At 69.5% G+C, this 115,343-nt stretch carries 101 protein-coding genes and 1 tRNA gene (1 of these 102 only partly in view); 41 read left to right on the forward strand and 61 right to left on the reverse strand.

Features of this window, described 5'->3' with window-relative positions; translation table 11 throughout:
- The first annotated feature begins 149 nt into the window (after window positions 1–149).
- From IWX89_RS06390 to IWX89_RS06400, 3 genes are all read left to right on the forward strand, one after another.
- Window positions 150–842, forward strand: coding sequence for an NTP transferase domain-containing protein (locus IWX89_RS06390; RefSeq protein WP_134509724.1), 693 nt, complete (start codon window positions 150–152; stop codon window positions 840–842).
- Window positions 843–961: 119 nt separating this feature from the next.
- Window positions 962–1,762: an ABC transporter permease gene (locus IWX89_RS06395; RefSeq protein WP_307836448.1), complete on the forward strand. Its 801-nt coding sequence runs from the start codon at window positions 962–964 to the stop codon at window positions 1,760–1,762.
- On the forward strand, window positions 1,762–2,508 hold the full coding sequence (locus IWX89_RS06400; RefSeq protein WP_196902727.1) for an ABC transporter ATP-binding protein: 747 nt from the start codon (window positions 1,762–1,764) through the stop codon (window positions 2,506–2,508). The genes IWX89_RS06395 and IWX89_RS06400 overlap by 1 nt, the downstream gene beginning before the upstream one ends.
- A gap of 55 nt (window positions 2,509–2,563) precedes the next feature.
- On the opposite strand, the gene IWX89_RS06405 is transcribed toward IWX89_RS06400, so the two are convergent.
- On the reverse strand, window positions 2,564–2,851 hold the full coding sequence (locus tag IWX89_RS06405) for a helix-turn-helix domain-containing protein (RefSeq protein ID WP_196902728.1): 288 nt from the start codon (window positions 2,849–2,851) through the stop codon (window positions 2,564–2,566).
- A 97-nt stretch (window positions 2,852–2,948) separates the two neighbouring features.
- Between IWX89_RS06405 and IWX89_RS06410 the strand changes: the two genes are divergently transcribed.
- On the forward strand, window positions 2,949–3,911 hold the full coding sequence (locus tag IWX89_RS06410) for a hypothetical protein (RefSeq protein WP_231382971.1): 963 nt from the start codon (window positions 2,949–2,951) through the stop codon (window positions 3,909–3,911).
- Window positions 3,912–3,945: 34 nt separating this feature from the next.
- Here the strand turns inward: IWX89_RS06410 and IWX89_RS06415 are convergent, their stop codons facing one another.
- The 7 genes from IWX89_RS06415 to IWX89_RS06445 form a co-directional block, all read right to left on the reverse strand.
- Window positions 3,946–5,244, reverse strand: coding sequence for a hypothetical protein (locus tag IWX89_RS06415; protein WP_307836449.1), 1,299 nt, complete (start codon window positions 5,242–5,244; stop codon window positions 3,946–3,948).
- Between the two features lie 69 nt (window positions 5,245–5,313).
- Window positions 5,314–6,213 (reverse strand): glycosyltransferase, encoded by a 900-nt coding sequence (locus IWX89_RS06420; RefSeq protein WP_307836450.1) that lies wholly within the window; start codon window positions 6,211–6,213, stop codon window positions 5,314–5,316.
- Window positions 6,200–7,012, reverse strand: coding sequence for a CDP-alcohol phosphatidyltransferase family protein (locus IWX89_RS06425; protein ID WP_196902729.1), 813 nt, complete (start codon window positions 7,010–7,012; stop codon window positions 6,200–6,202). The genes IWX89_RS06420 and IWX89_RS06425 overlap by 14 nt, the downstream gene beginning before the upstream one ends.
- A complete protein-coding gene (locus tag IWX89_RS06430; protein ID WP_231382973.1) occupies window positions 7,009–8,070 on the reverse strand; it encodes a glycosyltransferase family 2 protein in 1,062 nt (353 codons plus the stop codon). Before IWX89_RS06430 ends, IWX89_RS06425 begins: the two co-directional genes overlap by 4 nt.
- Window positions 8,071–8,198: 128 nt before the next feature.
- A complete protein-coding gene (locus tag IWX89_RS06435; RefSeq protein ID WP_196902730.1) occupies window positions 8,199–9,791 on the reverse strand; it encodes a S1C family serine protease in 1,593 nt (530 codons plus the stop codon).
- A gap of 121 nt (window positions 9,792–9,912) precedes the next feature.
- Window positions 9,913–10,608: a hypothetical protein gene (locus IWX89_RS06440; protein ID WP_196902731.1), complete on the reverse strand. Its 696-nt coding sequence runs from the start codon at window positions 10,606–10,608 to the stop codon at window positions 9,913–9,915.
- 137 nt (window positions 10,609–10,745) lie between these two features.
- Window positions 10,746–11,312: a hypothetical protein gene (locus IWX89_RS06445; protein WP_196902732.1), complete on the reverse strand. Its 567-nt coding sequence runs from the start codon at window positions 11,310–11,312 to the stop codon at window positions 10,746–10,748.
- Window positions 11,313–11,415: 103 nt separating this feature from the next.
- On the opposite strand from IWX89_RS06445, the gene IWX89_RS06450 reads away from it, so the two are divergent.
- Window positions 11,416–12,621, forward strand: coding sequence for an aminotransferase class I/II-fold pyridoxal phosphate-dependent enzyme (locus IWX89_RS06450; protein WP_196902733.1), 1,206 nt, complete (start codon window positions 11,416–11,418; stop codon window positions 12,619–12,621).
- Between the two features lie 100 nt (window positions 12,622–12,721).
- Here the strand turns inward: IWX89_RS06450 and IWX89_RS06455 are convergent, their stop codons facing one another.
- The gene (locus IWX89_RS06455; protein ID WP_196902734.1) at window positions 12,722–13,795 is read right to left on the reverse strand and encodes an alkene reductase; all 1,074 of its coding nucleotides are present in this window, start codon (window positions 13,793–13,795) and stop codon (window positions 12,722–12,724) included.
- 151 nt (window positions 13,796–13,946) lie between these two features.
- Here IWX89_RS06455 and IWX89_RS06460 point away from each other — a divergent pair, with 151 nt between their 5' ends.
- Both IWX89_RS06460 and IWX89_RS06465 read left to right on the forward strand, forming a co-directional pair.
- Window positions 13,947–15,017, forward strand: a complete 1,071-nt coding sequence (locus tag IWX89_RS06460; RefSeq protein ID WP_196902735.1) for an alpha/beta fold hydrolase — start codon at window positions 13,947–13,949, stop codon at window positions 15,015–15,017.
- Window positions 15,018–15,095: 78 nt separating this feature from the next.
- Entirely contained in the window at window positions 15,096–15,500 is a 405-nt protein-coding gene (locus IWX89_RS06465) for an ATP-dependent DNA ligase (protein WP_231382974.1), read from the forward strand.
- Between the two features lie 23 nt (window positions 15,501–15,523).
- Here IWX89_RS06465 and IWX89_RS06470 read toward each other — a convergent pair whose 3' ends face one another.
- Window positions 15,524–16,393 (reverse strand): carbon-nitrogen hydrolase family protein, encoded by an 870-nt coding sequence (locus IWX89_RS06470; protein WP_196902736.1) that lies wholly within the window; start codon window positions 16,391–16,393, stop codon window positions 15,524–15,526.
- 153 nt (window positions 16,394–16,546) lie between these two features.
- Between IWX89_RS06470 and IWX89_RS06475 the strand changes: the two genes are divergently transcribed.
- The 10 genes from IWX89_RS06475 (at window position 16,547) to adhE (ending at window position 29,819) form a co-directional block, all read left to right on the forward strand.
- A complete protein-coding gene (locus tag IWX89_RS06475; RefSeq protein ID WP_196902737.1) occupies window positions 16,547–17,221 on the forward strand; it encodes a response regulator transcription factor in 675 nt (224 codons plus the stop codon).
- A gap of 13 nt (window positions 17,222–17,234) precedes the next feature.
- Window positions 17,235–18,602 carry a HAMP domain-containing sensor histidine kinase gene (locus IWX89_RS06480; protein WP_196902738.1) on the forward strand — a complete coding sequence of 456 codons (1,368 nt, stop codon included), beginning with the start codon at window positions 17,235–17,237 and terminating at the stop codon, window positions 18,600–18,602.
- 84 nt (window positions 18,603–18,686) lie between these two features.
- Complete coding sequence (locus IWX89_RS06485) at window positions 18,687–20,228, forward strand: glycosyltransferase family 39 protein (RefSeq protein ID WP_196902739.1); 1,542 nt, start codon at window positions 18,687–18,689, stop codon at window positions 20,226–20,228.
- Between the two features lie 4 nt (window positions 20,229–20,232).
- Window positions 20,233–20,988: a polyprenol monophosphomannose synthase gene (locus IWX89_RS06490; protein WP_196902740.1), complete on the forward strand. Its 756-nt coding sequence runs from the start codon at window positions 20,233–20,235 to the stop codon at window positions 20,986–20,988.
- A gap of 95 nt (window positions 20,989–21,083) precedes the next feature.
- Window positions 21,084–21,776 (forward strand): NUDIX domain-containing protein, encoded by a 693-nt coding sequence (locus tag IWX89_RS06495; RefSeq protein ID WP_196902741.1) that lies wholly within the window; start codon window positions 21,084–21,086, stop codon window positions 21,774–21,776.
- A 61-nt stretch (window positions 21,777–21,837) separates the two neighbouring features.
- Window positions 21,838–23,154: a quinolinate synthase NadA gene (nadA, locus tag IWX89_RS06500; protein WP_196902742.1), complete on the forward strand. Its 1,317-nt coding sequence runs from the start codon at window positions 21,838–21,840 to the stop codon at window positions 23,152–23,154.
- A 1-nt stretch (window position 23,155) separates the two neighbouring features.
- A complete protein-coding gene (nadB, locus tag IWX89_RS06505) occupies window positions 23,156–24,817 on the forward strand; it encodes an L-aspartate oxidase (RefSeq protein ID WP_196902743.1) in 1,662 nt (553 codons plus the stop codon).
- Window positions 24,811–25,668: a carboxylating nicotinate-nucleotide diphosphorylase gene (nadC, locus tag IWX89_RS06510; protein WP_196902744.1), complete on the forward strand. Its 858-nt coding sequence runs from the start codon at window positions 24,811–24,813 to the stop codon at window positions 25,666–25,668. The genes nadB and nadC overlap by 7 nt, the downstream gene beginning before the upstream one ends.
- 7 nt (window positions 25,669–25,675) lie before the next feature.
- Window positions 25,676–26,821 (forward strand): cysteine desulfurase family protein, encoded by a 1,146-nt coding sequence (locus IWX89_RS06515; protein ID WP_196902745.1) that lies wholly within the window; start codon window positions 25,676–25,678, stop codon window positions 26,819–26,821.
- Between the two features lie 253 nt (window positions 26,822–27,074).
- Window positions 27,075–29,819 carry a bifunctional acetaldehyde-CoA/alcohol dehydrogenase gene (gene adhE, locus IWX89_RS06520; RefSeq protein ID WP_196902746.1) on the forward strand — a complete coding sequence of 915 codons (2,745 nt, stop codon included), beginning with the start codon at window positions 27,075–27,077 and terminating at the stop codon, window positions 29,817–29,819.
- Between the two features lie 69 nt (window positions 29,820–29,888).
- Here the strand turns inward: adhE and IWX89_RS06525 are convergent, their stop codons facing one another.
- From IWX89_RS06525 to IWX89_RS06535, 3 genes are all read right to left on the reverse strand, one after another.
- Complete coding sequence (locus tag IWX89_RS06525; protein ID WP_196902747.1) at window positions 29,889–30,605, reverse strand: maleylpyruvate isomerase family mycothiol-dependent enzyme; 717 nt, start codon at window positions 30,603–30,605, stop codon at window positions 29,889–29,891.
- A gap of 111 nt (window positions 30,606–30,716) precedes the next feature.
- Window positions 30,717–30,793 (reverse strand) — tRNA-Met (locus IWX89_RS06530).
- A 175-nt stretch (window positions 30,794–30,968) separates the two neighbouring features.
- Window positions 30,969–33,863: a UPF0182 family protein gene (locus IWX89_RS06535; RefSeq protein WP_196902748.1), complete on the reverse strand. Its 2,895-nt coding sequence runs from the start codon at window positions 33,861–33,863 to the stop codon at window positions 30,969–30,971.
- 271 nt (window positions 33,864–34,134) lie between these two features.
- Here IWX89_RS06535 and IWX89_RS06540 point away from each other — a divergent pair, with 271 nt between their 5' ends.
- Window positions 34,135–34,323: a hypothetical protein gene (locus tag IWX89_RS06540; RefSeq protein WP_196902749.1), complete on the forward strand. Its 189-nt coding sequence runs from the start codon at window positions 34,135–34,137 to the stop codon at window positions 34,321–34,323.
- Window positions 34,324–34,391: 68 nt separating this feature from the next.
- Here the strand turns inward: IWX89_RS06540 and IWX89_RS18990 are convergent, their stop codons facing one another.
- On the reverse strand, window positions 34,392–35,510 hold the full coding sequence (locus tag IWX89_RS18990; RefSeq protein WP_196902750.1) for a PDZ domain-containing protein: 1,119 nt from the start codon (window positions 35,508–35,510) through the stop codon (window positions 34,392–34,394).
- Window positions 35,511–35,634: 124 nt separating this feature from the next.
- On the opposite strand from IWX89_RS18990, the gene IWX89_RS06550 reads away from it, so the two are divergent.
- Entirely contained in the window at window positions 35,635–36,996 is a 1,362-nt protein-coding gene (locus tag IWX89_RS06550; protein WP_374220493.1) for a zinc-dependent metalloprotease, read from the forward strand.
- Between the two features lie 74 nt (window positions 36,997–37,070).
- On the opposite strand, the gene IWX89_RS06555 is transcribed toward IWX89_RS06550, so the two are convergent.
- From IWX89_RS06555 to IWX89_RS06570, 4 genes are read right to left on the reverse strand one after another with little or no spacing between them, the layout of a single operon-like run.
- Window positions 37,071–37,934: an aldehyde dehydrogenase family protein gene (locus IWX89_RS06555; protein WP_196902751.1), complete on the reverse strand. Its 864-nt coding sequence runs from the start codon at window positions 37,932–37,934 to the stop codon at window positions 37,071–37,073.
- The gene (locus tag IWX89_RS06560; protein WP_196902752.1) at window positions 37,931–39,463 is read right to left on the reverse strand and encodes an aldehyde dehydrogenase family protein; all 1,533 of its coding nucleotides are present in this window, start codon (window positions 39,461–39,463) and stop codon (window positions 37,931–37,933) included. Before IWX89_RS06560 ends, IWX89_RS06555 begins: the two co-directional genes overlap by 4 nt.
- Window positions 39,464–39,474: 11 nt before the next feature.
- The gene (gene deoC / locus IWX89_RS06565; protein ID WP_231382975.1) at window positions 39,475–40,494 is read right to left on the reverse strand and encodes a deoxyribose-phosphate aldolase; all 1,020 of its coding nucleotides are present in this window, start codon (window positions 40,492–40,494) and stop codon (window positions 39,475–39,477) included.
- Between the two features lie 25 nt (window positions 40,495–40,519).
- Complete coding sequence (locus IWX89_RS06570; RefSeq protein WP_196902753.1) at window positions 40,520–41,470, reverse strand: sugar-binding transcriptional regulator; 951 nt, start codon at window positions 41,468–41,470, stop codon at window positions 40,520–40,522.
- Between the two features lie 123 nt (window positions 41,471–41,593).
- Between IWX89_RS06570 and IWX89_RS06575 the strand changes: the two genes are divergently transcribed.
- Window positions 41,594–42,526, forward strand: coding sequence for an ROK family protein (locus tag IWX89_RS06575; RefSeq protein WP_196902754.1), 933 nt, complete (start codon window positions 41,594–41,596; stop codon window positions 42,524–42,526).
- A 31-nt stretch (window positions 42,527–42,557) separates the two neighbouring features.
- Here IWX89_RS06575 and IWX89_RS06580 read toward each other — a convergent pair whose 3' ends face one another.
- Window positions 42,558–43,139 (reverse strand): TetR/AcrR family transcriptional regulator, encoded by a 582-nt coding sequence (locus IWX89_RS06580; RefSeq protein ID WP_196902755.1) that lies wholly within the window; start codon window positions 43,137–43,139, stop codon window positions 42,558–42,560.
- 113 nt (window positions 43,140–43,252) lie between these two features.
- Here IWX89_RS06580 and IWX89_RS06585 point away from each other — a divergent pair, with 113 nt between their 5' ends.
- Complete coding sequence (locus IWX89_RS06585; protein ID WP_307836451.1) at window positions 43,253–44,935, forward strand: MFS transporter; 1,683 nt, start codon at window positions 43,253–43,255, stop codon at window positions 44,933–44,935.
- 25 nt (window positions 44,936–44,960) lie between these two features.
- Here IWX89_RS06585 and IWX89_RS06590 read toward each other — a convergent pair whose 3' ends face one another.
- Window positions 44,961–45,104, reverse strand: coding sequence for a hypothetical protein (locus tag IWX89_RS06590; RefSeq protein ID WP_196902756.1), 144 nt, complete (start codon window positions 45,102–45,104; stop codon window positions 44,961–44,963).
- On the opposite strand from IWX89_RS06590, the gene IWX89_RS06595 reads away from it, so the two are divergent.
- Entirely contained in the window at window positions 45,103–45,780 is a 678-nt protein-coding gene (locus IWX89_RS06595) for a maleylpyruvate isomerase family mycothiol-dependent enzyme (protein ID WP_196902757.1), read from the forward strand. The two genes, IWX89_RS06590 and IWX89_RS06595, sit on opposite strands and share 2 nt — an antisense overlap.
- Before the next feature lie 179 nt (window positions 45,781–45,959).
- On the opposite strand, the gene IWX89_RS06600 is transcribed toward IWX89_RS06595, so the two are convergent.
- From IWX89_RS06600 to truB, 4 genes are read right to left on the reverse strand one after another with little or no spacing between them, the layout of a single operon-like run.
- The gene (locus tag IWX89_RS06600) at window positions 45,960–46,889 is read right to left on the reverse strand and encodes a bifunctional riboflavin kinase/FAD synthetase (RefSeq protein WP_196902758.1); all 930 of its coding nucleotides are present in this window, start codon (window positions 46,887–46,889) and stop codon (window positions 45,960–45,962) included.
- Window positions 46,886–47,329: a hypothetical protein gene (locus IWX89_RS06605; protein ID WP_196902759.1), complete on the reverse strand. Its 444-nt coding sequence runs from the start codon at window positions 47,327–47,329 to the stop codon at window positions 46,886–46,888. The genes IWX89_RS06600 and IWX89_RS06605 overlap by 4 nt, the downstream gene beginning before the upstream one ends.
- A 37-nt stretch (window positions 47,330–47,366) precedes the next feature.
- A complete protein-coding gene (locus IWX89_RS06610) occupies window positions 47,367–47,735 on the reverse strand; it encodes a hypothetical protein (protein WP_196902760.1) in 369 nt (122 codons plus the stop codon).
- Complete coding sequence (gene truB / locus IWX89_RS06615; protein ID WP_196902922.1) at window positions 47,732–48,691, reverse strand: tRNA pseudouridine(55) synthase TruB; 960 nt, start codon at window positions 48,689–48,691, stop codon at window positions 47,732–47,734. The genes IWX89_RS06610 and truB overlap by 4 nt, the downstream gene beginning before the upstream one ends.
- Before the next feature lie 117 nt (window positions 48,692–48,808).
- Between truB and IWX89_RS06620 the strand changes: the two genes are divergently transcribed.
- A complete protein-coding gene (locus IWX89_RS06620) occupies window positions 48,809–49,816 on the forward strand; it encodes a ketopantoate reductase family protein (RefSeq protein WP_196902761.1) in 1,008 nt (335 codons plus the stop codon).
- A 37-nt stretch (window positions 49,817–49,853) separates the two neighbouring features.
- Here IWX89_RS06620 and IWX89_RS06625 read toward each other — a convergent pair whose 3' ends face one another.
- The gene (locus tag IWX89_RS06625; protein WP_231382976.1) at window positions 49,854–50,534 is read right to left on the reverse strand and encodes a uridine kinase; all 681 of its coding nucleotides are present in this window, start codon (window positions 50,532–50,534) and stop codon (window positions 49,854–49,856) included.
- Between the two features lie 23 nt (window positions 50,535–50,557).
- Here IWX89_RS06625 and IWX89_RS06630 point away from each other — a divergent pair, with 23 nt between their 5' ends.
- From IWX89_RS06630 to IWX89_RS06640, 3 genes are all read left to right on the forward strand, one after another.
- Window positions 50,558–51,451, forward strand: coding sequence for an A/G-specific adenine glycosylase (locus tag IWX89_RS06630; protein WP_307836452.1), 894 nt, complete (start codon window positions 50,558–50,560; stop codon window positions 51,449–51,451).
- A 77-nt stretch (window positions 51,452–51,528) separates the two neighbouring features.
- Window positions 51,529–52,338, forward strand: coding sequence for a thymidylate synthase (locus tag IWX89_RS06635; RefSeq protein ID WP_196902764.1), 810 nt, complete (start codon window positions 51,529–51,531; stop codon window positions 52,336–52,338).
- On the forward strand, window positions 52,335–52,829 hold the full coding sequence (locus IWX89_RS06640) for a dihydrofolate reductase (RefSeq protein WP_196902765.1): 495 nt from the start codon (window positions 52,335–52,337) through the stop codon (window positions 52,827–52,829). Before IWX89_RS06635 ends, IWX89_RS06640 begins: the two co-directional genes overlap by 4 nt.
- A 22-nt stretch (window positions 52,830–52,851) precedes the next feature.
- On the opposite strand, the gene rbfA is transcribed toward IWX89_RS06640, so the two are convergent.
- From rbfA to ispG, 6 genes are all read right to left on the reverse strand, one after another.
- Entirely contained in the window at window positions 52,852–53,352 is a 501-nt protein-coding gene (rbfA, locus tag IWX89_RS06645; RefSeq protein WP_196902766.1) for a 30S ribosome-binding factor RbfA, read from the reverse strand.
- 186 nt (window positions 53,353–53,538) lie between these two features.
- Window positions 53,539–56,385, reverse strand: a complete 2,847-nt coding sequence (infB, locus tag IWX89_RS06650) for a translation initiation factor IF-2 (protein WP_196902767.1) — start codon at window positions 56,383–56,385, stop codon at window positions 53,539–53,541.
- Between the two features lie 87 nt (window positions 56,386–56,472).
- The gene (locus IWX89_RS06655) at window positions 56,473–56,718 is read right to left on the reverse strand and encodes a YlxR family protein (RefSeq protein WP_196902768.1); all 246 of its coding nucleotides are present in this window, start codon (window positions 56,716–56,718) and stop codon (window positions 56,473–56,475) included.
- An 8-nt stretch (window positions 56,719–56,726) separates the two neighbouring features.
- Window positions 56,727–57,734, reverse strand: coding sequence for a transcription termination factor NusA (nusA, locus tag IWX89_RS06660; protein ID WP_134506271.1), 1,008 nt, complete (start codon window positions 57,732–57,734; stop codon window positions 56,727–56,729).
- Between the two features lie 149 nt (window positions 57,735–57,883).
- On the reverse strand, window positions 57,884–59,635 hold the full coding sequence (locus IWX89_RS06665; protein ID WP_231383010.1) for a proline--tRNA ligase: 1,752 nt from the start codon (window positions 59,633–59,635) through the stop codon (window positions 57,884–57,886).
- 153 nt (window positions 59,636–59,788) lie between these two features.
- Window positions 59,789–60,946, reverse strand: a complete 1,158-nt coding sequence (gene ispG / locus IWX89_RS06670) for a flavodoxin-dependent (E)-4-hydroxy-3-methylbut-2-enyl-diphosphate synthase (protein ID WP_196902770.1) — start codon at window positions 60,944–60,946, stop codon at window positions 59,789–59,791.
- Between the two features lie 181 nt (window positions 60,947–61,127).
- Between ispG and IWX89_RS06675 the strand changes: the two genes are divergently transcribed.
- Window positions 61,128–62,312 (forward strand): acetyl-CoA C-acetyltransferase, encoded by a 1,185-nt coding sequence (locus tag IWX89_RS06675; protein ID WP_196902771.1) that lies wholly within the window; start codon window positions 61,128–61,130, stop codon window positions 62,310–62,312.
- Window positions 62,313–62,334: 22 nt separating this feature from the next.
- On the opposite strand, the gene IWX89_RS06680 is transcribed toward IWX89_RS06675, so the two are convergent.
- The 4 genes from IWX89_RS06680 to IWX89_RS06695 form a co-directional block, all read right to left on the reverse strand.
- A complete protein-coding gene (locus IWX89_RS06680; RefSeq protein ID WP_196902772.1) occupies window positions 62,335–62,700 on the reverse strand; it encodes a hypothetical protein in 366 nt (121 codons plus the stop codon).
- A gap of 159 nt (window positions 62,701–62,859) precedes the next feature.
- Window positions 62,860–63,516 carry a response regulator transcription factor gene (locus IWX89_RS06685; protein ID WP_196902773.1) on the reverse strand — a complete coding sequence of 219 codons (657 nt, stop codon included), beginning with the start codon at window positions 63,514–63,516 and terminating at the stop codon, window positions 62,860–62,862.
- A complete protein-coding gene (locus IWX89_RS18995) occupies window positions 63,513–64,826 on the reverse strand; it encodes a sensor histidine kinase (protein ID WP_196902774.1) in 1,314 nt (437 codons plus the stop codon). Before IWX89_RS18995 ends, IWX89_RS06685 begins: the two co-directional genes overlap by 4 nt.
- An 88-nt stretch (window positions 64,827–64,914) precedes the next feature.
- Window positions 64,915–66,294: an RIP metalloprotease gene (locus IWX89_RS06695; protein WP_196902775.1), complete on the reverse strand. Its 1,380-nt coding sequence runs from the start codon at window positions 66,292–66,294 to the stop codon at window positions 64,915–64,917.
- A gap of 56 nt (window positions 66,295–66,350) precedes the next feature.
- Here IWX89_RS06695 and IWX89_RS06700 point away from each other — a divergent pair, with 56 nt between their 5' ends.
- From IWX89_RS06700 to IWX89_RS06710, 3 genes are read left to right on the forward strand one after another with little or no spacing between them, the layout of a single operon-like run.
- Window positions 66,351–67,769 carry a serine/threonine-protein kinase gene (locus IWX89_RS06700; protein WP_307836453.1) on the forward strand — a complete coding sequence of 473 codons (1,419 nt, stop codon included), beginning with the start codon at window positions 66,351–66,353 and terminating at the stop codon, window positions 67,767–67,769.
- Complete coding sequence (locus IWX89_RS06705; protein ID WP_196902777.1) at window positions 67,766–68,185, forward strand: hypothetical protein; 420 nt, start codon at window positions 67,766–67,768, stop codon at window positions 68,183–68,185. The genes IWX89_RS06700 and IWX89_RS06705 overlap by 4 nt, the downstream gene beginning before the upstream one ends.
- Before the next feature lie 16 nt (window positions 68,186–68,201).
- Window positions 68,202–69,116 (forward strand): NAD-dependent epimerase/dehydratase family protein, encoded by a 915-nt coding sequence (locus IWX89_RS06710; RefSeq protein ID WP_196902778.1) that lies wholly within the window; start codon window positions 68,202–68,204, stop codon window positions 69,114–69,116.
- Window positions 69,117–69,336: 220 nt separating this feature from the next.
- Here IWX89_RS06710 and dxr read toward each other — a convergent pair whose 3' ends face one another.
- A complete protein-coding gene (gene dxr, locus IWX89_RS06715; protein WP_196902779.1) occupies window positions 69,337–70,419 on the reverse strand; it encodes a 1-deoxy-D-xylulose-5-phosphate reductoisomerase in 1,083 nt (360 codons plus the stop codon).
- 121 nt (window positions 70,420–70,540) lie between these two features.
- On the opposite strand from dxr, the gene IWX89_RS06720 reads away from it, so the two are divergent.
- On the forward strand, window positions 70,541–71,335 hold the full coding sequence (locus tag IWX89_RS06720; protein ID WP_374220494.1) for a lysophospholipid acyltransferase family protein: 795 nt from the start codon (window positions 70,541–70,543) through the stop codon (window positions 71,333–71,335).
- A 63-nt stretch (window positions 71,336–71,398) separates the two neighbouring features.
- Window positions 71,399–72,736, forward strand: coding sequence for an aminotransferase class III-fold pyridoxal phosphate-dependent enzyme (locus IWX89_RS06725; RefSeq protein ID WP_134506252.1), 1,338 nt, complete (start codon window positions 71,399–71,401; stop codon window positions 72,734–72,736).
- Between the two features lie 123 nt (window positions 72,737–72,859).
- On the opposite strand, the gene IWX89_RS06730 is transcribed toward IWX89_RS06725, so the two are convergent.
- Window positions 72,860–73,330 carry an OsmC family protein gene (locus IWX89_RS06730; protein ID WP_196902780.1) on the reverse strand — a complete coding sequence of 157 codons (471 nt, stop codon included), beginning with the start codon at window positions 73,328–73,330 and terminating at the stop codon, window positions 72,860–72,862.
- 93 nt (window positions 73,331–73,423) lie between these two features.
- On the opposite strand from IWX89_RS06730, the gene gabT reads away from it, so the two are divergent.
- Window positions 73,424–74,806 (forward strand): 4-aminobutyrate--2-oxoglutarate transaminase, encoded by a 1,383-nt coding sequence (gene gabT / locus IWX89_RS06735; protein WP_196902781.1) that lies wholly within the window; start codon window positions 73,424–73,426, stop codon window positions 74,804–74,806.
- 14 nt (window positions 74,807–74,820) lie between these two features.
- Window positions 74,821–75,846 (forward strand): asparaginase, encoded by a 1,026-nt coding sequence (locus IWX89_RS06740; protein WP_307836454.1) that lies wholly within the window; start codon window positions 74,821–74,823, stop codon window positions 75,844–75,846.
- Between the two features lie 27 nt (window positions 75,847–75,873).
- Here IWX89_RS06740 and IWX89_RS06745 read toward each other — a convergent pair whose 3' ends face one another.
- Genes IWX89_RS06745 through IWX89_RS06760 form a run of 4 tightly spaced genes read right to left on the reverse strand, consistent with a single transcriptional unit; the run spans window position 75,874 to window position 80,008 of the window.
- The gene (locus IWX89_RS06745; protein WP_196902782.1) at window positions 75,874–76,680 is read right to left on the reverse strand and encodes an ABC transporter permease; all 807 of its coding nucleotides are present in this window, start codon (window positions 76,678–76,680) and stop codon (window positions 75,874–75,876) included.
- Window positions 76,677–77,591 (reverse strand): ABC transporter permease, encoded by a 915-nt coding sequence (locus IWX89_RS06750; protein ID WP_196902783.1) that lies wholly within the window; start codon window positions 77,589–77,591, stop codon window positions 76,677–76,679. Before IWX89_RS06750 ends, IWX89_RS06745 begins: the two co-directional genes overlap by 4 nt.
- A 2-nt stretch (window positions 77,592–77,593) precedes the next feature.
- Entirely contained in the window at window positions 77,594–78,793 is a 1,200-nt protein-coding gene (locus tag IWX89_RS06755) for an ABC transporter ATP-binding protein (RefSeq protein ID WP_196902784.1), read from the reverse strand.
- A 3-nt stretch (window positions 78,794–78,796) separates the two neighbouring features.
- Window positions 78,797–80,008 (reverse strand): spermidine/putrescine ABC transporter substrate-binding protein, encoded by a 1,212-nt coding sequence (locus IWX89_RS06760; protein ID WP_196902785.1) that lies wholly within the window; start codon window positions 80,006–80,008, stop codon window positions 78,797–78,799.
- A gap of 238 nt (window positions 80,009–80,246) precedes the next feature.
- Here IWX89_RS06760 and ald point away from each other — a divergent pair, with 238 nt between their 5' ends.
- Window positions 80,247–81,362, forward strand: a complete 1,116-nt coding sequence (gene ald / locus IWX89_RS06765; RefSeq protein ID WP_196902786.1) for an alanine dehydrogenase — start codon at window positions 80,247–80,249, stop codon at window positions 81,360–81,362.
- A gap of 12 nt (window positions 81,363–81,374) precedes the next feature.
- Here ald and IWX89_RS06770 read toward each other — a convergent pair whose 3' ends face one another.
- The 10 genes from IWX89_RS06770 to IWX89_RS06810 form a co-directional block, all read right to left on the reverse strand.
- Window positions 81,375–83,789: an FtsK/SpoIIIE domain-containing protein gene (locus tag IWX89_RS06770; RefSeq protein WP_231383014.1), complete on the reverse strand. Its 2,415-nt coding sequence runs from the start codon at window positions 83,787–83,789 to the stop codon at window positions 81,375–81,377.
- Between the two features lie 32 nt (window positions 83,790–83,821).
- Window positions 83,822–83,911, reverse strand: a complete 90-nt coding sequence (locus IWX89_RS19080; protein WP_374220495.1) for a hypothetical protein — start codon at window positions 83,909–83,911, stop codon at window positions 83,822–83,824.
- Window positions 83,912–84,438: 527 nt separating this feature from the next.
- Window positions 84,439–85,149 (reverse strand): FHA domain-containing protein, encoded by a 711-nt coding sequence (locus IWX89_RS06775; protein ID WP_196902788.1) that lies wholly within the window; start codon window positions 85,147–85,149, stop codon window positions 84,439–84,441.
- Complete coding sequence (locus IWX89_RS06780) at window positions 85,146–87,506, reverse strand: transglutaminase family protein (RefSeq protein ID WP_196902789.1); 2,361 nt, start codon at window positions 87,504–87,506, stop codon at window positions 85,146–85,148. Before IWX89_RS06780 ends, IWX89_RS06775 begins: the two co-directional genes overlap by 4 nt.
- A complete protein-coding gene (locus tag IWX89_RS06785; protein WP_307836455.1) occupies window positions 87,503–88,909 on the reverse strand; it encodes a DUF58 domain-containing protein in 1,407 nt (468 codons plus the stop codon). The genes IWX89_RS06780 and IWX89_RS06785 overlap by 4 nt, the downstream gene beginning before the upstream one ends.
- Window positions 88,906–89,877, reverse strand: a complete 972-nt coding sequence (locus IWX89_RS06790; RefSeq protein ID WP_196902790.1) for a MoxR family ATPase — start codon at window positions 89,875–89,877, stop codon at window positions 88,906–88,908. Before IWX89_RS06790 ends, IWX89_RS06785 begins: the two co-directional genes overlap by 4 nt.
- A 61-nt stretch (window positions 89,878–89,938) precedes the next feature.
- Entirely contained in the window at window positions 89,939–95,842 is a 5,904-nt protein-coding gene (locus tag IWX89_RS06795; protein WP_196902791.1) for an Ig-like domain-containing protein, read from the reverse strand.
- Complete coding sequence (locus tag IWX89_RS06800; RefSeq protein WP_196902792.1) at window positions 95,839–97,260, reverse strand: serine/threonine-protein kinase; 1,422 nt, start codon at window positions 97,258–97,260, stop codon at window positions 95,839–95,841. Before IWX89_RS06800 ends, IWX89_RS06795 begins: the two co-directional genes overlap by 4 nt.
- 117 nt (window positions 97,261–97,377) lie before the next feature.
- A complete protein-coding gene (locus IWX89_RS06805) occupies window positions 97,378–98,196 on the reverse strand; it encodes a PP2C family serine/threonine-protein phosphatase (RefSeq protein ID WP_196902793.1) in 819 nt (272 codons plus the stop codon).
- Window positions 98,197–98,236: 40 nt separating this feature from the next.
- On the reverse strand, window positions 98,237–99,292 hold the full coding sequence (locus tag IWX89_RS06810) for an FHA domain-containing protein (RefSeq protein ID WP_196902794.1): 1,056 nt from the start codon (window positions 99,290–99,292) through the stop codon (window positions 98,237–98,239).
- 200 nt (window positions 99,293–99,492) lie between these two features.
- Here IWX89_RS06810 and IWX89_RS06815 point away from each other — a divergent pair, with 200 nt between their 5' ends.
- Complete coding sequence (locus IWX89_RS06815) at window positions 99,493–99,975, forward strand: Lrp/AsnC family transcriptional regulator (RefSeq protein ID WP_196902795.1); 483 nt, start codon at window positions 99,493–99,495, stop codon at window positions 99,973–99,975.
- A gap of 6 nt (window positions 99,976–99,981) precedes the next feature.
- A complete protein-coding gene (locus IWX89_RS06820) occupies window positions 99,982–101,430 on the forward strand; it encodes an aspartate aminotransferase family protein (RefSeq protein WP_196902796.1) in 1,449 nt (482 codons plus the stop codon).
- A 26-nt stretch (window positions 101,431–101,456) separates the two neighbouring features.
- On the opposite strand, the gene IWX89_RS06825 is transcribed toward IWX89_RS06820, so the two are convergent.
- Window positions 101,457–102,680: a DUF4192 domain-containing protein gene (locus tag IWX89_RS06825; protein WP_196902797.1), complete on the reverse strand. Its 1,224-nt coding sequence runs from the start codon at window positions 102,678–102,680 to the stop codon at window positions 101,457–101,459.
- Between the two features lie 187 nt (window positions 102,681–102,867).
- On the opposite strand from IWX89_RS06825, the gene IWX89_RS06830 reads away from it, so the two are divergent.
- Window positions 102,868–104,049: a MarP family serine protease gene (locus tag IWX89_RS06830; RefSeq protein WP_196902798.1), complete on the forward strand. Its 1,182-nt coding sequence runs from the start codon at window positions 102,868–102,870 to the stop codon at window positions 104,047–104,049.
- On the opposite strand, the gene IWX89_RS06835 is transcribed toward IWX89_RS06830, so the two are convergent.
- The gene (locus IWX89_RS06835; RefSeq protein WP_196902799.1) at window positions 104,046–104,525 is read right to left on the reverse strand and encodes an NUDIX domain-containing protein; all 480 of its coding nucleotides are present in this window, start codon (window positions 104,523–104,525) and stop codon (window positions 104,046–104,048) included. The two genes, IWX89_RS06830 and IWX89_RS06835, sit on opposite strands and share 4 nt — an antisense overlap.
- A gap of 85 nt (window positions 104,526–104,610) precedes the next feature.
- Here IWX89_RS06835 and IWX89_RS06840 point away from each other — a divergent pair, with 85 nt between their 5' ends.
- Complete coding sequence (locus tag IWX89_RS06840; protein ID WP_196902800.1) at window positions 104,611–105,360, forward strand: RNase H family protein; 750 nt, start codon at window positions 104,611–104,613, stop codon at window positions 105,358–105,360.
- Between the two features lie 2 nt (window positions 105,361–105,362).
- On the opposite strand, the gene IWX89_RS06845 is transcribed toward IWX89_RS06840, so the two are convergent.
- Entirely contained in the window at window positions 105,363–106,850 is a 1,488-nt protein-coding gene (locus tag IWX89_RS06845) for a sugar porter family MFS transporter (RefSeq protein ID WP_196902801.1), read from the reverse strand.
- Window positions 106,851–106,995: 145 nt separating this feature from the next.
- Between IWX89_RS06845 and IWX89_RS06850 the strand changes: the two genes are divergently transcribed.
- The gene (locus tag IWX89_RS06850; protein ID WP_196902802.1) at window positions 106,996–107,817 is read left to right on the forward strand and encodes a DUF429 domain-containing protein; all 822 of its coding nucleotides are present in this window, start codon (window positions 106,996–106,998) and stop codon (window positions 107,815–107,817) included.
- 31 nt (window positions 107,818–107,848) lie between these two features.
- Here IWX89_RS06850 and IWX89_RS06855 read toward each other — a convergent pair whose 3' ends face one another.
- The 7 genes from IWX89_RS06855 to IWX89_RS06885 all read right to left on the reverse strand — a co-directional run bounded on the left by IWX89_RS06855 (window position 107,849) and on the right by IWX89_RS06885 (window position 114,019).
- On the reverse strand, window positions 107,849–108,139 hold the full coding sequence (locus IWX89_RS06855; RefSeq protein ID WP_196902803.1) for a hypothetical protein: 291 nt from the start codon (window positions 108,137–108,139) through the stop codon (window positions 107,849–107,851).
- A gap of 15 nt (window positions 108,140–108,154) precedes the next feature.
- Window positions 108,155–109,108 (reverse strand): Pvc16 family protein, encoded by a 954-nt coding sequence (locus IWX89_RS06860; protein ID WP_196902804.1) that lies wholly within the window; start codon window positions 109,106–109,108, stop codon window positions 108,155–108,157.
- 79 nt (window positions 109,109–109,187) lie between these two features.
- Entirely contained in the window at window positions 109,188–110,012 is an 825-nt protein-coding gene (locus tag IWX89_RS06865; protein ID WP_374220496.1) for an amino acid ABC transporter ATP-binding protein, read from the reverse strand.
- 23 nt (window positions 110,013–110,035) lie between these two features.
- Window positions 110,036–111,019, reverse strand: coding sequence for an amino acid ABC transporter permease (locus IWX89_RS06870; protein WP_196902805.1), 984 nt, complete (start codon window positions 111,017–111,019; stop codon window positions 110,036–110,038).
- A 4-nt stretch (window positions 111,020–111,023) separates the two neighbouring features.
- Window positions 111,024–111,953 (reverse strand): ABC transporter substrate-binding protein, encoded by a 930-nt coding sequence (locus IWX89_RS06875; RefSeq protein ID WP_196902806.1) that lies wholly within the window; start codon window positions 111,951–111,953, stop codon window positions 111,024–111,026.
- A gap of 81 nt (window positions 111,954–112,034) precedes the next feature.
- The gene (menC, locus tag IWX89_RS06880; RefSeq protein ID WP_196902807.1) at window positions 112,035–113,144 is read right to left on the reverse strand and encodes an o-succinylbenzoate synthase; all 1,110 of its coding nucleotides are present in this window, start codon (window positions 113,142–113,144) and stop codon (window positions 112,035–112,037) included.
- Window positions 113,141–114,019 (reverse strand): hypothetical protein, encoded by an 879-nt coding sequence (locus IWX89_RS06885; RefSeq protein WP_196902808.1) that lies wholly within the window; start codon window positions 114,017–114,019, stop codon window positions 113,141–113,143. Before IWX89_RS06885 ends, menC begins: the two co-directional genes overlap by 4 nt.
- 142 nt (window positions 114,020–114,161) lie before the next feature.
- Here IWX89_RS06885 and IWX89_RS19000 point away from each other — a divergent pair, with 142 nt between their 5' ends.
- A protein-coding gene (locus tag IWX89_RS19000; RefSeq protein ID WP_196902809.1) for a CdaR family transcriptional regulator crosses the window boundary here: on the forward strand, window positions 114,162–115,343 show its 5' portion. Its footprint extends 423 nt past the window's final position; only the first 1,182 of its 1,605 coding nucleotides appear in the window; the start codon lies at window positions 114,162–114,164; its stop codon lies off the right edge, out of view.

Consider the following 115,343-nt stretch of genomic DNA (forward strand, 5'->3'; position numbering starts at 1 on the left):
CCCGGATAGAGGGCATAAGGTAGACTGATGCTGGCATAACGGCGTGTCTATACGTGAACTTATGAGTGAACCCTAGACAAACTTGTTCGAAACAAGAGTCTTATGCATCGGATGCAGGGGTCGCTCGAATCTTTTTTTAGGAGATAATCGTGACCACCCAGGTAGTCATTTTGGCAGCAGGCATGGGAAGCAGACTCGGTCGTTCGCTTCCGAAGCCGCTGACCGAACTCAACGACGGTCGAACGATCATGCAGCAGCAGTTCGACAACATCGCGCACGCCTTCGGCAAGAAGGCCAAGGTCACCATCGTGGTCGGCTACAAGCTCGAGCACATCATCGAGGCGTTCCCGCAGGCATCCTTCGTCTACAACGAAGAGTACGACCAGACCAACACGTCGAAGAGCCTGATGCGCGCATTGCAGGCGTCGAGCACCGGCGGTGTTCTCTGGATGAACGGCGACGTCGTCTTCGACCCCGCCATTCTCGACCGCGCTGCGGCCATGGTCGCCCGCGACCAGTCGTTCGTCACCGTGAACACCTCCAAGGTGTCCGATGAAGAGGTCAAGTACACCACCAGCGCCGAGGGCTACATCAAGGAGTTGTCGAAGACCGTCAAGGGCGGGCTCGGCGAAGCGGTCGGCATCAACTACATCTCGAGCGCCTACAAGGCGGTCCTGCTTCACCACCTCGCCAAGGTCGGCGACCAGGACTACTTCGAACGCGGCATCGAACTCGCAATCGAGAAGAACAACCTCCTCGTCGAGCCGCTCGACATCTCGGACTTCTACGCGGTCGAGGTCGACTTCGCTGAGGACCTGGAGCGCGCGAACCTGTTCGTCTAACCAGACGCGACGATGAACATGCCCCCGGCACAACCAGGTGCCGGGGGCTTTTTCATGCCCGGGACTCGCTGTGTCCCAGGTGGAGCCGTGCCGGGCCGGGCTCACCTACGATTGGTCGAGTGAGTAGTTATGCGGAAGTGCGCCCCGAGCAACGCACGTCATTCGCGCGCTACCGGCATTCGCTCTGGCTGCTGACCCAGCGCGACCTGCGGGTTCGCTACTCGACGTCGCTCCTGGGTTACTTCTGGTCGATCCTCGACCCGCTCGTCATGGCCGGCATCTACTGGTTCGTCTTCACGCAGGTCTTCCACCGCGGTGCGGGCCACGAGCCATACATCATCTTCCTGCTCTCCGCCCTGCTTCCCTGGATGTGGTTCAACGGCACCATCTCCGACTGCACCCGCGCGTTCCTGCGCGAGGCGAAGCTCATCCGCTCCACCCGGATACCCCGCACCATCTGGGTCAACCGGCTAGTGCTGTCCAAGGGCATCGAATTCCTGGCCTCCGTGCCGGTTCTGCTCTTCTTCGCGATCGTCTCCGGCGCGCCGATCACGGCGGGGGCGTTCCTCTTCCCACTGGCAATCCTCATCCAGACGGTGCTGACCGCCGGGGTAGGGCTGATGGTCGCGCCCCTCGTCGTCTTCTTCCGCGACCTGGAGCGGGCGGTCAAACTGGTGCTCCGGTTCCTGTTCTACGCCTCCCCCATCATTTACAGCACCTCGGACCTGCCCGGCCAACTGCACTTCTGGGCGGCGTTCAACCCGTTGAGCGGGATCTTCAGCCTCTACCGGGCGGCGTTCTTCCCCGGCGACCTGGACTGGCTCACCGTCGGCATCAGCGCCGCGATGTCCCTGGCCATGCTCGGCCTCGGGATCCTGGTTTTCAAGCGCACCGAACGTGCAGTCCTGAAGGAGATCTAGTGGCGGCGCCAGTCATTTCGCTGACCGGGGTCGGCATCCGGTTCAGACGGAACCGTCGCGGCCGCCGCAGTTTCAAGGATCTCTTCGCCGGCGGTCGACGGCGCAGCCGGCCCGACGAGTTCTGGGCCCTCCGTGAAGTCTCCTTCACGGTGCAGCGCGGCGAGGCCATCGGCGTCGTCGGCCGCAACGGGCAGGGCAAGTCGACCCTCCTGAAACTGGTCACCGGCGTGGTCCTCCCCGACGAGGGCAGCGTGCACGTCACCGACGGGGTGGCGCCGCTGATCGAGATCACCGGCGGTTTCGTGGACGATCTCACGGTGCGGGACAACGTCTACCTCACTGCGGGCCTGCACGGCATGACCCGGGCCCAGATCGACGCTCGCTTCGACGACATCCTCGACTTCGCCGAGATCGGCGATTTCATCGACACCCCCTACAAGCACCTCTCCAGCGGGATGAAGGTGCGGATCGCCTTCGCCGTGATCTCCCGGCTCGAGGAGCCCATCCTCCTGGTCGACGAGGTGCTTGCGGTGGGCGACAAGGCGTTCCGCGAGAAGTGCTACCGGCGGATCGAGGAACTCCTCGCCGGCGGGCGCACACTCTTCTTCGTTTCCCACAACGAACGCGACCTCCGGCGGTTCTGCACGCGCGGCCTGTACCTGGACAAGGGGGCACTCGTGCTGGACGGACCCATCGATGAGGTCCTCGCGCTCTACAACGCCCAGTACGGCATCAAGCCCGCCTGAGCGGCGGCCCGACGAGCCAGTGCGCCGGGTCAGCGCGACGGGTCAGCGCGACGGGTCAGCGCGGTCGCCGGATGAGGACCGGCTCACGGTCGTCGCGCGCCACCGGGAGGTGCTCCGCGGAGAATCCGCTCATCAGCTCGCCCGGTTCGAGCCCGAGCACCGCGGCGAGCCTGATCAGGGTATGGAACGTCGGGTTGCCGTGGCCCCGATCGATCCGGGCGTAGTTCGACACATTGAGGCCGGCCCGATGCGCCACCGCCTCCTGATTGAGTGACAGCTGGCGGCGCCGGCGACGGAGGCGGTCACCGAGGATGCGGGATGCTTCGGAGGGAGGCTCTGGCATCCTCCATCTATAGGCTCCACCTGCGCATCCCGCTAGTGGTCAGGCAGATGTCGACACCGGCACGTAAACTCGTCGGGATACTAAGGAGAGCAGTTCGATGGCAAGGAAACCCAAACCGATCGTGTCGACCACCGGCGGACTGCCCCAGGGGGGCCAACTGCCACCCGCCCTCACCAAGAGCTTCGACCGGGTGATGGCGATCCACCGCCCGGCGGTGCTCGCGCACATCCGTTCCATCCGTCGCCGATCTCCCCAGGCCGGCCCCGTGGAGCTCGTGGCAATTCTCGAACGGCGCTACCTCGCCGCGGTGACTACCGGGGGCGCGGCGGTCGGTGCGACGGCCGTGATACCCGGCGTCGGAACCGGGATCACACTCGCCCTGTCCGGAGTCGAAACGGCCGGTTTCCTGGAGGCCACGGCATTGTTCACGCAGTCCGTGAGCGAGGTGCATGGAATCACCGTCGATGACCCGGAACGAGCGCGGGCGCTGGTGATGACCATGATGCTCGGGCATGAGGGCTCAGACCTGGTGCGCCAACTCGCCGGCCAGTTTTCCGGGAACGGCACCGCCCGCACCGCGTACTGGGGGGAACTCGTGACGACCAGCCTCCCCCGGGCCATCATGGGGCCGCTCTCCGACCGGTTGCAGAGTGCGTTCATCAAGCAGTTCGCGGCCCGCGGGGGTGCCAGCCTGATCGGCAAGGCTCTGCCGTTCGGGGTCGGCGCGGTCATCGGCGGCGCCGGCAACCACATCCTGGGCAAGCGGGTCATCCACTCGTCGCGGATGGCGTTCGGGCAGGCCCCTGCCGGGTTCCGCCCTGAGCTCGACCCCCGGGCCAGGGCCGTCATGGTGCGGGAAATCGAGGTGCGGGAGTCGGCCGTGCAGGAAAGCGTCCTGCTCCCGGGACGCGCCGGCAGGCTCAGCGAGTTCGGTCACGGAACCCTCGGCAGGCTGCCCGGCCTGGTGCCGAAGGCCCTGCGCCGGGCCAGGGACGAACGCGTCACCGATGCCGGCCCGTCGGGCGCCGCAGCGGGTGACCCCGTGAACCCCCCGGCCTAGACGCCGTCGTCGAACCTGAACGTCGTCGTCGAACCTAGACGCCGTCGTCGGGATCGGCCTCGTCCGGGGTCACCGGGCCGGCATCGAGGACGTCGACGCTCGCCGCTGCGGGGTGCATCGCGTCGAACCGGTCCCATTCATCCATCAGGTGCTGGACTGCGGCATGGAAGCGCTCCGTGGCGACCCCGGCACGTGTGTCTCCGAAGTACCGCTCCACCCACACGGCCAGCCGTTGCTCCACCTCGGTGTCATGGGTCAGGTCTTCCAGGACGCGCTCGATGTCGCCGGCATCGGCTGCGTCAAGCCACTCGCAGTCGGAGAGGTACCCGCTCGAGTCGATCTGGGCTTCCGGGCTCGCGGGGCGCGTCACCATCAGCGACTTCCCCGCGGCCAGGCGGTCGTAGATCATGGCAGAGATGTCGACGATGGCCACATCCGCCGCGGAGAGCTGCCAACCCAGGTCGGGGCTCGAGTCGTAGATGTGCCTCGCGGACGCGTCACGCGCATTCGCCGCGGCGATCGCCGCGATGATCCGCCGGTTCGCGGCCGCGTACTCGGCGTCCACGACACCGCTGCGCGGGTGAGGGCGGTAGATCACCCGGTGCCGCCCCGAGTCGAGCAGGGCCGTCACGAGTGCAACACCGTGCGTCGCGATCGAACCGTAGGCCGCGGCCGGCCGGTCACCCTCCCAGGTCGGGGCGTAGAGCACCACCTGGCGTTCGTCGGGGGTGTACGGGAGGGTCCCCCCGTAGTGGTCGGCCTGCGGGCGCCCGATCTTGATGGTCCGTTTGTCGAAGTCGTAGTCCCAGAGCACCTTGTCGAGGCGGGCCAACGCTGCGTCCCCGGCGACGAAGGCGTAGTCGTAGGCCTTGATCTGGTTGGTGACCATGTACATTTTGTCGCTCTCACCATGGTTGATGAAGACGTGCCAGCGACGCCCGTAGCGCATCATCTGGAAGTTCCGCGGGTTCTGGTTGACGTACAGCACGATCCGGATGTCCTGCTCCTCGAGCACCCGCTCGAGGCTGGAGATCTTGCGGACGTAGGCAACCGGCACGGGTGATTCGTCGATCAGGGGAAGGGCCCCGCTGCCGCTCCGGCTGAGAATGAGCACCGGCCAGGTCTCGGCAAGCTTCGCCAGCGGTTTGTACCACTGGCGCATCTGGTAGAGGTTGACATCGCCGTCGGCGAAGTAGACCGCGATTTTGAAGTGCTGGTCCGGCCGGAGATCACGGACCGCAAGGCGTCCGTCGAGGACTCGTTGAGCCTTGCGTGATGCCATGACGTCCTTGACCAGCTTGAACGCAAGCCTGACGTCTCTTTGTATACCCACCAGTCAAGAGTACCGATTGCGTCGGGCCGGCGGCTCCGCGTGACCCCCGAACGGGTGCTCCCGGAGCAGTCAGACGATCGGCGGACGCCCGGCCAGGGTCATCCGCCACACGGTACGGCCCTTGAGCGGACGCCGCTCCCCCGGGTCGCTGGTCCAGCCCTCGCGGAAACCGCCGAACCAGGCCCGGAGCGCAGGACGGTTGCGCGACCAGCGCAGCAGCTGGATGCCCAGCCAGGCGCCGGCGTAGACAGGCACGAAGGGGGCGGGGAGGTTGCGGCGGGCGAGCCAGACCCGGTTGCGGGCGTTGAGCCGGTAGTAGTCAGCGTGCCGGGTCGGCTGGATCACCGGGTGATTGGCGACGAGGTCCCCCGCGTACCAGGTGCGAAGCCCCAGGTCCCAGACTCGCCAGGCCAGCTCAATGCCCTCATGGGCGTAGAAAAACGGTTCGGCCCAGCCGCCGGTCGCGTCGAAGACCTTCCGGGGCAGGAGCACCGCGCCCTCCCAGACCGAGAAGACGTTGCTGGAGTGGGTTGCCTCGCCCTTGCGGATGCGCGGAATCCAGCGGCGGGGCGAGGTGAGACCGGAGGGGTCGACCACCCTCGGCTGCAGAAGGCCGATGGTCGGGTCGGCGCGAAGCATGGCTATCGCCTCGCTGAGGAACCGAGGGTCGGGGATGCTGGCGTCGTCGTCGAGGAAGAACAGGAACTCACCGGCGACGGAGGAGACCCCGCGGTTGCGGCCGGCCGGAATTCCGAGGTTGGTCGGCAGCCCGAGGGACTTGACGCCCGCCGGCAACCCGATCGGCTGCCAGCCGTTGCCAACGCAGACGATGTCGAGGTGCACTTCCTGCTGGTCCAGCAGTGAACGGATGCCGCGGGCCAGGTCGCCCTGTCGCGTCCCCTGGGTGAGCACGACCACGCCGACCGTCGGCGTGACCGGACCGATCGGGGTGACCTCAGGAACGGACACGCTTGGAGGCCATGATGGCGACGAAGTGGCCGACCAGGGCCAGGAACGACAGAGGGATGAGCACGATCAGCACGACCCGGTCGACGAGGGGTTCACCCACGAAGCTGCCGAGAATGGCAGCCACGAACATCAGGATGGTGAGTTCGACCGAGTGGTACAGGCGGTGGAACGGCACGAATCGGGCGAGGCGCCGCACCTGGGCGAGGCGGCTGGAGGTGAGGGTCTTCTCCCCCCGCGTGTCGGAGAGTTTGGTGAGACCGGCGTTCGCCCTGGCCACGTGCACCATGTCGTTGAGCGCCTTGTTCAGCACGATGATGAGGGCCAGGAGCAGGGCGAGGGTGGTCCAGAGCAGGTCCGCCGGGGCCTCGAACGGGAACGCCGCCGCCCTGATGCCGAACGCGATCGGGATGAGGGCCTCAGTTGTGTAATGGCCGACCTTGTCGAGGAACACCCCGGCCGGGGAGGATTCCTTGCGCCAGCGGGCCACTTCACCGTCGCAGCAGTCCACCAGCATCTGGAGCTGTCCGAGGATGAGCGCCAGCAGCGCGCCCCAGACGCCCGGGATGAGCAGCGCGGCGGCCGTCGACCAGCCGACCAGGATCATCAGCCCCGTGACCCCGTTGGCGGTGATCCGGGTCTTCAGCAGCATCCAGGTGACGTAGGGAGAGATGTCGCGCAGGTAGAGCGAGGCGGTCCAATGCTCGGCGTTGGCCCGCAGGCGAACCTCGGGCGGCTGGGCCACGGCGCGCAGCTCGGCGATCGACGCCGGTCTGGCGGACGCGGGTGTTCCTGGCGTCATGGGTGCCTCCCGGTGTGGGCCGTGATGTTGGTGGTGAGTTTGAGATACCCGAGCAGGAATCCGATGCCCCAGCAGAAGTGGATGCACGGCAAGACTACGAGAAACCACAGGCCGGCACGAAACCCGTCGGGGCGGGTGACGGCCACGGTGGCCACGGCCACGATCAGCAGGTAGGCCGCTGGGGCGAGGAATCCGAGCAGCAGCCACGGCGCCGCTCCGGTAGGCAGGGCGGCAAGTCCGGCCAGGCCGAGTACCAGGCCGAGCACGACGCCGACCACCATCACCGGCGGGGCGAAGTAGCGGATGCCGTTGGCCGCCGGGTAGCGTCGGGCGAGTTCGCCGCGCCAGAGCCCGGTGGAGACCATTTGCCTGGCCAGGCGCGCGAGGCTCGGGCGGGGACGGTAGACGACGCGCAGGCGCGGCGTGAACCAGACCGTTCCGCCGAGGTCGCGGATGCGCCGATTGAGTTCCCAGTCCTGGCCGCGTTTGATGCCCTCGTCGAAGAGGCCGACCCGCACCAGGCTGTCCATCCGGAAACAGCCGAGATAGACCGTTTCCGCCTTGCCCTCGGGGCCGCCGACGTGCAGGGGTGTTCCGCCGAGGCCGATCTTCGTGCCGTAGGCGCGGGCGACGGCCTTCTGGAAGGGGGTCTCGCCCTGGGCGTCCATGACGCCGCCGACGTTGTCCGCCCCCGTGCGTTCGAGGGTTTCCACCGCGATGCGCGCGTAGTCCGCCGGCAGCACGGAGTGGGCATCCACCCGGATCACGACCGGGTATTGCGACGCCCGGATGGCGATGTTCAGGCCGGCCGGCGTCGATCCGACCTCGTTTTCGACGACGCGGATGCGCGGGTCGACGGAGGCCATCTCCTCGACGAGTTCGGTGGTGCCGTCGATGCTCGGCCCGAGGGCGAGGGTGACCTCGAACGGGCCGGTGTAGTCCTGGTGCAGGAGGCTGAGAACGGCATCGCGAACGTGCGTGACGTCGTTGAGCACGGGCATCACATAGGAGACTCCGAGCAGCGGTGTGTCTCCGCGAGGTGGCACCTGGCTGGTCATTTCTGCATTCCTCCGGAGGGTCGCTTGAGCCTACCAGCCGTGTCTTTGCCGCCCTACGCGGCGCTGGAACGCAGAACTGCGCCGCCGGCGTGAAGCCGGCGGCGCAGTGGGAAGGAAGGAGCGGTCTGCTAGCTGGCGAGCTGCCCGACCGTGACGGACACGGTGATGGACTTGCCGTCGCGCACGTAGGTCAGTTCGGCCTTGTCGCCAGCCGCGAGCACGCGGACCTGCGCGGTCAGGTCGTTGGCGTCGGTGATCGGAACACCATTGAAGTTGGTGATCACGTCACCCTTCTTCAGACCTGCCTTCTCCGCGGCACCGCCGGAGGAAACCTCGCTGATCAGGGCGCCGACGGTGCTGCTCTTCGGGTCGCTGGCGGCGCTGGTCACGCTCGCGCCGAGCAGGCCGTGGGTGGCCTTGCCGTTGGCGATCAGTTCATCGGAGACCCGCTTGGCCAGGTTCGACGGGATCGAGAAGCCGACGCCGATGTTGCCGGACGCCGAGGTGGAAGAGCCGCCGGCGTTGGCGATGGCCACGTTGATGCCGATCAGCTCGCCCTTGGCGTTGAGCAGCGCGCCGCCGGAGTTGCCGGGGTTGATCGCGGCATCCGTCTGGATGACCGAGAGCGAGATGCTGCCCGAGTTCGAGGTTCCCTGCTGGGACTTGCTGCCGTCCTTGTTCGGCAGGTCGAAGAAGAAGGGACTCTGGTCGTCGGGGGCGGTCGTGTCCGGCGTCGTGGGGGCGGCAGAGGAGGCAATCGAAATGCTGCGGTTGAGCGCGCTGACGATGCCGTCAGTGACAGTGCCGGCCAGGCCGAGCGGGGCGCCGATGGCGATGGCGGTGTCACCGACGTTGAGCTTGCCGGAATCGGCGAAGTCGATCGGGGTGAGCCCCTTCGCATCGGTGAGCTTGATCACGGCGAGGTCGGAGATCGGATCGGTGCCCACGATGGTGGCGGCGTAAAGCTTGCCGTCGTTGCCCTTGACCTGGAGGGTCGCGTCGGCGGCCGCGCCGTCGAGCGTGACGACGTGGGTGTTGGTGAGCACGTAGCCGTCGGCGGTGAGCACGACACCGGAGCCTGTGCCGCCGGAGTTACCGCTGGCGGCCTCGATGGTGACCACGCTGGGCGAGGCCTTCGCCGCCACGGCGGTGATCTGGTTGACGCTGTCGGTGTTGTTGACGACGACGTTGCTCGGGCCCTGCGCCTGGTTGACGGGGACGCCGTTGCTCTGGTTGCTGAGCACGAACGCGGTCACACCTGCGCCGGATGCCCCGCCGACGAGGGCGCCGATGGCCAGCGCAGCGATCAGGGCGATGCTTGCCCGGCGCTTGGCGGGGTCCCGGACCGGACCGGAGCCGGGGGTGTGCGGCAGCCCGTTCGCGGTGGCATAGGCCGGTGGTGCGATGTTCGGGGCGTAGTAGTTGGGGGCGGTACTGTCTGCCGGCAGCGGCCGGCCGAACGCGTCCGTGGCGTAGGCGACTGTCGGCTGGGTCTGCTGGGGTTGGGGCTGCGCCGGCTCGGCCGGGGCCGTCTCTGGCAGGGCCTCCGCGGCCGGGGTCTGCTCAGGCTGGGCCTGAACCGGCGCCGCCGACTCGGGAGTCGGGACGGTCTCCGCGTTTTCGGTGGGAGCGATGGCTTCCCCGGAAGCATTGACTTCGAACGGAACTGCGTCGTCGCGATGATCAGGGTTGATGCCGGAGTCCTGCGTGTTGTCGGTCATGGTGTGCTCCTTCCAAGCGATGCCAGCTTCGCGCCCGAACCTGAGTGAATGGTTTGCGCAGGCTGGGAGCATTCAATGATCAAGCCGTGACCTTGCTTGCAGGGCTCGCCCCACCTCGCCCCTAGCAGCCGGGGCCGGACGCGCCGGCGGTGCACTCCCTGTTGACAAGCACCGTGTGCGCCTGGGCGACGACCAGGCTGAGCGGGGTCGCCGGGACCGCCAGAGTGCCGCGCACGGAGCGCCAGTCGCGACCGGCGAACCGGTACTCGGCCGAGTAGACGACGCTGAGAGTGATCGAGCGGCTGGCGGATTCCGTGAAGATGTGGCTTGTGGGCGTGTCGGAGAATTCCGGAAGGCCCAGGGCGGCCCAGGATGCTCCGCCTCCGGCCGAATCCAGGCCCTCGCCGGCTCCGAAGTCCCAGTGGAAACCGACCGGGGTGAACCGCACCTCGGCCGGAAACCCCAGCAGTGCGCCCGAACGGGTGTGCACGGCCGCCGTGGCGATGAAGTTGGTCGGCAGGCCGACAACGCTCCAGCCGTGGGGCTCCATCTGCTGGGTCGGCGCCGCCGCGCGGAAGTTGACGAGGTCGCTGACGCTGACGACCAGGTTCGGATCGCAGGGAGTGCCCGCGACGCAGTTGACGGTGAACCCGTCCCGCACGATCGTTCCCGGGCCGGGCACCGTCGCGGCGGGCTGCTGGCCGGCGCCGCCGGCCGAGTCTCCCCCGGCGTCACCGCCCGCCTCGCTGCCGGACTGGCCGCCCCCGCCCGACCCTGCGTCGAATCCGGCGGACAGATCGACGCCGCCGCCGTTCACTGCCCCGGAGACATTGGGACAGCCACCGGTTTGTTCTGCCAAGGAACTGCACGCAGCGGATTCAGCCGCAGCTGGACCTGCAAGAACAAATAGCAAAGAGGCAACGAAAACGAGAGCGATTGCACCGTTGCGGCCTGTCAACATGCACCTCCGCGATCCCATATTTCTCGAGCACCGACAACAAGCCCGGGTCCTTTCAAGGAGCTCCTGTCGAAGGTGACTTCAAATGACGTTCTTGCCGGACGAGTTTCCGCAACAACAGACTGGCCAGTAGCGTCGAGCACGTCGACCTCGCTCACGTCAGAACAAAGATAGACAGAGACCGCTGCGATCCCATCCTTCGACCCGGTGGTTCTCTGGATGGCAATTCCGTCAAATGAGGTCCTACCTACACTGTGCAACCCGTTATCGGCAGCTTGTTTGAATCCGGCGATCTCTGTGGCGGCAAACTCCCGAGAAGCAACCGCTCGAATGCGCTCAGGTTCGGCGCCCCCTTGGGAGAGAATGAGATCTGACATCTCCTGGTAGGCGGCATACGCCTCGGTGGCCGCGGCCAGAGCCTCGGCGTCGGAGGCGAAGACCGGGGCATCCGTGGCCGTGGGAGACGGTGCCTGCCGAGCCGGCGACGCGCAGCCGGCGAGCGCGAGCGTGCCGAGCAACGCCATGGCACCCATGACCGGTCGGCGACGACTGACGAACCGCATGCGGCCAACGTAGAGCAGTTTCGGCGATGCCGCTCGAACTCTCCACAGCCGGTTGCCGGGCTCGCGGGCCGATGTCGTAGCTTGGAGGCATGCAGGCGAAACGATGACGATCCCCGGCGCCTGGCGGCGCACCGCAGAAGGAGCCGGTCTCCTCGCCGCAGACGGCACCGTCGCGGCCAGCATCTTCGCGGAGATGAGCGCTCTCGCCGCCCGCACCGGCGCGATCAACCTCGGCCAGGGGTTCCCCGACGAGGACGGCCCGCCGGAGGTGCTCGAAGCCGCGCGTCAGGCGATCAGCGACGGCGTCAACCAGTACCCGCCCGGGCGGGGCCTTCCGGTGCTGCGCGAGGCCGTCGCCCGTCACCAGCACCGGTTCTACGGTCTGGCGGCCGACCCCGAAACCGAGGTGCTGGTCACCGCCGGTGCGACCGAGGCGCTGGCCGCCACGATCCTGGCGCTGCTCGAACCCGGCGACGAGGTCGTCACCTTCGAGCCGTTCTACGACGCCTACGGCGCGCTGATCGCCCTCGGCGGCGGCGGCGTGCATCGCACGGTGCGGCTGCGAGCCCCCGATTTCCAGCCTGATCTGGACGAGCTGCGGGCGGCGGTCAGCGACCGCACCCGACTGATCATCGTCAACAACCCGCACAACCCGACGGGTGCGGTCTTCCCGGCCGACACTCTCGCCCTGATCGTGGAGCTCGCCGAGCGGCACGACGCCGTGATCGTCACCGACGAGGTCTACGAACACCTCACCTTCGGCGTGGCGCACATTCCGATCGCGACGCTCCCGGGGGCCCGCGCGCGCACGGTCACCATCTCGTCCGGCGGCAAGACCTTCAACACGACCGGCTGGAAGATCGGCTGGCTCACTGCGCCCGCGCCGCTGGTCACCGCCATCCTGGCCGTGAAGCAGTTCCTCACCTATGTCAACGGGGCGCCGTTCCAGCCGGCGATCGCCGTCGGCCTCGACCTGCCTGACAGCTTCTACACGGGGATCGCGGCGGACCTCCGCGTCAAACGGGACGTCCTCGAACAGGGGCTCGCGGCGGCCGGTTTCACCGTCAGCCGCCCGCAGGGTTCGTACTTCATCGTGGCGGATGCCGCCCCACTGGGTTATCCCGACGGCGCCGAGTTCTGCCGGGCCCTGCCCGACCTCGCCGGCGTGGGCGCGGTTCCGATATCCGCCTTCTGCTCGCCGGAGCACCGCCCGGAGTACGCGTCACTGGTGCGTTTCGCCTACTGCAAGCGGGTCGACGTGCTCGAGCGGGCGTCGGAGCAGCTGGCCGCGCTTACTGCCCGCGCATAACTCCTGCAGATCGCGGGCCGCGGCATCCGCCGCCCCGTGTTCACGGGGCCGATCCGTCAGCCTGTTCGGAATTGCAGGAGTTATGCGCAGGGAGGAACTGTCAGTGCTGGAGGGCCGGGTAGTCGGTGTAGCCCTCGGCTCCGGCACCGTAGAAGGTGAGCGGGTCCGGAGCGTTCTGCGGCAGGTCGTTCAGCCAGCGGCGCACCAGGTCGGGGTTCGCGATCGCGGCCCGTCCGACGACGACAGCGTCGGCCACATCGTCGGCGATGATCGACATCGCCTCGGAGCGGGTCGTGATGCCGCCGAAGCCGCTGTTGACCATCACCGGTCCGCCGAAGCGGGCGCGGAGGCCCTGGACCAGTTCGCCGGCCGGGTCCTTGTGCAGGATGCTCAGGTAGGCCAGGCCGAGGGGCGCGAGGGCGTCGGCCAGGGCGCCGTAGGTGGCGGCGACGTCGGCGGCATCCGGCTCGAGCGCGTCCTGGATGTTGTGCTCGGGTGAGACACGGATGCCCACCCGCCCGGCGCCGATGGCCTCGGCCACGGCCGTGACCACGTCGATGACGAAGCGCGCGCGGTTCTCCGGCGAGCCGCCGAAGGAATCCGTGCGCTGGTTCGAGGCCGGCGAGAGGAACTCGTGCAGCAGGTAGCCGTTGGCGCTGTGGATCTCGACCCCGTCGAGGCCGGCGGCGATCGCGTTCTTCGACGCCTGCACGAACTCGGCGATCACGCCGGGCAGCTCGTCTTCACGCAGCGCGCGCGGCACGGGGTAGGGGTGCTTTCCGTCGTAGGAGTGGGTCTCCCCGGCGATGGCGATCGCGCTCGGCGCGACGACGTCCCGTGCGCCGTTCGTGGCCGGGTGGGTGACCCGGCCGGCGTGCATGACCTGGGCGACGAGGCGTCCCCCGGCGGCGTGCACAGCGGTGGCGACGTTGGTCCAGCCCTCGATCTGCTCGGGGGTGACCAGACCGGGCTGGCCGGGGAAGCCCTGGCCGACGTGGCTGGGGTAAGTACCCTCGGTGACGATCAGGCCCAGGGTGGCGCGCTGCCGGTAATGCTCGACGACGAGCGGCCCCGGCACGCCCTCCACGCCGGACCGCACCCGGGTCAGCGGCGCCATCACGAGACGGTTGGGAAGTTCGAGGTCACCAAGGGTGACGGGAGAGAAAAGATTCACTGTTGCTCTTTCTGTCGGACGGGCACCACCGGGCGGCGTGACGCCGCCGCCGAATCGGAAGGCGGGTGCCCCCTGTCGGCAACGGGTGCGGAGCCTGGTCTATTCCGCCGAAACGGGCAATCCGCGCGATCGTCGGCAACGAACCAGGAACATGACCATCCTGCTGACGCGACCGGTGCGGGCCGCTGCCACCCACTCCGCGCCGCCCGCGCCGCCCGCGCCGCCACGGGCGACCGAGGATTACTGCCCGTTCCCGCTCACCTCCGACCCCCGGCGGTTCGGCCTGACGACCAGCACCATGCGGCTGCGCGGCGGAACGATCGTGGTGCGACACGGCCGCCGCACCGCCGGCGACACCGCGACGATCCTGCTCCACGGCGCCGCCGGTTCCTGGACGACCTGGACACCGCTGCTGCAATCGGCCCGCTCCGCCGGCGGCGCGGGTTTCACCGATCTGATCATCCCCGACCTGCCCGGCTGGGGCGACAGCACCCTGACAACGGAGGCCGGGCAGGCGAATGCCGCGGCGCCCGGCATCGAGGCGACGGCAGCGCTCATCGCCGAAATCGCCGAGGCGCTCGGCTATCGTCGCTGGCAGGTGCTCGGCCATTCCATGGGCGGCTTCATCGCACTGGAACTCGCGGCGTCCTTCGTGGCGGAGACGGCATCCGTCGGACTCGTCTCGGCGACGACCTACGCCGTGATCGACAGCGTGCGGCACCCGGTGTCCCGCTTCGGCATCCTCCCTGCCTACACCGCACTGCTCGGGGTGATGCGCGTGCTCGCCGGGTTCGGCCGCGGCGGCACGTCCCTCGTGCGAGCCCTCGACCGGCTGGGCATGCTCCGCCCCCTGACCGCGCCCCTCTTCGCCCGGGTCGCCGCGGTGCACCCCAGCGTCATCTCCGCGCTCGCCACCGAGGTGCGTCCCGACCGCTTCGCCGCCGCATCCGCCCTCGCCGGCCGCTACGACGCGGATGCCGCCTGGTCGAGGATCCGCTGCCCGGTCCGGGCCGTCCGGGGAAGTTCCGACGCGTTCGTCGCCGAGGCCGACACGGCCAGGCTCCGCCGGGTGATCCGCGACTTCACCCCGCACACGCTGCCCGGCACCGGGCACTTCGGCCACGTCGAGCGCCCCGGCGAGACCCTGCGGTTGCTCGGCCCCGTTCCAACCCCCACGCCGATTCCCTTGTCAACGACCGTCAATGCGACCACACTGAGGTGACGACTGGTTCCTGGGACAAGGTCACACCGAATCGCAGGCTCACGAGCGCTTTTTTCGACCGAATGAAAGCGGCACCCCATGGGTTCCTTGACATACGACCGGGTCACCGTCGAGTTCGACGATCGGATCCTGGCGCACCTGCAGATCGTGATCGTGCAGAAATTGCGCCGCGGCGAGAGCTTCCTGCTGTCCTGGCGCAACGCGGCCGAGGCCGGGGACGGCCGCAGTTCTGCCTGGCTGCACCCGGCGATCCCGCTCTATTTCAAGTTCTCCGGCGGCCAGCCGCCCACGATCAATCCGCTCTGGCTGGCCCAGCTCACCCGCTCGGCCAATAGCTCGCAGGGCCTCGTGGCCACCGGCGAGGAGCGGGCGATGGCCGAGCCCGACACCCCCGTGCGTCCGGAACGAGGCCACCGGCCGGATCAGAAGTTCACCGTGCGCGCCGCCCCGAACTCGCAGGAAACGATCGCCACCGAAAGCTGAACTTCCTGCGGGGCGGCAGCCTGTCAGCGGGGCAGCACTGCGAACCGCCGCAGCGCCAGCGCCGGGTTCACGGCCCGCACGGCCTCGATCCTGGCCTTCGAGACCCAGGCGACCGCGACATCCGTCGTCTCGCCGATGGTGACCAGCTCGACCCCCATCGGGTCGACCACCATGCTGTTGCCGACGCCGATGGGCGGGGCGTGGTCGGCGGCCGCGACGTAGACGGTGTTTTCCAGGCCCCGCGCGGTGATCAGGGTTCGCCAGTGCAGTTCCTTGAGTGGACCTCGCACCCACTCTGACGGCACCAGGACGAGATCGGCTCCGGCGTCGACGAGCCGGCGGGTCACCTCGGGGAAACGGATGTCGTAGCAGGTCTGCATCCCGACCGTCAGCCCGTCGACGAGGAACGTCTCCGGCGCCTGAACCGTGCCAGGCAGCACCCAGTCCGACTCCCGGTCCCCGAACGCGTCGTAGAGGTGCAGCTTGCGATACGTCGCGACCAGCTGCCCCGACGGATGGAGCGCCACGAGCGTGTTCGAGAACCGATCCGGGTCGGCCGTGACCTCGAGCATGCCGGCGACGACATGAATCCCGAAGTCGCCGGCGAGCGCGGCGAGCGCGGTCACGAAGGCGCCGTCCAGCGGCTCCGCCGCCGCGACGAACGAGCGGCCCAGCACGGGCTCGAAGAAGGACGAGTACTCGGGGAACACCACGAGGCGGGCACCGCGGGCGGCCGCGGTCGCGGCCAGTGCGCGCATGGCCGCGATGTTGCCGGCCTGGTCGACGCCCGGCCTGAACTGGGCGACGGCAACGCCGAATGCGGCGGCGGGATCGGCGGCAGCGCGGCCGTCGGCGGCGGGATCGGGATCGGCGGCAGCGGCGGAATCGATCATGGCGCCAGCCTAGCCTCCGCTCGAACGTCGACCAGGCTGGCAAACGGCTGCGATTCCGGCACCGATTCTCCCCGTGCGCACCGCGCCGCCCCGCACGGCGACGATGACGTGCCAGCATGAGGTGAGGCGGTTCCGGCAACCGAAAGGCACCCGATGAAGATCTTGGTCGTGGAAGACGATGACCAGATGGGCGAGCTCATCGAGCGCGGCCTGCACGCCGAGGGCTACGAGATCGTTCGGGCGGGCAACGGAATGGACGCGTTGATCGCGATCAACAACGACGATTTCGCCCTCGCCGCGATCGACGTGATGCTGCCGGGGATGAGCGGCTTCGAGATCTGCCGGCGCATCCGCGACTCAGGCAACACGATGCCCGTGCTCCTGATCACGGCCAGAGACACCGTGGAGGACCGGGTGTTCGGCCTGGATAGCGGCGCCGACGACTACCTGACCAAACCGTTCGCTTTCGCCGAGCTGACCGCTCGGGTTCGCGCCATGCTCCGGCGGCATTCGATGGGAACCCCGGCGAGCCTCGAGCTCGGCCGCCTGGCCATCGACTCCCGAGACCTCAAGGTGACCGTGGCCGGCCGCACACTCTCGTTGAGTCCGAAGGAGGTCGCCCTGCTTCGCCTGCTCTGCAGCCGCGCGGGTGAGACGGTGGACCGGTCGACGATCCTCGAGGAGATCTGGAACGGCACGGAGCACATCGATCCGAACATCGTCGACCAGTACATCAGCTACCTGCGGCGCAAGATCGACTCCGACGCCGCGGGCATCCGCATCGTCACCGTGCGCGGCGCCGGCTACGCGGTCGAGTTGACTCCGTGACAGACGCCCCGACATGAAACTGCCCGGGCTGTCGATCAGGGGCCGCATCAGCATCGGCAGCGTGCTCGTCGCCGCGGTGCTGTTCAGCTCCGCCGCATTCTTCTTCCGCCTCGAGGTGCAGTCGATCCTGATCGACACGACAGAGACGCTCCTGCGCAACGACGCAGCCCCTCTCGTGGCAGATCTGGTCCGCAACCCGACGGAGCCGATCGACGCGCCGACGGAAGGCCAGCTCATCGCCGTGATCGATCCCGGCGGGGAACTGCACCGGTCCTCCCTCCCCCGGAGCCTCAACAACAGGCTTGATGACCTGGCGGAGATCGGGGAGCATCCGCAGACCGTCGACACCGGCAACACCCGCTACCTGGTCGCGTCGACGATCGCGGTCACCGACACCGGCAACTGGGTGATCGTCACCGCTCGCAACGAGGAGGCGTTGTCGCTGCTGCTCGACGAGCTGACCCGGGTGCTGACGATCGGCACGATCGTGCTCACCGTCGGCTTCGGGCTGGCCTCCTGGCTGCTGACCGGCGCCGCGCTGCGGCCGGTGAACCGCCTCCGCGCCGAGGCGGAGAGCCTCAGCACGGCCGGGGCGTCGGCCCATCTGCTCGTGCCCGCAGGAAACGACGAGGTCAGCCGGCTCGCGGTCACGCTCAACGACTTCATCGGGCGTCTCCGCCGCGGCGTCGATCGGGAGAAGCAGGTGGTGTCGGACGCCAGCCACGAACTCCGGACCCCCCTGGCCGTGCTGAAGTCGCAACTCGAGCTCGCCCGCCTCAATACCGGAGACGCTCCGGCCCTCGAGCAGGACATCGCCGACGCATCCGTCACCGTCGACCGGCTGGCCCGGCTGGCCACGAACCTGCTCGAACTGTCGAAGCTGGAAGGGCAGCAGCCGCCGCCCGAGACGAATTGGAACGGCGTCGTCGCCGAGATCTCCGCGTCGGTGGACCGCGCCCGGGTGGTGCGCAACGGCGCGGATCTCGATGTCGACTACGTGGTCGACGGCGAGGATGCCGATGGCCGCTACGCCATCTCGCCGACCAACGTGGGACAACTCGTCGACAACCTCGTTTCCAATTCGATCAACGCCATGCACGGACGGGGCGAGATCCTGGTGACCCTGCACCGGGCCGGGAACGAGGCCGTGCTGACCGTGCTGGACACAGGGCCGGGGATGCCGGACGGATTCATCCCGGTGGCCTTCGACCGGTTCTCCCGGCCGGAGCATTCACGGGCGGGCGGCGGCACCGGTTCGGGTCTCGGACTGGCCATCGTGCACGCCATCGTCGACCGCGCCGGTGGGAGGATCTCGCTCCGGAACACCGGCGGCGGGCTTGCCGTGGAGGTCAGGCTGCCGCGCCGCACCTTCGCGTCCTGACTGGACCGGGCAACCTGAGAGCCTTCGCAGGCTGCCGTCCGGCCCTCGGGGTAAACGTTAACCCGGGTGTCATAACGTGTTGGTGTGTCTTCCCTCTCCACGCTCCCGCTCACCGAGGCTCGCCCAGAGCCCTGGCCGCTGCCTGCGCGCGGTCCGCTGCTGCCCGCCGCGCTGCTGGGCCTGCTCGGAATCCTCGTGTCGGCCTTCGGGTCGTGGCAGCCCTCGTACTGGGGCGACGAGGCGGCGAGCGTCATGTCGGCGGAGCGGTCCCTGCCGTCGCTGTTCAGGATGCTGGGCAATGTGGACGCGGTCCACGGTGCCTACTATCTGATCCTGCATTTCTGGATCCAGGCCTTCGGCGCGACCGAGTTCTCGACCAGACTGCCCAGCGCCATCGCCATCGGCCTGGCGACCGCGGGCACGTACCTCCTCGCACGCCGACTGACCGGCACCACGGTGGCGACGATTTCCGCGCTCGTCTTCGTCGTGCTCCCCCGCGTCACCTACATGGGAGCCGAGGCTCGCTCGACCGCCATGGCCACGGCCATCGCGGTCTGGCTCGTGGTGTTGCTCGTGCACATCGTGCGCCACCCGCCGACCGGCCGCCTCGCCCGCGCCGGCATCTGGGCCGGCTACGCCGCGCTCCTCGCCGCCGGGATCTACATGTTCCTCTACGTTGTGCTGCTCATCCCGGTGCTCGCGCTCGCGGTGTTCCTGCTGGCACCGCGGGACGCCCGGCGGATGGCGACGTTCCGAGCCTGGGCGGTGTCCAGCGTTGCGGGCCTGCTCCTTGCCCTGCCGGTCATGCTCGCCAGTGTGCACCAGCGCGAGCAGATCGCCTTCATCGGTCGCCGCCCGCAGATCGCGGTGCTGGACGCCGCCGTTCAGCAGTGGTTCGGGAACACACCGCTGGCCCTCGTCGCCTGGGCCCTGGTCGGCGCAGCAATCGTGACCGTCTTCGTGCTCCGCGGCCGCCGGGCCGCCGGCCCCGCGACGAAGCATGCCCTCGCCATCGCCCTGGCCTGGATGCTCTTCCCGAGCACCGTACTCCTCGTCGGCACTCACTTCGTGACCCCCATGTACTCGCTGCGCTACCTGTCGATCTGCACTCCCGCCGCGGCCATCGCGGTGGGAATCGGAATCGCCTGGCTCAAGCCGCGCTTGGCGCAGGCGTCGGTCCTGGTGCTGATCGTGTCGCTGATGCTGCCGGTCTACCAGGCCCAGCGCGGCGAATACGGGAAGAACTTCGGCAGCGACTGGCGCCAGGCGGCGGACATCGTGCAGGCGGGTGCGAGGCCCGGCGACGCCGTGGTCTTCGACGAGAGTGTGCGGCCTTCCCGCAAGCCCCGCCTCGCCCTGCACCTCTACCCCGCGGCGTTCCAGGGGATGCGCGACGTGACCCTCGCCCGTTCCTACGACACCACCGGCCAGCTGTGGGACGAGACCGCCCCGCTGGCCGCCGTCGGCGATCGCCTCACCGGCACGAACACGGTGTGGGTGCTTCAATACAAGCGAAGCAAGGAATTCACCTCCGGGAACGACATCCGGACACTGCAGCAGCTCGGATTCACGGTTACCGGGTCGACGACCGTCAACCGCACCATCATCATCGAACTGACGAGGTAGCTTCATGGCACAGACTCTGGTCATCATCCCGACCTACAACGAACGCGACAACCTCGGCCCGATCGTCGGCCGCGTGCGCGCCAGCGTGCCGGATGCCGACGTGCTCGTCGTCGACGATTCGTCGCCGGACGGCACGGGCGCCCTGGCCGACGGGCTCGCCGCCTCGGACGCCGCGGTGCACGTGCTGCACCGCACCAGCAAGGACGGCCTCGGCGCCGCCTACCTCGAGGCATTCTCCTGGGCCCTCTCCCGCGGCTACGACCGGCTCGTGCAGCTCGACGCCGACGGTTCGCACCTCCCTGAGCAGCTCCCCGGCCTGCTCGCCGCAGCCGAGTCGGCCGACGTCGTGATGGGGTCGCGCTGGATCCCGGGCGGCGAGGTGAAGAACTGGCCGTGGCACCGCCGGGTGCTCTCCCGCGGCGGCTCGATCTACTCCAGGCTGCTCCTGCGGCTGCAGGAGCGGGACGTGACCGGGGGTTACCGCGTCTACACCGCGCACGCGTTGGAGCGGATGAGGCTGTCGAGCGTCGAAAGCCTGGGCTACTGCTTCCAGATCGACATGCTGCTTCACGCCGTTCGCGCCGGGCTCCGGGTTGTCGAAGTGCCGATCACGTTCGTGGAGCGCACCCGCGGCTCTTCGAAAATGAGCGGCGGAATCGTGATCGAGGCGATGGCCCGGGTCACGATCTGGGGTCTGACCGGCAAGGGAGCGCGCCGGGTTGGACAGCTGGAGCCCGCGGCAGCATCCGATCGGGGCTGACCGGCGATCCCGAGGTTGTGAGTTCGGGTCATTCTGACTATATGATGGTGCCACCAGTTAGAGTCACAGTGACCTTTACTTAGTGGATACCTCAGATGACCTCAGCAGCCCCGGCGACACTCGCCGTCTCGACGGTCATCTTCGCGCTTCGCTCCGACACCGAGTCGGACTTCAAGACCCTCTGGCTGCCGCTCGTGCGCCGCACCCGGGAGCCGTTCCTCGACCAATGGGCGCTTCCCGGCGGGAGCCTTCCGGCCGACGAAGAACTCGCCACCGCTGCCGCACGTACCCTGCGGGAGACCACAGGCCTGGCGCCCAAATATCTGGAGCAGCTCTACACCTTCGGCGACCCCGGCCGCTCCCCCGGCGCCCGCGTGGTCTCCGTGGTCTACTGGGCCCTCGTCGAGTCGGGCGAGGCGGCACTCGCCGTCGTCGGCGACAACGTGCAGTGGTTCCCGGCCGACCGGCTCCCCGAACTGGCCTTCGACCACAACCGGATCGTCGAGTACGCGCTGTGGCGGCTCCGCACGAAGGTCGAGTACTCCCGGATCGCGCACGCCTTCCTCGGCGAGACGTTCACCCTGGCCCAGCTCCGGGATGTGCACGAGGCCGTCCTGCAGAAGGCGCTCGACCCGGCCAACTTCCGCCGAACGGTCGAGTCCTCCGGCACCGTCGTCGACACCGGGGAGCGCGTGGCCGGGGCCCGGCACCGTCCACCCCGGCTCTACCGGTACAACGATTCCGTGCGGGCCGCCGATCTGGGCCCGCTGGGTCCGTCGATCGGCTGACCCGGATGTCCGGCCCCCTGATTTGCCGCTTTCGCTTTTCTGACCATCGAGGAGTAACCGTATGACCATCGCATCCGTTGACCAGGCCATCCAGCTGATCAGCACCGGAGCCGCCACGGGCAGCACCTGCAGCCCCGACCTCGCCGCCGGGCCGTGGGAATTCGACGCCGGAACACCGGGCTACGGTCCGGGCTCGTCCATGGGCGACGTGATCCCGACCGGGTCGCCACGCCAGGGGGCACTGCCGGAGTCCTACCGGGTGGCGACTCCGGAGGAGCTGGCCGACCGCATCCGCGCCGCGAAGAAGACCCTCGGCGACCGGGTGGTCGTCCTGGGCCACTTCTACCAGCGGGACGAGGTGCTCCAGCACGCCGATTTCGTCGGTGACTCGTTCCAGCTGGCCCAGGCAACCAAGAGCCGGCCCGACGCGGAGGCCATCGTCTTCTGCGGCGTGCACTTCATGGCCGAGACCGCCGACCTGCTCTCCACCCCGGCCCAGGCCGTGATCCTGCCCAACCTCGCCGCGGGCTGCTCGATGGCCGACATGGCCGACATCGACTCGGTCACCGACTGCTGGGAACAGCTCGAGGAGCAGTACGGCACGGCCCCGGATGCCGACGGGCGGGTTCCCGTCGTCCCGGTCACCTACATGAACTCCTCGGCGGCGCTCAAGGCGTTCTGCGGCGCGCACGGCGGCATCGTCTGCACCTCGTCGAACGCGGAGACCGTGCTCGAGTGGGCGTTCGAACGCGGCCAGCGGGTGCTGTTCTTCCCCGACCAGCACCTCGGCCGCAACACGGCCAAAGCCATGGGTGTGCCGCTCGACCGGATGCCGATGTGGAACCCGCGCAAGCCGCTCGGCGGCAACACGGCGGCCGAACTCGACGCCGCCCAGGTCGTGCTCTGGCACGGCTTCTGCAGCGTGCACAAGCGCTTCACCGTCGACCAGATCGACACCGCCCGCCGGGAGCACCCCGGCGTGCGGGTGATCGTGCACCCGGAGTGCCCGATGGCCGTCGTGGACGCCGCGGACGAGTACGGCTCCACCGACTACATCACCAAGGCCATCGAAGCGGCTCCCGCGGGGTCGACGTTCGCCATCGGCACGGAGATCAACCTCGTGCAGCGCCTCGCGGCCCAGCACCCGGAGCACACGATCTTCTGCCTCGACCCGGTGATCTGCCCGTGCTCGACGATGTACCGCATCCACGCCGGCTACCTGGCCTGGGTGCTCGAGGGCCTGGTCGGCACCGTCGACCGGCCACCCGTCGTGCTCAACCGGATCCTCGTGTCGGACGACGTCGCGGCGCCTGCCCGCACCGCCCTCGAACGGATGCTCGCGGCCCGGCCGCCCGCACCGGCCCGCCAGGACGCCTGACATGGCAAGCGTCCTCGTCGTCGGCAGCGGCCTGGCCGGGCTGATCGCCGCCATCCGGGCGACCGACGCCGGCCACACCGTCACCCTGGTGACCAAGGCGGCCCTGCCGGACAGCAATACCCGGTACGCCCAGGGCGGCATCGCCGCTGCGATGTTCCCCGACGACTCGGTGGAATCCCACCTGGTCGACACCCTGCGCGCCGGGGCAGGCCTCTGCGATCCCGCCGCCGCCCGGGTGCTGTGCATGGAGGGTCCCGCCCGGGTGCGGGACCTCATCCGCTTCGGCGTCGACTTCGACCGGGATGAGTCCGGGGTCACCCGCGGGCTCGAAGCCGCGCATTCCCGGTCGCGCGTGCTGCACGCCGGTGGCGACGCGACCGGCGCCGCCATCGAGTCCGCCCTGGTCGCCACCGTGCGGGAACGCGCGGAACGCGCCCTCACCCTCCCCGCGGGAACCGACGGCGCCGGGCCCCGCCTGCTCGTGCGCGAACACACCATGCTCGTCGACCTCGTCGTGGAGGGCGGCCGGGTGGGCGGCGCGATTCTGCTCGGCCCCGACGGTGAACTGCAGAGCCTCACCGCGGACTCGGTCATCCTCGCCACCGGCGGTGCAGGCTCCCTCTACCCGCACACCACGAATCCGGCGCTGGCCACCGGCGACGGGGTGGCAGCGGCCTGGCGCGCCGGCGCGGCCGTCGCCGACCTGGAGTTCTACCAGTTCCACCCGACCGCCCTCGCGGTGCCCGGCACCCCCCTCGTCTCGGAGGCGGTGCGCGGCGAGGGTGCCGTGCTCCGCAACGCGCTCGGCACCCGGTTCATGCTCGACGTGCACCCGGGCGCCGAACTCGCGCCCCGCGACGTCGTCGCCCGCAGCATCGCCCATGAGATGGCCGGGCAGGACGGGGCTCCCGTGCTGCTGGACGCCACCGGGCTCGGCCGCGAGCTGCTCGAACACCGGTTCCCGACCATCACCGCGGCCTGCCGCAAGGCCGGCCTGGACTGGGCCGCCGAGCCGATCCCGGTCGCCCCGGCCGCCCACTATTGGATGGGCGGCGTGCTCACCGACATCTGGGGCCGTGCCAGCCTGCCCGGCCTCTACGCCGTCGGTGAGACGGCCCGCACCGGAGCGCACGGCGCCAACCGGCTGGCCTCGAACTCCCTCCTCGAGGCGGCCGTGTTCGCCGACCGGGCCGTGCGCGCCCTGGGGGTCTCCCCTGTCGCCGGCGTGGATGCCGGCGCCGATACCGTCCATGGCACGATGGATTCCCGGCACGCGGCGGCCCCGTCCGGCCGATCGCCCCGGCCGTTCGCCGACCGGGATGGAATCCAGCGCGTCATGTGGCAGTACGCCGGCGTGCTCCGGAGCGGCGAAGGCCTCGCCGCAGCCGCCACGACCCTGGCCGGCTGGAACCGCCCTGCCACCGGCCCGGATGCCGACCCCCGCCTTGATATGCAGATCCAGGCATACGAAGACGCCAACCTGTTCGACCTCGCCCGGATCACCGTGGCGGCGGCGCTCGGCCGGGAGGAATCCCGCGGCGCCCACTACCGTTCCGATTTCCCTTCCAGCCGGCCTGAGCTCGCCCACACGGTCGCCCTGAGCCGGGCAACCGTCGAAACAACCGAAACGAACACCGAGGCCGAGGAGGCCATCGCATGCTGACCCTGACTGCCATCGACACCGTCGTGCGCGCCGCCCTCGACGAAGACGCCCCCTGGGGCGATGTGACCAGCGAGGTGCTCATCCCCGCCGACGCCGTGGCGACCGCCCAGCTCGTCGCACGGGAGTCCGGCGTCTTCAGCGGCGGCCAGGTGTTCGCCTCCGCGTTCCGGCTGACCGACCAGCGCATCGACGTGCGCCTGTTCGTGGCGGACGGCGCCGCATTCGAGCCGGGAGAGGTGCTCGCGGAGGCGTCCGGGCCCGCCCGCGGCATCCTCCAGGCCGAACGGATCGGACTGAACTTCGTGCAACGGATGAGCGGCATCGCCACCCTCACCGCGCTATATGTCGCCGAGACGGCCGGCACCCGCGCCCGTATCGTGGACACCAGGAAGACCACTCCCGGTCTGCGCGCGATCGAGCGCCACGCCGTGCGGAGCGGCGGCGGCCACAACCACCGCTTCAGCCTGTCCGACGCCGTGATGGCCAAGGACAACCACCTGGCCGTGCTCACCGCCGGCGGCCTCGGGCTCACCGAGGCGCTGCTCCAGGTGCGGGACCGCATCTCGCACACGACGCACCTCGAGGTGGAGGTGGACCGGATCGACCAGATCGAACCGGTGCTGGCCGCCGGCGTCGACACCATCATGCTCGACAACTTCACCCCGGAGGACCTCACGGAGGGCGTTCGGCTCACCGCCGGCCGCGCCCTGGTCGAGGCCAGCGGCGGGGTCTCGCTGGCCACCGTGCGCGACATCGCCGAGTCGGGGGTCGACATCATCTCGGTCGGAGCCTTGACCCACAGCGTGCGCTCACTCGACCTCGGCCTCGACATCGCGGTGCTCGAGGCCTGAGCCGCTGATGGTCTACCTCGACAACGCCGCCACCACCCCCGTGCGCCGGGAGGTGCTCGACGCGCTCTGGCCGCAGCTCACCGGCGGGTTCGGCAACCCGTCCAGCCACCACCAGGTGGGAGAGGCCGCGGCCGCCACCCTGCTCGCGGCACGGACGGCGGTCGCCGCGGTACTCGGCTGCCGGGCCACCGAGGTGGTCTTCACGAGCGGCGGCACCGAGGCCGACAACCTCGCGGTCAAGGGCATCGCCCTCGGGTCGCCCCGTGGCCGGCAGATCATCACCACCCCGATCGAACACGAGGCGGTGCTCGAGTCCTGCGACTACCTGCGACGCCTGCACGGCTTCGAGATCACCCTGCTCGACCCGGATGCCTCCGGTCGGGTCGACCCCGAGCAGTTGCGCCGCCTGCTCCGCCCGGAGACGACCCTGGTGTCCGTGCAGTACGCCAACAACGAGGTCGGCACAATCCAGCCGCTCCGCGAGCTCACCGCCGTCGCCCGGGCGGCGGGGGTGCCGTTCCACACGGATGCCGTGCAGGCCGCCGGCTGGCTCTCCCTCTCCGTCGCTGAGCTGGGCGTCGACGCTCTCAGCCTGTCTGGGCACAAGCTCGGCGCCCCCCAGGGGATCGGGGCCGCCTACCTGCGCCGCCGCCTGGTGATCGAACCGTTGGTGCACGGCGGCGGCCAGGAACGCGGCACCCGCAGTGGAACCGAGAATGTCGCGGGTGCCGTCGCCCTCGCGGTCGCGCTGGGCCTGGCCGAGCAGGAGCGCGTGGCCGCCTCGGAGCGCGTGACCGGGCTGCGCGACGCCTTCATCGCAACGGTGCTGGCCGGCACGTCCGCCGCCCGGCTCACCGGGCATCCGTCCGCGCGCCTGCCCGGAAGCGCATCCTTCGTCTTCCCCGGCACCAGCGGTGAAGCCGTCCTGCTCGAACTGGAACAGCGCGGGATCGTCTGTTCAAGCGGCTCGGCCTGTGCGGCAGGCAGCGACGAGCCTTCGCACGTGCTCACCGCACTGGGGCTCCCGGCGGAGGAGGCGCTCACCGCCGTGCGGTTCACCCTGGCGTCCGGTACGACCGCCGCCGAGGCCGGCCAGGCCGCGGCCGCCGTGCAGGACGCCGTCGCGGCCGTGCAGCACCTCGGCCGCCGCTGACCCGGTTCGCCCGCGCCCGCGCGGGAACGCTCGCGGGCGCGCCCGCGTAGAGAGGCCCCGTATTCCCCCCTGCGGAGAAAAAAGTTCAAAAATATTCCGTGGCCGAAAACAGCGGAAACATCAGCATAAATGCATCAATGTATCTCTGGTCGCGGTCCTACCGCCAGGCCCCGGATGCGCGACCCCCGTCGCGGGGTCGTAGAATTACGCTAAGAGGCGAAAAGCCCAAGTTGGGCTGCCGAAGAGGGGCACCATGACAATAATCGACAAACCAGTCACCGAGTCACTTGCAACAACAATTGACACCCTGGTTAAAGGCGCGAGCGAGGCACTGCTCGAATATGCCAATTTCACGCAGGAACAGATCGACCACATCGTCAAGAAGGCGTCGGTAGCGGCCCTCAGCAAGCATGCCGAACTGGCTGTTCACGCTGTAGAGGAAACCGGCCGCGGCGTCTTCGAAGACAAGGCCGTGAAGAACCTGTTCGCATGCGAGCACGTGACGAACTCCATGCAGAACCTTAAAACAGTCGGCGTTATCAGCCACGACGAAATTACCGGCATCACCGAAATCGCCGAGCCGGTCGGCGTTATCTGCGGAATCACCCCGGTGACGAACTGCACCTCGACCGCAATCTTTAAATCCCTTATCGCCCTTAAGACCCGCAACCCGATCGTGTTCGGTTTCCACCCCGCAGCCCAGCAATCCTCCGCTGCCGCCGCACGCATCGTGCGCGACGCGGCCATCGCCGCCGGCGCGCCGAAGAATTGTATCCAGTGGATCGAAGTTCCTTCGCTCGAGGCCAGCACCCTGCTGATGAACCACCCGGGCGTGGCCACCATCCTCGCGACCGGTGGAAACGCCATGGTCCGCGCGGCTTACTCCTGCGGCAAGCCGGCCCTCGGTGTCGGTGCCGGTAACGTGCCGGCCTTCATCGAGAAGAGCGCCAAGCTCAAGCGTGCCGTCAACGACGTCGTGCTCTCGAAGGCCTTCGACTACGGCATGATCTGCGCTTCGGAGCAGGCCGTCATCATCGAAGAGCCCCTCTACAACGAGGCCATGGCCGAGTTCAAGCTCCTCCACGCCTACCGGGTCACCCCGGCCGAGAAGACCATGCTCGAAGAGTTCATCTTCGGCGTGCAGGCCAACTCGGAGAACTGCGGCGGCGCCAAGCTGAACGCCTCCGTCGTCGGCAAGTCGCCGGTCTGGATCGCCCAGCAGGCCGGATTCACCGTTCCGGAAGACACGTCGATCATCCTGGTCGAGGTTGCAAGCGTTGGACCGCACGAGCCGATGACCCGCGAGAAGCTCGCCCCGGTCCTCGCCGTGCTGCACGCCAAGGACACCGAAGAAGGCATCTCGCTCTCCGAGCAGATGGTGGAATTCGACGGTCTCGGCCACTCCGGCTCGATCCACAGCGAGAACCCCGCGATCATCGAGGAGTTCGGCAAGCGTGTCAAGGCCGTTCGCATCATCACCAACGCCCCGAGCTCGCTCGGTGGCATCGGTGACATCTACAACGCCTTCATCCCCTCGCTGACCCTCGGCTGTGGCTCGTACGGCCACAACTCCGTGTCGAACAACGTGTCGGCGATCAACCTCATCAACGTCAAGCGGATCGGTCGAAGGAACAACAACTTGCAGTGGTTCAAGGTCCCCGCCAAGACGTACTTCGAGCCGAACGCCATCCGTTACCTGACGGACATGCGCAACGTGGAACGCGTCACCATCGTCACCGACGCGACCATGACCAAGCTCGGCTTCGTCGACAAGATCCTCGACGTGCTCAACCGCCGCGAGAACCGCGTGTCGCTGCAGATCATCGACAACGTGCTCCCCGAGCCGACCGTGGCCGCCGTCACCAAGGGTGCCGAAGAGATGCGGGCCTTCAAGCCCGACACGATCATCGCCCTCGGCGGTGGCTCGCCGATGGACGCCGCCAAGGTGATGTGGCTCCTCTACGAACACCCCGAAATCGAATTCTCCGACATGAAGGAAAAGTTCTTCGACGTGCGCAAGCGCGCGTTCAAGTTCCCCGACCTCGGTGAACTCGCCAAGCTCGTCTGCATCCCGACCACCTCGGGAACCGGCTCAGAAATGACACCGTTCGCCGTCATCACGGACGAGGTCAGCGGAGTGAAGTACCCGCTCGCCGACTACGCCCTGCTGCCGACCGTCGCGATCATCGACCCGTCGCTGACCGCTGCGATGCCGTCGTTCCTCGTCGCCGACTCCGGCTTCGATGCCCTGACGCACGCGACAGAGGCCTACGTCTCCGTCTATGCGAACGACTTCACCGACGGCCTGTGCCTGCACGCGATCAAGCTCATCTTCGAGAACATCGCGATCAGCGCCAACGGCACGGCGAACAGCACGGACGCCGGCGTCATCAAGGCCCGCGAGAAGATGCACAACGCATCCTCGATCGCCGGAATGGCTTTCGGTAACGCGTTCCTCGGTATTTGTCACGCGATGGCCCACGTCACGGGTGCGCAGCTCCACTTGATCCACGGTCGAGTGAACGCCACGTACCTGCCGCACGTGATCCGTTACAACGGGCTCATCCCGACCAAGCTGACCAGCTGGCCCAAGTACGAGAGCTACATCGCTCCCGAGCGTTTCCAGCAGATCGCCAAGCACCTCGGCCTCCCGGCCTCGACGCCTGAAGAGGGCATCGAGTCCTACGCCCAGGCCGTCGAGAAGCTGCGCGACCAGGTCGGCATCAAGCCGTCCTTCCAGGCCCAGGGCGTCAACGAGGAAGACTTCATCGGTCGCCTCGACGCCCTCGCGATGGGCGCCTACGGCGACCAGTGCGCACCGGCCAACCCGCGCATGCCGATGCTCGCCGACATGAAGACCATCATGGAAGCCGCGTACTACGGCACCTCGTTCAAGGAGGTGCGCGCCAACCGCGCCGCCGTCGTGGACGAAGCGATCAAGACCGGCGCCGAAGAGCACGGCGACGCCAAGAAGCCCGCACGCAAGGCAACCAAGTAGGCTTCACCGCCCGCTGAATGCAGAACGGCCCCGCACCGAAAGGTGCGGGGCCGTTCTTTGTGCCGGCGTTCAGAGCCAGCGCGGCGGCGCGGGGATGTCCCCCGCGCCGGAGGACACTCCCCGGGTGCCTCTGCCGGCGGCCCAGGCGGTGAGGGCGGCGAGGGAGCCGCTGAGCTGCACCTCCGCATCCGCCGCCCCCCTGGAGGCGCTCTCGGAATCGGTGGGCGTCAGACGGATGCCCGGTTCACCCCTGGCCTGCCAGGCCCCGGTGATGTCGCCGAGGATGCGCTCGAGCACCGGTACCGGAATGTCCTGGAACGAGGCGCCCGCGTTCAGGTCGACGGCGTGGATCCAGACCTCCCGGGTGCGCATCCACAGCGTTTCCGACACGGGGACCATGGCGCCCTGGCCGTTCCGCACCGGATAGTCCCACCGGGATTCTGGCAAGTCACCCCAGCACGCGGCAAGGTGGGCCGCCGAGTCGCCGAAGAGCCGCCGCAGCGCGTCGGGGGCGAGCAGGGCGCCCTCCCTGATCTCGGTGTTGCGCACCTCCGCAGAGGCGTACATCGGCGTCTCAACGCCGGTGGAGGCCCACTGCGCCAGTCGGCCGAGGGCGAGGGCGTTGCAGCCGACGTGGGCCACGACGTGCGCGCGGCTCCAGCCGGGAAGCAGGGACTCCCCCGCCAGCGCACCGTCGGGAAGGGCGTCGAGCCCGCGGCGGAAGAACTCGGTGCCGAGGCCGGCCGCCTGCACCGTGGCGGTCGGGTCAGACTGACGCTGAGGCATGCGACTCTCCCTGGATCACTGGAGGATCCGGTTGACCGCCCCGCGCCCCATCCTCGCAGGAGTGGCCGGGAACGAGAAAACCCCCGGAATCGCGAGGATTCCGGGGGTTATTGGTTGCGGGGGCAGGATTTGAACCTACGACCTCTGGGTTATGAGCCCAGCGAGCTACCGAACTGCTCCACCCCGCGCTACAAGTACAAATTTACCACAGCCTCGCGAACCGGCCGACCACGGCCCCCGTTTTCACGGGCGCCGCTCTCACCGGCCCAGACGCCGAAACGCGGGTGCCGTCCCGCTTCGCCGGTGGGAGATCCACCGGCGGAGCGGCACGGCACCCGCGCGTGGCGGATGGTGCCTGCCGGGCTAGCCCAGCAGCGCCAGCATGCTGGCGATGGTGTCGGCCAGCTTCTTGTCCGCGGCACCGTAGGCGGCGAAGTCGCCGGCGGACAGCGCCGCCTGCTTGTCGCTGAGCGCCTGCTTGGCGACGGCCAGGAGCGACTTGAGCTCGGCATCCTTCGCCGGGTCGCCGGTCGACGTCGGCGGCGTGGTCGTTCCGGTGGTCGGCGGGGTCGTCGTGGTCGGCGGCACGCTGGTGTCGCCGGCGTTGGCACCGGAGTCACCGCCGAAGAGCACGTCGAGCGCCTTGTCGAGGGTGTCCTCGAACGCGATCTGGTCGCCGAACGCCACGAGCACTTTCTGCAGCAGCGGGTAGCTGGTCTCACCGGTCGACTGCACGTAGACGGGCTGCACGTACAGCAGTCCCCCGCCGACGGGCAGTGTGAGCAGGTTGCCGTTGAGCACCTTGGACTGGCCCTGCTTGAGCAGGTTCAGCTGGGTGGACACGGTCGGGTCGGCGTTGAACTTCGCCTGCACCTGTCCGGGACCGGGGACGGTGTCATCCTTCGGCAGGGTGAGCAGCCTGATCTTGCCGTACCCGGCGGCACGCTTGCCGTCGGTGGAACCGGCATCCGCATCAACGGCCAGGTAGCCGGTGAGCACGTTACGGCTGGTCGCGCCGGTCGCATCGGGGATGAAGGTCGAATACAGCGTGAACGCCGGCTTCTCCGACCCGGGCACCTGCATGGTGAGGTAGTACGGCGGCTGCAGGGTCGTGTTCGTCGACGGCGACACCGGGTCGTTCGGCGTGGTCCAGGCGTCGTCGACCGAGTAGAACGAACCGGGGTCGGTGACGTGGTACTTGCCGAGCACCTTGCGCTGCACCTTGAAGAGGTCCGCCGGGTAGCGCACGTGGCTCATCAGGTCGCCGCTCATGGCGCTCATCGGCTTGATCGTCGACGGGAAGATCTTCTGCCACGTCTTCAGGATCGGTTCCTGGTCGTCCCAGGCGTAGAGCGTGACCGAGCCGTCGTAGGCGTCGACAGTGGCCTTGACGGAGTTGCGCATGTAGTTGATGTTGTCGAGCGCGAACGGCTGCGGCGGCGTCTCGGTGTCGGCGATCGCGTCGCTCAGCCCGACCGGGGTCGAGTACGGGTAGCCGGCCGAGGTGGTGTAGCCGTCGACGATCCACTTCAGGCGCCCGTCGACGACCGACGGGTAGGCGTCGGAGTCGAGGGTGAGGTACGGCGCCACCTTCTGCACCCGGGTGACCGGGTCGCGGTCGTAGAGGATCTGCGATTTCTCATTGACGTCGTTGGCGAGGAAGATCTGCTCCGACTGGAACTTGAGCGCGTAGATCAGCTTGTTGAACGGGTTGTCCAGCTTCGGACCGCCGTTGCCGGTGAAGGTCGTGTAGGTCTGCTGGGCCCCCTCCGTGCCGGACGGGTAGTCGAGTTCGACCGGTTTGCTGCCCTCAGGGGCTCCCACGATCGAGTAGGTCGGCGAGCTCTCGCCGAAGTACACCCGCGGCTCGTACTTGCCGAGCGACCCGCTGCTGGGGATGCCGGACTCGAGGAACACGGGCTGGCCGTCGGCCGACCGCTGGTTGCCGTAGGCCGCCACGACGCCGTACCCGTGGGTGTAGACGATCGTCGAGTTCACCCAGGTGGCGCCGGCGTTGAGGCCCGACAGCTTGAGGTCGCGCACGGCGACCACGGTGTCCTGGGACTTCTTGTCGATCGTGTAGCGGTCGACGTCGAGGTTCGACGGAAACTGGTAGTACTGCTTGAACTGCTCGAGCTGGCTGAACGCGTCGCTGACCAGGGCCGGGTCGAGGATGCGGATGTTCGCGGTCGTCTCGGCGTCGGCGCGGAGCGCACCGGGCTCGGCCGTGGTGCTCGCGTTGTAGGGAACCTCCTCGACGTCGGCCAGGCCGTAGGCATCCCTGGTGAGGTCGATGTTGCGTTTGATATAGGGCGACTCGAGCGTCTTGGCGCTGGGGACGACCTGGAAGCGCTGCACCACCCACGGGTAGAGCGAGCCGAGCAGCAGGCTGCTCACGATCAGGAGCGCGGTGCCGATGACGGGCAGTCGCCAGCGGCCGATGACCGCCGTGACCAGGAAGAGGATGGCGACGACGGCCGCGATCCCGGCGAGGATCGCCCGTCCGGGGATGGTGGCGTTGACGTCGGTGTAGCCGGCCCCGGTGAACAGCTCGTTCGTGTCGGTGAGGGTGGAGTACTGGTCCAACCAGATGCTCACCGCCTGGAGCAGCAGGTAGAGGCTGGCGGTGACCGCGATCTGGATCCTGGCCGCACGGGCGACGAGCACGTCGCGTCCGCTCACCCGGATCGACCCGTACAGGTAGCTGGTCGCGGCGGCCACGATGGCCGCGATCAGCACGACGGCCGACGCGAAACCGAGCAGGGCCTGGAAGAAGGGCAGGTCGAAGAGGTAGAACGAGACGTCGAAACCGAACTGAGGGTCGGTCTTGCCGGTGGGGGTGCGGTTCAGCCACATCAACACGACCTGCCAGCGGGTCGCGGCGGCAACGCCGGCGAACAGGCCGAGCAGTGCCGGGACGCCGTACATCGCCAGGCGACGCAACGGCTCGATGACCTGCTGGTACCGGTCGAGCTGTGAGTTCAGCTTGGCGTAGACGGGGCGGAGCCGGTAGGCGATCTGGATGCTCACCCAGACCGGGAGGGCCATGGCGACGAAGCCGATCAGGAACAGCACCGTGCCCGCGAGCCACTGGGTGGTCAGCACGCTGAGGAAGCCGAGCTGGTCGAACCAGAGCACATCCGCGTACAGTCCGGCGAAGATGAAGAACACAATCACCAGCCCCGCGATGATCGCGGCCGTAATGGCGAGGGGGGCTCTGCTCCGTCGGGGGATGCCCGCGGATGAATTTGTGCTCACGAATTGGCCTCTTGCTCTGTCCGATAAGGGTCAACGTCTAGTCTAGACAGGGGTTTCGTTCCGTACCTGCACGTTGACCGCGAGGCTCTGAACCTCCCCGGAAGGGACGGATGCCGGTGTCTGACCCGTCGGCGGCAGTCCGCTCGGACGGCCCGGCACCTCCGGCGTATTCTGTCCGCGTGGAAACCTATACTTCGGCCGAGATGCGCGAAGCCGAACGGTCGTACCTGGCTGCGGGAGTGCCGCTGATGGAGCGGGCGGCGGCATCGGCGTGGACGACGGATCGGTTCCGGACCCCACGGTCCTGCCGGCGGATCTCACGGTGACCTTCGGCGGCTGCAAGACCGGTCTGACACTCGGACCGGCCGCAGCCCTGGCCGGCCGGATCGTCGTGGCGGACATCGGCATCCGCCCCGAGCTCGAGCGGCTCGCCGCCCGGGCGCGGCGCCTGCCCGGCTGAGGGACGGACGCCGGCCGTGGGGTCCTGCGGGGTCCTGCTGTTCGGGCCCGCCTGCTGCGGGCCCCGGATCACCCGGCCGGGCAGGTGGGCAGTTTGGACAGGTCCCCGTCGATGCGGATGGCGTCCAGCACCGCGAGCGAGTCGTCGAGCGTCTTCACCGCGAAGACCTTGAGCCCGTCGGGGATGTGCCCGGTGACCTCGTTGCAGTTGTCCGCCGGTGCCAGGAACCAGTCGACGCCGGCCGCGCTGGCGCCCTCGAGCTTCTGGCGGATGCCGCCGATCGGGCCGACCGTGCCGGCCTGGTCGATGGTTCCGGTGCCGGCGACATCCGCCCCGCCCTGGATCGCACCCGGCGTGAGCTTGTCGATGATCCCGAGGGCGAACATCATTCCGGCGCTCGGCCCGCCCACCTGGTCGAGCTGGATCTTCACGTCGAACGGGAAATCGTAGGAGGTCGTGACGTTGATTCCGACGACCACGGCGCCGCCCGTGGAGGACTTCACGGGGGCGACCTGCACGGTGAGGTTCTTGCCGTCGCGGAGGATGCCGATGCTGGCGGGAGTCTCAGTGCCGTTGGCCTTGAGGGCCTTCCGCAGCGCGGCGATGTCGGCCACCGCGGCGCCGTTGACGGACACGACCTGGTCGCCGGCCTTCATGATCCCCTGGGCCGGGGAGTCCTTGGGCAGGGAGACGACGGACACGACGGTCGGGTAGTCGTAGCCGAGGCTGGTCAGGGCCGCGGCGATGGCATCCTGTTGCGAGTTGACCATCATGGCCTGGTTTTCCTCGTCACGCTGCTTGGTCGTCACGTTCGGCGGGAAGGCTGCGTCGATCGGGATGACCGCCTGGCTGGGGTCGAGCCAGGCCGCGGCGACCTTCAGCCAGCTCGGCCGGTTATCGGGGTTTCCGACCAGCGACACCGTGAGCAGGTCGAGGCTGCCCGTGGTCGGGTAGACAGTCTCTCCGGGGATGGTGATCAGGGGCGTCTCGGTGCCGTTGTGCTTCGCCGTGCCGATCGTGTTATAGACCGGTCCCGGCTTCTCGATCACGTAGGGCGAGGGGGTCACGCCGAGGACGAGGCCGATTGTGAGGGCGACGCCGAGCACGATCCAGCCGGCCCGTCCGGCGCGGCCCGTTCGATGCGGATGTTCGCCGGACGGTGGCGCGTCATCGGTGAAAAGGGCCACCGGGTTCCTTCCAGGTTGCGTGTTCGCGACAGGCGGACACCAGACCCACCAGCGTAGGACATTTCCCAGCTCGGACAGGTGATCTCCGGATAGCGTAGAGGCACGCGACTGAGAGGTGCCTGAAGTGGCCGACGACTCACGACCCGAAGAGGGTCACAATCCTGAAGACGAGTTCCGGGACATGCTGCGCGACATCCTGTCCGGGAAGTCGTCGATCGATCCGAGCCAGCTCGCCGGGGCCGCCGGGTTGCCCAACGACCCGGCCAGCATCGCCGCGTTGATGAGCCAGCTGCAGGGTGCCCTGCGCGGCGGAGGCGACGGCGCCATCAACTGGGACATCGCGCTCAGCCAGGGCCAGGAACGGGCGGCCGCCGGGGCTCTCTCACCGACCCCGAAGGAGCGCGCGGAGCTCGACCAGGCCTTCCACATCGCGGCTCTCTGGCTGGACGAGGTGATCTCCGTGGCCGAACTCACCACCTCACCGCGCTTGATGACCCGCAAGGAATGGGTCACCGCGACCATGCCGCTCTGGATCCAGCTCGCCGAGCCGGTCGCGACCAGCATCTCCGACTCGCTGACCCGGGTGCTCACCGAACAGGCCCCCGAGGAATTGCAGGGCATGATGGCCGGCGCGAGCCAGGTCATGCGCAGCATCGGCGGCACCCTTTTCGCGATGCAGCTCGGGCAGGTCGTGGGCCAGCTCGCGAGCGAGGTCGTCTCCGGCGGCGACGTCGGGATTCCGCTGCTCAGCGACCAGCAGGCCGCCCTGCTCCCCCAGAACGTCGCCGAGTTCGGTGAGGGCCTCGACGTGCCCGCCGACCAGGTGCAGATCTACCTGGCGGTGCGCGAACTCGCGCACGCGCGGCTCTTCCGTCATTCCCGCTGGCTCCGGCTGCACCTGATCAGTTCGATCACCGACTTCGCGCGCGGGATCCACATCGATTCCAGTCGGCTCGAGGAACTGGCGGAGGGCTTCGACCCGTCCAACCCCGAGGAGTTGCGCCAGGCGATGGTGAACGGGTCGCTGATCCCGCCGAAGACCGACGCGCAACTAGCGGCACTCGACCGTCTGGAGACCATGCTCGCCCTTGTCGAGGGCTGGGTCGACGTGGTGACGATGGAGGCGACGGGGCGGCTGCCCAAGGCGGACGCGATCGCGGAAACCGTGAAGCGGCGCCGGGCCTCCGGCGGCCCCGCCGAGTCCGCCTTCTCCACCCTGGTCGGGCTGGAACTCCGGCCCCGCCGGCTGCGGGAGGCCGCCGCCATGTGGCAGGCCGTGACGGATGCGGTCGGCAACGAGGCGCGCGACCAGCTCTGGGCGCACCCCGACCTTCTGCCCACGAGCGCCGACCTCGACGATCCACAGAGCCTCGTCGCCCGGCTGACCAGTTCGGCCCAGGGCGCGGAGCCCGTGCTCGACGAGGTCGACCAGGCACTCGAGGACCTGCTGCGCGACGACAACACCGAGCGGCCGCACGAGGAGTAGCCGGGTCTCGACAAGCTCGACCACCGGACAGGCTCGACCACCGCGGTGGTCGAGCCTGTCGAGATCCTGGTGACCTAGATCAGGCCTTTTGTGTGCCAGATCGTCTTGGTCTCCGTGAACGCCACGATGCGGGCGAGCGACGGGCTCGCGGCATCCGGGCCGTTCTCCGGTTGCAGCACCCGGGTGAGGGTCTCGGCGGCGTCGATCTGCAGGTGCACCCAGTCGAGGTCACCGGCCCCGACGAGGTCGATGGCGTTCACATCGGCGTGGCTGGCCAGCCACGGCGCCATCTCGGCCGGCGAACCGGTGAGGATGTTCACGACCCCGCCGGGCACGTCGCTGGTGGCGAGCACCTCGCCGAGGCTGACCGCGGACAGCGGCATGGTCTCGTTCGCGACCACGACGACGGTGTTCCCGGCCACGAGGGCAGGGGCGACCGCGCTGACCAGCCCGAGCAGCGAACCGCCCGACTGCGGGGCGATGATCGCCACGACGCCGGTGGGTTCGGGCACGGAGATGTTGAAGTACGGCCCGGAGACCGGGTTCGCGTTTCCGGCGACCTGCACGTACTTGTCGGCCCAGCCCGCGTACCATACCCAGCGGTCGATCGCCTCGTCGACCTGGGCGGATGCCGCAGCCGTGGTCACGCCCTCGGTCTGCACGATCTCGTCGATGAACTGCACACGGCGGCCCTCGAGCAGCTCGGCGATGCGGTAGAGCACCTGTCCGCGGTTGTACGCCGTGGCACCGGCCCAGCCGCCGAGGGCCGACCGTGCCGCGACGACCGCGTCGCGGGCGTCCTTGCGGCTGGCCTTCGCGGCGTTGGCGAGGAAGTCCCCGCCGTGGGAACGGATCTCGTAGACCCGGCCGGATTCGCTGCGCGGGAACTTGCCGCCGATGTAGAGCTTGTAGGTCTTGGGAACGGCGAGGCGGGTCACTTTGCGGCCTTCTTTCGTGAGACAGGGGCCTTCGCATCGAGCTCGGGCGAGGCGGCGGAAGCCGCCGTGACGGTGCGGGCGGCGGACCGGCCGGCGGCGGGCTTGAGGTACGCGGCGAGGCCGTGGCGGCCGCCCTCGCGTCCGTAGCCGGATTCCTTGTAGCCGCCGAAAGGGCTGGCCGGGTCGAACCGGTTGAAGGTGTTCGCCCAGATCACTCCGGCACGCAGCTTGTCGGCGACGGCGAGGATGCGGCTGCCCTTCTCGGTCCAGATCCCGGCGGACAGGCCGTACGGCGTGTTGTTCGCCTTCGCGATGGCCTCGGCCGGAGTGCGGAAGGTGAGCACCGACAGCACCGGGCCGAAGACCTCGTCCCTGGCGATGCGGTGGCTGGTGGACACATTGGTGAAGATCGTCGGTGCGAACCAGAAGCCGCTGTCCGGCAGCACGCACGCCGGGCTCCAGCGTTCGCCGCCCTCCTGCTCCCCGATCTCGGTGAGCTCACGGATGCGGCGCAGCTGGTCGGCGCTGTTGATGGCGCCGATGTCGGTGTTCTTGTCGAGCGGGTCGCCGAGCCGCAGCGTCGACAGGCGCTGCTTGAGCCGGTCGATGACGTCGTCGTGGATGCTCTCCTGCACCAGCAGCCGGCTTCCCGCGCAGCAGACGTGACCCTGATTGAAGAAGATGCCGTTGACGATCCCCTCGACGGCCTGGTCGATCGGCGCATCATCGAAGACGATGTTCGCGGCCTTGCCGCCGAGTTCGAGGATGACCTTCTTGTCGGTTCCGGCGACCGAGCGGGCGATGGCCCGGCCGGCCCCGGTCGAGCCGGTGAAGGCGACCAGGTTGACGTCGGGGTGGCCGACGAGCGCCTGGCCGGTTTCCCGGCCACCGGTGACGATGTTCACGACCCCGGCGGGCAGGTCGGCCTGCTGCAGGATCTCGGCGAACAGGAGTGCGGTCAGCGAGGTGGTCTCGGCGGGCTTCAGCACGACCGTGTTCCCGGCGGCGAGGGCCGGGGCGATCTTCCACGCCAGCATCAGCAGGGGGAAGTTCCACGGGATCACCTGGGCGGCGACGCCGCGGGAGGACGGGGTCGGTCCGACGCCGGCGTGATCGAGCTTGTCGGCCCAACCCGCGTAGTAGAAGAACCACGCGGCAACCAGGGGGACGTCGACGTCGCGGCTCTCCTTGATCGGCTTGCCGTTGTCGAGGGTCTCGGCGACGGCGAGCTCGCGGGCACGTTCCTGCACGAGGCGCGCAATCCGGAAGAGGTACTTTCCGCGGTCACTGCCGGAGAGCTTCGACCAGGTGCGGTCGTAGGCGCGGCGGGCCGCGGCGACGGCGGTGTCGACATCCGCCGTATTGGCGTGCGCGATCATCGCGATCGGCTTCTCGGTGGCCGGGTTGATGGTCTGGAACGGTTCGCCGCGTCCGGCGACGAACTCGCCGTTGATGAACAGGCCGTAGTCGGAGCGGAGGTTCAGCACTGCCTGGGACTCCGGTGCCGGAGCGTAGTCAAGAAAGCTCATGGGTGATTCCCTTAGTCGATCGTCACGTAGTCGGGGCCGGAGTAGTGCCCGGTGGTCATCTTCTGGCGCTGCATCAGCACGTCGTTGAGCAGGCTCGAGGCGCCGAACCGGAACAGGCTGGGGGTGAGCCATTCCTCGCCGACGGTCTCGGCGACGGTCACGATGTACTTGATGGCGTCCTTGGAGGTGCGGATGCCGCCGGCCGGCTTGACGCCGACCCTGGCGCCGGTGAGGCGCTTCCAGTCCCGCACGACCTCGAGCATCGACAGGGTGACGGGCAGCGTCGCGGCGGGCGCCATCTTGCCGGTCGAGGTCTTGATGAAGTCGCCGCCGGCCAGGATGGCCAGCCAGGACGCACGGCGCACATTGTCGTAGGTGTTCAGCTCCCCGGTTTCGAGGATCACCTTGAGGTGGGCGTAACTTCCGTCGGCCCGCTTGCAGGCCTCTTTCACGGCGACGATCTCGTCGTAGACCTGGCCGAACCGGCCGGAGAGGAACGCGCCCCGGTCGATGACCATGTCGATCTCGTCGGCGCCCGCGGTGACGGCGTCGCCGACATCCGCGAGCTTGACGGCGAGGGATGCCCGCCCGCTCGGGAAGGCGGTGGCGACGGCCGCGACGTTGATGCCGGTGGCGGAGCCGGCGGCGTGGGAGGAGCCGAGCGCCTCCACGGCGATGGGAACCAGGTCGCCGTAGACGCAGACCGCGGCGACGCGGGGGCAGGCAGGGTCGCCCGGGTCGGGGGTGAGCGCCTTGCCGACCAGGGAGCGCACCTTGCCGGGGGTGTCGGCGCCCTCGAGGGTGGTGAGGTCGATCAGGCTGATGATCTTGTCGAGCGCCCACTTCTTCGAGCTGGTCTTCACCGAGCGCGAACCGAGGTCGGCCGCGCGCTGTTCGAGCCCGACGGCGTCGATCCCCGGGATGCCGTGCAGGTACCGGCGCAGGTTGGCGTCGGTGGCCTCGCCGCCGAGGAGAGCCAATGCACGTTCCCCGGTGTCCAGCTGGGCCATGGCCGATTGACTGCTAGTCATGAGTTGTCCTTGCGGTTTGGGTTGGTCACGCTTCATCGCCGAGGATGGCGAGCGCGGTGTCTTCGTCGGTCACCAGGACGGTGCAGAGCCCGCTGCCGACAATGGCGCGGGCGATGGCGTGCTTCGATCCGCCGGCGATCACGGCGATCGCCGTCTTCGCCTGGCGCAACTGCTCGAGCTGGATGCCCACGGTGCGCCCGTCGAGTTCCGGGTCGACGATGTTGCCGTTGCTGTCGATGTACCGGCCGACGATGTCGCCGACGGCGCCCTTGCGCACGAGTTCGGCGACCTGTTCCACGGTGAGGTAGCCGCTGTCGACCAGCGCCGAGTTCTCGTCGGCCTGTCCGGCGCTGAAGAGGTAGGCCGACGCGGCGGTGGCGAGGTTCAGCACGGCGGCGACGGCACGGTCGGACTCGATCGCCTGCTTCGTCTCGAAGCGTTCGAGGATGGCCGGGCTCGGCAACAGCGTGGCCGCGCCGGCCGCCTTGTGCGCGATGTTCACCGCGGTCGCCGCCGCGGTCCCGGCGCGACGGTTGAGGCTGACGCCGCCGTTGATCTGCACGACGTTCACCCCGTGCGCCCAGCCCTGCTTGAGGTGCAGGGCGACCTCGTGCAGGGTGCGGCCCCAGCTGATCCCGAGGGTTCGGGGCACCGGGCGGAGGCCGGTCAGATAGTCGGCGGCGGCCTGCGCGGTGCGGGACTGCAGTTCCTCGTCGCCGGCAACTCCCGCCGAGGACACCACGATCGCATCAGTCAGGCCGGTCGCCTCCCGGAGCCTGCGCTCGACGGAGAGCCGACGGGCGCGGGGGTGCACGATCTCGATCCGGATGAACCCGCTGGCCTTGGCCTGGGCGAGCAGCCGGCCCACCTTCCACCGGGTCAGACGGAGGAGGGTGCCGATCTCGTCCTGCGTCTTGTTCTCCTCGTAGTACAGCTCAGCGGCACGAATTGACAGCAGTTCGTCAGTGTCGATCACTCTGGTGCGCTCCATCCGATTTGGGACCAGCCTAGGATGCCGGCCCGCCCCGATCAACATCTGTTTGGAATCTTGCTCATCTGAGCACTCGGGCGAACGGATGTCACGTTCTAGGCTCGGATCATGTCCCCTACCTACGCGCTCGCCGTCGACCTCGGAGGCACCAAGGTCGAGGCCGCACTGGTCGACGACCACGGTGCCGTCCTCGCATCCAGCCGGCATCGCTCCCCGACCGGACCGACAGCCACGAGCGAGCAACTCGCCGACGCGGTCGGGTCGGTCGTCGGCCGGGCCCTCGCCGGGTTGCCGGCCGGGTCGGACCTCGCCGGCGCCGGAATCGGCAGCGCCGGGCCGATCGCCGTGGCCGACGGCGCCGTCTCGCCGCTGAATCTCCCCGCCTGGCGCGGGTATCCACTCCGGGACCTGGTCGAACGGCTGGTGCCGGATGTCCCGGTGCGGGTGCGACTGGACGGCCTGTGCATCACACTGGCCGAGCACTGGCTCGGGGCAGGACAGGGCGTTGACAGCCTGATGGGCATGGTGGTGTCCACCGGCGTCGGCGGCGGGCTCATCCTCGGCGGCACCACGGTGTCGGGGCCGAGCGGCAACGCCGGCCACATCGGCCACATCGAGGTCGGCGGTTTCGACGACCGGTGCGCCTGCGGCGGGATCGGCTGCCTGGAGGCCGTCGCATCCGGCCCCCGCACCGTGGCCTGGGCCAGGACCCAGGGCTGGTCCGGCACGACCGGCGAGGAGCTCTCGGCCTCCTACGCCGACGGCGACCCGGTCGCCATGGCCGCCGTGCGCCGCGCCGGCCGCGCGATCGGCCAGGCCATCGCCTCGGCCACCAACCTCGTCGACCTGGACGTCGTCGCCATCGGCGGCGGATTCTCGCACGTGACGCCCGACCTGTTCGGCTTCGTGCGCGCGGCCGTGGACGAACGAACGGTCTTCGAGTTCGCGCGGCGGGTGCGGGTGGTGCCGTCCGCTCTCTCCGGGGACGGCCCGCTGATCGGTGCCGCCGCCCTCATTCACCGGGCCGCCCTCGTCACCTGATCCTCCTGGCGCGTCAACGGCGGCCGACTGCCTACGGTCGGGGCGCCACGGCGAAGCGAACCAGCGCGAGCGTGTGCTCCGTGACCAGGTCGAGGGACGCTCCCGTGTCGATCGCGCCCATCGCTGCCTCGATCACTCCGGCCAGCAGCCGAGCGGTGAGCTGCAGCTCAGGCACCTCCAGCTCGTCCAGCGCCGCCAGGAACGGGGCCGCCTGCTCTCGGTGCAGTTCCCCCAGCCTGGCCAGGCACTCGACGGGAAGCTGCGCCGCGGCCAGCGCCGCGGCCGGGCGGTGCGCACCTTCGGCGGCCAGGCGCAGCGTCTCGCGCACGTAGGTCTCAAGTCTCCGTTCCGGCCCGGCCACACCGTCGAGCGCGGTCCGCAGCGACTCATTGGCACGCGGGAACGCGTCCTCGATCACCGCGGCCAGGATGTCGGCCCCGGAGGAGAAGTACTGGTAGACGCCGGGCCGGGACAGCCCGGCGGCCGCACCGACGGCCGCGGGAGTCACGGCGCTCACTCCCCCGGTGACAAGGAGCTCGGTGGCGGCGCGGAGCAGCGCCTCCCGCTGGCGCAGTCGATGCTCAGCGACACTCGGCGCTGCGATCTTCGGCATGGCATCCCCTCGCCCGGCAGTTCCGCCGGATGATCCAGTGTACGAGCCACTCCCTGCGGGGCCTATGATACTGACAGACCTGTCAGCAAGACCGAGAGAAGCGGAAGACCATCGTGACCGACGCACGCCAGGGCACCACACTGAATCCGAAGCGGTGGAAGGCCATGCCGATCATCGCCCTGGCCGTGTCCGTGATCATCATGGACGCGACCGTCGTGAACGTCGTGCTCCCCGTCCTCATCAGGGACATCAACCTGACCGCCTCCGACGCCGAGTGGGTCAACTCGGTCTACGCCCTGGTCTTCGCGGCGCTGCTGATCACCGTCGGCCGGATCGGGGACATCTTCGGCCGGCGGCGCCTCCTCATCGTGGGCATCGTCGTGTTCGGCGTCGCGAGCCTGCTGGCGTCGCTGTCCGACTCCGCCACGACGCTGATCGCGGCCAGGCTGCTGCAGGGCGCCGGCGGCGCCATGATCCTTCCGGCCACCCTCTCGACGATCAACGCCCTGTTCACGGGGCGGGAACGCGGGATCGCCTTCGCGATCTGGGGCTCGACCATCGGCGGGATGGCGGCCGTCGGACCGCTCGTCGGCGGCTGGCTGACGACCGACTTCAGCTGGCGCTGGGCCTTCCTGATCAACATCCCGATCACGATCATCGTGCTGGTCGGCGCCCTGCTCTGGGTGCCGGAGACCAAGGACCCGCACGCCGAACGCGGTGCGGATGCCCCGGGCGTGGTGCTGTCGATCCTCGGCCTCGGCGCCGTGGTCTTCGGGTTGATCGAAGGCCAGCGATACGGCTGGTGGACCACCACCGAGCCGCTCACACTCGGCGGTTTCAGCTGGTCCTGGTCGGTGTCGCCCGTGCCGGTGGCCTTCGCGCTCGGCGTCGCCATGCTCACCGCCTTCCTGCTCGTCGAGCGCTCTCGGGCCCGCTCGCACAGGCCGGCGCTGCTCGACCTGACCCTGTTCGGCATCCGCAGTTTCCGCTACGGCAGCATCGCAGCGCTGGTCGTCGCCCTCGGCGAATTCGGCATGCTCTTCGCCCTGCCCTTGTTCCTGCAGGGCGCGCTCGGCTACACCGCCCTGGACACCGGGCTGCTCATCCTCGCCCTCGCGGTGGGCACGTTCCTCATCTCGGGCGGCACACCACAGCTCACCCGCCGGCTCGGCGGTCGCTCCGTCGTTCGGATCGGCCTGCTCCTCGAAGCCGTCGCCATCACCGGCCTGGGCCTGAGCATCAGCCTCACCGCCAACGGCTGGGTCCTGGCGGCCTGGCTCTTCGTCTACGGCTCCGGGGTCGGCATGGCCACGGCGCAGCTGACCAGCGTGATCCTCGCCGACGTGCCGGTCAGCCAGAGCGGGCAGGCGTCGGGGCTGCAGAGCACCGTGCGGCAGCTGGGGTCGGCGCTCGGAATCGCCCTGCTCGGCACGCTGCTGGTCTCCACGCTCGCCACGGCCACCACTGACAATCTCCGCTCGGTGCCGGGCCTCGACATTGCCGCCCAGCAGCAGATCGTGGGCATCGTCAAGGGTTCGGCCGGGGCGGCCATCCCTGAACTCGGTGCGCTGCCGAACGGAGCCGCCGCCCAGGCCGCAGCCGAGACGGCGATGGTCGGGGCAGCCCGGATCACCACCCTCAGCGCGGCCGGCATCATCCTGCTCGGCCTGCTCGCCACCATCGCCCTTCCTGCGATGCGCCGGGACGACGAGGACGCGGCTGCCGAGGCCGCCGCGACCGGCACGGTGAGCGGCAGCGCGACCGCTACTGCGACCGGCACTGGGCTGGTTCCCTGAGGCCGGCGGCTCCGGCCGGCCTCGGTCAGCGTGTCGCGCGCAAATCGTCCTCGAGCAGGTGCGGGCGGGAGATCACAGCGCCGGCCAGGCCGATCGAGAGGCCGGTCGCGATCAGGAACTCTGCCGGTGCGGGGTGTCGATCACCGGGCAAGTCTAGGCTGGACACCATGCCGGAATTCGCGAAGTACCTTCCATTCAGTCAACGTCCGGCCGTCGATGAGTCAGGGGCCGGTTCCGATTGGAGCACGCCGCTCGCGGAGACTTTGACGGCCGTCGCCGATCTCCTGGCCGGGCTGAGCTCCGAACAGTGGGAGGCTCCGAGCCTGTGCGGCGAGTGGCGGGTGCGCGATGTCGCCGGCCACCTGGTCTGGCGGCTCGGCGTCACAAACACGGAGTTGGTGCGCAGCCTGGGCCGCGCGATGCTGGACGGTCGGTTCCTGAACCCGAACCGAGGAATCGATGTGCTCAGCCGGGCCGCGGCGGAGGCGGAGCCGGCAGCGCTCGTCGGCGCGTTGCGCCGGATCGCCGCCGACCGGCTGGCGGGTGTCGGCCGCCATGGCGTCACCGAGTTGACGGAGGCCGTCGTGCACGGCTTCGACATCGCCCGCGCGCTGAACCTCCCCTTGCCGGTGGCGCCGACCGTGACCGGAGCGGTGGCGCTCCGCCGCGCGCTGATCGCGCCCACCCCGGTGAAGGCCGTTCTGCGCCGGCGCACCCTGGTCGCAACGGATGCGCTCTGGCGCGTCGGCCGGGGATCGCCGTTCGAGGGCACAGCCGAAAACATCGTGCTGTTCCTGTTCGGCCGGGAGGGCTTCACGCCGGGCGGGCGGCGCGCCTCGGCTTAGGCCCGGTGCCTGATCTCGACAAGCTCGATCACCGGCGGACCGGACGGGACCTGACCGCGCCCGTTTCCGCAGGGCGCGCCCGCGGGCGCGGGCGCGCCCTGCCGGAACCGGCGCGGCGACGGCAGTCGAGCCGATCGAGAACTGGTGCCTTGATCCCGACAGCCGCGAACGGCGGCGGCTCAGGACAGCAGGTGGCGCACGCGTTCGACGTCGTCGCGCATCTGCACGATCAACGGCTCGATCCCAGTGAAGGCGACCATGCCCCGAATCCGCTCGACGAACGACACGTCCACGACGTGGTCGTAGAGGTCGATCTCCCGGTCGAGCACATAGGCCTCGACCTGCTTCTGGGCCACACCGTCGAAGGTGGGGTTGTTGCCCACCGAGATCGCCGCCGGGTAGCGCACGCCGGCATCCGTCAGCCAGCCGGCGTAGACGCCGTCGGCCGGGATGAGCCCCTCGGACTCCGGCGACAGGTTCGCGGTCGGGAAGCCGAGTTCCCGGCCCCTGGCCGCGCCGTGCACGACCTCGCCGCGAACGGTCGGCACGTGGCCGAGCAGGCCGGTGGCCGCGAGCACGTCGCCGTGGGAGAGCAACTCCCGGATCCAGGTCGACGACACCCGGCGAATGCTGTCGGGCTTCACATCGTCGATGAGGCGCACGTCGAACCCGTCCGAGGCGCCGAGACGCTGGAGCAGGTGCACGTCGCCGGCGGCGCGGGCGCCGAACCGGAAGTCCCGGCCGACGAGGACGTGCCTGGCGTGCAGGCCGTTGACGAGCACGGAGTCGATGAACTCCTCTGCCGGGAGGGCGGCGAGCGTCTCGTTGAACTCGAGCACGAGCACGGCGTCGACGCCGGTCTCGCCGAGGAGGTTCAGTTTCTGCTCGGTGCTGATCAGGGCCTGAGGGCATTCGTGCGGCGCCAGGAGGGCGAGCGGATGCCGGTCGAAGGTGGCCACGACCGAGGCCAGCCCCTCGGCGTCGGCGAGGGCCTTCAACTCGGCGATGACGGCACGGTGGCCGGCGTGCACGCCGTCGAACTTGCCGATGCTCACGGCGGAGGCCGGCCAATCGGCCGGGATCTCGCCGAGTCCCCTGATGATCCTCATGCGCGGCCCGGAGCCCGGCGGGCGAGCCACCACATGCCCAGCAGCGGAAGAACCAGGGGCACAAAGCCGTAGCCTCGCCCGAACACCGACCACACGGTCTTGTGCTGGAACAGCGCGGGATCGACGAGGCTGAGCGTGCCGATCACGAGCACACCGAGCAGTTCGAAGCCGATCGTGATCCAGGCGACCCGGTACCAGCCGCGCCCGCTCCGGACGAGGGCGATCGTGGCGACGATGTAGACGACCGCGGCGAGGGCGGACAGGGAGTAAGAAAGTGGAGCGTCCGCGAAACTCTCCGCGATCTGCACGAACGACCGGCCGGTGGCGGCGAGCGCCAGGAGGCCGTACACGGCGATCAGCACCCGGCCGATGCCGGTCACCCGGCGGGTCGGGGCATCCACGGCGGTCTTCACGTCGGCGTCGTTCTGGGGTCCAGTCATGGCTTCGTAATTATCGCAGCATCCGGTGAACGCTTTCTCACAGGCCCTGCACCGTCCAGATCTGCAGCATCCGGTAGAGCATGACGGCGACGGCCAGGCAGGCCGCGCCGAGGATGACCGTGCTCCACCGGCTGCGCTCGATCAAGGCCCAGATCGCCGCGGCGACGGGCACCAGGAGCGCGCTGACCAGGTAGGTGTAGAACTCGAGCAGGCTCCCGCTGGCGGTGTTGCCCGTGAACGGGGCGACGATCGCCACGACGAGTTGCGCAAGGAGGAGCAGTTCGACGAGGGCGGCCGCTCCCATCGACAGGTCGGTGGGCTTGCGGCCGAGCAGCCCGAGGGCGATGCAGAGCAGGCCGCCGCCGACGGCGACCGCGACCTGGGCCCAGGTGAACCACTCGATCACGCGGCACCGTCCGTGCCGGGAGGGGTCGCCGCCGAAGCGGCGGAGGCCGGTGCCTCGTCCGACGGGAAGTTGACGAGGGACTTGGCCTGTCCGCCGCGGAACTCGACCAGGCCGACCAGCCGCCCGTCGGGGGCGATGGCCGCGACCGGTCCGGCCTGGCTGCGGTCCTGGCCGGCGCCGACGTCGATGCGCTTGCCGTGGCCGAGGTCGATGGTCTGCTGCTCGGTGAGGTCGAGCCGGCCGAGGATGCGCGTCGCCGCCGCCGCCGGTCCGATCAGGGCCCTGGCCACGTCGAGTTCGGCCAGGGGACCGGCCTCGTCGATGCGGAACGGGCCGATCCGGGTGCGGCGGAGACTGGTGAGGTGCCCGCCGACGCCGAGATCGGCGCCGAGGTCGCGGGCGAGGGCACGGATGTAGGTGCCGGACGAGCATTCCACCCGCACCGCGAGGTCGAGGAACCCGTCGACGGAGGTCGCCTCGAGCAGCTCGAACGCACTCACCGTCACCGGGCGGGACGGGAGGTCGACGGCCTCACCGGCGCGCACGCGTGCGTAGGCGCGCACTCCGTCGACCTTGATGGCGCTGACGGCGCTCGGCTGCTGGTTGATCGCGCCGGTGAGCGCCCGGATCCCGGCGGCGACGGCCTCGGTCGTGATCGCGGCGACGGTGCCGGCGGGGGCTCGGCCGACCTCCTCGCCCTCGGCGTCGTCCGTCGTGGTCGCGGCGCCCAGCCTGATCGTGGCGAGGTATTCCTTGTCCAGGCCGACGACATAGGTGAGCAGCCGGGTCGAACTGTTGATACCCAGGATGAGGAGTCCGGTGGCCATCGGGTCGAGCGTGCCGGCGTGGCCGACCTTGCGCGTACCGGCGAGGCGACGGGTGCGGGCGACGGCGTCGTGGCTGGTCCAGCCCTGCGGTTTGTCGATGAGCACCAGCCCGCTGGCGGAGCCGCTCATCCGCTGGGGCCGAGCCTGCGGCCCGTTGTCTGGCTGCCCGGAATCGTCGCTCACCTAGTCATGGTAGCCGCCAATCCGGCGGCGCTCCACCCACACGGCGCGACCTAGGCTGGGGCCATGAAGATCGCGGTAATCGGAACGGGCGCCCTCGGCGGCACCTTCGCCACCCTGCTGGCCCGGGCCGGTCATGACGTGACAGTGACGGCGCGCGGGGCCGGGCTGGCCGCCATCCGGGCCGACGGCATCCGTCTCAGCGGCGGTTTCGGCGAGGCGCACGCCCGCCCGACGGCCCTGGAACGCCTCGTGGAAACGCCCGAGCTGACCCTGGTCTGCACCAAGGCGCAGGATGCCGCCGCCGCCATCGCCGACAACGCGGCCGTTCTCGACGGCTCCCCCGTGATCGTCGTGCAGAACGGTCTCGACGGGGTGGCCACGGCGTCCCGGCTGCTGCCGCGCTCGGAATGCTTCGGCGCCCTGTCGATCATCGCCGCGAACTACACGTCGCCCGGCCGGGTTACCATCACCACCCCGGCACCGACCTACCTCGGCCGGGGCTCCGGCCCCGCCGACGCCCAGGCCGCCCGGTGGCGGCACGTGCTGGCCGAGGCCGTGCCCACGAAGGTGATCGACAACTTCGTCGGGGCGCAGTGGACGAAGCTGGTCGTGAACATGCTCAATTCGCTGCCGGCCGTCACCGGCCTCAGCGTGCAGGAGGTCGTCGACCACCCCGGCCTCCGCCGGGTGCTGACCGCCAGCATGCGCGAGACCGTGCGGGTGGGGATGAGCCGCGGGGTGCGGTTCGGAGCCCTGCAAGGACTCGGCGACGCCCGGCTGCGCCTGTTCTCCCGGTTGCCGCTGGCGGTGGGCCAGGTGCTGCCCCGGATGATGCGGGCGCGGATGGGTGATGTGCCGAACCTCGGCTCCACCCTGCAGAGCCTCCGGCGCGGCCAGCGCACCGAGATTGATTTCCTGAACGGGGCCGTCGTGCGAGAGGCCGGGCCGGCCGGGCTGGCCTCTCCGGTGAATGTGCTGCTCACGGCGCTGGTGCACGAGGTCGAGGCTTCGGGCGCCGCGCTGACGCCGGCCGAGGTCTGCGCACGCTTCGATGCGCTGTCGCTGCGCTGAACCGCCGCCCGTCCGTCCGCCCGTCCGCCCGCGGAGCTCAGCAGCTGTCGAAGAACCTGCGCTGCGGCCGGGCCGGGTCGGTGAGGTCGACGACGGCGGCGGCCCGGCTGCGCGGTCGCACCTCGGTGCGGTAGAGCCGGTCGGCCTGGGCCTGCTCGGCGGCGCGATCGGCCGGGCCGTCCACCTCGCCGGCGTCATCGCTCGGGACGACGCTGAGGGTGTCCGCGGCCTCGTCCGCCGTTTCGACGAGCACGCTGTACTGCCAGAGGTCGCGCAGCTCCGCACGGTTCAGGTAGTCGCCGTCGATGACGAGGGTGGCGTCGGCTGGCCCGGTCAGCCAGGTCGGTTCGATCCAGGTGTCCCGGTCGGGGTCGAACGCCCGGGTCACGAAACCGGTGCTTCCGCCCATCCGGAACGGGTCGAGCAGCACCCGGCGCAGCAGCGAGAAGTCGTAGAGGTGCCGGAAGAGCCGTTCAGGAGACTCGGGGCCGAACCGTTCCTGCTCGGCCCGTGACCGCCGGAAGTTGGCCAGCGACGCACGGAATGCCGGGTGCTCGCGCTCGATCAGCACGGCGGCCAGGTCGTCGGCGAACGCCGTGCGGGCCGCGTCGTCCGTGCCGTCCACGGCCACGACCGTGCGCCCGCGCCCGTAGAGTCCGAGGATCTCTGAGGCGAGGTCGCGGAGGAATTCGGTCCGGGGTGTGGAGACAAGCTTCATGGATCGACCCTAGGTTAGAAAGCGTGAAGGTCACAGCCCAGGCGAAACGCATCGTCCCCGCGATCACGGCCTGGTTCAGGGCCAACGGCCGGGACCTCCCCTGGCGACGCGACGGCTTCACGGCCTGGGGCACCCTGGTCAGCGAGTTCATGCTGCAGCAGACCCCGGTCAGCCGGGTCATCCCCCGGCTGGAGGACTGGCTCGAACGCTGGCCGACACCGGCCGATCTCGCCGCCGTGCCGCCCGGCGAGGCCGTGCGCGCCTGGGCGAGCCTCGGCTACCCGCGGCGCGCCCTCTGGCTGCACGCCGCGGCGGTGGAGATCACCCGGCGCCACGACGGCGTCGTCCCGGAGGACGTCGACGCCCTGCTGGCACTCACCGGGGTCGGCGACTACACCGCGCGGGCCGTTGCCGCCTTCGCCTACGGCCACCGGCATCCGGTCGTCGACACCAATACCCGCCGGGTGATCGCCCGCGCGGTCGGCGGCCAGGCCGAGCCCGCACCGCCTTCCCGCACCCGGGACCTCGACGCGATGAGCGCGCTGCTCCCGGCGGACCGTGCCGAGGCTGCCGCGTTCAATGCCGCGATCATGGAACTCGGGGCCGTGGTCTGCACGGCCCGGAATCCCCGGTGCGACGCCTGCCCGATCCGGGATGACTGCGCGTGGGTGGGCGCCGGATCCCCCGCCTACGACGGGCCGCGCAAGGCCGTGCAGAAGAAGTTCGAGGGCAGCGACCGGCAGGTGCGAGGCCTGGTGATGGCCGAGCTCCGGGCCACCCACCGCCCCGTGACCGACGCCGAGATCGACGGCCTGTGGCCGGATGCGCCCCAGCGCCGGCGCGCGCTGGCCGGCCTGCTCTCCGACGGGCTCGCGGTGCGGCACGGCGACGACGGCTACACCCTGCCGCACGAGTGACCGTCCGGCCGGAATCCGCGCGCGTCGACCGCGCCGGCGTGCGGCGATTCGGCCGGGAAGACCGTACGATCGTAGCGATGACTGCTTCGATCCCGACTCCGTATGAAGACCTCCTCCGCGACACCCTCGCCAACGGGACGGCCAAGGCCGACCGCACCGGCACGGGCACCAGGAGCGTCTTCGGCCGCCAGCTGCGCTTCGACCTGGCCGCCGGTTTCCCGCTGGTCACGACGAAGCGGGTGCACTTCCCGTCGATCGCCTACGAACTGCTCTGGTTCCTCCGCGGCGACGGCAACGTGAACTGGCTCCGCGACCACGGCGTGACCATCTGGAACGAGTGGGCCGACGCGAACGGCGACCTAGGCCCGGTCTACGGCGTGCAGTGGCGATCCTGGCCGACGGCATCCGGCGAGAGCATCGACCAGCTCGCCCAGGTCATCGACACGCTCCGCACCGACCCCGACTCGCGCCGGATGATCGTCTCGGCCTGGAATGTGGCGGACATCCCGAAGATGGCCCTGGCACCCTGCCACGCCCTGTTCCAGTTCTACGTCGCCGACGGCAAGCTCTCCTGCCAGCTGTACCAGCGCAGCGCCGACCTGTTCCTCGGCGTGCCGTTCAACATCGCCAGCTACGCGCTGCTGACCCAGCTCGTGGCGGCCCAGGCCGGGCTGGAGCTCGGTGAGTTCGTCTGGACCGGCGGGGACTGCCACATCTACGACAACCACGTCGCCCAGGTCACCGAGCAGCTGACCCGCAGCGCCTTCCCCGCGCCGACCCTGCGCATCCAGACCCCGCGGGACAGCCTGTTCGATTACACCTTCGAGGACCTGGTCCTGGAGAACTACCAGCACCACCCGGCGATCAAGGGCCAGGTCGCGGTATGACCCTCGGGCTGATCTGGGCCGAGAGCAGCAACGGGATCATCGGGTTCGACGGTGCGATGCCGTGGCACCTCCCCGAGGATCTCGCCCATTTCAAGGCGTTGACCAACGGAGGCGCCGTGCTGATGGGACGGCGAACCTGGGACTCGCTCCCGCCCCGGTTCCGCCCGTTGCCCGGCCGCACCAACATCGTGATCACCCGCCAGCCCGGATGGACGGCGGATGGCGCACTGGTGGCGCACTCCGTCGATGACGCCCTGGCCCTCGTGACCGGCGCCGACGCCTGGGTGATCGGCGGCCGGGAGATCTTCGCGCTCACGATCGGCGCTGCAGACGTGCTCGAGATCACCGAGATCAACGCCGACTACACCGGAGACACGGATGCGCCGGCCATCCCGGCGGGCTGGCGGCGGGCCGACGTCGACCCCGGGCAGGGCTGGCACACCTCGCGAACGGGCATCGAGTACCGGTTCGTGCGCTACCTGGCCGAGTAGGCCGGGTCGCCGCCGGTCGCGGCTAGTTCGCCGGGTCCTCGGTGTGCGCGTGGGCGGCCGGAGCCTCGTCCTCGTCGTCCTCGTCTTCGTCATCCTCGTCGTATTCGCGGGGCTTGACGTACGGGTCCTCGTCGCCGGCGTACTTGGCCGTGCGGGCGAGTTCGCCGACCTCGGTGTCGCGCTCGCGCGCCTCCCGGAGCAGATCGTCGATCAACGCGGCGTTCTCGGGGATGGCGTCGGCGATGAATTCGAGGGATGGCGTGAGCCTGGCCGTGATGTTCTTGCCGACCTCGCTGCGCAGCATCCCGGTTGCCGCCTTGAGGGCTGCGGCGCTGTCGGCGCGTTCCTCGGCGTTGCCGTAGACGGTGTAGAACACCGAGGCGTGCTGCAGGTCGCCGGTCACCTTCACATCCGTGATCGTCACGAATCCGAGCCGCGGGTCACGCAGTCCGCGTTCGAGCCGCTTGGCCACGATGACCTTGATGCGGTCGGCCATCTTCCTGGCGCGTGCCGGATCTGCCATGACTAACTCCCTGTTCCGTGCGACGATTCGCCGCTCATCATTTGCTGACGGCCACCGCGGTGACCGCCCAATTCTCCGCGAAACGCTGTTCGCAGCGCGACTCCCCTGGCAGGGAATCAGGGAAGGGGTCCCCGCCCTCTCCCCTTTTCAGGGGATCGAGCGGAGACCCGCTGCCCAACCGACGGGTTAGACCCGCGGCTTTTCCTTCATTTCGATCGTCTCGATCTCGTCACCGATCTGGATGTCGTTGAACTTGCCCAGGCCGATACCACACTCGAAGTCCGTGCGGACCTCGGTGACGTCGTCCTTGAACCGGCGCAGCGACTCGATGCCCAGGTTGTCTCCCACGACGATGCCGTTGCGGATGACCCGCGCCTTAGCGTTCCTCGTGATGACACCCGAGCGAACGATGACACCGGCCACGTTCCCGAACTTGGACGAGCTGAACACCTCGCGGATCTCGGCGACACCACTCTGCACCTCTTCGAACTCGGGCTTGAGCATTCCCTTGAGGGAGTTCTCGATGTCCTCGAGCGCGTTGTAGATGACGGAGTAGAAGCGCACGTCCACGCCTTCACGGGCGGCGCGTTCGCGTGCCTTCGTGTCGGGGCGAACGTTGAAGCCGATGATGATGGCGTTGTCGACGGTGGCGAGGTTGACGTCGCTCTCCGTGACCGCACCGACACCGCGGTGGATGATGCGCAGCTGAACCGAATCGTCGACCTCGATCTTGAGGAGCGACTCTTCCAGTGCCTCGACGGCACCGGACACGTCGCCCTTGATGATGAGGTTGAGCGATTCGACCTTGCCCTCTTCGAGTGCACGGGTGAAGTCCTCGAGGCTGATCCGCTTGCGGGCCTTGGCCAGCAGGGCGTTCCGCTCGGCGGCTTCGCGCTTCTCGGCGATCTGACGTGCCGTGCGGTCTTCCTGGATGACCAGGAAGGTGTCGCCGGCTCGCGGAACACTGGAGAGGCCCTGAACCTGGACGGCCCTGGACGGGTTCGCGGCGAGCACGGGGACGCCGTTCTCGTCGGCCATCGCACGAACACGGCCGTAGGCCGTTCCCGCCACGATGGAGTCCCCGACGTGCAGGGTTCCCGACTGGATGAGCACGGTCGCCACGGCGCCGCGGCCCTTGTCGAGGCGAGCCTCGATGGCCACGCCGCGAGCGTCCTTGTCGGGGTTGGCGCGCAGGTCGAGTCCGGCGTCCGCGGTGAGCAGCACGGCGTTCAGGATTTCCTGGATGCCGATGCCCTGCTTCGCCGACACGTCGACGAACATGACGTCTCCGCCGTATTCCTCGGCGACGAGGCCGAACTCGGTGAGCTGCTGGCGCACCTTCTGCGGGTTGGCGCCGGGCTTGTCGATCTTGTTCACTGCGACCACGATCGGCACGTTGGCGGCCTGGGCGTGGTTGAGCGCTTCAATCGTCTGCGGCATGATGCCGTCGTCCGCCGCGACCACGAGGATCGCGATGTCGGTGACCTGCGCACCACGGGCACGCATGGCGGTGAACGCCTCGTGGCCCGGTGTGTCGATGAAGGTGATGGCGCGTTCGATGCCCTCGTGCTCGGTGACGACCTGGTAGGCGCCGATGTGCTGGGTGATGCCGCCGGCTTCGCCCGCCGCCACCTTCGCATTGCGGATGGCGTCGAGGAGCGCGGTCTTACCGTGGTCGACGTGACCCATGACCGTGACGACGGGAGGCCGGGCGAAGAGTTCTTCGTCCGTCTCGTCTTCGAGCTCCTGGTCGATGTCGATGTCGAAGCCGAGCAGAAGCTCGCGGTCCTCGTCATCGGGTGAGACCATCTGGATCTTATAGCCGAGCTCGCTGCCGAGCACGTCGAAGGTCGCCTCGTCGAGGGACTCCGTCGCCGTCGCCATTTCACCGAGGTGGAACAGCACGGTGACGAGGTTTCCGGGGCTCGCGTCGATCTTGTCGGCGAAGTCCGTGATCGACGCGCCGCGGCGCAGACGCACCACGGTTCCGCCGTCGCCGCGGGGTACGCTCACGCCACCCAGCGACGGGGCCTCGCGCAGCTCGAACTCTGCCCTCTTCGTCCGCTTGGACTTGCGAGCCTTGTTCTTGCCGCCACCGCGACCGAACGCACCAGCGGTTCCGCCGCCGGGGCCGCGGCCACGGCCACCTGCACCGCCACCACCTGCCGGACGGGGCGGGCCGAAGCCGGGGGCACCGGCCGGCGCGCCGCCGGGGCGCTGGAAGCCGGGGCGTGCGCCGCCAGCGCCGCCCGGTGCGCCACCGGGACGCTGGAAGGCACCCGGACGCTGGCCGAAACCGGTCGGACGCGGCGCCTGGCCGGGTCCACCCGGACGGGGCGCGCCGGGGCGCGGAGCGGCCGGGCGCGGGATGTTGCTCGGGGACGTGGTCGACGCCGGGCGCTGGCCCATGCCCTGCGCGCTGGCGAACGGGTTGTTGCCTGGGCGCGGGCTCGGGGTCTTGCCCATGCCCTGGTTACTGGCGAAGGGGTTGTTGCCGGGGCGCGCGGACGGCGGCTTCGGAACGGAGACACCGGGCTTGGCGGCGACCGGGGTCGCGCCGTCCGTGCCGGCTGCCGGGGCATCCGTCACGGGCGCAGCCTCAGCTGCTGCTGCTGCGGCCTTGTCGGCCGCTGCGGCCTTCTCGGCGGCCTGGGCCTGGCGCTCGGCGACCGTCAGCGGAGCGGACGGCATCGGCGGTGCGTCAGCGGCGGGAACCTCGACGGCGACCTCCGCGACCGGGCGTGCGCCCGGCTTGACGGCGAGCTTGGCCGGCGACGGACGTGCGCCGCCCGGCTTCGCGGGTGAAGCGGCGACCGGCGCGGTGCCGGTGGGAGCCGCCGAAGTGGTGGATGCCGCAGTGCCGGTTACACCGTCGGCCTGAAGCGCGGCGCGCAAACGGCGCGCGACGGGGGGTTCAACGCTACTGGACGGTCCTTTGACGAACTCGCCCATCTCTTTCAGTTTCGCAAGGGCTACCTTGCTGTCGACACCGAGCTCAGTTGCGATCTCGTGTACGCGTGGTTTCGCAGCCACAATTCTCCTGTTCCGGGCCTGCACCCGGAAAGGGGCAGACCGTTAGTAACGGACGGGTCTCATTTCGAGCCGCTCATTAGTTATCCATTAGCCATTCAGCCTGTTCTCTAGTTGTTTCGCGCCCAAAGACCTGGTCACGCGAAGGGCACGCCCGAAAGCGTGTCGCCGCAGTGCGTCCTGGAAGCACGCGGCGGTGGGATGCAACCACGCGCCTCGCCCAGTTAGAGTGGCGGTTTCATCCACCACGAGTTCCGATTCCCGGGCTACAACCCTCAGAAGTGAGGATCGAGGGGCGCGCGAACGGCATCCAATGCACGTTCTAACGGGTTCCATCGTACCCCCTATTCGGTGTCCTCCAGAATGCTGTCCGGCTGGATGTCGATTTTCGCACCCGTGAGCTTGGCCGCGAGGCGGGCGTTCTGGCCTTCCTTGCCGATCGCCAGCGAGAGCTGGTAGTCGGGAACGAGGGCGCGGACGGCCTTGATGGACTCGTCGATGACGTAGGCGCTGGTGACCTTCGCGGGAGACAGCGCGCTCGCGACGAAGGTGGCCAGGTCGGGCGAGTAGTCGACGATGTCGATCTTCTCGTTATTGAGCTCGGCGGTGACGGCGCGCACGCGCTGGCCGAGCTCGCCGATGCAGGCACCCTTGGCGTTGACGCCGGGCTCGGTGGCGCGGACGGCCATCTTGGTGCGGTGGCCGGCCTCGCGGGCGAGCGACACGATCTCGACGACTCCGCTGGCGATCTCGGGAACCTCGAGCGCGAACAGGCGACGCACCAGCGACGGGTGTGTGCGCGAGACCGTGATCTGCGGGCCCTTGAGTCCCTTGCCGACCGCCGTCACGTAGACGCGGATGCGGGAGCCGTGCACATAGCTCTCCCCGGGCACCTGCTCCTCGGGCGGGAGGATCGCTTCGATCGTGCCCAGGTCGACGTGGATCATGCGGGGGTTGGGTCCCTGCTGGATGATCCCGGCGACGATCTCGCCCTCGCGGCCCTTGAACTCGCCGAGCACAGCGTCGTCGGCCAGGTCGCGCAGACGCTGGTTGATGACCTGCTTCGCGGCGTAGGCCGCAATCCGGCCGAAGTCGGTGGGGTTGTCGACGGCTTCGCCGATGACGTTGCCCTCTTCGTCGTGTTCGGGCACAAAAATGTCGACGTGTCCGGACTTGCGGTCGAGTACGACGCGCGCTTCCGGCACTTCCTCGACGGCCTTGGAAGCTTCACCCTGGTGGGTGTGCTTCTGATAGGCCGTGAGAATTGCTTGCTCAATAATCTGCACGAGCTCCTCGAAGGGAATCTCTTTCTCGCGCTCCATTTGCCGCAACACGCTGAGGTCGATGTCCATGGCCGGCCTCCTCTATTCAGATCTTGCCGCCGCGAAACTGCGCAGCGGGCTCTCCTCTACGGTACCTGACTCCACGGCCTCGCGGCGCACGGTGTGGAAGCGGGCGCACGGTGGAACATGCGCCCGCTTCCCGAAACTGAGCCGCGAGCCTAGCTGAAGCTGGCGGCGACATCCGCGACGGCGACCTGCGTGCGCTCGCCCGTGCGGCGGTCCCAGAGCTCGACGATGCCGTCCGCAGCCCCGCGGCCGACGATGACGATGCTCGGCACGCCGATCAGTTCGGCGTCGCCGAACTTGACGCCGGGCGACACCTTGCGCCGGTCGTCGTAGAGCACCTCGCGGCCGGTGGCCTCGATCGCCGCGACCACGGCCTCGGAGGTGTCGAAGACGACCTCGTCCCGCCCGGTGGCGATCACGTGCACGTCGAACGGAGCCACGGTTTCGGGCCAGATCAGGCCCTTCGCGTCGTTGTTGAGCTCGGCGATGATCGCGAGGATGCGGGTGACGCCGATGCCGTAGGACCCCATCGTGACGGTGACGAGCTTGCCGTTCTCGTCGAGCACCTTGAGTCCAAGCGCCTCCGCGTACTTGCGGCCGAGCTGGAACACGTGCCCGATCTCCATCCCGCGGGTGAGCTCGACCGGGCCGGAGCCGTCGGGTGCCGGGTCGCCGGCGCGCACATCCGCGGCCTCGACCGTGCCGTCGACCTGGAAGTCGCGGCCGGCGACCAGCCCGAAGACGTGGCGGCCCTGTTCGTTGGCGCCGGTGATCCACTCGGTGCCGTCGACCACGCGCGGGTCGACCAGGTAACGGATGCCGGTGACCGACTTTTCGCCGAGCACCGCGCCGCTCTTCGACCACGGGCCGATGTAGCCCTTGACGAGTCCGGGGTGCCTGGCCAGGTCGGCTTCGTTGGCGGCCTCGGCCTCTGCCGGGGCGAACGCGACCTCGACCCGCTTGAGGTCGACCTCGCGGTCGCCGGGCAGGCCGATGATGACGAGCTTGCGGGAGCCGTCGGGGTGGGTGAGGGCGAGCACGACGTTCTTGAGCGTGTCGGCCGCGGTCCACTCCCGGCCGTCCGGGCGCGGGTGGGCGCTGTTGGCCCGGTCGACGAGGGTCTGGATCGTCGGAGTGTCGGGGGTGTCGTGCACCTCGGCGGCCGGGATCGGCGCCCAGTCGATGGCGGGAGGGGCCGGCGTGGTGAACGCCTCGACATTGGCTGCGTAGCCGCCGGCCGAGCGCACGAAGGTGTCTTCGCCGACGGCGGTGGGGTGCAGGAACTCCTCGCTGCGGGACCCGCCCATCGCGCCGGCATCCGCCTTGACGATGACGTACTCGAGGCCGAGCCGGGTGAAGATGCGCTCGTATGCGTCGCGCTGGGCCTGGTAGCTCAGGTCGAGACCGGCATCCGTGTAGTCGAAGGAGTAGGCGTCCTTCATGGTGAACTCGCGGCCGCGGAGGAGACCGGCCCGGGGACGGGCCTCGTCGCGGTACTTGTCCTGGATCTGGTAGATCGACAGGGGCAGGTCCTTGTAGCTGTTGTAGAGGTCCTTCACGAGCAGGGTGAAGACCTCTTCGTGGGTGGGGGCGAGCAGCAGGTCGCTGCCCTTGCGGTCCTGGAGGCGGAACAGGCCATCGCCGTATTCGTCCCAGCGCCCGGTGACCTCGTAGGGCTCACGCGGCAGGAGGGCGGGGAAATGCACCTCGAAGGCGCCGGCCGCGGCCATCTCCTCGCGCACGATCGTCTCGATCTTGTTCTTCACCCGCAGGCCGAGCGGCAGCCAGGCGAAGATGCCCGGGGCCTGGCGGCGGATGTAGCCGGCCCGCACGAGCAGGCGGTGGCTGGTGACCTCGGCATCCGAGGGGTCTTCGCGGAGGGTTCGGAGGAAGTAGTTGGACATACGAATAGGCACCCCCCTACTTTACGGCGCGCGCCAGTTCGCGGCGCGCGCCGCATCCCGGCGGCTCAGTTGCGGAGAGAACACCCTCGTCGCGCTCGCGAAGGTGTCTTTTCCGCAACTCAACGCGCGTGGGGCGCGTGGGGGCGGGAGCGGCTACTTCGAGACGGTGACGACCGGGGCGCCGAGGGAATCCTCGGAGGCGGGCATTTCCGCGGCCAGGCGGTTGGCTTCTTCGATCAGGGTGGCGACGATCTCGTCCTCCGGCACGGTCTTGATGACCTCGCCGCGCACGAAGATCTGCCCCTTGCCGTTGCCGGATGCCACGCCCAGGTCGGCCTCGCGGGCCTCTCCCGGTCCGTTGACGACGCAGCCCATCACGGCCACGCGCAACGGCACGGTCATGCCCTCGAGCCCGGCGGTGACGTCGTTGGCGAGCTTGTAGACATCCACCTGGGCCCGGCCGCAGCTCGGGCAGGAGACGATCTCGAGCTTGCGCTCGCGCAGGTTGAGCGACTGCAGGATCTGCAGGCCGACCTTCACTTCCTCGGCCGGGGGCGCGCTGAGCGAGACCCGGATGGTGTCGCCGATGCCCTCGCCGAGCAGGATGCCGAACGCCGTCGCGCTCTTGATGGTGCCCTGGAACGACGGGCCGGCCTCGGTGACGCCGAGGTGCAGGGGCCAGTCGCCGCGCTCGGCGAGCAGCCGGTAGGCCTTGACCATGATCACCGGGTCGTTGTGCTTGACCGAGATCTTGAAGTCGTGGAAGTCGTGCTCCTCGAACAGGCTCGCCTCCCAGACCGCGCTCTCGACGAGCGCCTCCGGGGTGGCCTTGCCGTACTTCTGCATCAGGCTCGGCTCGAGGGACCCGGCGTTGACGCCGATCCGGAGCGAGACGCCCGCGGCCTTCGCCGCGGCGGCGATCTTGCCGACCTGGTCGTCGAACTTGCGGATATTGCCCGGGTTCACCCGCACGGCGGCGCAGCCGGCGTCGATCGCGGCGAAGACGTAGCTGGGCTGGAAGTGGATGTCCGCGATGACGGGGATCTGGCTCTTCTTCGCGATGATCGAGAGCACCTCGGCGTCGTCCCGGGTCGGCACGGCCACGCGCACGATGTCGCAGCCGGATGCCGTGAGTTCGGCGATCTGCTGGAGCGTCGCGTTGATGTTCGTCGTCGGTGTCGTCGTCATTGACTGGACGCTGACTTGAGCGTCACCGCCGACGAGGACCTTGCCGACCTTGATCTGGCGACTCTTGCGTCGCGGAGCGAGAACCTCGGGTACTTTGGGCATTCCCAAATTGATAGCAGCCACGGCCATATCCTAGGTCAGGCAACTGGGGAGATGGTCCGTTCCGGCAGCGGGGACACGCCCCGGCCGTGACCCGGCGGTCCTGGCGCCCGGGCGGCACGGCTACGCTCGGTGGACGACGCTTGAGAACGCATCCCACGAGGACAGCGCGCGAACACGGTTACACGAAGACGAAGGAGTCATCATGAACTCGATCGAAGTGGTCATCCTGGCCGGGTCCCGCACCCCGCAGGGCCGGGTGAACGGCCGGCTGGCCGGCCTGAGCGCCGTGCAACTGGGCAGCGCCGCCATCAGAGGCGCACTCGACCGTGCCGGGGTATCCCCCGGCCAGGTCGACTCGGTGCTGATGGGGCAGGTGCTGCAGGCCGGCTGCGGCCAGAATCCGGCCAGGCAGAGCGCGATCGCCGCCGGCATCCCCTGGAACGTGCCCGCGATGACGCTCAACAAGGTCTGCCTCTCGGGCCTGGCCGCCGTCGTCGACGCGGCCAGGCTCATCCGTCTGGGCGAGGTCGACGTGGTCGTCGCCGGCGGCCAGGAGTCGATGTCCCAGGCCCCGCACCTGCTCCCCGGGTCCCGCCAGGGCTGGCCGTACGGCAGCGTCACAGCGCTGGACCATGCGGCGCACGACGGGCTGACGGATGCCTTCGACGGGCTCTCGATGGGACTCTCCACCGAGCACGTGAACGGCAGGCTCGGCATCGACCGGGCCGAGCAGGACGCCATCGCGGCCGCCTCGCACCAGCGCGCGGCGGAAGCCGCCCGCGGCGGCCTCTTCGACGACGAGATCACGCCGCTGAGCGTGCCGCAGCGCCGCGGTGACCCGCTCCTGGTCACGGCCGACGAGGGCGTGCGCGGCGACAGCACCACCGAGACGCTCGGCCGGCTGCGCCCCGCGTTCACTGAGGACGGCACAATCACCGCCGGGAACTCCTCGCCGCTCAGCGACGGCGCGAGCGCGCTGGTGCTGTGCAGCCGGGCGTGGGCGGAGGAGCGGGGACTGGAGTGGCTCGCTGTGGTGAAGGCATCCGGCCATGTCGCCGGACCGGACAACTCGCTGCACTCCCAGCCGGCGAACGCGATCAAGCACGCGCTCGACCGGGAGGGCTGGGCGGCCGGCGAACTCGACCTGGTCGAGATCAACGAGGCGTTCGCGGCGGTGTCGCTCGAATCGACCAGGGAACTCGGGCTCTCGCCCGAGCTGGTCAACATCCACGGCGGCGCCATCGCGATCGGCCATCCGATCGGCGCTTCGGGTTCGAGGCTGGCGCTGCACGCGGCGCTGGAACTCGCCCGCCGCGGCAGTGGGAAGGCGGCCGTGGCGCTCTGCGGCGGCGGCGGCCAGGGCGAGGCTCTGCTGCTCTCGCGCTGACCAGCCGGCCCGGTCCGCGGCGCTACTGCGGCGGCGCGGCCGCGTCGTCGGCGCGGTTGGCCCGGAGCACCTCGAGCCTGGCCCGGTACTCGACCTCGTCGATGTCGCCCTGGGCGAATCGCTCGGCGAGGGTCTTCTCGGCGCTGCGGGTGTCCCCGCCGGCCTGCCAGTGCGACGGGCCGCCGTGGAAGCCCGGCCCGCCCGGGTAACCGGGGCCGGCCATTCCGCGCCGCCAGCGGCGGCCGAGCAGCGCGAAGAGGAGCGCGAAGAGCCCGAGGCCGAACAGCGGGATCAGGACCAGCAACCAGATCAGCCCGCCACCCCAACCGTGGCCGGGCCCGGGGCCCGGGTAGGCGGCGAGCCCGGTGAGTACCGCAGTCGAAAGCATGATGTGTCCATTCTGTGGAGAGGCCCGGTGCGTTGTTGCCCGGCGGAAGGTCCGCCCTGACCGGTATCCCCAGTGTCGCGAGCCGACCCGGCCGCCGAATCCGCCCCGCGGCGACACTTCGGGTACTCCCCCGGGTGCAGTGCTCCTGCACTACCGGCACTACCAGCCTCCGACGAGGCCTTCCTCGTAGGCGATGATGACGAGCTGCACCCGGTCGCGAGCGCCGAGCTTGCTCATGATGCGCGACACGTGCGTCTTCGCGGTCAGCGGGCTGAGGAACAGCCGCACCGCGATCTCTGTGTTGGTCAGGCCGCGGCCGACCAGGCCGAGAACCTCGCGTTCCCGTGCTGTCAGCGGCTCGAGCGAGGTGTGACCCTGCGGTGCCCGGAGCCCGGACTCCAGCCGTGCGAGCAGGCGCCGGGTGACGCCGGGCGAGAGCAGCGCGTCCCCGGCTGCGGCGACCCGCACCGCCCGGATCAGCTCGGTCGGTTCGGTGTCTTTCACCAGGAAGCCGCTGGCCCCGGCCCGGATCGCCTGGGCGACGTAGTCGTCGAGCTCGAAGGTCGTCACGATCACGATGTGGGTGCCGGCGAGCGTGGCATCCGCTGCGATCTGCTCGGTCGCCCACAGGCCGTCACCGCCGGGCATCCGGATGTCCATCAGCACCACGTCCGGCCGGTGCCGGGTGACCTGCTCGACGGCCTCCGCCCCCGTCGCAGCCTCCGCGACCACGTCGAAGTCGGGTTCCGACTCCAGCAGCGCGCGAAACCCGGCCCGAATCAGCTGCTGGTCGTCGGCGATGACGACGCGGATCACCGGGGCCTCCGCAACGGAAGGCGCGCCTCGACCAGGAAGCCGCCGGCCGGCATCCGTTCGGCCCGCAGGCTGCCGCCGAGCAGCTCGGCCCGCTCCCGCATCCCCAGCAGGCCGCCGCCGGGCATGATCGCGGCATCACCCGGGCGGGTCGTGCCGTCGTCGGTCACGGTGAGCCGCACGTCGGCGCCGTCGACGACCAGGTGCACGGATGCCGCGCGAGCCCCCGAATGCCGCAACACGTTCGTGAGCGCCTCCTGGCAGATCCGGTACACGGCGAGCTGGGTGGCGGCCGGTGCTGCCGTCCCGTCCGGGCCGAGCTCGGTCACCAGTTCGACGCGCAGGCCCTGGGCGCTGAAGGACTCGACCAGGGCAGGAAGCCCGGCCAGGTCCGGCTGGGGCGTGCGGGGGGCGTCATCGTCGGCGCCGGACGCGCCGGACGCGCCGGACGCGCCGGACAGGTCGACGTCGGAGCGGAGGATCCCCAGCACCGTGCGCACCTCGTCGAGGGCGTTCTTACTGGTGGCCTTGATGCTGGCCAGCGCCTCGGCGGCCTTGCCCGGCTGGCTGTCGATCAGGTGCAGCCCGACGCCGGCCTGCACGTTGATCTGCGACAGCGAATGGGCGAGCACGTCGTGCAGTTCCCGGGCGATCCGCACCCGCTCGCGCTGCTCGGCGGACTGCCGCCGCGCATCCGCACGGCGACGCAGGTCGTGGATCTGCTCCCGCCGGGTGCGGATCGCCTCGCCGAAACCCATCAGCAGGGCCAGGCCCAGGGTGGTGAGCGCGATCCGACCCGGTTGCAGCGGGATGCCGTAGAGCCCGGCGAGGCCGATCGTGGCCACCCAGACGGCGGCGACCGAGGCGTACACCCAGATCCGGGCGCCGCGCACGATGCCGAGCACGATCGCGAAGCCGAGCGCGACGTAGGGCAGCCCGATGTCTGGCCGCAGCAGCACGAGCGCGCCGGCGGCCGCGGCGGCGACGGCCACGACGGGGCCGGGGTAGCGGCGGGCGCCGATCAGGGCGAGCGGACCGATGAGGGCGAGCACCACCGCGAGGTACCAGCCGGGCTGGAGCCCGCCGTGCACGAGTTCCCGGCCGAACACCCGGCCGATCTCCCGGCCGGCGTCGGGGCCGCCCGTGCGGCCGGAACGGGCGAGGACCGCGACCGCGGGGACATGCACGAGGAAGGAGACGACCACCGGGATCCACAACCGGGCCGCGGCCGGGATCCGGGCGCCGTAGCCCCCGCCGGGGCGGCCGCGATCGTGGTCGTACCACGGAGCGTCCGAATCCCAGTGTGGTGGCATGTTCCGATGCTACGACCCGGGCGGGGAAGCGGCATCCGCCCGGGGCCGTCTCCGGCTACTCCCCCGGGAGTATGCGGGAGAGGCCGGGTCAGCCGAACAGGCTGATCGGCTTGACGATGTCGGCGTAGATCAGCAGCAGGCTCATCCCGCCGAGCACGATCACGACGGCGAAGGTGAGCGGCATCAGCCTGGCGGTGTCGACGGGGCCCGGGTCGGGGCGTTTGAACAGCCGGGCGACCCAGCGTCGCAGGCCTTCCCAGAGCGCCCCGGCGACGTGACCGCCGTCGAGCGGCATCAGCGGGATCAGGTTGAACACGAACAGGGCGATGTTGAGCGATGCCAGCAGGCCGAGCATGCTGGCGATCTTGCTGTTCACCGGGATGCTGTCGATGCTCGCGATCTCACCGGCGACGCGGCCGACGCCGACCACACTGATCGGGCCGTTGGGGTCGCGCTCGCCGGGGCCGAAGGCGGCGTTCGCAATGTCGACCATCCGCTGCGGCAGGTTGGCGATCATGTGAACGACAGCGCCGATGTTGTCGCCGACGGCCGGGAGGACCGCCGTGGCCGGCTGCTGCACGAGTTCGCCCGCCGGGCCGATGCCGACGAAGCCGACCTCCTGGGTGAGCGCCTTGCCGGACTGGTCCTTCTCGACCTTGCCCGCGGCATCCATCACGTAACGCTCGGTGAGCTTGGGCGTGATCGTGAGGGTCTGCTTCGCGCCGTCGCGTTCGACGACGACGGTGAGCGGGATGCCGGGCGAGTTGCGGATCAGGTCGGTGGACTGGGCCCAGCTGTCGATCGCCGTGCCGTTGACGCTGACGAGCCGGTCGCCGGGCTTCAGGCCGGCCGCGGCGCCGGGAGCCTTCTCGTCGGACGCCTCGCAGGACTGCCGGGCGCTGGTGGCCGGGAGCACGCAGGCGGACACGCTGCCGACGGTGGTGCTCGCCTGCGCGGTGCCGAAACCCATCAGCAGCACGGCGAACAGCACAAGGGCGATGAGCAGGTTCATGGTCGGCCCGCCGAGCATGATGATGATGCGTTTCCAGACGGGGAGCCGGTAGAAGGCGCGGTGGTCCTCGCCCTCCCCGATGGTGTCGGCGCTGGACCGGCGGGCGTCGTCGACCATGGTGGCCAGGGCGTTCGGTTTCTTCTCCGGGGCGCCCTCCTGCACGAGCTGGTTGAAGAAGCCGGTGCTGGAGGCCTGGACCCTGCCGCCCTTCTTCGCCGGCGGGAACATTCCGATCATCGAGATGTAGCCGCCCAGGGGGATGGCCTTGACGCCGTATTCGGTCTCGCCCTTGCGGCGGGACCACACGGTCGGGCCGAATCCGATCATGTACTGGGTGACCTTCACCCCGAACGCTTTGGCCGGCAGAAGATGGCCGATTTCGTGCAGGCCGATGGACAGGGCGAGCCCGATGACGACGATGACGACGCCCAGGAGATACAGCAGCACGGTTTCCACAGTCGTAGATTACCCACTTCAAGCTGCGAAGGCGCTGGCCGTTCCCGGCCCAGCGTGTGGTTTGCTTGACCGTTGGACCTACTAGGAGGACCCCTCTGTCTGAGCCTCGCATTCCCGGCCCGATCGGCGTTCGACTCGCCGACCGGTTCCGCATCGACCGTCTGATCGGAACCGGCGGCATGGCAGTCGTCTACGAGGCGACGGATGTCGTGCTCGGGCGCACCGTGGCGGTCAAGCTTTTCCGCATGGACACCGCGGACGATGCCGGCCCTGAGCGCCAGAGCGGCGAGGTCGCCGTGCTGGCGAGCCTGAACCACTTCGCCCTGGTCACCCTGTTCGACGCCGGCACCGCCCTGATCGAAGGTGTCCCCCGCACCTTCATCGTGATGGAGTTCGTCAACGGGCGGGACCTGCGCAGCCGGATCAACGACGGCCCGGTGCTGCCGGCGGAGGTCGCCGAGATCGGGGCCGACCTCGGCGAGGCCCTGCATTACGTGCACTCGCAGGGCATCATCCACCGCGACATCAAACCGGCCAACGTGCTGCTCGCGCCGTCGGGTTTCCCCGGCCGGGGCATGCACGCCAAACTCGCCGACTTCGGAATCGCCCGCCTGTTCGACGCTACCCACCTCACGAAGACGGGGGCGCTGCTCGGCACCGCCGGCTACCTCAGCCCGGAGCAGGCGCTGGGGGAACCGATCGGACCGCCCAGCGACGTTTATTCGCTCGGCCTCGTGCTGCTCGAGTGCCTGACCGGCGAGCGGGCCTTCCCCGGCTCGGCGATCGAATCCGCGATGGCCCGGCTGGCGCGCGACCCCGTCATTCCCGATTTCCTCGGTCGCGGCTGGGCAGAGGTGCTCGGCGGCATGACCAACCGGGTCGTCGAGGAGCGGTTCACCGCCGAACAGGCCGCCGTGCGGCTGCGGAGCCTCGTGGCCGCGCCCGGACCGGCCGCGGACGCCGCGCGCTCCGTGCTCGACGACGCCGACGAGACGGAGCTCCTCGAACCGACGGCAGAAACCGTGCTGCTGGAAAAGACCGCGGCCCTGGAGAAGACGGCCCTGCTGGAGAAGACCGCCCTACTCGAGGAGACCGCCCTGCTCGAGAAGACCGCCCTGCTGCCGACACCGTCCTCCGCGACTTCTCCCGCCCCCGCGGAGGATTCCGCGGCCGTGCGGGCGGACGCGCCGACCGAGCTCCTTCCCGGCCGCGGACGAACCGGCCTGACCCGAACTTCCCCCGCTTGCCCGCCGTCGTCCTCGTCGTCGACCTCGTCGTCGACCTCGGCTTCGGGCCGGAGACCGACCCGCCGCACAATGGGCGTCGTCGTCGTCGCCGTGGTGCTGGTCGCCCTGGCCGCCATCCTGTTCGCCCCCCGGCCCGCCGCCCCCGCGGCCACGCCCGCGAGCTACCCGGCCGTCGACGGCCCCCTCGGCACCCACCTCCGGCAACTCCAGGAAAGCCTCAGACCATGACCGTCCGCTCCCGCCTCTCGACCGGCGTGGTCGCCGCGCTCCTCGTCGCCGCCACCCTGACCGCCTGCTCCGGTCCGTCGCCCGACCTGGCGACCCCGACGGCCGACAAGCTGCAGTCCGGGGTGCTCGGTGTCAGCACCGCCGCGGCAGCCGGCGACTTCTCCGGGGCGCAGTCCGCCCTCACCGCCGTGCAGGCCGACCTGCTGACCGCCGCCGCGGCCGGGCAGGTCTCGGCCGCGCGGTCCGCCGAGATCCAGGCCGCGATCAACCTCGTGACCGGGGACCTCGCCGACGCGATCGAGACCAGCCGTCCCACCCCGACGCCCACTCCGACCGAGGGCCAGTCGCCGTCGGTTGACAAGGGCGGCAACAAGGACAACGGTAAGTGCAAGAAGAAAGACGATTGCGGCGACTGACCGCGTGGAGGATGTCATGACCGCCCAACTTGTCGTCGGTGCCGGTCTGATCGGGCATCCCCTGGCCGAGCGCCTCGCCGCGCGCGGCGACCGGGTCACCATCGGCACCCGGTCCGGCTCCGCGTCCGCGGGGGCCACGGCGATCGTGCTGAACGCCGGCGACCGGGAGGCGTTCGCCCGGTCCGCAGCCGGTGCGGCGACGATCTTCCTCTGCACGAATCCGCCGTACACCGACTGGGCCACCCAGTGGCCGCCGATGATCGACGCGGCGATCCACGCGGCATCCGCCACCGGCGCAGCCCTGGTCGTGATGGGGAACCTGTATCCCTACGGCTCGCCGACCGGCCCGATGACCGAGCACTCACCGGAGACGACCACGGAGGCCAAAGGCCTCGTCCGCAAGGAGGGCTGGCGGAAGGTGCGCGAGGCCCACGAACGCGGAGAGCTGCGCGGCGTCGAGGTGCGCGCGAGCGACTATTTCGGTCCGGGAGCCACCGGCACGGCCCACCTGGGCGAAACCTTCTTCACCTCGATCCTCGCCTCGAAGACCGCCCGCGTCGTCGGCCGGCCCGCCCTCCCGCACAGCTGGAGCTACCTTCCTGACATCGTCAGCACCCTGATCGCCGCCGCCGACCACGACGGGGAGTGGGGCCGGCTGTGGCACGTTCCGAGCGCCGCCGCCAGCCGGATCGAGATCGCGAACCAGGTCAACCGGCGGTTCGGAACGCACGGCAAGGTGGCCGCATATCCGCAGTGGCTGCTCCGTTCCCTCGGCATGGTGAACCCGATGATGCACGAGATCTGGGCGTCGAGCTACCAGTTCACGGTGCCGTACCTGATCGACTCCGCCGAGACCCAGCGCGAGCTCGGGGTGTCGGCCACTGGCTGGGCGGATGCCCTCGCCACCACCGCGGAGAGCTACCGCCGCTGAGTCCCTCCCTATCCCCATCCCTCTCCTCCAGACCGCAGCCATGCCCGTTCCGAATTCAGGAGAATTGCGCGAATACGAGGCGCCGGCGGGCATCCGTCGCACTGTTCCGTGCTGTGCACCTGAATTCGGCACGGGAACGGGGCTTTCGGGGCGGGGCGGAGTCTCGGTGCGGTGAGTTGAGGTGGGTGGGGCGGGTGCGGGGCGGGGTGAACCGGGGAGGTCAGCGGGCGAGGAGCTTGTCCGCCGCGGCGCGGGCCCAGGCCTCGGCGGCGGAGAGCGACTCGCGGGTGAGCGGGCCGTTCTGCTCGTGCGCCTCGACGACCCGCTGGATGGTGTCGACGATGGCCAGGAAGCCGATGGCGCCGGCGTGGAAGGCCTCGACGGCCTGCTCGTTCGCCGCGTTGAAGACGGCCGGGTAGGTTCCGCCGGCCCGGCCGACCTGCTTGGCCAGGTTGACGGCGGGGAACGCCGAATCGTCGAGGGGTTCGAAGGTCCAGTTCTGCGGGACGGTCCAGTCGATCGGCGCGCCGACCGCGGCCACCCGGTTGGGCCAGTCCAGGCCGAGCGAGATCGGCAAGCGCATGTCGGGAGGGGATGCCTGCGCGATCGTCGACCCGTCGATGAACTCGACCATGGAGTGCACGACCGACTGCGGGTGCACGACCACGTCGATGCGCTCGTAGTCCACGTCGAAGAGCAGGTGCGCCTCGATCACCTCGAGGCCCTTGTTCACGAGCGTGGCGGAGTTCGTGGTCACCACCGGCCCCATGTTCCAGGTCGGGTGGGCGAGCGCCTGCGCGGGCGTGACATCCGCCAGCTGGCCGCGGCGGCGGCCGCGGAACGGCCCGCCGGATGCCGTCAGCACCAGGCGCCGCACCTCGCCGGCGGTGCCGGAGCGCAGCGCCTGCGCGATGGCCGAGTGCTCCGAATCGACCGGCACGATCTGTCCTGGTGCCGCCAGCGACTTCACCAGGTCACCGCCGACGATCAGCGACTCCTTGTTGGCCAGGGCGAGGGTGCGGCCGGCGGACAGCGCCGCGAGGGTGGGGCCGAGGCCCACCGAACCGGTGATGCCGTTGAGCACGACGTCGGCGTCGACATCGCGCACGAGCTGCTCGGCCTCGTCGGCGCCGAGGGCGGTCGCGTCGACCTCGAACTCGGCGGCCTGGCGCTCGAGCAGCGCCCGATTGCTCCCCGCGGACAGCCCGACCACCTCGAACCTGGTCGGGTTCGCCTTGATGACATCGAGGGCCTGGGTTCCGATCGAGCCGGTGGACCCGAGAATTACTACTCGTCTTCGCACCCTCCCATGCTAGGTGCAGGGTCGGCGATCGGCCGGACTTCCCGTTCACCGTCCAACCGATTCGCGGGCGTTGCAGGTGCGTCCTTTCGGCGTGCGGCGCTGCTGGCGGTAGTGTCGACGGGTGACCGGTGCCAAAGTCGAACCCCAGGACGAACCCCTCGCCGACCCGTCGGAGGAGGCGCCGGAGCCAACGAAACGCCCCGGCTTCGTCTATTTCCTCGGCTACGGCATCATGGCGCCGATCGCCCGCCTGGTCTTCCGGCCGACCATCACCGGTCGCGAGAACATCCCGCGCGAGGGGCGGGTCATCCTCGCCAGCAATCACCTCTCCTTCATCGACAGCATCGTGATCCCGCTGTCCGCGCCGCGCCGGGTGCAGTTCCTGGCCAAGTCCACCTACTTCACCGGCACCGGGTTCAAGGGTTTCGTCTCCCGCACCTTCTTCACCTCGATCGGTGCGGTCGGGGTCGAACGCGGCGCCGGGCAGGCGGCGCAGGATGCCCTCGACGCCGGGCGGAACATCCTGGAGTCCGACAGCGCCTTCGCCATCTACCCGGAGGGCACCCGCTCGCTCGACGGCCGGCTCTACAAGGGCCGCACCGGCGTCGCCTGGCTCGCGCTCACCACCGGGGCGGTCGTCGTACCGGTCGGGCTGGTCGGCACCCAGGAGATCCAGCCGGTCGGGGCGAAGTTCCCGCGCATCCGCAAGGTCACCGTCACCTTCGGCGCACCGATCGACCTGAGCCGTCACGGCTCGGCGGAATCCGGCAAGGCCAGACGCGGCGCCACCGACGAGATCATGGCCGCGATCCACGCGTTGTCCGGGCAGGAGCTGGCCGGGAAGTACAACGAATCGCCGCCTTCAGGAACCCTGCAGAAACTGGCCGATCGCGTGTTCCCGCGCGAACGCGTCTAGTTCATCGCGCCCGTGCGGGGCATCCGAAACACGGCGGAAACCGGCGCAACCTAAGCTGGAAGCATGTCTGCCCAGTATTCGGTCCCCCAAGAACGCAAACTCGTCACCGCCCTCCCGGGCCCCAAGTCGATCGAGCTGCAGGAACGTCGCCTGCGCTCGGTGTCCCGCGGTGCGGGCACCCTTGCCAATATCTACATGGACCACGGGGCCGGCGCGATCCTCGTCGACGTCGACGGCAACCAGATCATCGACCTGGGTTGCGGCATCGGCGTGACGACCATCGGCCACGCCAACACCGAGGTGGCTGCAGCGGCCGCCGCCCAGGCCGCCAAGCTCACCCACACCCTGTTCACCGTCACCCCGTACGAGAACTACGTCGCCGTCGCCGAGAAGCTCGCCGAGATCACCCCGGGCGACTTCGAGAAGCGTTCCGTGCTGGTGAACACCGGTGCCGAGGCCGTCGAGAACGCGGTCAAGATCGCCCGCAAGTTCACCGGCCGCCGCGCGATCGTCGCCCTCGACCACGCCTTCCACGGCCGCACCAACCTGACCATGGCGATGACGTACCGCCCCTGGCCGGAGCGCGCCGGGATGGGCCCGTTCCCCGGTGAGATCTACAGCGTGCCCACGAGCTACCCGTACCGCGACGGACTGACCGGCGAGGAAGCCGCCGAGAAGACCATCGACTACATCACGACCCACATCGGCGCCACCGAGATCGCCGCGTTCTTCGTGGAGCCGATCCAGGGCGACGGCGGCATCGTCATCCCCGCCCCCGGCTACTTCAAGCGCATCCGCGAGTTCTGCACCGACAACGGGATCGTGCTCGTCGCCGATGAGATCCAGGCCGGGATCGCCCGCACGGGAACCTGGTACTCGATCGAGCACCACGACGTCATCCCCGACCTGGTCACCACCGCCAAGGGAATCGCGGGCGGTTTCCCGCTCGCCGCGGTCACCGGCCGCGCCGACATCATGGACTCGGTGCAGCCCGGCGGCATCGGCGGCACCTTCGGCGGCAACCCCGTCTCCACCGCCGCTGCCCTGGCCGTGTTCGATCTGATCGAGCGCGATGACCTGCTCGGCGAGGCGAAGCGCGTCGAGAAGGCCCTCTGGGCCCGCATCGGCGACTGGACCGAACGGTTCCCGGTCGTCGGCGACGTGCGCGGAAAGGGCGCCATGTTCGGCGTCGAGCTCGTGCACCCCGGCACGACCACACCGTACCCCGAGGCGCTCACCGCGATCATCAAGCACGCGACCACGAACGGCGTGATCGTGCTGGATGCCGGCAGCTGGGACTCGGTGCTGCGCATCATGCCGTCGGTCGTCATCTCCGAGGCGCTCATCGACGACGCGATGAGCGTCATCGAGGAGACCCTCACGGCCCTCTCCGGCTCCTAAAGCGGCAAGTCTCGGCGCGGCGCCGGGCGCCCCGGACGGTGGTCGAGCCTGTCGAGACCGCGGACGGTGATCTCGACAGGCTCGATCACCGTCAGGCTCGATCACCGACAGGTTCGATCACCGTCAGGCGGGGACGGCGGTGGGCTCGTGGCGGACCGGGAAGTTGACGGATGCCGCGATGAAGCAGAGTCTCGCCGCCTCCGCGTGCAGGCTCTGGGCCAGGTCGACCTGGCCGGGGTCCTGCACGGTCACCCGGGGGCGGAGGACGGCCTCGGTGAAGTGACCGCCGCCATCCTTCGTCTGCACCATGGTGCCGGTCGCGTCGTCGGTGTAGCCGACCACGACGACCCCGTGCCGCACGGCGACGTGCAGGTAGGACATCAGGTGGCATTCGCTGAGTGCCGCCAGCAGCAGTTCCTCCGGGTTCCACCGGTCGGCGTTGCCGTGGAAGCTGCGATCGGCGGATGCCTCGATCGAAACCTTGCCGGTCGCGGTGATCGTGTGCTCCCGGCCGTACTCCCGGTAGTCGCTGGTGCCGGTGCCGCGGTTCCCGGTCCAGGCGACGGTCACGGCGTAGCGGTGCTCACCATTCATGGCGTCTCCTTCGGGTTCCGCAGCTGCAGGAACCGATTCTCGCAGCAAATCGCCGCCGCGCGCGCCGGGCTGGTCGGTAAACTAGGTTCCATCATGACTGACACGCTGACGCCCTCGACTTCCCCGTCCACTTCCGCCGCACCGGTCTACACGGTGACGCAGGAACGCAAGATCGTGACCGCGATTCCCGGGCCGCGCTCCACCGAACTGCAGCAGCGACGCCTGGCCACCGTGTCGGGCGGCGTGAGCAGCGCGCTCCCCGTCTACATCGCGAAGGCAAACGGGGCCATCATCGTCGACGTCGACGGCAACCAGTTCATCGACCTCGGCGCCGGCATCGGCGTGACCACGATCGGCCACACCGAGTCGAGCGTCGTCGCGGCCGCCGTCGCCCAGACCCAGGACTTCATCCACACCCTGTTCACCATCACGCCCTACGAGGAGTACGTGCGGGTCTGTGAACTGCTCGCCGCGCACACCCCCGGTGATTTCCCGAAGAAGTCGGTGCTGATCAACTCGGGCGCCGAGGCCGTGGAGAACGGCGTGAAGATCGCCCGCAAGTACACCGGCCGACGCGCCGTCGCCGTGCTCGACCACGCCTACCACGGCCGCACCGTGCTCACCATGGCGATGAACTACAAGGCGATGCCCTACGCGACCGGCTACGGCCCGCTCGCCAGCGACGTCTACCACGCACCCAGTTCCTACCCGTACCACGACGGCCTCAGCGGCGCGGATGCCGCCAAGCGCACCATCACCTACCTCGAGAAGGTCGTCGGCCCGACCGACCTGGCCTGCCTCGTCGTCGAGCCGATCCAGGGCGAGGGCGGTTTCATGGTCCCGGCCGACGGCTACTTCACCGCCCTGCAGGAATGGTGCACGAAGAACGGCGTCGTCATGATCGCCGACGAGATCCAAAGCGGCATGGCGCGCACGGGCAAGTACTACGCCAGTGAGCACTTCGGCTGGACCCCCGACCTCGTGCTCACCGCCAAGGGCATCGCCGGTGGCATGCCGCTGGCCGCCGTCACCGGTCGCGCCGAGATCATGGATGCGTCCCAGCCCGGCGGCCTCGGCGGAACGTTCGGCGGCAACCCGGTCTCCTGCGCCGCGGCGATCGCGGTCTTCGAGTCGATCGAGAACAATGACCTGCTCGCCGAGGGCGCCCGGATCGAGAAGACGCTGCGTGCGGGCCTCGGCGCGCTCCAGGAGAAGTACGACATCATCGGCGACACCCGCGGACGCGGCGCCATGATCGCCATCGAACTCGTGCAGCCCGGCACCGGGGACACCAGCAAGGAGCCCAACGCGGCCGCCGTCTCCTCGATCGCCGCCTACGCCGCCCAGCACGGCGTGCTGCTGCTCACCGCCGGCACCTACGGCAATGTGCTCCGTTTCCTGCCGAGCCTCGCCGTGACCGACGCACTGCTCGCCGATGCCCTCTCGGTCATCGACGACGCGATCGCCGCACTGTAGTCCCGCCTGACCTCGTGACCTCTCCCTATACAGCCGCGACCCTGCACGGTCCGCACACGTTCACGGTCGCCGACGCGGTCGAACTCGCCGTCGTCGAGCGTAGCGGCTTCATCGAGTCGAGGCACGCGGGTTCCGCGGTCGTGCTCACCAGCGAGGGCGCGGTCCTCCGCGCCCTCGGTGATGTGACGACGCCCATCTTCCCCCGGTCGTCGATGAAGCCGTTCCAGGCCATCGCCGTGATGGCCAGCGGCGTCACCCTGCGCGGTGAGGACGCGGCGATCGCCACGGCCAGCCACAGCGGCACCCAGCGCCACGCCGACCTCGTGCGGGGCCTGCTGTTCCGGGCCGGGATCCCCGAGACGGCGCTCGCCTGCCCCGCCGCCTGGCCCGACGATTCCGCCACGCGCGATGCGCTGGTACGGCTGGGAGCCGGCAAGGCCCCGGTCTACATGAACTGCTCGGGCAAGCACGCCGCGATGCTCGTCGCCTGCAAGCAGAACGGCTGGGCCCTGAACGGCTACCTGGACCCGGAGCATCCGTTGCAGAAGCGCATTCTCGACGTCGTCGAGCGGTTCACCGGCGAACGGCCGTCCGCGACCGGGATCGACGGCTGCGGTGCGCCCGTGCACGCCCTCTCGCTGACGGCCCTGGCCCGCGGCATCGCCCGGATCGCCACCTCCAAGTCGAACTCGCCGTTCGCGATCTACCGCGAGGCGGGGTTCCTCGCCGAGGCTGTGCGGCAGAATGGCTGGGTCATCGCCGGCCCGGGCCTGCCGGACACCATCGTGATCGAACGGCTCGGCCTGTTCATCAAGACCGGGGCGGAAGGCATCATGGTCGCCTCGGCCGCGAACGGGATCACCGTGGCCCTGAAGATCCTCGACGGCAACCTGCGGGCGGCCACCATCGTGGCCCTGCGCCTGCTGGCGGACGCGGGCGCGATCGCGCACACCGACATCGAGGCGCTGCTTCCCGACCTGGGCCTCGCCGTCTACGGCGGCGGACGCCAGGTCGGCCAGATTCACGCCAGCTACGTCTGACCGTCGCCGTTGCCGCGTCTCCGCCGCTCAGCCCGACTTGGCGAGCCGTTTCGCCCGCGCCGCGGCTGACACCTGCGCGCTCACGACGATCACCAGCGCCAGGATGAACACGGCGGAGGCCACCACGTTCGCCTCCGCCGGGATGCCGCGCGACGCCGAGATGTAGATGTACTTCGGGAACGTCGTCACCGCTCCCGAGTTGAAGTTGGTGATGATGAAGTCGTCGAAGCTGAGGGCGAAGGAGAGCAGCGCGGCGGCGAGGATCCCCGGCAGCAGCAGGGGGAAGGTGATCCGCAGGAAGACCTGGCCCGGCGAACCGTAGAGGTCGCGGCCCGCCTCCTCCAGGGCCGGGTCGAGGCTGGCCACCCTGGCCTTGACCGTGACCACGACGAAGCTGATGCAGAACATGGTGTGCGCCAGGATGATCGTCACCATGTCCTTGGGCACGCCCACGGACAGGAACTGCGCGGCCAGACCCGCACCGAGCACCACCTCCGGCGTGGCCATCGGCAGGAACAGGAGAAGGCTCACCCCGGAGCGGAACCGGAACCGGTACCGCACGATGGCGATCGCGATCATGGTGCCGAGCGCGGTCGCGGCCACGGTGGCGACCGCGCCGATGATGAGGCTGTTGCCGAACGCCTCGCAGACCGCGCCGTTCTGCACATTGCAGACGTTGAGCCACTTGTCGAGCGTGAAGCCGCGCCAGGTGATGTTCGACTTCTGCGAGTCGTTGAACGAGAAGATGAAGGTGTAGACGATCGGCACCATCAGGAAGAGCAGGGCGAGCACGGCGTACACCGGCAGCAGCCACCGCCCGAGGGAGAGTTTCACAGCAGTTCCTCCGTTCCGGCCCGCTTGACGTAGATGCTCACGATGATGAGGATCACGCTCATCAGGATGATCGAGAGCGCCGCGGCGGCAGGATAGTTCTGGAGCACCAGGAAGTTGGCCTCGATCACGTTTCCGATCATCTGGCTGTCCGGCCCGCCGAGGAAGTCCCGGCTGGCGTTCACGTAGTCGCCGGCGGCGGGGATGAAGGTCAGCAGGGTGCCGGCCACGATCCCGGGCATCGACAGCGGGATGGTCACCTTGCGGAACACCTCGACCGGGTGCGCGTACAGGTCGCTGGCCGCCTCGAGGTAGCGCAGGTCTAGGCGTTCCAGGGTCGTGTACAGCGGGAGGGTCATGAACGGGATGAAGTTGTAGGTCAGACCGAAGATGACGGCTGCGGGCGTTCCGGTGAAGTGGGCATCCGGTGCCATCAGGGCCACCGCCTTCAGCGAGGTGATGATGAACGACTCATCGGAGAGGATCTGCTTCCAGGCCAGCGTGCGCAGCAGGAAGCTGATGAAGAACGGCGCGATCACGAGCACGAGCATGAGGCTCTGCGCCAGCGGCCAGCGCCTGGCCGTCACCCCGATGAAGTAGGCGAGCGGGTAGCTGAAGACGAGCGCGAGCACGGTCGCGATCAGCGCGAAACCGAACGAGCGCAGGATGTGCGGCAGGTAGTCCGTGACGACCTGCACGTAGTTCTCCCACCGGAACGCGTAGGTGTACTGGCCGATGTCACCGAACTCGGACGGGGCCTGGAACGACGTGAGCAGCAGGGAGACGAGCGGGGTGAGGAAGAACAGCACCAGGTAGAGGATGCCGGGAAGCAGCAGCAGGAGCGCGACCGGGCTCTTGCGCCGGGGCACCTGCTCGGCCTCGCTGGTCGTGGTGGCGAACGCGGCGAACGCCATCGTCAGACCTCCTCGAGCTCCGTGATCAGGGACGCCCGCCTCTGCGCCGCAATGCTCCTCGTGGTGGTGTCCGCCTCGAACCGTGGCGTGTCGGCCGGTTCGTCCTCCAGGCCGAAGCCGTGCTTGATGTCCCAGCTGACCCAGACCTCCCCGCCCTCCTCGGCGACGGGACCGAAGGCCATGTTCTGGGCGAAGACGATGAGCGTGCCCACGTGCGGGACGGTGATCAGGTACTGCGTGCTCACCCCGCTGAAGGAGACGTCGATCACCCGGCCGGGGCCCATGGTGTTGCGGGCGTGGTCGTCGGCGGGGGCCGACAGGTGCAGGCTGAGCTTCTCGGGGCGGATCCCGATGGTGACCTCGCCGGTGTGGCGATGGGCCCGGGCGGCCGGCACCACGATCTTCTGCCCGGCGATCGCGACCGCGATGGCGTCGCTGGTGATGCCGACGACGGGACCGGTGAAGAGGTTCGACTGGCCGAGGAAGTTCGCCACGAACGCGGTCTTGGGCAGTTCGTAGAGTTCCTCCGGGGCCCCCATCTGCTCGATCCGGCCCTTGTTCATCACCGCGACGGTGTCGGCCATGGTCATGGCCTCCTCCTGGTCGTGGGTAACATGCAGGAACGTCAGGCCCACCTCTTCCTGGATCGTCTTGAGCTCGAGTTGCATCTGACGCCGCAGCTTGAGGTCCAGTGCGCCGAGCGGCTCGTCGAGCAGGAGCAAGGCCGGCCGGTTCACGATCGCCCGGGCCAGCGCCACCCGCTGCTGCTGGCCGCCGGAGAGCTGCTGGGGTTTGCGGGCTGCGAGGTGGTCGAGTTCGACGAGGCGCAGCGCCTCGTGCGCCTTGGCGACCGGGTCGTCGATCCGGCGCCGGCGCAGCCCGAAGGCCACGTTCTCGAGCACGGTCATATGCGGGAAGAGCGCGTAGCTCTGGAAGACGGTGTTCACCGGCCGCTGGTAGGGCTTCTGGCCGGTGATGTCCTTGCCACCGATCAGGATGCGGCCCGCGGTGGGTTCCTCGAGCCCGGCGACCAGGCGCAGGGTGGTGGTCTTGCCGCATCCGGACGGCCCGAGCAGGGCGAAGAACGACCCGGCCGGGATCTTCAGGTCCAGGTGTTCGATTGCCGTGAAGCCGGGGAACCGCTTCTGAATTCCGACCAGTTCCAGGTCGGCCCCCTGCGCCGCGAACGCGCTCGTCGTCATGGCTCAGGACCCGAGAAGGATGCTCTGGAACGCCGCGTCGTACTTCTGTTCTTCCGCCCCGGTCAGGGTGCGGAAGACGTGCGCCTTGGCCAGGGTGGCGTCGTCGGGGAAGATGAGCTGGTTGTTCGCGAGTTCCGGGTCGATCGCCATGGCCGCTTCCTTGGCCCCGACGACCGGCGTGATGTAGTTCACGTAGGCCGCGACCTCGGCCGCGACGGCCGGGTCGTAGTAGTAGTTGATCAGTTCTTCGACGTTCTTCTTATGGGTCGAACCGATCGGCACGACGAAGTTGTCGTTCCACAGGGTGCCGCCCTTCTCCGGCACGACGAAGTCCCACTTGTCGCCGTTCTCGGCGTTGAGCTGCACGATGTCACCCGACCAGACGATCGCCGCGAGGGTGTCCTCGTTGATCAAGTCCTCCTTGTAGGAGTTGCCCTTGATGTTGCGCACCTGGCCGTCGGAGACCTGCTTCTTGAGCACGTCGATCGCGGCGTTGAACTCGTCGTCGCCCCAGTCGCCGGAGATGTCCACGCCCGCGTCCAGCATGATCAGGCCCATGGTGTCGCGCATCTCCGACAGCACGCCGATCCGGCCCTTGAGCTTCGGGTCCCAGAGTTCCTCGACCGAGGCGATCCCGTTGGGGAGCTTCTCCTTGTTCCAGCAGATGCCGGCGAAGCCGCCCTGCCACGGCACCGACATCTTTCGGCCCTTGTCGAAGCCGACGTCCTTCAAGGACGGCTGCAGGTTGGCGAGGTTCGGGATGTTGGCGTGGTCGAGTTCCTGGGTGTAGCCGAACCGGATCAGCCGGCCCACCATCCAGTCGGTCAGGCAGACGGTGTCGGCGCCGATGTCCCTGCCGAGCGCCAGCTGGTCCTTCACCTTGCCGTAGTAGGTGTTGTTGTCGTCGACGGCCTCGGTGTATTTGACCTTGATCCCGGTCTTCTTCGTGAACGCGTCGAGCGTCGGGTAATTCCCGGCATCATCCACATCGATGTAGAGCGCCCAGTTGTCCCAGCGGATGCTCTTCTCCGCGGCGGACTTGTCTGCTGCGGCCTTCGGCTTGGCGGCACCCCCGGTCGAACACGCGGCAAGGGCCAGCGCGGCCGCCCCCGCACCCGCGCCGGTGAGGAGAGTGCGGCGACCCAGCTGTGCACGCTGGGCCTGACGAATGAGCTGCTGGATCATCGGGTCTGCGGGCAACGGCCTGGGCTTCATCTGTGGGGTCTCCTTGCGTCTTTCAGCGGGTGAACTCTCACGCGCAACATTGCGGGTGGGTAGATACTCGCACAGCAGAGCGGTTTTGACACCGAAGAGTGGCCAAATCGTTAATCGTGGATGCCTATACTCACGAAATCCGTGCTCGATGGAGTCATCCGCACTCGAAAACGGTGGTGACGTCCCGCTAGAATCGCGTCCAGGGGCGGAACGGCCGCCTGCCCGTCGAAGGAGCGCCATGAAGGTCGCAATCCCGTCAGAGGTCAAGAACAACGAGTTCAGGGTCGCGATCACACCGGCGGGCGTGCACGACCTGGTGGCCCAGGGCCACGAGGTGCTGATCGAGACCGGCGCCGGGGCCGGCTCGTCGATCACCGACGAGGCATATGCCGTGGCCGGCGCCAGGATCATGCCCGATGCGGCATCCACCTGGGCGGAGGCGGAGCTGCTGCTCAAGGTGAAGGAGCCGATCGACAGCGAGTACGGCTTCTTCCGGCCCGACCTTCTGTTGTTCACCTACCTCCACCTCGCCGCGGAGCCTGCCCTGACCCATGCCCTGCTCCAGAGCGGTGTCACCGCCATCGCCTATGAGACTGTTCAGCTTCCCTCCCGCGCGCTTCCGTTGCTGGCGCCGATGAGCGAGGTCGCCGGTCGCCTGGCGCCGATCGTCGGCGCCAACGCTATGCTCAAGCCGAACGGCGGGCCCGGTCTCCTGGTCCCGGGTGTTCCCGGCACCCACCCCGCCCGGGTCACCGTTCTCGGCGGCGGCGTGGCCGGCACGGCGGCGATGCAGGTCTCCCTGGGGCTCGGCGCGCAGGTGACCGTGCTCGACACCAACCTGTTCCGGCTGCGGGAGCTCGACGCCCTGCACTACGGCCGGGTGCAGACGATCGCCTCCAACAGCTACGAGATCGACCGCGCCCTGGTCGAGTCCGACCTGGTCATCGGGTCGGTGCTGATCCCGGGCGCCCGGGCCCCCAAGCTGGTCAGCAATGAGCTGGTGTCCCGGATGAAGCCGGGAAGTGTGCTCGTGGACATCGCGGTCGACCAGGGAGGCTGTTTCGCGGACTCGCATCCGACAACCCACGCCGACCCGACGTTCGTCGTGCACCGGTCGCTGTTCTACTGCGTCGCGAATATGCCGGGCGCCGTGCCGAACACGTCGACGTTCGCCCTCACCAACGCCACGCTGCCGTACGTTCGGCTGCTCGCCAACCGGGGCTGGAAGGACGCCCTGCGGGCGGATGCCGCGCTCGCGCTCGGCCTGTCCACGGCCGGGGGCCTGGTCACCAGTGCCCCGGTCGCGACCGCCCACGGTCTTCCGCTGGCCGAGATCGCCGACGTCCTCGCCTGAGTCCGGCACCGGTCAGCCGGGCGCCGGGAGCGTCCCGCGCACGACGGCGCCGTCGGGGCACAGCACCCAGACCCGGCACCGGCCGGGCGCGAGCGGCGGCGGCAGGTCCCGGCGTCGACTGATGGCGCGGAAATCAGCCAGGCTGCAGCCGTCGAACACGATCGCCATGTGCGGGCGCAGCAGTCCGAGCAGCGACCACCGGGCCTGCCAGGTGTCGGTGTCGCCGACCAGGACGGCGCCGTCGTCGGCCAGCACCCTGAGCCGTCCGGCCTCCGCGTTTGCGCTGGCGGAGAGGTCGATGATCTCTCCCGCACGGGTGGAGGAGAGGGCCGCGATGGTGCGCGCCGGCGAGGCCGCCACGACGAGCAGTGAGCGGTGCCCGGCGAGGGTGTCCCCCACTGCGACATCCCCCGCGGCGGCCTCCCCCGCGGCGGGCTCGGGGCCCCGGCCGTCGGAGGAAGGCTCGGGCTGGAGCAATTGGATGCGTGATCCGTTCCAGCAGCCGCCGCCCGGGGGCAGGGCCGCATCGAACAGGGCGGGATCCGCTCCGGCGGCGAGGTGCGTGCCGGCATCCGGCATTCGCAGCACCAGCCGGCTCTGACAGAACGCCGGCAGCGTCTGCAGGGCGCCGGAAAGGTGTTGCACGGCGACCACGACGACCAGCCCGGCGGCCGGCCCGTCGCGGAGCAGACCGGTGAGTAGTTCGAGCGCGGCCGCCCGGTGTTCGTCGCCCCACCGGGCGTACACGGAATCGAAGTCGTCCAGCAGGATGAGCCGTGCCTCCCGGGAGCCGGCGTCGAGCCAGGCCCGTGCCTCGGCGAGGGTGTCCCAGACCGATTCGACGTCGGGCCGGGGATCCAGGACCGTGGCCGTGCCGGAATGCTGGGCTGCGACGGATGCCAGCACGGTGCTCTTGCCGGCGCGCCCGGCACCGACGACGAGGAGGTGGCCGTCGCGCTCCGGGTCGTAGCGGGCGACCCGGTAGCGCTGGTGCTCCGGTTCGTCGAGCAGCCCGAGGAGGACGCCGGTCGCCGGTCCCGCCGGTCGCCCTGGTTCCCGGCCCGTGGCCGGGGCCGCCGTCTCGACGCGGGCCAGGTCGTTCCGCGTCACCCGGCGGGGCAGCGGGTCGAGCCAGGGCCGGCGCGGGTTCGGCTTCTCACCGCTGCGATTCTCAGCGCCCCGACCGACGATCGCCCGGAGGTCCGCTTCGGTGGTCGTGGCCACCTGGCAGAGCTGGGCGTCTCCCTGGAGCGCGGAGATGAGACAGCGCCCGGGCACGGAGGCCGGGAGCGCGGCAGCGGCATCCGTTCCCAGCACGGCCTGACTGTCAGCGCGGTTGTTCACCCGCAGGGAGACTCTCAGGTTGCAGTTCGCGAGCAGGGCGTCGCGCACGACGCCGTTGGGGCGTTGCGTGCAGAGGATCAGGTGCACCCCGAGCGAGCGACCGCGCGCCGCGATATCGACGAAGAGCGCGTGCAGCTCGGGGAAGGCCGTGAGCATGGTTGCGAATTCGTCCACCACGATCACGAGGCGCGGGAGCGGATTCGACCGGGACCCTGCGCCGTTGAGTTCGGTGATGTCGCGGGTGCCGGCGGCGCGCATGGCCCGCTCCCGGTGCCGCAGTTCCGCGGCGAGGCTGGCCAGGGCGCGGGCGGCCTGCCGCCCGTCCAGGTCGGTGATGAGACCGACGCAGTGGGGCAGGGCGACCAGGGGATGGAACGCGGCGCCGCCCTTGAAATCGATCAGGAGGAAGGTCACCGCATCATGCGGGTGGGCCGCGGCCATCGCCGCGACCCAGGTCACCAGAAGTTCGCTCTTGCCGCTGCCCGTAGTGCCCCCGACGACGGCGTGCGGGCCGGCCGCGACGAGGTCCAGCGTCACCCTGCCTTCTTCGCCGATCCCGATCACGCCGGCAAGGCCCGGCAGGTGTGCCGATCCTGCCGGGGTCCCCGGCGACGGCGGCAGGTCGACCGCCGGGTCGGGTTCGGCCAGCTCCGCCAGGGTCACCGAGGCGGGAACGGGACCGTACCGGCCGATCAGCCCGGCCGCGCGAGCTCTCTCGCCCAGCCGCACGGCGAAGCCGCCGGCCTGGTCGCGGGTCACCAGTTCCGGGCGGAAGCGGAATCCGGCGGGATGCACCGGTGACCGCACGATTTCGGCGCGCGTCGGCCCGTGCACACGCACGATGGTGTCGCAGCCGGTGGGGAGTTCCTCCAGGCATCGGGCCAGCGCGATGAACGGCCGGGATCCGGTCGGGACCCGGGCGGGCGTTTCGCTGTCACCCACCGTGATCAGCCGGTCCGGCGACCGGGCGGCCGCGTGCGGGAGGGACGTCGCCCAAGCCCAGTGGCCGGGCGGCAGCACGGCGAGGCCGACCGGGCCAGGGGGCAGCGCTGCGGCCGCCTGCACCAGCAGCCCCCTCGCCATCGCCCGGCCCAGTGCCGGTGCCGCCACGATACCTATGCCGCCGTCCAGGTCCGCGGTGATCGGCGCGCCGGCCAGCGTGGCCGCCAGCGCGCGGATTCCCGGTTCGTCGTCGGCGTCGGCACCCTCCAGCCGCAGCCCGCTGGGCACGTCGCCGCTGCCCAGGCTCACCAGCACCGGCGCGGCCGGCCTGGCGCTCCAGTGCACGGTGCCGATGGGATCCTGGAGGATGCCGGCGGCCGACGGGGTGCGACCCCAGGCCGCCTGGACCAGGCCGGTCCGGCGCTGTTCGACTTTTGCGCGGAGCGCCGCCAGGGCGGCCCGGTGGGTTCCGTCCGCTCGGATCCGGGTGCGGCGCCGGGTGCGCCGGCCGTCGACCATGCTGCCCACGGCGATGACGGGGCCGAGGACGGCGAAGAGGAGCACGAAGGCCGAGCCGGTGAACATCCAGATCGCGACGGCCACCACGACCGGGGCGGCGCTGGCGATCAGCGGAAACCCGGGCGCGGGCGGGTCGACCGGCCGCGCCGGCAGGATCAGTGGGTCGTCTGGCCGGAACACCTGTCAAGGAGACCACGCGAGCGCCCGCGCCGGGACGCCGGGCAGTCATCCGGGCAGGACCGCGGCGGGGCCCTGGTGGGGAGGAGAACCGCTAGTTGACCATGAAGAACTGGTCGCCGATCTCGACCCGCGACCCACGCGGCACGAGGTAACGCCGGCCGGGCTCGCACCGCACCGACGTCGAGTCGGGACGCCGGATGATGGTGCCATTGCCCGAGAATCGGTCGCTGACCCAGAATTCGCCGTCATGCTGCCCGAATTCGAGGTGGCTCTTCGACACGGACATGCCCAGGTCGTTGACCTGCACCAGGGTGTCGAAATGCTCGGTCGGTTGCGGTAGGGGCCGCCGGCCGACGAGCCCGGTGCCCTGGGCGGAGACCGTCTCGCCCGTGCTGAACTGAAGGACGAAGAGCGACGTGCGCGGTGCCGCGACAGGAGTCTGGAGCACCGGAGGCTGCAGCACCGGAGGCTGGGGTGCGGGAGGCTGCGGGGCGGGAGGCGCCGGGGCAGCGAGAATGACGGCCGCGACCGGCGCCGGGGGCACGGCATCCTGCTTCGGGGTGGCCTCAGCTTGCCGTGCGGCCCCCGGTGCTGCGGCGGGCAGAAGCTGCGCCCGGCCGTCGGAGCCGAGCGGAATCGAGATGACCACCGGCTGGCGCGGAAGCGGCTGGATGATCGTGGTGTCGCTGGGGCGCGGGTCGGGGCGTTTGCGGGACTTCGGCGTGGCGGTGCTCGAGCTGCCGCACTCGCCGCAGAACATGGCGCCGGCCGGTAGGGCGGCACCGCAGATCAGGCAGTTCACGTCGCCGATCCTCCCTTGCCCCGTACCGCCCGAAGAACGGTTGTCCCTCCAGCGTAGCGACCCAGCGACCGGAGCGAGACGAGCGCCGCGAGCCTCATCCGGCGCGTCTTCCCGGCCGACAACCCGGCACGCAACTGAGCGACCGACGCCCACACCGTGTCTGCCTCGATCGTGCCAGGCCGGTCGGGTGCGAACACCGCCCGGTCGACGACCGAGGCGAAGGCCATCGGCGCGGGGCCGCCCACGGTCTCGGCTACCTCGATCCTGGTTGCGCCGGCGGGCACGTCGATGCCGTAGTCCAGGGCAGCGTCGGCGAATTCACGCCAGCCGCCGCGGATCCGGTCCAGCGGCGCCGGAAGGGTTCGGCGGAGCCTCCGCCGCCTGGCCTTGGCGGCGATGATGAGCAGGAACGGCGCGGCCAGGAGCGCGAGTCCGAGCAGGGTCCAGCCGAACACCGTGGCGGCGGCGAGGAGGAAGGCGAGCAGCGGGTCGAGGCCCGCCGGGGGGTCGTCGATGGTTCTTTCCGGCGGTGCCGCATCGCGCTGTTCCGCGGTGTCGGGGACGGCGGGGGGTACCACCGACTGGGGGCGGGACACCACCGCGGGCTTGTCCGGCTGCTTCGCGGGGATGTCGCGCACTGCCGGATTCGGGTCGATGGTGACCCACCGCCCGTCGGCCGACTGCACTTCGATCCAGGCCGAGATGTCGGAGCCGGTGACGGTCACGGAACCGGACCCGCCGGAAGCCGCGGGTACGAACCCGACCACGACCCTGGCCGGGAATCCCAGCCTCCGTGCAAGGAGAGCGGCCGCCACGGAGTACTGCTCGGCGTCGCCCAGCATGGGCTGGTCGGTGAACAGCTGGCTGATCCGGTCTGCACCGTGGCCCGAGCGGCTCACCGGCTCGCCGGCGCCGACCCCGTGGCTGATGTAGCCATCCGTCTTCAGGCCGTCCAGCATCGCCTGGAGCTGGACGCCCGGCGGGTCCCCGGGCCGCACGTAGCGGGCGAGGACCTGGTCCAGATCGTCGGGGACCACGTCGACGGCCGGCAGAATGGCCGCGCCCGGTTGCAGGGCGGCCAGGGTGGCCGGTTCCCGCGGCATCACGGCGACGCTCGTGTACCGGTCTCCCCTGGTCAGTCCGGTCAGCACAGCGGCGGTGCCGCTGTTGTCGTTGTAGAAGAACGAGTCCGAGCGGGCGACCGCCGTCGGCCCGGAGAAGGTGATTCGTTCGAGCGCTCCGGCGCCGGGAACCCAGACTCCGCTGTAACCGTCGACGGTCACCGCCAGGCTGACCTGTTCCCCGCCGGCTTCCGACTGGTCGAGCCGGTCGGGCAGCCTCGTGAAGGAGCCGGATGCGCTGGCGGCCGCGGCGCTGCCCACCGAGTAGACGATGCCGTCGTAGCTGTCGAGGGCCGCGATGCGAATGCGCCCTCCCGTGGGGAGACCGCTCACCTCGAGCAGGGCCTCGTCGGCGGCGCCCGGCTCCAGGTAGCCGCGGAATGCGCTGAGGGGGCTGGGGTAGGACCGTGGATCGAACGGTTGCTGCACCCGCGCACGCAGCACGTCGCGGGGAACACTCGCCGGGAGCGCGATCGCCGCGACCGTGCCTGCCGCGATGGCCACGGCGATGACCAGGGCGGCGCTGACCAGTCCCCTGGCCGCGCCGAGGCGGCGGTCGGCGGCCGACTCGATCGTCCGGCGGGATTGCTGGGCGACGAGGCGCACGATGGCGTGCCGGCGCACCCAGCGCAGCCACAGCAGCCAGAAAAGCAGCACCACGAAGAGCCCGAGGGCGGATTCGATCGGGGTGGCCGCCCTCGTCGGCCCCAGTCCGATCCCGGCGATGAAGAGCACCGCGGGCGGGAGTGCCGCGAGTTCGCTGATCCGGGTGCGAAGCGCAATCGACAGCCCGGCAACGGTGCTGAGCAGCACCAGGATCAGCGCCGGCACGAGCAGCGCCTGGTAGGAGCCGACCGGCAGCACGATCGTGACGAGTTGCTTCCAGCTGAGGGCCGTGGCCAGGATCAGGTCGAGAAGGCCCTGCCCGGACGGAAGGACCCGGTTGATCGCCTCGCCGGGGATGGCCAGGGGCACCCCGGCCAGCAGGAAGACGGCGATCGTCGCGAGGCCGACGACCCACGCCGGCCAGCGGAAGATCGCGCCGGGCACGGCGACGAGCGCACCCAGGGCGAATGCGACGACGACGAGCACGACGAACTCGGTGCTCCGGTAGATCGGCCAGAGCGAGGTCGCTGCGACGAAGGTGGCCGTCATCAGGCCGAGGGTGTTGCCGAGGATGAAGCCCCAGTCGGTGCGCGGCCGGCGGGCCAGCCTGGCTTCCCTGCGCGCGCTCATACGGCGGCCGCCCTGGCCAGGCTGTGCTGCAGGTCGTCCAGGAAGCCGATGGTGAGCACGCTGAGCTCGGCAACCCGCCGGAGGCTGGGGATGTTCTCCGGGTCGCAGACCACGGCGACCACCTCGACCCCGGCCGGGAAACGATGTGCGGCGGCGCGCAGTTCGGTCAGGCTGGTGGACGACCCCGTGACCAGGAACGCCACGGAGATGCCGGCGACCTTGTCGGCCGCCGCCTTGGCCAATTCGCTGACGGGCAGCGCCGCACCGGAGAGGTCCACCCGGCTGAGGTCGTCGAGCAGACGCGTGCGGGTGAGCGTGCTCAAGCTGCGAACCATGGATGCCCGCCGCCGGGCGCCGCCCGGAACCGCCTCGCTGGCCACGACCGACACCGTTCGGGCATCAAGAATGGCCCGCACGCCGAGCGACCCGGCCACGCTGACCGCCATCTCGAACTCGTCCTCGGTCGCGAAATCGGATTCAGCCAGGCTCAGGGCCACCATCAGGTGGCTGCGGCGCGACTCCTCATACTGCCGCACCATGTAGCGGCCGGTCTTGGCCGTACTCTTCCAGTGGATGCTGCGGCGCTCGTCACCGGGCACGTATTCGCGCAGCGCGTGGAAGGACACGTCGCTGTTGGTCAGGTCGCGGGTGGGATTGCCTTCGAGGTCGCGGATGAACCCCGTGCTCATGCTCGGGATCGGGATGGTGCGCGGATGCACGAAGAGTTCGACGCGCTCGGCCCAGACGATCTCCCGTCGCAGCAACCCGACCGGGTCGCCGCGCACGGTGCGCACCGGTCCGATCGGGATGACACCCCGGCGGGTGGCCGGAACGATGAAGACGTCGTCGAAGCTGCCTCCGCGGGCAAGCCCCGGCATGGCGAATTCGGCCAGCCCGGCGCCCACCGGGACCTCGACGGCGACCCCGGGGAGCCGCTGCCTGGTCGGGTTCAGCACCGTCACCTCACCGGGCACCTTCGCCCCGACGACCACCCGGTCGACCGGAAGGGACAGGTGGATCTCGTAGGCGTTGCGCCCGAGCAGGAAGCAGAACGCCGCCACGACCAGGACGGAACCGGACCAGGCGATCGCGACAAGTTCAGTCCAGCCGAGGCCGTAGCCGAAGAGGAACGAACAGAACACCACGACGAGGAGGCACCAGCCGAGCGGAGTGACCACCGAGGCGACGAAACCGCCGATGGTGGAGCCGAGTTCGGCCAGCGCCCGCCAGGCCCGAACCGTGGCGGTGATCGCGTCGGCCAGCCTGCCGTCCCGCACGGGCGCATCCGCCCGGCCAGGCGCCCCAGGCGGCACCTCCGGTGCGGCATCCGTCCGGACGGTGCCACCGGTGAGGTCAGCGGGGCCCCGCGTCACACCGCTGCGGGTGAGTTTGACCTGGCTCACACAGTCAGCCTGTCGCTGGGCGGCGGGGTCTCGATCAGGATCCGGGCGATCACGCTGGACGGCGTGACCCCGTCGAATTCGGCCTCGGGGTCGAGGACGAGCCGGTGGGCGAGCACGGTTTCCGCGAGTTCCTTGACGTCGTCGGGGATCACGTAGTGACGGCCGTTGGCTGCGGCGAGGGTCTTGGCGGTGCGGACGAGGGCGAGGGCTCCGCGCACGCTCACGCCCAGCCGCACCTCGGTGCTCGTGCGGGTGGCGTCGATCAGCCGGGCGACGTAGTCGTTGATGGTGGCGTCGACGAAGACCGTGCGGGCGAGGGCCGCGAGCTCGACGACGGTCTCGGAGGACACGATCGGGGGCACCACCGTTTCGTGCGCGCGCAGCCCGGCGCCCTCGAGGATGCGCACCGTCGAGGAATGGTCCGGGTAGCCGATCGAGGCCTTCATGATGAACCGGTCGAGCTGGGCCTCCGGCAACCGGTAGGTGCCCGCCTGCTCGATCGGGTTCTGGGTGGCGATCACCATGAACGGCGCCGCCACGGGATGCGTCACGCCGTCCGCGGTGATCTGTTCTTCTTCCATGACTTCGAGCAGGGCCGACTGGGTCTTCGGGCTGGCCCGGTTGATCTCGTCGGCGAGGACGATGTTGGCGAAGATCGGACCACGGTGGAACTCGAAGGCGCCGCTGCGCTGGTCGTAGATGCTCACGCCGGTGATGTCGCCGGGCAGGAGGTCGGGGGTGAACTGCACACGGTTGCTCGAGCCGCGGACACTCTGCGCAATGGCGCGGGCGAGGGAGGTCTTGCCCGTTCCCGGCACGTCCTCGAGCAGCAGGTGGCCTCCGCTGAGCAGGGCGGTGAACGACATCCGGATCACGTGGTGCTTGCCGAGCAGCACCTGTTCCACCCCGGTCACGAGTCGGTCGAACACCTCGGCGAACTGGGTTGCCTGCTCCGCGGTCATCGTCATGGGGTGGTCACTTTCGTTCGGGCATGGGCTCAGGCTCGGTGCGAGGCTCATTCTGCGTGGCTCATTTGTCATAGGAGAAAGCGTGTCCGTCCACCGTCACGGTGAGCCGCACCGTGCCGGCCGGCTGCGGCGACGACAGGGTGCACGTGTTCGCCAGGCCGGCCGCCGGGGTCACGGACGAGTCGCCCGGCACGAGGCACTCGTAGGTCGCGTCGAGCCCGTTGTTGTCGGGGCCGTTCGTCCAGGAGAACACGCCGGTCTCTGGAGTGTAGACCAGCCCCTGCACGGTGAAGCTCACGGATGCCTCCGCCGCAGCAGGGTAGGTCCCGGACCAGGTGCCGCAGGAACCCCAGACCGTGCACGCCTGCACCTGGAACCGGACCACCTGCCCGAACCGGAATCCGAGCGGCGCCCGCGGCCAGGTCGTCGCCGGGAAGGTGACATCGGTCCACGGCATCGGGTTGCCCGAACCGTCGACGGCCCGGATATTGTAATGGTCGACGCCGGCGCTGGGGCTCACGCCGTCGATGCGAAGGTCCCAGGAGTCGCCGTTCATCGCCATCGGGCTGTTCACGGACGTGATGTCGCCCGGCGCCGGCCGCACGAGCACGGTCGCCACCGCGGTCGGCGCGCAGCCTGCCCGGTTGTAGCCCCAGACGACGAACGAGTAGTGGCCGTTGTCGGCGAGGAGGTTGTCGAAGACGACAGAGGTGGTGCCGGCGGCGACCGTCTTCTGTTCGGCGACGATTCCGCCCTGGGTCGGGGCGACCAGCGTTCCGGGGGCCGGGGTGGTCACCGAGCAGGACTGGGCACCGGTGGGCACCTGGTCAGCGCTCACCCGCTGCACGAAGTAACCCGCGATGCCGTCGCCGCGGCCGTCGAAGGCGTCCCAGCTCACCGTGACGGAGCCGCTCGAGTCGACCGCGTTCGCGGTGATCGCGCCGGCCCGGGCCGGGCCGAACGGCCGCCCGTTTCCGGTTGCCGTGTTCCAGGTGGACAGCGCCGGGTAGGCGTCGTTCCGCGCGCTGACCGTGAAGGGGACATCCGTGCCGTTGACGAGGCCGCCGACGTCGATGGTGCAGGAGCCCGCGCTGCAGGACGGCCCGGATGCGCTGACCTCGCTCTGCGGAGTGCCGGCGACAGTCACGACGTAGCCGCGCATGGCGGTGCCTCCGCCGACCGGGGCGACCGTGTTCCAGTGCAGGCGCAGCCCGGAGTCGAGCGGCTCGGCCGTCAGCCCGGCCGGGGCCGGCGGGACGACGTCGGACCAGACCCGGTCGGCGAGCACGGTGGCCGCGGACGGGCCGATCCCGTTACGGGCTGCTACGGCGACCCGCACCGCATTGCCCTGGCCATTGCCGGGGGTGAAGACCTCGCAGGCCGTGGCCTGGCAGAGCGTGCTGCCGACGACGGCGCCCGTCGCTGCGCTGGTCAGGGTGATCTCGAAGCCGGAGACGGCGGCGTTGTTCGACGCTCCCGCGTTGAACGCGACCGAAATCCGGCGGTCGGCGAATGAGGTCACCCGGAGGCTCGACACCGGGTCGGGTTTGTCCTGCACCGAGATGCGCACCGTGCCCCAGGCGAACCGGTCTGGGTCGCCGGTCGCGTCGGCCACCTGGTATTGCAGGTTCGTGTCGGCGGGCGCGGCCTCCGGCGCGACCTTGACGGTGAGGCGGCTGTTGTCGGCGCTGGGGGTGATGCTCACTCCCGCGGGAACCCCGGCGCCGTCGACGCCGCGCACCGCCACGACCCGCAGCGGCACGGCCGGGAACGGGTTGGTCGCGCCGTCGTTCGCGAGCACGTCGACGACGGTGCTCTGGCCGCGCGGGGCGATGACGGCGTCGGCGGCGGGCACGGCCAGGGGCCGGGTCGACGCGACCACGCCCATCTCGATCCGGCCGGCCTTGCCGGCGTTGATGCCGTCACGCACGCCGATCGTGATCGTTCCGCGGCCGCCCGTCGGAGTCGACTCCGAGGCGTGCAGGGTCAGCTGCTGGCCGTCAAGGGAATAGCTGAAACCGACGGGGCGAGGCTCGAGCACCGTGTAGGCCAGTTCGGCCTGGTCCTTCGGGTACGGGTAGGAGGTGAGCCGGGTCAGGTCGATGACCTTCGTCTGGTCAGGCTCGAAATCGAGCACTGCGCCGTCGAAGCCGGGCGGCTGGTTCTCGCGCGGGGTGACGTCGATCGGCAAGACGATCGTCGCCGTGCGACCGTCCGGGTCGCCTGCCCGGGTGCCGTCCGTCACCTCGAAGGAGATCGAGGCTGGTCCGTAGTACTTGTCGCTGCTGGTGAACACGAGACGAGTGTCTGAGGAGACCAGGTCGGCCCCGTCGGAACGGGTGGCCTGCACGAGGCTGCGATCGGTGAGGCGCACTCGCCGGCCGCCGACGGCGACGACGTAGTCGTTGATGTCGATCGTGAGGGTCGATTCGCTCTGGACCTTGAGCGGGGACATGCCCTTCCGCAGTTGCGGCAGGGCGTCGTTCGAACCGGGAACCCAGACGAACGCATAGGACACAATGCTCGTGTCGTCCGGGTTCGCCACCTCGAACGGGATGACCTGGCTGCTCTCCCCGATGCTCACCCTCACGCGGTGCTTGCCGGTCACCTCGGCGACGCTCGAGAAGCGGGCCGGGACGGACAGTTCAAGGCTGCTCGCGGGCCCGTCGGCGAAGAACACGTTGGCCAGCACGTCGACGTCGATGGTGCGCCGGTCGAGCACGTCGGAGAGCGCCAGGTGCGTGTCCCGGGCGTCGGGTCGGGAGCGCGGGGCATCCGCCCGCACGACAACGGTGAGGAAGGTGGAACTCGAGCCGCCGCGGTCGTTCTGGATGTCGTAGATGAATCCGTAGCGCCCCTCCCTGGCCGGCGCGTGCACGGAGACGGCGTCGCCGACGATGACGGCCTTGCCCCGTGAGTTGCCGGTGCCGGTCGGTTCGACCCCGGTGATGGTCAGGGCGCCTCCGTCGGGGTCAGAGTCGTTTCCGAGCACGCGCACCCTGACAGTGGAACCCGGGCGCACGATGACCTCATCCGGCGCGGCGACCGGGTTGCGGGCGCCGTCCAGCCGCGGGCTGATTCCAACCCGCACGGTGCCGACGGCGCGGGCGCCGAGCGCGTCGACGACCGAGTAGGTGAAGGTGTCCGTGCCGGCCGAGTAGTCTCCCGCGGTGTAATCGATCGAATCGGAGCTTCCGATTGTCACCGAGCCCTTGCCGGGGTTGGTTTCCTGGCCGACCAGTTGCACCGAGTCGCCGTCGGGGTCGATTCCCGACAGCGGGATGGGGATGCGTACCGTGTCGCCGGCGAGCACGCGGGCGGTCACCGTCTTCGGCACGGGCGGGTTGTTCGAGTTGGGGTCGGCCTCCCGCACCGAGATGCGCACCTCGGCGTTGGCGAACTGGCCGTCCGGCGCGTTCACCCGGTAGACCGCGGTGAAGTTGCCGGTCGTGTTCGGGGCGAGGTAGCGCAGCACGGTGCCCGACGCGAAGAGCAGGCCTGCTTCGGCCGGGAGCCCGGTGGCGAGGGTGGGATCGAGCGTGAGGGTGTCGCCATCGGGATGTTCGTCATTCGCCAGCACGGGCACGTCGATGGCGTCACCGACCCGCACGGAGACCGTGTCCGGAACGGCGAGGGGTGCCTGCTTCCGGGCCGGCGGCGGGATCTCGATCACCGTCACCGTTCCCTCGGCCTCGGCCAGACCATTGCTGATCCGGTAGCCGAACGCGACCGAGCCGTTCTCGAGGGGCTTCGTGAGGGTGACCCGGATGATGCGCTGGTCGAGGATCTCGACACGCAGCCCGCTCACGGGCGGCACGTTCATCGTGCCGGTGACCAGCAGCACGCCACCGGCCGGGTCGATGTCGGTCGCGAGCACGTCCACGAGGGTGGCTTGCTGGCCGCGCACGAACGCCGTGTGCGGAACGGTGATGGGGGTGCTGTTGGCGTCGGGAGCCGCGGACACGTTGACGCGGATGCGACCGGTCGCCGTGAGCGAGCCGTCCGTCACCGCGTATTCGATCTCGTGCACTCCGATCGCGCTGCTGGCGAAGCGGAAGCTTCCGCCGTCGAAGTCGGGGGTGATGGTCACCTCCGGTTTCGCCGGCACGCTGCTCAGGCGGAGGGGCGCCGATCCACCGCGGACGTGCTCGAGCGGGGACACCGTCACCTCGGCGCCGGCGGTGGCGATCACGACGAAGGCTTCGGCGACGATCGGCACCGATCCGGAGGGACGGACCGTCACCGACAGCGTCCCTGTGCCGCTCGCCTGGCCGTCGGACACGGTGAGGCCGATCGACTTCGCGTCGGAGCTGCTGCCGGCATCCGTGTAGACGACGGCGCCGCCCGGGGTGAAGCTGATCTGGTCCGGCGCCACGGCGGTCGCCTCGGTCAGGAAGATCGGATCGCCGTCCGGGTCGACCCAGTCGCCGAGAACCTGGCTGGTCACCCGGCCGCCGGACCTCACCGTCGTGTGGGTGCCGCGCGCCTGCGCCGGGGCCGAGTTCTCCTCCGGGCCCCGGATGGTGACCGTCACCGTGGCCGAGGCTTTGCCGCCCCGGCCGTCATTTATCGTGTAACCGAAGCTCACCGCGCCCGTCGCGGTCGGTGCCAGCGTCAACTGCACCTGCTGGGTGTTCCCGACCAGGTCGAGTCGCCCCGTCTCGGCGGGGAGGGTGGTGAGCGAGTCGATCACCAGGACGTCGCCGTTCGGGTCGAAGTCGTTCAGCAGCACGGGCAGGATGACGGTTCGCCCCGGCCGCGCCCCGAACTCGTCGTCGACGGCGACCGGCGGGACCTGCGCCTTCTCGAACTCCGGCGGGGTGTCGTCGTTGTTCTCCACGACTCTCTGCTGGTCCTGGTTGGTGTCGATCAGCTCGGCCCAGTTGTCGATGAGCTCGTTCCCGCGCTGCACCGCCCAGGCTGCCCCGTTGAGCGCGTCGTTGAGCACCATCCCCGTGCCGTTGCGGCGGAAGGCAAGCCGGGCGTCGCCGGCGAGACCGGTGAGGGTCTCGGTCCTGCCGTTCGCCGGGTCGCCGGCACAGTCGCGCCACACGGTGCCGTCTCCCCAGGCCGCATAGGAGCAGTTGTCGTCCGACGCCGGGGCGACGGCCTGCCCGGATCGTCCGCTGACCACGGTCGACGGGTTGCCGCCGGCCAGGGGAACCGCCTCGAGCCCACCATTGTGCGCGACCAGCACCCGGTCGCCGTTCACGCCGGGCTCCTGCAGCTTCGGTTCGTCGCCGGCTCGGATGTCCCGCGAGAGGTCGGTCTCGCCGCCGGAAAGGAACAGGCGCAGGGTCGTCGCGTTCAACAGCGCCCACTGGCCGGCGACGCTGGTCAGCTGGTAGCTGTCTTCCGGGGCTCCAGCGGCCACCGTCACGGTGGAGGCGATCGCGTCCGGACGGGCCGGATCGACGAGCGACAGGGATCCGGTCGCCGGCGTGAAGGCGTACAGCATCCCGTCGGCGTCCATGCTGACCACGGACCCGGCACCGAAGGAGAGCGCCGGCTCTGCCGTACTGTCGAAGGCGGCGAGCCGGTCGGCCGCCAGATTCCAGACGTCGCCGTTCGAGACGACGACGGCGCGATCGCCGGCGAGGAAGATGCCCGGCGCCTTGGGCGGTAGCGCCACGCTCTCGGTGACCTTCGCCGTCGCCGGGTCGACGATGTCGACGGAGTTGTTCCCCCGGTCGAGCACCAGGACGGTGGCCCCCTGCTGCACGACGTCGAGCCGGGAGCTGCCGGCTTCGACAACGGTGTTGAGCTCGAACACGGCCGTGTTGGCTCGTCCGACGACCTGGCGTGCCTCGTTCGTCACCCAGACGGCGGCATCGCCGAGATCGAGCCGCTGGGCGGTGTAGCCGCCCGAGACAATCGCCACGGTGGCAATGACCGCCACGATGACGGTGCCGCTCAGCATCGTGGTGAACAGCGACCGGTGGGCGGAGAGCCACCGGCGGATCATGGGCCGTCACCAGCGGTGTCGACGCACTTCTCCCCACTGGGCGTCCCGCCCTTGCCGTCGCGGTTGACGGTCACCGTCACGCAGACCCGGGGCTGCCCCTTGGGGTCGACGCTGAATTCGGTTCCGCGCTGGATGCTGCTCTCCCCGGTGCGCAGCGCCACGACGTAGCTGTCACCGTCCCTCACCCCCGGGTCGGCCCAGCTGAAGAGCACCGTGCCGTTCCGGAGTTCCCCCGACACGTCGCTGACCGTGGGGATGCCGGAGCCGACCTGGCGCACGAGGAAAGTCGCTGCGGTGGCCGCGAGGCCGACGATGATCACCGCTGCCGCGATGAGCGCCCAGAAGGTGAGGGTTCGCTGCCGGGGTCGCTGCGCGGTCGTCACGGACTCGCCGCCGGTCAGGCTGGGCGGCCGGGTCGCCGAACGGGCCAGGCTCTTCGCCGCTTCAGGCCGGCGGCGACGGCGGCGGCCGGCGTAAGCGTCGACCGAGTTGATGCCGGTGATCCGGGTCTTGTCCGACTGGTCGGCGACGGTGTCCATGGCCCAGCCATCCGTCACGACCTCGAGCGGGGTCTGCGGCAGGCCGAGTTCCGCCTCCACCGATTGCAGTTCGCGGATGACCTCGAGCACGCTGCGCTGCCGCAGCTCCGGGCGCCGGGACATGGTCTTCGCCAGGATGAATTCGAGCCGGGCCGGCACATCCGCCCGGTCAAGGGCCGGGATCCTGGCCTTGTTGATCCTGGCCATGATCTGGGCCGAGCTGTTCTCCTCGCCCGGCAGCTCGAACGGGGACCGTCCGGCCAGCAGCGAGTACAGGGTCGCACCGAGCGACCACACCTCGGAGGCGATCGAGCCGGAACTCTCGTCGAGGAGCACCTCGGGGGCCGACCAGGGTATCGACAGCCCGATCGCTTCGGAGTTCTCCACCTCGCCGAGGGTGGCCGCGATACCGAAGTCGGACAGGACCGGATGACCATAGGCCGTGACCAGGATGTTCGACGGCTTGAGGTCGCGGTGCAGCACCCCGCTCTGGTGGGCGGTCTCCACCGCGCTGGCGATCTTGATGCCGATCCGCAGGACCTCGGGCACCGACAGGGCTTCGACCCGATACCGCTGGCTGAGGGTGGAGGAGCAGTACTCCATCACCAGGTACGGCCGTCCGTCGGCGGACACACTGGCCTGGAACACGGTCAGGATCGACGGGTGCGAGCTGAGCTGCGCCATCAGGTTGGCTTCGGCCTGGAACAGCTGGCGCACATGATCGCTCACGATTTCGGCCAGCAGCACCTTGACGGCGACCTGGCGCCTGGGCATGTTCTGCTCGTACAGGAACACGTCGGCGAAGCCGCCTGACCCGAGCACCCTCAGGTAGGAGAACCCCGGGAGATTCGGGGGCGTCGAGGGCAATCGTCGAGCCATGTTCGCCTCCCCGTGTAACGGTGCGTGTCGAGCGTGCTGTGAACGCTCGTCGAACGGGTAAAACGATCGAGCGTCTGATAAGTCTAGGCAACGGTCGAGCCGCACAGCCGGAAGGAACTACCCCAACTCTGGGGGTACGGCTGAGGGTGAGAGCTCGCCGACATCGATCACGTCGAGCACGATCACAGTGACGTTGTCGCGTCCGCCGTTCTCGAGTGCGGCGTCGACGAGCGACTTCGCCGCGTCGGCGGCCCGCGGGTTCGACATCAGGAAATGCCGGATGCCGTAGGCCGTGAGTTCCTTGGTGAGGCCGTCTGAACAGACCAGCAGTCGCATCCCCGGCTGGATCGGGAGCACCCGGTAGTCGGGGACCGGCGGCTCGTGGAATCCGACGGCCCTGGTGATGATGTTGCCGTGGGGGTGCACATCCGCTTCGTCGCGAGTGATGCGCCCGGCGTCGACGAGTTCCTGCACCACGGAGTGGTCGGTGGTGACCTGTTCGAGAACACCGGAGGTCAGCTGGTACACGCGTGAATCACCGATGTTGAAGACGATCCACTGGGGCGCCCCGGAGACGACAGCGACGGCGGCGCCGGTCACCGTCGTGCCGGTCCCGAGGTCGGTGACGCCCTCGCCCGTTGCCATGTCGGAGACGGCCAGGCTGAGCGCCCCGTTGATCGCGTCGGGTTCGAGGTGGTCGCGCCCGGCGAATTCAGCCAGCCGGGTGACGACCGCGGCACTGGCGACGTCGCCGGCCGAGTGCCCGCCCATGCCGTCGGCGACGGCGAAGATCGGCGGCTCGGAGAGAAGGCTGTCCTCGTTGACCTCGCGGCGGTGCCCGGTGTCGGTCAGCGCCGCCCAGGCCAGGGTGATGGTCTTGTGCAGCGACGGAAGCTCGATCGTGACACCGGTTGAGCTCTGACCAATCTGGGTCACGATTGTGCCTTCCAAAATTGGCGCGTGGACACGGAGCCGGCTAATCGCCGCTCGTGGGGAGGATCTCGATGATATTACCGTCCCCGATGTCCAGTCTCGTACCGGGGAGCACGGCGAGGGACTGCCCGGAGGCCAGCCGTTGCGAGCGTCGCCGGGGAAGCGTGACCACGGTGCCGTTCGTGGAGCCGAGGTCTGTCACCACCACCGAGTCGCCCACCTGGCGGATGTCGAGGTGGGTTCCCGACACGGCGGAGGTCGGCGAAGCCATCTCGAGCAGCCGGGGCGGCGGCACTTCGGCGACCCGGGCCGGACGCGGGTGCCGACCCAGCCGGCAGGCCGTATCGAGCCGCAGCTCCGTTCCGTCGGGCAGGCGCAACCCATAGAGGGCGCGGTCGGCATCGCCCGGCCGGGCCCCCCCTGTCTCCTGTCCCGCCTGTCCCGCCGGGGCGGCGACGTCGGCCGGAACGGTACCCGTCCGACGTCCCCGGGAGCCCGGGGGCGGCAGGATCACCGTGGCCTCCTGCACCCTCGGCACGCGGAGCACCGTGTCCGCGTCGACGGCCGGCGGGCGCGGGGCGCGGATGATCGTGGCTTCCATACTCTGGGGTTGATCCACGAGCGACCAGAACAAGCGGCTCGCCGAGACGGTGCCGCCGAGGAAGGGGCGTCCGGAGTCGAGCAGCCCGGCTGGCATGACGGCGCGCCCCGGGCCGCCGATCACGAGGCCGGTCACGGACCGGAAATCGGCGAGCAGCCAGGGACGGATGTCTCCGGCTACGAAGCGCCGTGACCCACCCACCGAGAACACGTCGACCGCGATCTCGCCGCGCACGATCACCGACACCGGCACGCCGTCCGCATCGGTGGGATCCCGCTGCACGATCACCGCGAAGCTGGCGACCGCGCAGTCGCCGCGGAGCGGCAGCAGTGCGACCAGCGCCTCCGCCTCCACCGTCTGCTCGCCGGACAGCGCGTCCAGGGCAGCCACGACCGCGGTCGGCGTCGCCGCCGGGAGGGCGGCCAGGAATGCGCGCCCGACGACGAAGGACCACTCGGTATCTTCCCCCGGCGCCAACAGGTACCCAACGCGTGCCATAGAACCGGCCTTCCGCTCAGTGTCCGACCCGACTCAGTGTCCGGCACGATTCATTGTCCGGCACGGCTCATTGTCCGCACATCCCGCCGGCGACGACAAGGCGACGACTGACCCAGCCATAGCTCTGGATTCCGCAGTTTTGCACCCTTTTCGCTACGGAATCCCTTGCCGAATGGCAATCTCACTGGCATAATCGCTGGATGAGCGCAAATGGACGCGGTGCGGCAGCGAAGCCGGCCCAGCTGGACGAGGTGTCCAAAAAGATCATCGAACAGCTGCAGGTCGACGGTCGGCGCTCCTATGCCGAGATCGGCAAGGCTGTCGGCCTCAGCGAAGCTGCGGTGCGGCAGCGGGTGCAGAAGCTCACCGAGGCCGGCGTCATGCAGGTGGTCGCCGTGACCGACCCGATGCAGCTCGGCTTCTACCGCCAGGCCATGATCGGCATCCGCGCCAGCGGCGACACCCGGATCCTGGCCGACAAGCTCGCCGCCATCCCGGCCGTCGACTATGTCGTACTCACCGCCGGATCGTTCGACATCCTCGCCGAGGTGGTCTGCGAAAACGACGACGAGCTCATCGCCCTGCTCAACTCGCAGATCCGCAGCCTCGAGGGCGTCAACTCCACCGAGACCTTCGTCTATCTCAAACTCCACAAACAGCTCTACAACTGGGGAACACGGTAAAAAAATATGACTATCACTGCGCCTGACACCACCGAAACAACCTCCGCCGAGGCATCGCCTCCCGTCTTCACCGACGCCGAGAACGCGGCGATGCAGCAGAAGGCGAAGGACCACCTCTGGATGCATTTCTCCCGCCAGTCCGTGCTGGAGTCCGGCGCCGGGGTGCCGATCATCACCAAGGGCCTCGGCCATCACATCTGGGACTCGCACGGCAAGAAATACATCGACGGGCTCAGCGGCCTGTTCACCGTGAATGTGGGCCACGGGCGCAAGCGCCTGGCCGAGGTGGCGGCCAGGCAGGCCGAGGAACTGGCCTTCTTCCCGGTCTGGTCCTATGCGCACCCGAACGCGATCGAATTGGCCGACCGGCTGGCGTCCTACGCTCCCGGCGACCTCAACCGCGTCTTCTACTCCACCGGCGGCGGCGAAGCGGTCGAGACCGCCTTCAAGCTGGCCAAGTACTACTGGAAACTGCAGGGCCGGCCGACCAAGCACAAGGTGATCTCCCGCAACGTCGCCTACCACGGCACACCGCAGGGCGCCCTGGCGATCACCGGGATCCCGGCCATGAAGGAGATGTTCGAACCGGTCACGCCCGGCGGTTTCCGGGTTCCCAACACCAACTTCTACCGCGCGGACGAGATGGGCTCCGGCTTCGGCGACGACGTGGAGAAGTTCGGCCTCTGGGCCGCGAACCGGATCGAGGAGATGATCCAGTTCGAGGGCCCGGAGACGGTCGCCGCCGTGTTCCTGGAGCCCGTGCAGAACTCCGGTGGATGCTTTCCCCCGCCCCCCGGCTACTTCAAGCGGGTCCGTGAAATCTGCGACCAGTACGACGTGCTGCTCGTCGCGGACGAGGTCATCACCGCCTTCGGCCGGATCGGCAACATGTTCGCCTCGACCACCTTCGGGATCGAGCCGGACATGATCACCTGCGCGAAGGGCATGACGAGCGGCTACTCGCCGATCGGCGCGACCATCGTCAGCGACCGCATCTACGAGCCGTTCAAGCACGGCGACACCACGTTCTACCACGGCTACACTTTCGGCGGCCACCCGGTGTCGTCGGCTGTGGCACTGGCCAACCTCGACATCTTCGAGGAGGAGAAGCTCAACGAGAACGTGCGCGAGAACTCCCCCGTCTTCCGCGCCGAGCTCGAGAAGCTCCTCGACCTGCCGATCGTGGGCGATGTGCGCGGCGAGGGCTACTTCTTCGGCATCGAACTGGTCAAGGACAAGGAAACCAAGGAGACCTTCACCGACGCCGAGTCGGAGCGCCTGCTGCGCGGCTACCTGTCCAAGGCCCTGTTCGAGGCGGGTCTCTACTGCCGGGCCGACGACCGGGGCGACCCGGTGGTCCAGCTCGCTCCCCCGCTGACCATCGGACCGGCCGAGTTCCGGGAGATCGGCGAGATCCTGCACGGGGTGCTGTCGGAGGCGCCGAAATACCTCTAACCCGGCCCGGCAGTCAGGCCCTTGTTTCAGGCCCCGGCCGGACTCGTCGTCTCCGGTGGCCGTTCTTCATCGAACGGCACCGCGAACGCCCAGTCCGGCAGGTGCCCTGAGGACACGAGCGTGTCCAGCAGGTCCGCCATGCCGTAGCGAGGGTCGACGGCCAGCGCCCGGTCGACGAAGATGCCCGCCACCGAACCGCGGCCCATCGCCCAGGACAACCAGGCGAGCATGCAATACGGGGCAGGCCTGGCCCGGCGAGGGGCCAGGGCCACCACGGTCAGCAGCAACCGCACCGCCCGTTCGATGCGGTCGGGGTCCGGCCGCACGGTTGTCAGCCCGAGCATCAGGTCGCTCGTCTGTTTCGCGTCGGGTTCGTCGTCGCCGTTCCGCTCCCGCTCGGCCCGCACGATGTCATCCATGCTCTGCCCCGTGGCGCCCTGGATGGCCGCGTAGCGCAGGTTGAGCGCGTGGGTGAGTGCGCCGACCGTCTCGCCGAACGCGAACTGCAGCATCATCTGGTCCCGGCAGGCAGGCCCCTGCAGCAGGAAGAGCAGCGCCGCCACGTCATCGGGATCGAGGGCTCCGGGATCCCAGTCCAGGGCCGCCTCCGCTGTGGCCACGGGATCGAGGATGTCGCCGACCATCGCGAGCAACTCGGGAACGGTCTCCTCCTTCCCGCCGAGCTTCTGGTAGCGGGCCAGCCGACGGCCGACCCGCTCCCGCGCGGCGAGGTCGACACGGGGCAGGTCGGCCCGGCTGCGCAGGCTGGCCAGGTCACAGCGGGCCTCGGCGGGGATGGCCCGCTGCACCTCCGATCCGGCGATGTCCGCCAGCGGATGCCCGCCGGCCGGGCAGGACTGGTCACGGTACGACCCCCAGCCGTCGCTCGCGACGCAGAGAGCGTCGCGCACGAGGAAGCCGGAGAGCTCCGCCCGGGCACACACGGTTTCGGCGAACCGCTCCGCCGGCAACCCGGCCACCGACGCGAAGGACTCCTCCGTGTAGACCACCGGCACGACAGCGTCCACCCCGGGAATCCGGCACAGCGTGCCGACGAGGGTGGACGCGATTCTCCGCAGCACCGTGCGGGATGCCCCGGCCGCCGGCAAGTTGAAGCGCATGGCACCGCAGGTGCGGTTGCCCCGGAACGCCACGAGCACCATGCTCCGTTCCGGCTGGAATCCGACGAGTTGCGGCACGAGCGCGAGGAAGTCATACGCTTCCCTGGTCTTGACGATTGTCCTGTTCATGCGGCAACCCTCGCCTTTCGGGCGGCGCTGCGGGCACCTGCGCCGCAGTCGGTGGACAACCGGACCTTCCGGGTGCCTGTGGATGACTCCCGCGAATGAGGCGATGGCGCGGCGGCACCGTACTCTTGACGAAGAGATGCGGCCGATGCGGAAACGCCGGGCACCGACGAAAGCGCAGGGTCCACGAATGCCGGGTTCAACGATTGTTGACATCCTCCTGGTCCTGCTGCTGGTGAGCTATCTCGCCTCGGGCTTCCGCAGCGGCCTGATCGGCAGCCTCAGCAGTATCGCCGGGCTCATCGCCGGTGGCGTCGCCGCCTACTTCCTCGTTCCCCTGGTCGGCGCCTGGGTTCCCGCCGCCGAATGGCGCACGGCCGCCACCCTCGCGACTGCCGGGGTGCTCCTGATCGGCGGACTTTCGCTCGGCAGCTCGATCGGCCGGTCCCTTCGGCCGCACAGCGCCCGCACCAAGCTCCGCCTGGCAGACCGGATGCTCGGCGCCGGCGCCGCGGTCGTCGCATCCGCCCTCGTCGTGTCGATGCTCGCGTTCAGCATCGGCGGGCTGGGCGTGCCGCTGCTCTCCCCCGCCATCGCCTCCTCCGGCGTGATCAGGTCGATCGACTCGCTGACCCCCGACCCGCTGAAGTCGTTCCTCGCCCAGCTGCGCTCCGTCGTCGTCAGCGAAGGGCTCCCCCGGGTGGTCGAGGCCTTCAACGGGCCGATGCCGACCATCCCGCTCGTCTCCGCCGACACCGACGCACTCCTTGCGGCCCGCCAGTCCGTGATGAAGATCACCGGGACCGCGTACGCCTGCGGGCAGAACCAGTCGGGCAGCGGTTTCGTCATCGCCGAGGACCGCGTGCTCACCAACGCCCACGTGGTCGCCGGCGTGACCGAACCCGTCGTCGTCACGCCCGGTGGCAACGCCAGGCCGGGCCAGGTCGTCTATTTCGACCCGGTCGTCGACCTGGCCGTCATCGCCGTGAGCGGCCTCTCCGCCCCGGCTCTCGCCCTCGGTCCCAACCTCGCCCCGGGCAGCCGTGCCGTCAGCGACGGCTACCCCTACGGCGGCCCGTTCGATTCCGGGCCGGCGCAGGTCGTCGCCGTGGCCCCGGCGCTCGTCGCCGACATCTACGGCCAGGAACCGGCGCAGCGGCAGCTCTACACGCTCGCCGCGGACGTGCAGCACGGTGAATCCGGGGGGCCGCTCCTGAGCGAGGCCGGCCAGGTGGCCGGGGTCATCTTCGCCAAGTCCACCGTCACGAACAACCTCGGCTACGCGCTCGCGATGGAGGAAGTCGACCCGGTGGCCGCCCAGGCGGCGGCGCTTTCCGCTCCGGTCTCCTCCGGGGACTGCATCAAGGGCTAGCGTCCATTCCGGCGGCGGAAGACCGCCGGGCCCTGATGGGAGACCGCCAGCTGCAGCCGCTCGGCGTGAGTGCCCGGCAGCGCCGGGAGGGCGTCGAGGGGCCACCACGCCGCGGCCGTGTTCTCACCATCGGCGGGGTGCGGCTCCCCGCTCACCCACCGGCAGCGGAAGACGAGGTCGAGGTACTGCGCCTGGTCCCCGTTCGCGTAGCTGAGCGGCTCCCGGGTGAAGACGCCGACGAGGGCTTCGACCTCGGCGACGATGCCGGCCTCCTCGAGGATTTCGCGGGCGGCAGCATCCGCAGGCTCCTCACCGGGATCGATGACGCCCGCGACGGACGACCAGTGGCCCGTGTCGACGCGGCGCACGAGGAGCACCTCGGCATCCCGCACGACGACAGCGGTGACGCCGCTCAGCCACAACGGGGCGTGCCCGATGCTCTCGCGGAGGTCGAGGATGAAGTCGGGAGTGGCCATGAAAAGAGCCTAGCGGCGGGGTCGCGGTCGTCCCGGTGGCAAAATGGACAGGTCCCGGTTCGCGGGACCAGACGAAAGGCCAGCAATGACCATCATCGCCGCCGCTGACGGCTCCGCCCTCGGCAACCCCGGTCCGGCCGGATGGGCGTGGTACGTCAACGACTTCTGCTGGGCTGCCGGCGGGTGGGAGCACGCCACCAACAACCAGGGCGAGCTCAAGGCCGTGCTGGAGTTGTTCCGGGCGACCGCGCACCTCGACGACGACCTTCTGGTGCTCTGCGACAGCCAGTACGTGATCAACTCGGTGACGAAATGGATGCGCGGCTGGAAGGCGAAGGGCTGGCGCAAGGCCGACGGTAGGCCCGTGCTGAACCTCGAGCTGCTGCAGGAGATCGACGCCGCGCTGGTCGGACGCAAGTACCGGTTCGAATGGGTCAAGGGGCACGCGAATCATCCGCTGAACGAGGCCGCCGACAGCCGCGCCCGCGCCGTCTCCGAGGCGTTCCAGCGCAAGGTCCCGTTCAAGCCTGGCCCGGGGTGGGTGCGAACCGGAGACCTCGTGCCGGCCCCCGACGCCTCGACCGCCGTCGTTCGCAGCACGCCGCCTGGCCGCGGGGCGGCGGACAGGTCCGCCACCGCGCCGCCGGCCACCAGGCCCGCCGGCCGCCAGGCGCATCCCGAACTCTTCTCGTTCGATGCCACCGGCACCGAGGCGGCCGCCGCACCCGGCCGCACGATCTCGCTGACGCTCTCCGTCGACGAGCACGCGCGCCTCGCCGAGCGGGCCGGCCGGCTCGGGGTCAGTTCCGAGGAGCTGCTGCGCGGCCTGATCTAGGATCAGGCCCTGACGGGGACCTTCTCCGCGGCGAGCTTCTCCGCGGCGAGCCTCGCGGCGGCCTTCTTCGCCGCGTTCTTCGGCGGCAGCAGGGTGCTCGCCTCGTCGAGGGACATCCCGTTGGTCTCCGGGATCTTGGTCAGGACGAAGACGAAGGACAGGGCCGCGAACACCGCGTACATCCCGTAGGTCAACGGCAACGACAGTGCTGCCAGCGGTGGGAACGTGACGGCGACCAGGAAGTTGGCGACCCACTGCGCGGCGGCCGCGATTCCGAGGGCCTTCACGCGGATCGTGTTCGGGAAGATCTCCCCGAGAAGTACCCAGACCACCGGACCCCACGACGCACCGAAGAAGATGACGAACACGTTGGCCGCGACCAGGGCGATCGGACCCCAGGCGCCGGGCAGGCTGAGTTCACCGTTTACGGTCACCGCCTGGCTGAACGCGATGGCCATGGTGGCCAGCGACAGGGTCATCCCGATCGAACCGGTCATCAGGATCGGCCGCCGGCCGATCCGGTCGACGAGGGCGATGGCGACGAAGGTGACCAGGATGTTAGTGAGACCGGTGAACACGGAGATGGTCAGGGAACTGGACTCCTCGAAGCCCACCGCTTTCCACAACGTGGTCGAGTAGAAGAAGATCACGTTGATGCCGACGAACTGCTGGAAGACGGACAGGATGATCCCGACCCAGACGATCGGTCGGAGCCCCAGGGCCTTGCCCCGGAGCGAACCGGACCGGGCGGCGCGTTTGTCGACCGCTATCGACGCCTTGATGTCACGAATCTCACGGTCCACGTCACCGTTCGGCCAGAGCTTCGCGAAGACGGTGCGGGCCTCGTCCTCGCGTTCCTTGAGCACGAGGAAGCGCGGCGATTCCGGCAGGAGCCTGGCGATGACGAAGTACACGGCGGCGGGAAGGGCGCAGGCGAGGAACATCCAGCGCCAGGCGTCGAGCCCGAACAGGGACGGTTCGCTGGCGCCGCCGGCGGTATTGGCGAAGACCGCGTCGGAGAGCAGCGCCGAGAAGATGCCGATGGTGATGGCGAGTTGCTGGAGCGATCCCAGCCGCCCGCGCATCTGCCGGGGCGAGATCTCGGCGATGTACGCCGGAGCGACAACGGAGGCGAGTCCGATTCCGAGGCCGCCGACAATGCGCCAGAGCACAAGGTCGAAGACACCGAACGCGAAGGCTGATCCAACCGAGCTAATGAAGAACATGATCGAGCCGAGCAGCATGACGGGGATGCGACCGAACCGGTCGCCCACGCTCCCGCCGAGATAGGCACCGCCCGCGGCGCCGAGCAGCGCGCTCGCCACGGCCAGGCCCGTCAGGGTTGCGTTGAGCGAGTACTCATCCTGAATGGCATTGACGGCGCCATTGATGACCGACGCGTCGAACCCGAAGAGGAATCCTCCGAAGGCCCCGGCCACGGCGAGTGCGATGACCTTTCCGTTTGTCGACGGTTGTAGTTTTTGCTTCATCTCACGGGCCCTCAGTTCTGTTTGACAACCTTCCGAGGTTACGCCCGGCGGTCTCTGCCGAAAAAATCGGGCGAACTTTAGCCGATGGCCTGGTGCGGGCGGAACGCCCACTTCGGGTGACATGCGCGTGTGCTATCCATGACGCATGACGCGATTCCTCGGAGTTGATCTGGCCTGGGCCGAAGGCACGGCCTCCAAACCGGCCAACGAGACCGGCCTGGCCTGCATCGACGTAGACGGCCGGGTCCTCGACGCCGGCTGGGCCAGGGGCACCGCGGCCGTGCTCGAGTGGATCGACTCGATGTGGGAGCCGGGCGCGGTGCTCGCGATCGACGCTCCGCTGGTGGTCAACAATGCTTCCGGGATGCGATTGTGCGAGCGTGAGACCGGCAGTCGTTACGGCGGCTGGTTCGTCTCCGCGAACGCCTCCAACCTCGCCCGCCCGTGGCAGGGCGGCGTGTCGATCCGTCGCCGGCTCGAGGCATCCGGCTGGACCTACACCGACGGCCTGTCGCCCGTGGACCCGGCCACCGCCAGTTTCTTCGAGTGCTACCCGTACACGACCCTGGTCGGCGCCGAGGAGTTCGGGTACCACGACAAACGGCCGCGCTACAAGCGGATGGGGTCGTCCCTCCCTCCCGACCAGCGTCGCGCCGCCCGGGCGATCGTCTGCGACGACCTCATCCAGCGGCTCTGGCGGCTCCAGGCTGCGACGCCACCCTTGGACCTATCCTCCCACCCGGTGTCGGATGCCCTGATCACCAGCCACTCGCCGCTGCTCGACCGGGCCTACAAGCACCGGGAGGACCTGATCGACGCCCTGGTCAGCGCCTGGACCGCGTCGCTCTGGTGGCACCACGGCATCGAGCGCAGCCAGGTGCTCGGAGCGGACGACCAGGCCTCCGCCGACGGGCACCGGGCCACGATCATCGCACCGGCCAGGCCGGAGCAGCGCAGGCTGCGCTGAACCGCGGTGCGCCTGAACACCGCCGGGCGAGTCAGCGCACGGGGAGCCAGCGCCCTTTGACCCGCTCAGTCACCCGCCAGGACTGCGGATCGGCCACCCTGCCGGTGGCCACGAGCACGGCATGCCCGATCCGGAGCGCGTCGGACGGGCCGTCCGCGCTGAACCGCACGGTGGCCCGGGCCGCACCGGCCACGACGGCCAGGTCGGAGGCCTCCACCGTGGTCAGCACGGCGGCCGCGGCGGCGGCGGCGGGGAGCACGGCGTGCGGGGCGACTCCGGGCTTGACCGCGCCGATGGTCATTTCGATGCGGAACGAGGGCATGCTGCCAGCGTAGGCTCAACCGGCGTCGCCCGGGTCGCCTTGCCCCTCGGCCGGAAACCGCACCTCGACCCTGGTCCGGTCGGCGAGCTCGTCGCCGGCCGAGTCCCGGATCGCGATGATCACGACGCTGGGTGCCTGGCCGAGCCGGTCGAGCACCTGGCCGATCTCGACCTCGGAGTACGGGTCGGCGAGGTCAAGCACCTCCGGTCGCACGCCGAACAAGTCCTCGGCCTCGTCGATCAGCAGGACTGCCCCCCGGTGCTCGGCCTGCTCGAACAGCGCGGTGAGATTGCGCTCGGTTTCGTCCATGTCGCGGCTGACGATCGAGGCGAGGGGCACGGTCACGAGGGCCTTGCCCAGCTCCTGCGCCACGGATGCCGCTGCGGCCGACTTCGCCGCCGCATCCGTGCCGCTGAACACGGCGATCGCTCCTGCCCCGGCGAGTTGCACGACGTCGTGCACCGTGCCGACGACGGCGACCCGTTCGGCCGCGTCGAGGGTGAACGACGCCATCACCCCGAAGGACAACCGCAGCGGCGCCCCGGAGGCCTGCCAGAGTGCGGTGAGCACCTCGGTGGTCAGGGGCGACGGGGTGAGCCAGACCTGGAGGCTGTCCGCCGACCCGACCGGCACGGTGAGCACCGGGTGCCGCTCGACCGCGGCCCTGGCGGCGCCGAAGGCCCGGTGGCTCGCGGCATCCGTGTCTCCGTCGTCCGCGGGGAAGGCGCTGACCAGGTAGTGCAGCTCGGCGATGACCCGGCTCGGGCCGTGCTGGGCGCTGGCCTCGCGGTAGCTGATCAGGCTGTCGCTGTAGAGGAACAGGTTCACCGACGCCCCGGTCAGGCCGGTCCGGGCCTCGCCGGGCGCCCGGATGGTCGCTTGCAGCCCGACCGATGGAGAGGCCAGCAACTGCTGGAGCGCGATGGTGGTCGATGCGATCGCCTGGCCGTAATTTGTCAGTGACGACATGACGACTCCGTCCTCTGGCCGCGGTGAGCCCGCACCCAGTTGTCACGGTACTCCGGCGAGGGTTGGAGGTCGACCCTTTCTACATCACACTGTCCAGGAATGCCCGCGTGCGCGGGCTCTGCGGGTTGTCGAGCACCTCGGCCGGCGGCCCCGACTCGACGACGACCCCTCCGTCCATGAAGACCACAACGTCGGCGGCACCCCTGGCGAAGCCGATTTCGTGGGTCACGACGACCATGGTCATTCCGTCCGCCGCGAGGGTGCGCATCACGTCCAGCACGTCGCCGACGAGTTCGGGATCCAGGGCGCTGGTCGGCTCGTCGAAGAGGAGCAGCTGGGGATCCATCGCGAGCGCGCGGGCGATCGCGACACGCTGCTGCTGCCCACCGGACAGCTGGGCCGGATACGACTGGGCCAGACTGGCCAGGCCGACGCGGTCGAGAAGTTCGAGGCCGCGGTCCTTCGCCTTCTGCTTGGAGATCCGGCGCACCCCGATGGGTGCGGCCGTGATGTTCTCGAGGGCGGTCATGTGCGGGAACAGGTTGAAGCGCTGGAAGACCATGCCGATCCCTCGACGCTGCCTGGCAACCTCGCGTGGGTTCATCTCGAAGATGCGGTCCTTGCGCTGGGCGTAGCCGACGAGTTCACCGCCGACCGAGATCCGGCCGCCGTCGATGCGCTCGAGGTGGTTGATGCAGCGAAGGAACGTGGACTTTCCCGAACCGGACGGCCCGAGGAGGCACATGACCTGCCCCGGGTTCACGGCGAGCGAGATGCCCTTCAGCACCTCCACTCCGCCGTAGCTTTTGCGCACTTTGAGGGCGCTGAGCAGTGGTTCGACCGCGACCCCGAGGGCATCCGGGCCGGAGGCGAGACTCGCGGTTGTCGCTCGCGAGGTCGCCACTGACGTGCCTGGGCCTGGTCCGGTCATGAGGCGTCCTGACTGTCGGTGCGGTGGGTGTTGATCGGGGTGCGCCGGAGAGCAGCGCGGAGTCGTTGGAACGGGGTCGGCGGGAGGCTCCGGGCCTTGCCTCGGCCGTAGTAGCGCTCGAGGTAGTACTGCGGGATCGACAGCACGGAGGTCAGGAACAGGTACCAGCAGCTGACGACGAGGAGCAGTTCGACCTGGCGCAGGTTCTGGGAGGAGATCTGGGTGGCGACGGTGTAGAGCTCGAGCACGGCGATGACCGACAGCAGGGAGGTGTTCTTGAGCATCGAGATCGTCTCGTTGCCCATCGGCGGGATGATCACCCGCATCGCCTGGGGCAGGACCACCTTGAAGAGGGTGAAGACCGGGCTCATGCCCACCGAGTAGGCGGCCTCGTACTGGCCCTCATCGACCGAGAGCATGCCGGAGCGCACGATCTCGGCCGAGTATGCGGCCTGGTTGAGGGTGAGGGCGAGGAGCCCGGCGGTGAGAGCCGGGATCAACGTGTTCGTGTCGACGGAGAAGATCGTGAAATCGGTGAACGGGATGCCCATCGAGATCTGGGAGTAGAGCAGCCCGAGATAGCCCCAGAACACGATCTGGATCAGCAGGGGCGTGCCCCGGAAGGCCCAGACGTAGAGCCAGGCCAGGGTGTTCATCACCGGGTTGTTCGAGAGCCGCATCACGGCGAGCAGCACCCCGAGCACGGAGGACACCAGCATGGCGACGACCGTGAGCATGATGGTGAGCACGACGCCACTGAGGATCCGCGGGTTGAAGATGAACTCGGTGATCGTGGGGTGGTCGATGTTCTGGTTCTGCCAGAGCGAGATGCCGAGGCAGACGAATCCGATCAGGAGGAAGACGGCGAGGATCCAGCGCCACGGATGCCGGAGCGGCACGGCGACGATGTCGTCCGGGTCGATCTCGGGCGCCGGGCCGGCGGCGGCCCGGCCCGGCCCGGTCAGGGTTGCCTGCGTCATCCGGTCACGACCCGAGGTTGAGGCCGGCAGCGTCGACGGCGTAGTCGCTCATGTCGTACTTCTTCAGGATCTGGGCATAGGAGCCGTCAGCCACGACCGACTGCAGAGCGAGCAGCAGGGCCTGGCTCAGTCCTGAATCCTTCTTGAGCACGCCGATGCCGGTGTAGACCGGGTTGTAGCCGGCCGGGTTGGCCGGGTCGCGCACGACTTCGAACAGCTTCCCGCCGCCCGCGGTCTGGGACGCGTAGGAGGCGACGGCGGAATCGACGACGTCGGCGACGGCCTTTCCTGAGCGAACCGCCGTTTGCACGTCCGTCTCCAGCGGGAGTTCGGCGATCTTCGTCGGGCCGGAGCCGGCCGCCGTGCACTTGGCGTCGTAGCCGTGCAGGATCTCGGCCTGCACGGTCGCCTTCTGCACGGCGACGTCCTTGCCGCAGAGGTCGAGCACCGTGGCGATCTTGCCGGGGTTCCCCGCGGGCACGAGGATGGAGAACCCGGCGTGGAAGTAGTCGACGAAGTCGATCGTCTTCTGGCGCTCGGGGGTGTCGTTCATCCCGGACATGATCACGTCGTGCTTGCCGGACTGGAGCGAGGGGATGATGCTGTCGAAGGCCTGGGTCTGCAGTTCCATCGTCACGCCGAGCTTGGCGCCGATGGCCTGGGCGAGGTCGTAGTCGAACCCGGTGAGCACCTGGTTGTCGTCGAACATCTCCATCGGTGGGAACGGAATGTCGGAGGCGACCTTGATGGTGCCCGCATCCTTGTACTTCGCCGGCAGCGCCGCCGCCGCGGCGGCGTCGACGTCGGCGGTGGACGGCGCCTTCGCCGCCGGCGACGCGCTCGAGGCGGAGCACGCCGACAGCACGAGCGCCGCGGTGACCCCGATCGAGGCTGCCAGCAGAACGGACCGGCCGGTTCGTTTGTCAATGTTCATTCGTGCTCTCCTGACTGGGGTGGCGCGGGGTAGGGCGAAACTGATGCAGCGGAACAGAGGTGAGACGAACGTGACGACGTGCTAGAACCTGATGTCGGTCCTGGCCGTCGTGACGTCGGCGAGCACATCGGGCAGCACGTCGACGCCGATGCCCGGCCCGGTGGGCACCCGCAGGTGACCGTCCTCGAGTACGAACGGAGCTGTGAGGTCATGGGCGTAGTAGCGGTTGGAGGCGGAAGTGTCCCCCGGGAGCACGAAGTTCGGCAGGCCGGCCAGGGCGACGTTCGCGGCCCGCCCGATGCCGGTTTCGAGCATGCCGCCGCACCAGACGGGGACTCCGTGGGCCGCCGCGACGTCGTGGATGCGCCGGGCCTCGAGGTAGCCGCCGACCCGGGCGGGCTTGACGTTGATGATGCTGCACGCGCCGAGCGTGATCGCTGCCGCCGCGTCGCGGGCGGACTCGATCGATTCGTCGAGGCAGATCGGGGTCTTGATCAGCCTGGCGAGGGCGGCGTGGCCGAGGATGTCGTCCTCCTTCAGCGGCTGTTCCATCAGGAGCAGGTCGAACGGGTCGAGGCGGGCGAGGTGGCGGGCATCCGCGAGGCTGTAGGCGGTGTTGGCGTCGACCTGCAACAGGATCTCGTCGCCGAAGCGCTCCCGCACGGCGCGAACGGGCACCAGGTCCCAGCCCGGTTCGATCTTCAGCTTGATCCGCAGGTATCCCTCGGCGAGGTATCCGGCGACCGCGTCGAGCAGTTCGTCCAGCGAATCCATGATGCCCACCGAGACGCCGGCCGGCACGGTGTCGTGCACGGCGCCGAGGTACCGTCCGAAGGAGACCCCGGTCTCCTTGAGCTGGGCGTCGAGAATGGCCGTCTCGAGCACGGCCTTGGACATCGGGTGCCCCTTGACCGGGGCGAGGGCGGTGGCCACGTGTTCGGCGGTCAGCGCGTCGCCGAGCGCCTGCAGCCGCGGCACGAGGTGGTCACGGATGACCAGGTCGGCTCCGTCGAGGAACTCGGAGCTGTAGAGGGGGTCAGGTTCGGCGGCGCATTCCGCCCAGCCCTCCGCGTCGGCGGTGCTGACCCGCACGAGGGTGGTCTCGCGTTCCGTCGAGGTGCCGAACGAGGTGCGGAACGGACTGACCAGCGGGAGGGTGACGCGCCGCAGTTCGATGTTTTCGATTCTCATTGCTGTCCTTTGGTTGCGAGCCGGTACCAGCCGGATCGGGTGACCCCGCGGGCGGCGAGCCCGGAGGCGAATGCCGTGGTGAAGAGTGGGCGGGTCGCGGTGCGCCAGGCGGCGGCCTCGCCGGGGTCCCTGACCCGCAGCGCGACGATGTCGGTCGGCACGCGGCACCAGGTCGACCCGGCAGCCTCGACCGCGCTGGGGTGGCCGTCCGGGCCGGTGGCGCGCACCTGGTCCGGGGTGAAGGCCGGCAGTTCCGTGGCGATGGTGACACCCTCGCTGCAGGCGATCGCCTCCGGGCTCGTCAGGCGCCAGATCGCCGCGAGCCGGTCGCTCTCGTCGTTCGCGTTGATCTCGTCCGCCATCGGGCCGTAGAAATCCTCGAGGTATTCCTCCGCGTGCGCGCCCAGTTTCGTGAGGTTGAACCGGGCGTTCCGGCTCACCAGCGGGTCGAAGGTCCAGGTCATCGAGTCGATTCCCCGGGCGAGCGCCCAGGCCCGCTGGTGCTGTTTGAGTGCGAACCCGACGCCGGCGTCGCCCAGGCCCGGCAGGACCCCCGCGATGAGCGAGTACATCCCGGCGTTGCCCGGTGACACGATCGCCACGGCGGCGCCGCAGAGGACCCCTTCGCCGGTGTAGGCCGCCGTGACGTTGCAGCCGGCGTGGCTGATGCTCCGGAGCAGGTCGGTCGGGATCGGGGCGCCGTGCTGCGAGGTGCCCCAGACCGTGACCAGCAGTGCCTCGACCTCGCGGAGACGCTCCAGTTCCGACTCGTCGCCCACCCGCACGCCGGCGAGCGCCGCGGCACGGGCCGCCGCGTCCTGCGCCTGGCGGACGACGGGGCTGACTTCGAGGCTGACTTCGAGGCTGTGCAACATCGTTCCAGTGTGGCCACCCGGAACGCCTGTGTCGTCGTCGCGCAGCATGAATGTAGTGGCTTTTCATTGTCGTAGCGCACAATCGACGACTACGGTGATCGATATGCGACCATCACGGACACCCCACGCCCCTACTGCGGCCGTGGCCGACGCACGGGATTCCCGGGCGGGCGGCATCGGCGTGTCCGAGCTGCTGGCGGTGCTCGACGGGTCGGGACTGCGGCTGGCCTCACGGCCGAGCTCGCTCCGGTTGCCGCTGACCAGCCCGACCCTGTTCGATCCGTTGAGCGTCTCGCCCGGCCCTCATGCCGGCATCCTGCTGGGTATCGGGGTGCACCCGACCGACGCCGACTCGCCCCGGATCGTGCGCGACGCCGCCCGCCGGGGATTCGGCGCGGTCATCGTGAAGTCGCTCGGCCTGGCCGTCGACACCCTCGCCGCGGTGGCGGACGCCGAGGGCGTGGCCCTGCTGGTGGTGGACGACGAACTCGACTGGCGCCAGGTGGACGCCCTGGTCGCCTCCGCTCTGACCAGTGCGAGCGAGGCCGACAGTTCCCTCTCGGCGACTCCGGTGGGCGACCTGTTCGCCCTGGCGAACGCGATTGCCGCGATGATCGGCGGCGCGACCGCGATCGAAGACCTGCAGACGCACATCCTGGCCTACTCGACCGTGCCGGGGCAGGTCATCGACGCCGATCGGCGCGAGGGAATCCTCGGCCGCCGGGTGCCGGACCTGCCGGAGAACGCGGCCCAGTACGCGTCGGTGTTCCGCGCGCCGGGCGCCGTGCGGGTGCCGGGGCTCACGCCGGGCCTCGACCGCCTCGCCGTGGCCGTTCGCGCCGGCGCGCAACCGCTCGGGTCGATCTGGGTCGTCGACGCGGCCGGGGACCTGGACGTGGATGCCGAGCGCGCGCTGGAACGCGCCGCCGACATGGCAGGCCTGCACCTTCTCCGGGCCCGGAGCACGGCCGACCTGGCCCGCCAGCAGCGCGCCGAGCTGCTGCGCCGCCTGCTCGAGGGCGGCGACGACTCGCGTCTCCTGGCCACCCAGCTGGGCCTCGACCCGGCCGGACCGTTCGTGGTGCTCGCCTTCCAGCCCGAGCTCGCGCCGGCCGGCGACGAGATCCGCCTGCTGCGGCTGATCGACCTGATCGCCATCCAGTGCGAGGCACACCAGCCGGGCTCGGAGTGCGTCGTCATCGGCACCACGATCTACGCGCTGTTCGGCGGGCAGGCCGGGTCCGCACCGGCCGGGGTCGAAGCGGTGGCGGAGCGTGTGGTGGCACGGTCCGGGTCCGCGTTCGGGATCACGGTGCGCGCCGCG

The organism is Cryobacterium sp. MP_M3 (assembly GCF_015752155.1).
Classification (GTDB): Bacteria; Actinomycetota; Actinomycetes; order Actinomycetales; family Microbacteriaceae; genus Cryobacterium.

Coding starts and splice junctions, on each gene's coding strand:
- IWX89_RS06750 (WP_196902783.1), bottom strand. CDS start 77,591: ATGGCGTTCGCCGCGTTCGCCACCACGACCAGCGAGGCCGAGCAGGTG.
- IWX89_RS06575 (WP_196902754.1), top strand. CDS start 41,594: ATGTCCCCTACCTACGCGCTCGCCGTCGACCTCGGAGGCACCAAGGTC.
- IWX89_RS06435 (WP_196902730.1), bottom strand. CDS start 9,791: ATGACCGACAACACGCAGGACTCCGGCATCAACCCTGATCATCGCGAC.
- IWX89_RS06590 (WP_196902756.1), bottom strand. CDS start 45,104: ATGGTGTCCAGCCTAGACTTGCCCGGTGATCGACACCCCGCACCGGCA.
- IWX89_RS06445 (WP_196902732.1), bottom strand. CDS start 11,312: ATGCGGTTCGTCAGTCGTCGCCGACCGGTCATGGGTGCCATGGCGTTG.
- IWX89_RS06835 (WP_196902799.1), bottom strand. CDS start 104,525: ATGGCCACTCCCGACTTCATCCTCGACCTCCGCGAGAGCATCGGGCAC.
- IWX89_RS06780 (WP_196902789.1), bottom strand. CDS start 87,506: ATGAGCGCGCGCAGGGAAGCCAGGCTGGCCCGCCGGCCGCGCACCGAC.
- IWX89_RS06600 (WP_196902758.1), bottom strand. CDS start 46,889: ATGAGGATCATCAGGGGACTCGGCGAGATCCCGGCCGATTGGCCGGCC.
- IWX89_RS06605 (WP_196902759.1), bottom strand. CDS start 47,329: ATGACTGGACCCCAGAACGACGCCGACGTGAAGACCGCCGTGGATGCC.
- IWX89_RS06675 (WP_196902771.1), top strand. CDS start 61,128: ATGAACTCGATCGAAGTGGTCATCCTGGCCGGGTCCCGCACCCCGCAG.
- IWX89_RS06580 (WP_196902755.1), bottom strand. CDS start 43,139: ATGCCGAAGATCGCAGCGCCGAGTGTCGCTGAGCATCGACTGCGCCAG.
- IWX89_RS06680 (WP_196902772.1), bottom strand. CDS start 62,700: ATGCTTTCGACTGCGGTACTCACCGGGCTCGCCGCCTACCCGGGCCCC.
- IWX89_RS06490 (WP_196902740.1), top strand. CDS start 20,233: ATGGCACAGACTCTGGTCATCATCCCGACCTACAACGAACGCGACAAC.
- IWX89_RS06705 (WP_196902777.1), top strand. CDS start 67,766: ATGACCGTCCGCTCCCGCCTCTCGACCGGCGTGGTCGCCGCGCTCCTC.
- IWX89_RS06845 (WP_196902801.1), bottom strand. CDS start 106,850: ATGAAGCAAAAACTACAACCGTCGACAAACGGAAAGGTCATCGCACTC.
- IWX89_RS06525 (WP_196902747.1), bottom strand. CDS start 30,605: ATGCCTCAGCGTCAGTCTGACCCGACCGCCACGGTGCAGGCGGCCGGC.
- IWX89_RS06625 (WP_231382976.1), bottom strand. CDS start 50,534: ATGAAGCTTGTCTCCACACCCCGGACCGAATTCCTCCGCGACCTCGCC.
- IWX89_RS06725 (WP_134506252.1), top strand. CDS start 71,399: ATGTCTGCCCAGTATTCGGTCCCCCAAGAACGCAAACTCGTCACCGCC.
- IWX89_RS06710 (WP_196902778.1), top strand. CDS start 68,202: ATGACCGCCCAACTTGTCGTCGGTGCCGGTCTGATCGGGCATCCCCTG.
- truB (WP_196902922.1), bottom strand. CDS start 48,691: ATGAGCGGCTCCGCCAGCGGGCTGGTGCTCATCGACAAACCGCAGGGC.
- IWX89_RS06810 (WP_196902794.1), bottom strand. CDS start 99,292: ATGGCACGCGTTGGGTACCTGTTGGCGCCGGGGGAAGATACCGAGTGG.
- IWX89_RS06770 (WP_231383014.1), bottom strand. CDS start 83,789: ATGGCGAGGGGGCTGCTGGTGCAGGCGGCCGCAGCGCTGCCCCCTGGC.
- nadC (WP_196902744.1), top strand. CDS start 24,811: ATGCTGACCCTGACTGCCATCGACACCGTCGTGCGCGCCGCCCTCGAC.
- IWX89_RS06560 (WP_196902752.1), bottom strand. CDS start 39,463: ATGAGCTTTCTTGACTACGCTCCGGCACCGGAGTCCCAGGCAGTGCTG.
- IWX89_RS06825 (WP_196902797.1), bottom strand. CDS start 102,680: ATGAACAGGACAATCGTCAAGACCAGGGAAGCGTATGACTTCCTCGCG.
- IWX89_RS06795 (WP_196902791.1), bottom strand. CDS start 95,842: ATGATCCGCCGGTGGCTCTCCGCCCACCGGTCGCTGTTCACCACGATG.
- rbfA (WP_196902766.1), bottom strand. CDS start 53,352: ATGGCAGATCCGGCACGCGCCAGGAAGATGGCCGACCGCATCAAGGTC.
- IWX89_RS06475 (WP_196902737.1), top strand. CDS start 16,547: ATGAAGATCTTGGTCGTGGAAGACGATGACCAGATGGGCGAGCTCATC.
- IWX89_RS06470 (WP_196902736.1), bottom strand. CDS start 16,393: ATGATCGATTCCGCCGCTGCCGCCGATCCCGATCCCGCCGCCGACGGC.
- IWX89_RS06640 (WP_196902765.1), top strand. CDS start 52,335: ATGACCCTCGGGCTGATCTGGGCCGAGAGCAGCAACGGGATCATCGGG.
- IWX89_RS06655 (WP_196902768.1), bottom strand. CDS start 56,718: ATGGAACCCGTTAGAACGTGCATTGGATGCCGTTCGCGCGCCCCTCGA.
- IWX89_RS06755 (WP_196902784.1), bottom strand. CDS start 78,793: ATGACGACGAGCGCGTTCGCGGCGCAGGGGGCCGACCTGGAACTGGTC.
- IWX89_RS06790 (WP_196902790.1), bottom strand. CDS start 89,877: ATGACGATGACCGCGGAGCAGGCAACCCAGTTCGCCGAGGTGTTCGAC.
- IWX89_RS06620 (WP_196902761.1), top strand. CDS start 48,809: ATGAAGATCGCGGTAATCGGAACGGGCGCCCTCGGCGGCACCTTCGCC.
- IWX89_RS06480 (WP_196902738.1), top strand. CDS start 17,235: ATGAAACTGCCCGGGCTGTCGATCAGGGGCCGCATCAGCATCGGCAGC.
- IWX89_RS06410 (WP_231382971.1), top strand. CDS start 2,949: ATGGCAAGGAAACCCAAACCGATCGTGTCGACCACCGGCGGACTGCCC.
- IWX89_RS18995 (WP_196902774.1), bottom strand. CDS start 64,826: ATGCCACCACACTGGGATTCGGACGCTCCGTGGTACGACCACGATCGC.
- IWX89_RS06515 (WP_196902745.1), top strand. CDS start 25,676: ATGGTCTACCTCGACAACGCCGCCACCACCCCCGTGCGCCGGGAGGTG.
- IWX89_RS06405 (WP_196902728.1), bottom strand. CDS start 2,851: ATGCCAGAGCCTCCCTCCGAAGCATCCCGCATCCTCGGTGACCGCCTC.
- gabT (WP_196902781.1), top strand. CDS start 73,424: ATGACTGACACGCTGACGCCCTCGACTTCCCCGTCCACTTCCGCCGCA.
- IWX89_RS06840 (WP_196902800.1), top strand. CDS start 104,611: ATGACCATCATCGCCGCCGCTGACGGCTCCGCCCTCGGCAACCCCGGT.
- IWX89_RS06450 (WP_196902733.1), top strand. CDS start 11,416: ATGACGATCCCCGGCGCCTGGCGGCGCACCGCAGAAGGAGCCGGTCTC.
- IWX89_RS06430 (WP_231382973.1), bottom strand. CDS start 8,070: ATGACCAGCCAGGTGCCACCTCGCGGAGACACACCGCTGCTCGGAGTC.
- IWX89_RS06875 (WP_196902806.1), bottom strand. CDS start 111,953: ATGAACATTGACAAACGAACCGGCCGGTCCGTTCTGCTGGCAGCCTCG.
- IWX89_RS06730 (WP_196902780.1), bottom strand. CDS start 73,330: ATGAATGGTGAGCACCGCTACGCCGTGACCGTCGCCTGGACCGGGAAC.
- nusA (WP_134506271.1), bottom strand. CDS start 57,734: ATGGACATCGACCTCAGCGTGTTGCGGCAAATGGAGCGCGAGAAAGAG.
- IWX89_RS06425 (WP_196902729.1), bottom strand. CDS start 7,012: ATGACGCCAGGAACACCCGCGTCCGCCAGACCGGCGTCGATCGCCGAG.
- IWX89_RS06495 (WP_196902741.1), top strand. CDS start 21,084: ATGACCTCAGCAGCCCCGGCGACACTCGCCGTCTCGACGGTCATCTTC.
- IWX89_RS06665 (WP_231383010.1), bottom strand. CDS start 59,635: ATGTCCAACTACTTCCTCCGAACCCTCCGCGAAGACCCCTCGGATGCC.
- IWX89_RS06885 (WP_196902808.1), bottom strand. CDS start 114,019: ATGTTGCACAGCCTCGAAGTCAGCCTCGAAGTCAGCCCCGTCGTCCGC.
- IWX89_RS06465 (WP_231382974.1), top strand. CDS start 15,096: ATGGGTTCCTTGACATACGACCGGGTCACCGTCGAGTTCGACGATCGG.
- IWX89_RS06855 (WP_196902803.1), bottom strand. CDS start 108,139: ATGCCCTCGTTCCGCATCGAAATGACCATCGGCGCGGTCAAGCCCGGA.
- adhE (WP_196902746.1), top strand. CDS start 27,075: ATGACAATAATCGACAAACCAGTCACCGAGTCACTTGCAACAACAATT.
- IWX89_RS06460 (WP_196902735.1), top strand. CDS start 13,947: ATGACCATCCTGCTGACGCGACCGGTGCGGGCCGCTGCCACCCACTCC.
- IWX89_RS06635 (WP_196902764.1), top strand. CDS start 51,529: ATGACTGCTTCGATCCCGACTCCGTATGAAGACCTCCTCCGCGACACC.
- IWX89_RS06850 (WP_196902802.1), top strand. CDS start 106,996: ATGACGCGATTCCTCGGAGTTGATCTGGCCTGGGCCGAAGGCACGGCC.
- nadB (WP_196902743.1), top strand. CDS start 23,156: ATGGCAAGCGTCCTCGTCGTCGGCAGCGGCCTGGCCGGGCTGATCGCC.
- IWX89_RS06870 (WP_196902805.1), bottom strand. CDS start 111,019: ATGACGCAGGCAACCCTGACCGGGCCGGGCCGGGCCGCCGCCGGCCCG.
- IWX89_RS06595 (WP_196902757.1), top strand. CDS start 45,103: ATGCCGGAATTCGCGAAGTACCTTCCATTCAGTCAACGTCCGGCCGTC.
- IWX89_RS06815 (WP_196902795.1), top strand. CDS start 99,493: ATGAGCGCAAATGGACGCGGTGCGGCAGCGAAGCCGGCCCAGCTGGAC.
- ald (WP_196902786.1), top strand. CDS start 80,247: ATGAAGGTCGCAATCCCGTCAGAGGTCAAGAACAACGAGTTCAGGGTC.
- IWX89_RS06800 (WP_196902792.1), bottom strand. CDS start 97,260: ATGGCTCGACGATTGCCCTCGACGCCCCCGAATCTCCCGGGGTTCTCC.
- IWX89_RS06760 (WP_196902785.1), bottom strand. CDS start 80,008: ATGAAGCCCAGGCCGTTGCCCGCAGACCCGATGATCCAGCAGCTCATT.
- IWX89_RS06830 (WP_196902798.1), top strand. CDS start 102,868: ATGCCGGGTTCAACGATTGTTGACATCCTCCTGGTCCTGCTGCTGGTG.
- deoC (WP_231382975.1), bottom strand. CDS start 40,494: ATGACTAGCAGTCAATCGGCCATGGCCCAGCTGGACACCGGGGAACGT.
- IWX89_RS06860 (WP_196902804.1), bottom strand. CDS start 109,108: ATGTCGTCACTGACAAATTACGGCCAGGCGATCGCATCGACCACCATC.
- IWX89_RS06820 (WP_196902796.1), top strand. CDS start 99,982: ATGACTATCACTGCGCCTGACACCACCGAAACAACCTCCGCCGAGGCA.
- menC (WP_196902807.1), bottom strand. CDS start 113,144: ATGAGAATCGAAAACATCGAACTGCGGCGCGTCACCCTCCCGCTGGTC.
- nadA (WP_196902742.1), top strand. CDS start 21,838: ATGACCATCGCATCCGTTGACCAGGCCATCCAGCTGATCAGCACCGGA.